This window comes from Pseudoduganella aquatica (assembly GCF_009857595.1).
Classification (GTDB): Bacteria; Pseudomonadota; Gammaproteobacteria; order Burkholderiales; family Burkholderiaceae_D; genus Rugamonas; species Rugamonas aquatica_A.
On sequence record NZ_WWCU01000001.1, the window covers coordinates 110,150 to 223,801 of the forward strand.

Sequence of the window (113,652 nt, forward strand, 5' to 3'; positions counted from 1 at the left end):
CCGTGTCCGCGTGCGGCATCACGATCAGCTGGCCGCCGGCCTTTTTCACGTCGTGCACCGCTTCCACGCCCAGCACCGTGCCCGCGCCCAGCAGGGCGTCCGCAGGCAAGCTGCGCGACAGGCGCGCGATGGACTCGAGCGGCTGCGGCGAATTGAGCGGCACTTCAATCATGCGGAAGCCCGCGTCATAGAGGGCGGCGCCCACGCCTTCGGCTTCCTCCGGGCGCAGGCCGCGCAGGATGGCAACCAGGGGGAGCGCGTCGAAAGCGCTGTCGAATAGTGATGGGTTCATGCTGAATTCTCCTTCGCGCCTCAGGCAGGGATCACGCCTGCGGCTTGCGCCAGGCTGAGTAATCCCGCCGGCGCGGTGTTGTCCAATACCAGGGCTTGCACGCCACTGTAACGCTTGAGCGCCAGCTGGTAGCGCACGCACAGCGCCGGGCTGCCGACCAGCGCCAGCGGCGCGTGGTCCAGTTTCGCATCGGCGCGCCATTCCAGGCCGGCGCGCAGTTCATGGCCGATCAGCAGGCCGGAAAGATAGTCGCCCAGCGCCGGCGCCGGCATACGGCCGGTGACGCCCAGGCTGCGGGCAGAAAAAATCTGGTGGCTCATGCCGAGGTGGCCCGCGTCGCGCGCCATTTCCACGCCTTCGCAGTAGGCCGCTTCGTCGAAGCCGCCGCTATCCTGCATCAGGCGGCCCAGCACGGAATGCTGGCGCAGCACGGCGTACAGTTCGCCCGTCATGTGGGTGGCGAAGCGCTCCACGCGGCCGCCGCGCACCTGCGCCCATTTCGAGTGGGTGCCGGGCAGGACGATGCACGCCTGTTCGCGCAGTTCGGGCCGCATCTGCAGGGCGCCGACGATTTGGGTTTCCTCGCCGCGCATCAGGTCCGGCGGCAGGCCGCCGCCATCCGTCAGCAGGCCGGGAATGATGAGTGCCGTGCCGTCCGGCGTGCGGCGCATGCCGGAAGCCAGCGCGCGCGCATCCGCCGGGCAGGTGGCGTAAGGCACGTCCACCCAGCCGTACTGGCTGCCCACCATGCCGCAGGCCAGCACCGGCAATTCGGGACGGGCGCGCATCCAGTCGCCCGCCGCCTGGTCCAGCACCGCCGCGTAGGCGTCCGCGCCGGACAGCGTGGCCGCGCCCTGCGCAGTCGCCCGTTCCACCAGCGCCAGCCCGTCGGCGCCGACCAGGAAGGCGCGCAGGCCGCTGCTGCCCCAGTCGATGCCGATCAGCCGCGCCGCAGCCAGGGCGTCGGCAGGGCTGGAGGCGCCGCTTACCATTCCGCCACGCTGCCGTCGAAGTGGCGCCACAGGGGATTGCGCCAGTCAGGCGCGTTCTTGCTGGCCTCGATCACGCGCTTCTCGTCGATTTCCACGCCCAGGCCCGGTTTCGGCAGCGGCTTGATGTAGCCGTTTTCGAGGTGGAAGTCCTCTTTGTTGGTGACGTAGTCCAGTACTTCGGCGCCCTTGTTGTAGTGGATGCCCATGCTCTGCTCCTGCAGCACGGCGTTGTGCGACACGAAGTCCACTTGCAGGCAGGCCGCCAGCGCGACGGGACCCAGCGGGCAGTGCGGCGCCAGCGCGATGTCATACGCCTCGGCCATGGCCGCGATCTTCACGCATTCGGTAATGCCGCCCGCGTGCGACAGGTCCGGCTGCACGATGGACAGACCGCCGGCATGGAACACATTCTTGAATTCGAAACGCGAGTACATGCGCTCGCCGGCCGCCAGCGGGATCGACGTCATTTCGGCCAGGCGCGGATAGTATTCGGCCTGCTCGGCCAGCACCGGCTCTTCCACGAACAGGGGGCGGTAGGGCTCCAGCGCGCGCAGCAGCACTTTGGCCATGGGCGCGGCCACGCGGCCGTGGAAGTCGATGCCGAATTCGATTTCGTTGCCGAAGGCGCTGCGGATCTCGGCGATGCGGCCCACTGCCGCGTCGACGGCGGCGGCGCTGTCGATAATGCCGAATTCCTCGGTGCCGTTCATTTTGAAGGTGTCGAAGCCCGCTTCGCGCAGGGTGCGGATGCCTTCGATCACGTCCGCCGGGCGGTCGCCGCCTACCCAGCTATAGGTTTTCATGCGGTCGCGCACCAGGCCGCCCAGCAGTTCGTACACCGGCACGCCCAGGGCCTTGCCCTTGATGTCCCACAGCGCCTGGTCGATACCGGCCATGGCGCTCATCAGGATGGCGCCACCGCGGTAGAAGCCGCCGCGGTACATGACTTGCCACAGGTCGTTGATGCGGCGCGGATCCTGGCCGATCAGGTAGGGCTCGAACTCCTGTACCGCCGTTTCCACGGTGCGGGCCTTGCCCTCGATGACAGGTTCGCCCCAGCCGACGATGCCCTCGTCGGTTTCGATTTTGAGCAGCATCCAGCGCGGTGGCACACGGTACGTAGTCAGCTTGGTAATTTTCATGGCGGTCAAAAGAGATGGTGTGATGGCAGTCTAGCGCGCCTACCTAACACGGAAATATGCAATGTTTGCGCAAACCTATGCGGATTTGGCATATCGGCGGCAATGATCGTATCGTTGCATTGCCGTAGGGCGGGTTAGGCGCGAAGCGCCGTAACCCGCCGCAGGGGTCAGAACTTATAGGTCAAACCCAGGTTATAGCGCCGCCCAAACTCCGTCACTTCCTGCTGGTACGGGTTATTGGCGCTGGTATAAACCACTTTCTGGTTGGTCAGGTTCTCGATGCCGAAGCGCAGCTGCAACTGCGGCGTGAGCTGCTTGGCCAGGTTCATGGACACAAAAGTCTCGGCCTCGTTCTCGATCAGCTGTCCCGCGCTCCAGGTAGGGTTGCGCACGAAGGCGCTGTGGTAGTTGGCCGACAGGCGCGCCTCGTAGCCATCGCGTTCGTACCACACGGTGGCGCCGCCGTTATGCCGCATCAGGCCCTCGATCGGGAAGGGGTGGCCGGCCGGGAAGTTCTCCTTGATGTCGCTGGCGGTGTACGAGTAGTTGCTGGAGATGCCGAAGCCGTTGGCGAAGGACTGCTGGTAGATCAGCTCCAGCCCGCGCACATTGCCGCCCTCGCCGTTCACCGAACGCGTGATGACTGCGCTGCGGCCGTTGATGGTGGTGGTGTCGCCGGTGATGCCGATGTAGCGGCTGATCTGCTTGTAGAACAGGCCTGCGGACAGCAGCGAACCCTTCTCGAAATACCACTGGTAAGCCAGGTCCACCTGGTTGGCCATCATCGGTTTCAGGCCGGGGTTGCCGGCGCTGCCGGTGAGCGGCTGCGCGGGGTTCGAGTCCACGTTCAGGTTGCGCGAACCGCGCATTTCATCCAGCGGCGCGCGCGACATGGCGCGGGCCAGGCTGAAACGCACCTGGCGCTCCTGCTTTTCGTCCAGGCCGAAGATCAGGTTCAGGCTGGGCAGGAACTCGGTGTAGCTGCTGCCTTCGCTGACAGCGGTGGGTGCGGCGCCGTTCAGCGACTGCATGCCCTCGCCGGTCTGGCGGGTGCGCACCACGCGCAGGCCCACATTGCCGCGATAGTTCTCGCCTTCCAGCTCGCCCTGGCCGTACAGCGAGGTGCTGCGCTCGGTGACCTTCCAGCCGGACAGCAGGTCGTTCTGCGTCTTCACGCGGCCGGTTGGATCAAAGGCGCTGGCGCCGAACACCTTGGTGGTGGTGCCCATGAAGTCCTTCAGCGCGATATACGGCGCAAAGCCTTTCACGACCACGCGCTCGTAGTCGGAATCGGCGATGGTGCCGCTCGGAGACAGGTTCCAGGTGGTCTGGCCGTAGCTCTTTTCGCGGTCGGTGGCGCGCGCGCCCATCTTGATGCGTTTCAGCGGGCCGGCGTCCAGGTCGCGCGAGGCGTTCAGGTGCAGCGCGGTGAGCTTGTCGTTCAGGTGGCCGTCGGTGTCCACGTACAGCGTGGCCGCGCCGAAGGCGGCGGGGTTGCCGGTGTCCTGGCCGAAGGAGTAGTCCTGGCGCTCGTTGCCGGTGAAGGCCCAGCTGATGGTGCCGTTGTTCTTGCTGAACTGGCGCAGGTCGCGCCACTGGCTGTCGCGGCCGGAGCGGGAGCTCGACAGGTCGCCTTCCAGCTTCCATGCGCCAGCGTTGAACTTGCCGTTCAGGCCCAGGGCCAGCGTGTCCATGTCCTGCGTCCACAGCGTATCGTTGGTGGTCAGGCCCACGTCCTTCACGCTGGCGCCCACGACGTAGCCGTTGCGGATGTCCACATTGCTGTAGTTGCCCTTCTGCCAGCCGTCCCAGTTGCCCACGTCGCCGCTCCAGTGCGACAGGCCCGGCTCGCGGATCTTCGCCTGCGAGTAGTAGGCGTCGGCCGTGATGAAGGCGTCCGGGCTGGCCTTGAATTCGACCTTGCCCAATACGCTGGAGCGCTTGTCGTTGCCGCGCTTGACGCCGTCCTCGAAGCCCCATGGCGACTTGTCCACCTTGCCGTCGCCATTCAGGTCGCCGGAGTGGTCTTCGTTAAAACCCCAGTGCTTGATGTTCTTCTGCACCGAAGGCTGGTCCTGGTAGCTGAAGGCCAGCGCCACGCCCACGGTGCGGTCGTTGAACTGGTCGATATAGACGCCGCCCACGCGCGGGGCGGTCTTGTCTGCGCCCGGCACGTCCTTGGAGATGGGGTAGTACAGTGCGTCGGCGCGCAGCGTGGCCTGGCGGCCGCTGTACTTCAGCGGCTGCACTGTCTGCAGGTCGATGGTGGTGGCCACGCCGCCTTCCACCAGCTCGGCGGATTGCGTTTTATAGACGGTGGCGCCGCTCAGCGACTCGGACGGGAACTGCTCGAAGCGCACCGCGCGCGCCGGTTCGGACGAGGCCAGCTCGCGGCCGTTCAGCGTGGCGCCGATGAAGCGCGGGCCGAGGCCGCGCGCCACGATCTGGCTGGCGTTGCCCCGGTCCAGGCCGGACGACAGGCCGGGCAGGCGCGCCAGCGATTCGGCGATGGTGGTGTCCGGCAGCTTGCCGATGTCCTCGGAGGCGATTACCTCCACCATGCTGTTGGAGGCTTCCTTGACCGCCAGCGCATTGCGCACCGAGCTGCGGATGCCGGACACGGTGACTTGCTGCACCGCTTCCGCCGCTGGCTGCGACTGGGCCATCGCTTCCGTACAGGCGAGCGGCATCGTGAACAGACTGGCGATCAGCCAGCTGAGCTTCTTTTGTTTCATGTGAACTCCCTCTCCGTTTATGATTTTTTTATGGTTGTACTGCCAGCGTGTAGACCGGCGTGATTTTCACGCCGCGCAGCTGCGCTACCTGCTGCTTGCCGCCGAAATCGGGGCGGCCTTCCTTGGGAAGATAGATGGGCGCGTCGGCGCGCAGCGGCAGCACCGACAAGGCCAGCGGGCCTTTGCCTGCATGCTCCACGGCGAACTGCCAGCCGTAGCCGCTGTAATACCAGTCGTCCAGCATGCGGGTGCCGTTGAACAGGCGGCCGATGTCGCCCACGAAGTCCAGTTCCACCAGCGCGTTCTTCTCGCCTTGCGGCAGGTCGATGCGCCAGGCGGCGGCGTTGCGGAAGGATTCGGGGATAGGCTGCACGGCGGCATGCGCCAGGCCGCCCACCACCACCGGTCCGATATTCTTCGCTTCGCGCACCGGCGTGATCTTCGCTTCCAGGCGGCGCTCAGGCAGCTTGGCATCGAAGGCCTGGAACACGCCGTCCGTGCTGGCGCGCAGCGCCACGCTGGACTTGGGCGCCTTCGGCAGCGCCGGGTAGACGGCGAAGCGGAACTCGGCGTCGCCGTCCGAGCGCATGCGCAGCGCGCCGTTGTCGAACCAGGTCTGCTGCGCGCTCAGCACCAGGCGGCGCTGGCCGGCGAACTGCTCCACCGTCATGCTTTCTGCCTGCTGCGGCGTGAGCACCAGCAGCGTGACGGGCGGCTTTTGCCCGCGCTGTATGGTGACGGCCGCGCCGGTGCCGGGGGTGATGCCCTCGACCACGACATCGCCATCGGCTTCGCTGCCGGCCTTTGCGATACGCGCGCCGGGCGCGGACAGGCGATTCGCTGCTGCGCCTTCAAACGCCAGCTCCACCGGCACGCCGGCGTTGGCGGCGAACACATAGGTGATGCCTGCCTTGCCGTTGTCCAGGCGCGCCACCGGCTGCACGGTGGCGTAGGACAGGCGGGTGCCGTCCAGGTCCATATTCACAGGCCAGATGAAGTAGCTGCCATTGGCCACATCCACCGGCTGGCGCGGGAAGGTCTTGGTACTACCGGGCAGCTGTACCGAAAAACGCAGCTGCTTTTGCGCCGGCATGGCGTACTGGCGCACGTGGTTGCTGACAAAAAGGAAACCGCTGTCGCCCTTGCTGCGCAAGGCGAAACGCGGCGTGGCCAGGTCTTCCGGGCCGGCCGGCGTCACATCCGGCTTGCGCACCGTCATGGGCGCCAGGCGGTCGCCGAAATCGCGCATGAACAGATGGTAGGGGCGCAGCTTGGCCAGCACGGGACGCTGCTGGCCGTCCGGGCCGAGCGGCGCCTGGAAGTCGTAGCTGATCATCGGCGTGTCGTTGTAGCCGCCGGACAGCGAGCTTTCTTCCAGCGAGGTCAGGTCCATGGGATTGCGGCCGCCGTGGAACATGTAGTAGCCGATCAGGTTCACGCCGGAGCCCAACTGCACCGGCAGCATGGACGCGATATCGTCCGGCGACACCACGGTGCGGCGGCGGTACATGAACGGCAGGCCCGCGCCGTATTCCGCGCCCAGGAAGGGTGTGCTTTCCATGTCGGTGTCGGCCGTGCCCTTGCCCTTGCGCGAGGTCTGCGCGCCCAGGTCGCCGCTCACGCGGCTGTCGAAGCGGAAGGCGTAGGTTTCCTTGGGCGGCAGTTCCTTGGTGCTCTTGGCCCAGGGTTCGTCCGGGTAGCCGCCGAACACCGGCGTTACTTCGCCGGACGGGTAAACGGTCTGGTCCCAGCCGGTGACGGTGTACAGCGGCACATCCACGCCGGCCTTGCGCGCGAGCGCCTTGAGCGCGCTGATGTGCGCGGCGCCCTCGCCCGGGCCGTCCAGGTTGTATTCGTTCTCCAGCTGCACGCCGATCACCGGGCCGCCGTCCTTCCACAGCAAGCCCTTGATCTGCGCGGCGGTCTGCTGGTACAGGCGCTCCGCATGGCTCATGTATTGCGGGTCGTTGCTGCGGGTGGGCATGGCGTTCACCACCCAGTCGGGGATGCCGCCGTAGCGCACTTCGGCATGCACCCACGGCCCCATGCGCACCACAACTTCCAGCCCGGCCTTGGCGGCCAGCTGCACGAAGCGGCGCAGGTCGCGCTGGCCCTTCCAGTCGAACTGGCCGTCGCGCTGTTCGTGGTGGGACCAGATCACGTAGGTGGCGACAACGTCGATGCCGGCCGCCTTCATTTTGCGCAGCTCCGTTTCCCATTCGGCGGTGGGAGTGCGGGTGTAGTGGAACTCGCCCATCACCGGCAGCCACGGCTTGCCGCCGCGGGTCAGGTACTGGCTGTTGACGCCCAGCTTGACGCCGGCAGGCGACACGGATGCGCCCATTTGCAGCTGGTTTTCAAGCGGGGTTTTGGCGGGGGCGCTGGCGTCGATGCGCAGCAGTGTTTCAGCGTTGGCCATGCCTGCGGCCAGCAACACGCCTAGTGCGTATGCTTTGTTCATTACTCTCTCCGGGAATCTAGTTATGGTTATTGCCAGCGAGTGTAAGTTCCGCAGCTACTATGGAAATATGAATAATCACGCAAGATCTATACAATAATCACATAGGTGATTATTTCGCCGCCAGCTGCGCGGCGCGGCAGCCCCACCACGCGGCCTCCTCGAAAACGGAAAAGCCCGACAGGTCGGCATGCGCAAAGAGGATGGGGCCATCGATTTCGCGCAGCGCTTTCAGGCCGGAATTGCTGCGGAAGCCGGGCAGCGGCGCCGCCATGGCGTGTCCGCGCAGCGTGATGTCCACGCGTTCAACGCAGGACACGAACTGGGCGCCGTAGGCCGTCTTCAGATCGGCGCTGGCCAGCTCCAGCAGCTCGGCCGGCGTGGCCGTCACCATCCAGCGGCGCGCGCTCACTGGCGTGCGGTGGGACAGCGCCACGTAGGCGCTGAACACGGTTTTCTCCGGCGGCGTAACGCGGATGTCCTGATGCGTGGACACCACAAACCCCAGTCCCGGCTCCTGGTAGACCACGTTGTCCCACGCCAGCGGCGCGCGCGGCAGTTCCTCCGGAAAGCGCTTGAGCAGGAAATTGGCCACCATCCACGGCGAATAGACGGGCGTGTCGCGCTGCGGCTCGTAGCCCATTTCGCGTATGCCTTCCACCACGCGCTCGGCCACGTACAGCGGCATGGCGCAAATCGCCTTGCGCGCTTTCATCAGGTAGCTGCGGGGCTTGCCGTTTTCAAGACGGAAGCACAGCGCTTCGATGCCTGCGTTCGTGCGCTTCAGCGACACCACGGTGCCGCCCACGCGCTTCACGCCGGAAGCGCGCTCCATGCCGGAAGCCAGCGGCTGCAAGCCGCCCGGCCAGGTGAGCCAGGTGCCGTTTTCCGCATTGGCGGCGTGGCCCCAGCGGCTGCAGTAGTAGTGCAGGCCTGCCCAAGCGGACACCTGGTCGTAGCGCGCGCCGTAGTCGTCGCGGCAGCAGTAGTTCAGATACCAGTGCAGCGTGGGCGACTGGTAGCCGTTCCGCTCCAGCCACTGCTTGAGCGTGATGCCATCCAGCTTGCGCCACTCGGGATCCTCCGAGGACTGCACGGTGGGGAAGACGAAAATCCGGCGCCCGTCGCTGCCGCGCGTCTGGCGCAGGCGCTCCACTTCGGCGAAAAAGCGCTTGTGCTCCGCCAGTTCCCCGGGCGGCACGCCTTCGGTGGGAATAAAGCCCTCTTGCCATTTTCCCTTGTACAGCAGGCGTTCTTCCGGCGCGTGCAGCAGGAAACGCTCGTCGTAGTACGGCTTTTCACCAAAGGGATCGCGCTGGATCACGCCCAGGTCCGCCAGGATTTCGCGCACATGGACGGACTCCGGCGAGGGCAGCGGCAGGTAGTGGCCGCCGGTGGGATATTCAAGGTCGCCGAAGCGGCCGCCGGCCGCGTTGCCATAGGGCTGGGGGCCATCCACCATCAGGAAGTCCTTGTTCCCCAGCTTGTTCAGCTTCCACGCAGCCGACATGCCGCCGATGCCGGAACCGAAGATGGCGACGTCCGTTTCCAGCACCTCGGACGGCGGCGGCAAGGCGTGCCGGTCGCGCATAAAGTGGCCTTCGTCGCGGCCGGGGAAATGCAGCGTGGGCGTGATCTCCTGCCAGCGCTGGAAGGCCGCCACGCTGCCTGCGGCGGCGAGCCCGCTGGCGCCGGCCCAGACCAGGAAGGAACGGCGCAGCATCAGCGTATCACCTGACGCCAGTCCTGCTCGAATTCATGCACGAGGGACTGCGTGTTGAGGCGGTTGGGCTCCATCTTCAGTGGCTTCATATCCGGCGGGAAGATGAACATTTCGCGCGTGGTGTCCGCGTTCAGGTAGCGCATTGGCAGCTTGTAGGAAGTGGGTGGCATGTATTCCAGCTGCGGCGACGCCAGGATGAAGCCCCATTCGCCGAACGAAGGAACGTAGGCGTGGTAAGGGTGGGTTGCGAGACCCACCTCGTTCAGCGTGGAATTGACGGTCCAGTAGGCATGCGGCGCGAAGAACGGCGAGGTGGACTGCACCACCACCAGGCCCTTGGCCGCCAGGTGCTTCTTGACCAGGCCGTAGAAGGGCACCGAGTACAGCTTGCCCAGCGCGAAGCTGGATGGATCGGGGAAGTCGATGATGACGGCGTCGAACATCTCGGTGGAGTTCTGCAGCCACACCGCCGCGTCGGCGTTGATGACGCGGGCGCGCTTGTCGCGGAAGGAGCCGCCGTTCAGTTTCACCAGCTCCTCGCGCGTGGTGAAGGCGCCCGTCATGGCCGGGTCCAGGTCCACCACGGTGGCCTGCTCCACGTTGGGGTAGCGCAGGATTTCGCGCAGCGCCAGGCCGTCGCCGCCGCCCAGCACCAGCACGCGCCTGGCCCATGGCAGCGCCTCCATCACCGGGTGCACCAGGGCCTCGTGGTAGCGGTACTCGTCGCGCGAGGAGAATTGCAGGTTGCCGTTGATGTAGAGGCGCAGATCGTCCTTCCAGCGCGTGATGACCAGGCGCTGGTAGGGCGTGGTGGTGGAGTAGACGATTTCGTCGCCGAACAGGCCGTGCTCGCCCCAGTGCGTCATGCGGTCCGCCGAGGCGAAGCCGAACAGCAGCACGCACATCACCACGGAGGCCCGCAGCACGCGGCCGGTGACGTTGGCCAGCTCCGCGCGGAACACGTAGATGGTCCACAAGCCCACGCCCACATTGAGCATGCCGAACAGGAAGCCGGTGCGCACCAGCCCCAGGTAAGGCGCCAGCACCAGCGGGAACAGCAGCGACACGGCCAGCGCGCCCAGGTAGTCGAAGGTCAGCACGCGGCTGACCAGTTCACTGAATTCGGTATTGCGCTCGTTCAGCGCGCGCATCACCAGCGGCACTTCCATGCCCACCATGCAGCCGATCATGAACACGGTGGTGTACAGCAGGCCCCGGAACGGCGCGGTCATCCACGAGAAGGTGAGGAACAGCAGCGCGGCCGAGACGCCGCCGATCAGGCCCACGGCCAGTTCGATGTCGACGAAGCGCGCCAGCACGTCCTCGTCCTTCACGTATTTGGACAGGTGGGCGCCCACGCCCATGGCAAACAGATAGCAGCCGATGATGGTGGAGAATTGCAGGATGGAGTCGCCCAGCAGATAGCTGGACAGCGCGCCGGCGATCAGTTCGTAAGCCAGGCCGCAGGATGCCACCACGAAGACGGACAGGATCAGAATCTTTTTTGTCATGTGGGTGCGAATGTCTTATGATGAACAATTATCAGGATAGCCACTTTAACCGAGGATCGCCGTGCCGCCCATCCTAAACTATGTGATACACCTGTTTTTGGCCGCTTTGCTGCTGGTGATGTTCTTTATGATCTACACCCGCCTCACGCCCTACAACGAGGTGCTGCTGATACGGCAGGGGAACAACGCGGCGGCGCTGTCGCTGGGCGGCGCGCTGCTCGGCTTCTCGATGACCATCGCTTCCAGCCTGCTGCACACGGCGGACTACCAGCAGTTTTTCCTGTGGGCCTTTGGCGCCATGGTGGTACAGATCCTGGCGTACTTCTGCACCACGCGCGCGCTGCGCATGGCGCAAGACCATATTGAATCGGGCAACACCGCGTTTGGCGGCCTGCTGGGCGCCATCTCGCTGTCCATCGGCGCCATCAACGCCGCCTGCATTTCCTGACACCGCACTTTAAGGACGACTATCATGGGCCTCGGCAGCTTTATCAAGAAGCAGTTTATCGACGTTCTGCAATGGACGGAAGACACGGAGGGCGTGCTGGCCTGGCGCTTCCCCATGACGGACATGGAGATCCAGAACGGCGGCGTGCTGGTGGTGCGCGAATCGCAGGTGGCGGTGTTCGTCAACGAAGGCCAGATCGCCGACGTGTTCGGCCCCGGCACCCACACGCTGACCACGCAGACCCTGCCCCTGCTGACCAACCTGAAAAACTGGGACAAGCTGTTCGACTCGCCGTTCAAGTCGGACGTGTACTTCTTCAGCACCCGCGTACAGACCGGGCGCAAGTGGGGCACGCAGCAGCCCATCACCATCCGCGACAAGGATTTCGACATGATACGGGTGCGCGCCTTCGGCATGTATTCGTACCGCGTGGCCGACCCGCGCAAGTTCTACACCGAATTGAGCGGCACCCGAGAGGAATATACGCGCGACAACGTGGAAGAGCAGCTGCGCGGCATCCTGATGGCCACCATGGCCAGCTCGCTGGGCGGCGCCAAGGTGGCCTTCCTGGACATGGCCGCCAACCAGGCGCTGATGGCGCAGGAAGTGCGCGGCGACCTGGCCGACGCCTTCGCGCGCTACGGCATAGGCCTGGATGAATTCAACGTGGCCAGCGTGAGCCTGCCGGAGGAACTGCAAGCCGCGCTGGACGAGCGCATCTCGGCCGGCATGAAGGGCGGCCTGAGCGCGGACAAGCTGAGCGGCTTCACGAAGTTCCAGACCGCCACCGCCATTCCGCTGGCGGCGCAGAACGAAGGCGGCATCGCCGGCACAGGCGCAGGGCTGGGGATGGGCGTGATGCTGGGCCAGGCCATGGGACAGGCGGTCGGTTCCACGCTGGCGCCGGCAAGCTCGCATCCCGCAACGGCGGCTGCACCGGCCGCCGCAGCGCCGGCCGAAGACGGCATCGAAGCGCGCCTGGAAAAACTCAAAGGCCTGCTGGACAAAGGCCTGATCTCGGCCGCCGACTACGACAGCGCCAAGTCCGAGCTGCTCAAGAAACTGATAGGCTAAGACCGCGTACATGCAAATCGTTTCCTGTCCCAGCTGCGGCGCGGAAGTCAAATTCCGCTCGCACGCCTCGGTCATGGCCGTGTGCGAGTACTGCAATACCCGCGTGCTGAAGGATGCGGACGCGGTCAAGGACCTGGGCAAGATCTCCTCCGTGCTGGAGGACTATTCGCCGCTGCAGATCGGCACCTCCGGGGTGCTCGGCGGACGCGCGTTCAGCGTGATCGGCCGCATCCAGCTGCGCTATTCGGCCGGCATGTGGAACGAGTGGTATCTGCTGTTCGACGACGGCGCCACCTCCTGGCTGGGCGATTCGTCCGGCCTGTACACCGTCACCACGGCGCGCGAAACGCCGCCGCCGCTGCCCGCCTTCGGCGACCTGCAGGCGGGCGAGATGGTGCGCGTGGGCGGCGAACGGCTGATGGTGTCCGAGGTACGCGTGGCCGACTGCATAGGCGGCCAGGGCGAATTGCCTTTCAAAGTGGGCGAAGGCTGGCAGGCCAGGGTGGCCGACTTCCGGCGCGGCGCCAGCTTCGTCACGCTCGATTATTCGGACGGCGACGAGCCCGTGGTGTACACCGGCGTGTCGGTCACGCTGGAGGCCATGCAATGCCAGCTGCTGCGCGACGAGGACCAGATCGAGCGCAGCGCCGGGCGCTATCGCGGCAAGCTGTCCGCGCTGGACTGCCCTGCCTGCGGCAACGCCATCAACTACCTGCCCGGCCAGACCGCCAACCTGCTGTGCCCCGCCTGCCATGCGCAGATCGACGCGGCCAGCCCCAAGGCGCAGGTGCTGGCGGCCGGCGAACAGGTGGACGCCATGCGCCCCACCCTGCCGCTGGGCGCCGAGGCCGACATCAACAAGCAGCGCTACCGCGTGATCGGCTTCATGCTGCGCGAGGACGACGAGGGCGCGCGCTGGACCGAGTACCTGATCTCCAATCCGCGCGCGGGATTCAGCTGGCTGGTGGAAACCGACGAAGGCTGGTGGCGCGCCGGCGTGCTGCCCGAGTGGCCGGCGTGGGAGCGCACCAGCGCGGACAGCGTGGTGCTGGACAAGGTTACCTTCGACAAGCTGTACGACTACGGCGCCACCGTGGTGTACGCGGCGGGCGCCTTCAACTGGCGCGTGCAGGTGGGCGACCATACCCATGTATACGAATTTGAACGCGGCCAGACCCGGCTGGCGGCGGAACTGACGGGCGAGGAGCTGACCTGGTCGCGCTCGACCCGCGTGGCCAACGACCAGATCAACGCCTGGTTCGGGCTCAAGACCAAAGGCAAACCGCCCGGCGCGCCGCCGCAAAAAGGCCGCTATGCCAGCGCCGCCAAAAAATTCATCATGGTGATGCTGGCCGTGAACGCCATTCCGCTGCTGGTGAACTTCGGCGGTTCGCTGGTCTTCAACCTGCTCGGCGCGCTGGCCATCTACCTGCCGGCGCTGTTCCTGGACTCCATCGATAAAGGGGACAAGTCTTGAACCGCTATCTGGTTTACGCACTGGTGGTGTTCACCATGACCAGCTGCAGCAGCTGGGCGCGCATGTTCGGCTCGTCGAGTTCGGGCTACAGCGGCGGCTCGGGCTGGAGTTCGCACACGGGCGGCGGCGGCGGCAGCTACGGCGGCGGCTCGGGCGGTGGCGGAGGCCACAAGTGAGCGAAGCCGATCCACAGGCGGTCCACCTCGCGGCCGGCAGCCATTTGCTGGCAGACCTGTCCGGCATCGAGGCCAGCCGCCTGGGCGACTGCGACGAGCTGGAAGCGCTGCTGCGCTCTGCCGCGGCGGCGGCCGGCGCGCGCGTGCTGCACAGCCATTTCCACGGTTTCGGCGCCGGCATGGGCGTAACCGGGGTGGTTTTACTCGCCGAATCCCACATTTCCATCCATACCTGGCCGGAAAACGGCTTCGCGGCAGTGGATATCTTCATGTGCGGCGCCAGCCAGCCGCGCAAGGCGCTGGACGTGATCCAGGCGGCGCTGGCCCCGCATTCCTGCGTGCTGCACACGGTGCGCCGCGCCGCCGCGCCCGAATAACAATCGGTTTTAAATAAAATGCAATAATAGGCCTTTTTTTCCACTAGGAAACTCAAATGGCCTATCAATTCTGGACTGCGGCAGCTACCGCAGCGCTCCTGCTGAGCGCCTGCGGCGGCGGCACGTCCGATACCGCCGAGGCCCCGGCCGCCAGGCAGCGCCTGGGCGGCGCCGTGGCCGGCACGGCGGCGGCCAGCACGCTGAGCATCTACGGTCCCAGCACCAATTACAGCATCACGCAGCAAAATGGCGTCTACACGGTGACCCACCTGGCCGGTGCCGAGCCGGTACGCACGCTGGCGGACGGCAGCCGCATCCAGTTCAGCGACACCAGCATCGCGCTCGACACGGGCGGTATACCGGGCCAGGTGTACCGCATCTACCAGGCTGCGTTCAACCGCACGCCGGACGCCGCCGGCCTGGGCTACTGGATGAGCCAGATGGACCAGGGCGCCAGCCAGATCGACGTGGCTTCGGCCTTCATCCGCAGCGGCGAATTCATCGCGCTGTACGGCGCCGATCCCGACCCGCAAACCCTGGTCTCCAAGATCTATTTCAACGTGCTGCACCGCGCCCCGGAAAAGGCCGGCCTCGACTACTGGGTCGGCGTGCTGCTGGCGGGCGCCGCGCGCGGCGACGTGCTGTCGGCCATCGCGCAGAGCAAGGAGAACCAGGACCTGCTGGCGCCCGCCATGGCGAACGGCATCCGCTACACCGCCTCCTATCCGGCCAGCATCTCGCTGCTGGCCGGCGACGGCGTGTCGGCGGGCGACGAGGACGGCGCGCTGGGTTCGGCGCGCTTCATCGGCCTGACGGCGCTGGGCGCCGATGCGGCCGGCAATATCGCCTTCATCGACGGCAACCGCATCCGCAAGCTCAGCGCGCAAGGCCAGATCACCACGGTGGCCGGAAACACCAGCCGGGGCTTTGCCGACGGCACCGGCAGCGCCGCCAGCTTCTCCGTTCCGTCCGACGTGGAACTGGACGCGGCGGGCAATATGTACGTCAGCGACACGCAGAACAAGGCCATCCGCAAGATCACGCCGGCCGGCGTGGTCACCACCCTGGCCGGCGGCGTGGCCGCGGCCCAGCCGGTGGACGGCCCGGCCGCCCAGGCGCGCTTCACCAGCCCGGGGGCGATGGAAGTGACGCCGGACGGCACGGTATTCGTGCTGTCCGGACACGCGCTGCGCAAAATCACGCCGCAGGGCGTGGTCTCCACGCTGGCCGGCAGCGAGCTTGAGACCGGCAGCAGCGACGGCCAGGGCAGCGCCGCGCGCTTCTCCACCCCGAAAGGCCTGGCGCTGGACAGCGCCGGCAATATCTACGTGGCCGACGCCGGCAACTACACGATACGCAAGGTCACGCCGGCGGGCTTGGTCAGCACCATACTCGGCCTGGCGGGCGCGCGCGGCCGCACCGACGGCAGCCGCAGCGACGCGCGCCTGTGGCTGCCCTGGTCGGTGGCCGTAACCGGTGACGGCACCGTGTATGTGGCCGAACTGACCGGCGGCGCGCTGCGCAAGATGACGCCGGACGGCCAGGTCACCAGCCCCATCAGCCGCGCCCCCGAGCTGGGCGAGTTCGACGAATCCACCCAGGTGGACGGCCCCCTGGGCCAGGCGCGCGCCAAGCTGCCCTCCGATCTGGTGCTCGATGCCGCCGGCAACCTGACCTTCCTCGACGTCAGCCTGATACGCAAAATCAGCAACGGCGTGCTCGCCACGGTGGCGGGCAGCGCGCGCGAGACCATCAGCGTCAACGGCACGCGCCAGCAAGCCCGCTTCCGCGAGATCTCGGCCTTGCAGCCGGACAAAAAGGGCAATGTCTACGTGGCCGACAGCTACAGCGCGGTGCGCAAGATTGCGGCCGACGGCACGGTCAGCACCGTGGCCGGCGCCCTGAACCAGCTGGGCAAGGTGGATGGCCCGGCTGAGACGGCGCGCTTTTACTTCGCGATGGGCCTGGCGCTGGACCCGTCCGACAATCTGTATGTGTCGGACTGGAGCTATAAAGTGCGCAAGATCACGCCAGCCGGCGTGGTCAGCAGCCACAGCGGCACCGGCGCCGCCGGCAAGCTGGACGGCGCGGGCGGCAGCATAGGCCAGACGCGCGGCCTGGTCTGGAACGCCGCTACCGGGACGCTGGCCCTGGCCGACACCAGCAACCACATGCTGCGCGAAGTCAACGGCGCCACGCTGTCGACCATCCTCGCCTATCCCGAGCCCGAACTCGGCCCGACGCTGGACACGCCGACCGACGTGGCGGTGGTCGGCAAGAGCTACTACATCGTGGACCAGCGCAGCAGCGAAGTCCGCCGGGTGGAGAAGGGCGGGCGCAGCCAGCTGTTTGCCGGCGCGACCAATGTGCCGGGCTACGCGGACGGCAAAGGCAATGCGGCGCGCTTCAACGGCCCGACCGGCATCGCCGCCGACAGCCAAGGCAATCTGTATGTGGCCGACAGCGGCAACCACGTGATCCGCAAGATCACGCCGGACGGCACCGTCAGCACGGTGGCGGGCACCTACGGCCGCTCCGGCCTGCGGACCGGCAGCCTGCCAGGCGGCCTCTACCTCCCGCGCGCCATCCGCCTGATCGATGACAAGACGCTGGTGGTCGATTCCGACCGCAACGTGGTCAAAATCTCTCTGCCATAAGAGCACAGGGCGCCGCCTGCTTCAGGCGGCGCCAATTGACCAGGCTAGCCAGCCGTGCCACACTGGCACTTCCCTTCACCGCCACAGGAGAAAACCATGCGCCAAGTTGACATTGCCCTCCTGCCGGCTGCCTGATCTTCCACCGCCCTCCTCCGCTTTAACCGAGCTGGTGTTGCGCCGCGCCCGATCACGCGCCGGCCTATCCCTGATTTTTCGCGCCTCCGCACTTCGCGGATGGCTGTGCTCGCGCGCGCCGCGAGCGGCCTCGAATACAGGAACACCACTCATCATGATCGAATTCAATTTCGAAGTTTTACGCCGCATCGGATTTAATCAATTCACCGCCAGCCAATTGGCCGGACTGGAACCCGCAGCGGAAGGCGCCCGCCTGATGCGTTTGACGGAAGTCCAGCGCGACTGGCTTACCGTCCACGACGGCAACGCCGAATATAAAGCCCGCGCCCTGCCGCGATTAATTGCTGAATGCACGCTGTCCGTTGGCGACTGGCTCGTTTTGGAAAACAACAGCCACAATGAGCTGTGGATAAGCCAGCAGTTACCCCCAGCCAATCACATTTCCCGCCGTTCGGCCGACGGCCACAGGCAATCCATCGCCAGCAATATCGATACAGCATTGCTGGTAATGGGACTGGATCAAGATTTTAATCTCCGGCGGCTGGAGCGATATATTGCGATGGTGCAATCGGCAGAAATCTCTCCTGTAATCGTATTGACCAAAGCGGATATAGCCGTAGATATTAATGAGCATTTATATGATATCCGTAGGCGGATTCCTTCCCATATTCCAGTGACCTGCATAAATGCATTAAGCCGGGATGCAATAAACGAACTGGCTCCGTGGTTAGGCGCCGGACAAACTTTATGCCTGCTTGGTTCATCGGGAGCAGGAAAATCCACCCTCACAAATACATTAAGCGCATCGCATCAGGAAACGGGAGGTATTAGAAAAGGCGATGGCCGGGGACGCCATACCACAACGGCGCGTTCCCTGCATTTATGCGCCGATGGCACGTGTATTATCGATACGCCGGGATTGCGCACCTGGTGTCCGGATGCGGACGAAGAAACTCTGGCTTCCGTATTTACCGATATCGAATTGCTCGCCTCCGATTGCCAATTCCGTGACTGCCGCCACGAATCTGAACCGGGATGCGCAGTGCGGGGGAATATCCATGCCGACCGGCTATTAAATTATCACAAGCTGTTGCGGGATGCCCAGCGCAGCCAGCAAACGCCTCTGGAACGCATTGCTGAAAAAGCGAAGTGGAAAGTGATAAACAAGGCCGGAACCGCCCGCAGCCGCGACAAGCGGAACTAAGCGGGCTGAGGGGCGGATTTCCGCCCCTTTTTGCCTTTTTTCGCCATTTTCATGCCAGCTTCTAGCTTGATCGTGCTCGAAGTGTGCATACCGGCCGCAGCACGCTTGAATGCGCGGCCCAATGAGCCTACGCTATAGAGATCAACTCAGCTTGGGAGGCGGCGATGGCTTTATTGAAGGTGGGACAAATTGCGATGTCGGTATCCGATGCGGACCGGGCCGAGAAGTTTTATGGCGAGACGCTGGGATTACACAAGCTCTACCGTTTTGGCGAGCGGTTGTTTTTCAGCTGTGATGGCGTGCGGCTAATGCTGGAAGGCACAAGCCGCAAGGTCGAACCGGCGCAAGGAACGTGTATTTACTTCACAGTGAAAGACATAGACGCGGTGGCGGACAAATTGAAATCAAAATCCGTTCCTTTCGACGGAACGCCGCATTTAGTGGCAAAGATGTCGGACCACGAATTATGGATGGCATTTTTCCGGGATCCGGACGGCCATTTATTGGCTCTAATGGAGGAAAAGCGCTGATTTCTGGTACCATGCGGGTAGTTCAAACATTTACCGGTCTCGCTTATGCGCCGCTACGCTCCATTATCCCTGCTATTTGCCCTTGCCGCTTGCGGCGATAATTACACGCCTGTCGATTTGTACCAGGCCAAGACGCCGGATTGCAAGAATTGGGCGGATGAATCGCGCTTTGATCTGCCCAAGGGTATCTCCGTTACTGCGACTGCGCCGGCTGCGTTGCCGGAAGGCGGTGTGGAGATAGGCCTGGTATATATGTTGCCCAGAAATACGCAAACGCAATTTACCAGCCGGGCGTTCAAGATCTCCCAGCCCAAAGGCGCGCCTTTGGCAACGGCGGAAATCGCCAGCATTTACCAGCGCGGCACCAGTGCGCGGCCGGAAATAGTGGAGGTCATTAAGGAAATGCCTGTGCTGATGGTGGCCACCGCGACATCGGACGCCACGCAAGTCCGCTTCAGGCTGCAATTCAAAGGCAAGCTGCCGGAGCGCTTCGATTTTACGCCACCGGTCATGGTGATTAACCGCGACCGGTATCCGGTCCGCACCTTTACCTACCGTTATTTCGAAGACCGCAAAGCCTACGGCATGTGTTCCTGACCGCCGCGCGCAGTCGGGCTTTATTTAGGCAGCCGGCTCAAGCAGTTGCCGCGGGCACTCGCCATTGATAACCTGATCCACCCATTGCTGCAGCAACTCCGGCTTGGCCGCTTCGATCTTTGCGGCCGCCTCCGGCGCCAGCGGTCCGGCCTGCCGTTCCAGCAAGCGCAGCAAAACATCCCTTAGCGCCATGGCGCGCCCAGACTGAACGCCCTGTTCAAGACCCTGTTCAAGACCCTGTTCGAGACCCTGTTCACGCCCTTGTTCAAGGCCCTGTTCGCGCCCCTGTTCGATGCCTTCCTGCAGGGTCTCGTAGCGCAATGCGTCGATAAACGTATCAAACTGTTTGCCGTGCATGGTGCGTACCTCCTCCAGTGTGCTGTCCACATGTATGGTAATCCCCTTGAAGCGCCGCCGCAAATGCGCTGTCACCCATTGCGTTATTGTGCGGCGCAGGCTCTCGCCGGGATGCAAGTCCAGCCAGCTCGCAATGCTGGCCAGCGCTGATGGCAGGCGGTGCGCCGTCCCCAAGTGCGTGCACTCGAACAATGCTGTCAGCACATTGGTGGGCTTGCCGCTCTCCACCAGCGCCAGGCGCCGCACAAGATCCAGGAGCAAGTATGGCTGCTCGCGCTGATAGCGCCTCAACCCGGCGGGCCGCAGCCGTCTTCCCACGCCGGGCGGCCAGGCAGGAACACCGCCATACACTACCAACGGCAACACTGGCGGCAATGGCACGCTGGGCCGCAAACGTCCCTGCTTGAACAAGTCCTGATACAGCAGGCCTATATAGACTTGCATGCGCTCGGCCATCCAGCGGTCCGGCTGGGACTGGAATTCGAGCACAAGATAAAAATCGTCCTCGCCGCCCGGTGCTTGAATGTGCCACACCATATCGTCGTGGCGCTGACGGCCGCCGTCGCTGGCATAGCTGGCGTTGACGCGCTCGCAGGCCTGTGTTTTCAGCCGCCGGGACCAGCGCCGCGGCAAACACAGGGCCAGCAACTCGCACACCAGTTCAGGATGGGCGAACAATTGCTTGTAACTCGTGTCGTGGTCGAGCCGCATCCGGAAATTGTAGCGGCCGCCCACGCTGGCGAAACGCCTCCCGGCGTAGACAGTTTGATCCGCCTCAACAGTGCCGTATGTTTGCTACGGCGTCTTCAGCTGGCCGCTCGCGGGGGTGGCTTGCCGCTTCAGTTCGCCGATGGCGGCCTTGATCAGCGGCCGCGCCTGCGCGCAGCTCAGCCTGGCGAGCTGGGATGGCGTGCGGGTCTTGCCGATTTCCTGGGCCACCAGGTAGCCCAGCATATAGCCGCGCCGGGGCGGCAAACCGTCCACGCTGGCGCCGTCCATGTGGAACAGGCTGCCAAGCTGCTTTTCGTCGCCGCTGTCGAGCACCTGCTCCAGTTGCGCCAGGCTGGTATAAAGCTGGCCCCGGACGCGGGCGGCGCTGCCTTCCGGCAAGTCAAGCAGCATTTCTTTGTCGTTCGCCTGCGGGTTCAGTACCTTGGAGACATAAGTGGCGAGGCCTTCGGTCCACAGGCGCTGCCACAGCACGCTGTCGTCGCAATCGGGCGCCTGCGCCTGGTGGTGAACGTGGAACAGCTCGTGGTGGAAGAACGCGGCCTCGTTGCCGTTGCCGTGGTAGCGCACCATGCCGTCGGCGCCGAAGACCAGGTAGCGCCGGCCGCCGAATTCGCGCAGGCCACCATCCATTTCGCCCAGCGAATGAAGGAAGTAAGTGGTCACTTCCGGCTTAAATTCCGGAAACGCGCTGGTGAAGGTGGCGATATGGCGCGGCAGGTCGGCGTCGAACTGGCTCACCTTGTCCAGATAGGCCTGGCGCTGCTTGCCGAACACCGCGATATTCCGGCGGATGATCTCGTCGTGCTCGGCCTCGCTGCGGCTGCCGGCATAACGCGCCACGTCGTAAAACTCCGGAAACTTCGCGCCCACCTGCGTCTTGAAGGCCTGTACCCGCTCGGACTCGGACAAGCCTTGCGTGCCGTCCCAGAACGCCACAAACTCGCGCGCCAGGCTGTGCACCTCCATCCTGGGCGCCATCGGCGCATCGGCCGCATGGCAAGACAAGGCGGCGCTCAGGCCGAGGCAGGCAAGTATGGATCGCTTCATATGCGTATTTCAAATTTGAAACGAAAATTTTGCCATAAAAGCAACATCCGTAAACGTAAAAAAGGCAGCCGAAGCTGCCTTTTTAGCGTCTGCAGGCCGAACTTAGTGTTTGGCGCGCAGTTTGGCGATGGCGGCCAGTTGGCCGATCGCGGAAGCCAGCTCTGCCTGCGCTTTCGCGTAGTCGATGCTGCCAGTGTTGTTGGCCAGCGCTTCTTCCGCCAGTTTCTTGGCGGCCGAGGCTTTGGCTTCATCCAGGTCTGCACCACGGATCGCGGTGTCAGCCAGTACCGTAACGGCGTTCGGCTGCACTTCCAGCAGGCCGCCGGCGACGAAGACGAACTCTTCTTCAGCCTTGCCTGCTACCTTGATGCGTACCGCGCCTGGACGAATACGGGTGATCAGCGGGGTGTGCTTGGGATAGATACCCAGCTCGCCCTGCTCGCCCGGCAACGCGACGAATTCGGCTTCGCCCGAGAAGATCTGCTCTTCCGCGGAAACCACGTCTACGTGTATGGTATTTGCCATGTCTGTCCTATCGGGATGGTGACGGCCCCGCCTTGCAGCGGGGCCGAAGCAAACTCAGCGATTAGCCGAGTTTTTTGGCTTTTTCGATTGCTTCTTCGATCGTGCCGACCATGTAGAACGCTTGCTCCGGCAGGTGATCCAGTTCGCCCGATGCGATCATCTTGAAGCCTTTGATCGTGTCTTTCAGCGAAACGTATTTACCTGGGGAACCGGTGAACACTTCAGCAACGTGGAACGGCTGCGACAGGAAACGCTGCATCTTACGAGCGCGCGATACCAGCAGCTTGTCTTCCGGCGCCAGTTCGTCCATGCCCAGAATCGCGATAATGTCGCGCAGTTCCTTGTAGCGCTGCAGGGTGCCCTGTACGGCACGGGCGGTGTCGTAGTGGTCCTGGCCCACGACCAGCGGGTCCAGCTGGCGCGAGGTCGAATCCAGTGGATCCACTGCAGGGTAGATACCCAGCGAGGCGATGTCACGGGACAGAACAACGGTCGAATCCAGGTGACCAAAGGTGGTCGCTGGCGACGGGTCGGTCAAGTCATCCGCTGGAACGTACACGGCCTGGATCGAGGTGATCGAACCGGTCTTGGTGGAGGTGATACGCTCTTGCAGGCGGCCCATTTCTTCGGCCAGGGTAGGCTGGTAGCCCACTGCGGAAGGCATACGGCCCAGCAGTGCGGATACTTCGGTACCGGCCAGGGTGAAGCGGTAGATGTTGTCCACGAAGAACAGAACGTCTTTGCCTTCGTCACGGAACGCTTCCGCCATGGTCAGACCGGTCAGCGCGACGCGCAGACGGTTGCCTGGTGGTTCATTCATCTGACCGTAGACCATCGCTACTTTGGAGTTCTCCGGGTTTTCCAGGTCAACTACCTTGGCATCGGCCATCTCGTGATAGAAGTCGTTACCTTCGCGGGTACGCTCGCCCACGCCAGCAAACACGGACAGACCCGAGTGCGCTTTGGCGATGTTGTTGATCAGTTCCATCATGTTCACGGTCTTGCCTACACCTGCACCGCCGAACAGACCGACTTTACCGCCTTTGGCGAACGGGCACACCAGGTCGATCACCTTGATGCCGGTTTCCAGCAGGTCTTGCGATGGCGACAGTTCGTCGTATGCAGGCGCCGTGCGGTGGATCGAAGCGATCTGGTCATGGGCCACTGGGCCGCATTCGTCGATCGGGTTGCCCAGCACGTCCATGATACGGCCCAGGGTGGCTTTGCCAACTGGAACCATGATCGGTTTGCCGGTGTTCTGGATCATCATGCCGCGGCGCAGGCCGTCGGACGAACCCAGAGCAATGGTACGGACCACACCGTCGCCCAGCTGTTGTTGTACTTCCAGGGTCAGCTCGGAGCCTTCCATTTTCAAGGCATCAAATACCTTAGGCATCGCGTTGCGTGGAAACTCTACGTCCACCACAGCGCCGATACACTGAACGATTTTGCCATCAGCCATGTTCGTTCCTTCTATATTTAGTTGTTTCGTTAAACCGCAGCCGCACCGGCAACGATTTCGGAGAGTTCTTTGGTAATCGCAGCCTGACGCGTCTTGTTATAGATCAGCTTCAGTTCACCGATGACGCTACCTGCGTTGTCGCTGGCGGCTTTCATCGCCACCATGCGGGCCGATTGCTCGGACGCCAGGTTTTCCGCCACCGCCTGGTATACCAGCGCTTCTACATAGCGCTCCAGCAGTTCATCGATCACGGTTTGCGCATCCGGCTCGTAGATGTAGTCCCACTTGTGGCTACCCTTGTCGGCCTTGATGTTGTCCGCCGTCAGCGGCAGCAGCTGCTGCACTTGCGGCTCTTGCTTCATCGTGTTGATGAACTTGGTATAGCACAGGTACACTGCGTCGAGCTTGCCTTCAGTGAACTTCTCGAGCATGACCTTCACAGGTCCGATCAATTTGTCCAGATGCGGCGTGTCGCCGATCTGCGTTGCTTGCGCAACGACAGGAACGCCAACCCGATTCAAGAACCCCAAACCTTTGTTACCGATGGCGACCGCCTCAACCTTGACGCCGGCCGTTTCCAGCTCGCGCGTTTTCGCCGTCACCATGCGCAGCACGTTGGTGTTCAGGCCACCGCACAGACCCTTGTCGGTCGTGACGATGATGAAACCCACTGCTTTCGCTTCGGTTCCCTGGGCTTGCGCCAGGAACGGGTGCGTGTATTCAGGGTTGGCGCTCGCCAGATTAGCGGCGATATTACGAACCTTGTCACTGTAGGGACGGGCGGCACGCATGCGATCCTGCGCCTTGCGCATTTTCGATGCGGCGACCATTTCCATCGCCTTGGTGATCTTTTTCGTATTCTCTACGCTTTTGATCTTGCCACGTATCTCTTTGCCTACTGCCATGAGTCCTTACTCCTTCTGCGCTGAGGGCGGTCCGGGCTGTACGCCCGCACCGCCGTGCCGCTTAAAATGCGCCGGATTTCTTGAAATCAGCAATGGCGGCCGACAGGGCAGCTTCGCCGTCTTTGTCCAGTTGCTTGGTTTCTTCGATCTTGGCCAGCAGAGCAGCTTGCTTGGTCTTCAGGTAGGCGTGCAGGCCGGCTTCGAATGGCAGCACTTTCTTCACTGCCACGTCGTCCAGGAAGCCCTTGTTCACTGCGAACAGGGATGCGCCCATCAGGGAAATCGACAGCGGCGAGTACTGAGCCTGCTTCAGCAGTTCGGTCACGCGTGCGCCGCGGTCCAGCTGTTTGCGGGTCGATTCGTCCAGGTCGGAAGCGAACTGCGCGAACGCAGCCAGTTCACGGTACTGCGCCAAGTCGGTACGGATACCGCCGGACAGGTTTTTGATGACCTTGGTCTGGGCGGCGCCACCAACGCGCGATACCGAGATACCTGCGTTAATCGCAGGACGGATACCGGAGTTGAACAGCGAGGTTTCCAGGAAGATCTGGCCGTCGGTAATCGAAATCACGTTGGTTGGCACGAACGCCGAAACGTCGCCAGCCTGGGTTTCAATGATAGGCAGCGCGGTCAGCGAACCGGTCTTGCCCTTGACGGCGCCGCCGGTGAAGGCTTCGACGTAGTCGGCGTTCACGCGTGCTGCGCGTTCCAGCAGACGGCTGTGCAGGTAGAACACGTCGCCTGGGTACGCTTCGCGGCCTGGTGGGCGGCGCAGCAGCAGGGAGATCTGACGGTAGGCAACGGCTTGCTTGGACAGGTCATCGTACACGATCAGGGCGTCTTCGCCGCGGTCGCGGAAGTATTCGCCCATGGTGCAGCCGGAGTACGCCGAGATGTACTGCATGGCGGCCGATTCGGACGCGGTGGCAGCGACAACAATGGTGTATTCCATCGCGCCGTGCGTTTCCAGCGAGCGCACGATGTTCTTGATGGTGGAAGCTTTCTGGCCGATTGCAACGTAGATGCAAGTCATGCCCTGGCCTTTTTGGTTGATGATCGCATCAACCGCCACCGCCGACTTACCAGTCTGGCGGTCGCCAATGATCAGCTCACGCTGGCCACGGCCGATAGGTACCATCGCGTCGATCGACTTCAGGCCGGTCTGCATAGGCTGCGACACGGATTCGCGGGCGATCACGCCCGGTGCGATCTTTTCGATAGGCGAGGTCAGCTTGGCATCGACCGGCCCTTTGCCGTCGATAGGCTGGCCCAGGGCGTTGACCACGCGGCCGCGCAGTTCAGGACCGACTGGCACTTCCAGGATGCGGCCGGTGCACTTGACCGTGTCGCCTTCCGAGATGTGCTCGTAAGCACCCAGAATCACGGCGCCGACGGAGTCGCGCTCCAGGTTCATGGCCAGGCCGAAGGTATTGCCTGGGAATTCCAGCATCTCGCCTTGCATTACGTCCGACAGACCGTGGATGCGGCAGATACCATCGGCTACGGAAATCACCGTGCCTTGATTGCGCACTTCAGCGCCGCCATCAATGCCTTGGATCCGGCTCTTGATCAGCTCGCTGATTTCAGATGGGTTGAGTTGCATACTAACTCCTAAATGTAGTTCTCTCCGCTTGCGCGAGGGTATATTTGGTCTGCCGTAGCTGCCTGCGGGTCTTAAGCGACCAGCGCGACACGCATCTGCTGCAGCTTGGCGCGGACCGAAGTGTCGAGCACTTCGTCACCGACTACCACGCGCACGCCACCGATCAACGATGGGTCTACGGTTACGCTCGGGTTGAGCTTGCGGCTGAATTTCTTTTCCAGCGTGGCGATCAGCTCGGAAACCTGGGCGGCGCTCATGTCGAACGCGCTCGTGATCTCGGCATCCGCCGCACCTTCCGCACTGTTTTTCAACAGCTGGAATTGGGCGCCGATTTCCGGCAGCAATTCGATACGGCCGTTGGCGACCAGCATGACGAGGAAGTTATTGGCTTCCGCATTCAGCGGCGTTTTCAGCAGCGACTGGATGGTGGCGGCGACATCGCTTTCCGAAACTTTCGGATTGCGGGCATAGTCCAGCACTTCGGCGTTGCCGCCGATCTGGGCCAGTTCGGACACCAGATCGGACCACTGCGCGAGGTTGCCGGCTTGGGCTACGCGAAAGAGGGCTTCCGCGTAGGGACGGGCGACGGTTGCGAGTTCAGCCATGATTACAGCTCAGTCGCGAGGCGGGCCAGCAGGTCGGCGTGGGCCGACGCGGTGACTTCGCGCTTCAGGATCTGCTCGGCGCCTTTGACCGCCAGGTCGGCTACCTGGGCGCGCAGTGCTTCGCGGGCTTGGGTAACTTGCTGGTCGGCTTCCGCTTTGGCTTGCGCAATAATGCGGTCCGCTTCGGCTTTGGCGTTGGCCTTGATTTCTTCGGCAACCAGTTGCGCACGCTTTTCCGCGTCCGAGACGCGCTGGGCAGCTTCGTCACGGGCGGAGGACAGGGCTTCGGCGGCGCGCTTTTCAGCGATTTCCATCGAAGCCTTGCCTTGGTCGGCCGCAGCCAGACCATCGGCGATACGCTTGGCACGCTCGTCCAGCGTTGCATTCAACGCTGGGAATACGAATTTCATCGAGAACCATACGAGCACCCCGAAGGTGATCATCTGGCCGATGAGCGACATATTAATGTCCATACCTTGCTCCTAAAAAGTTTCCCCGCTTGGAGCGAAGATTAGTGAGCAGCCAGAACAGCGGTCAGGAATGGGTTGTTGAACGTGAACAGCAGAGCAACACCAACACCGATCATCGAGATCGCATCCAGCAGACCAGCGATAACGAACAGCTTGGTTTGCAGTTGTGGCATCAGTTCAGGTTGACGTGCCGACGCTTCCAGGAATTTGCCGCCCAGAATGGCGAAGCCCAGTGCGGTGCCGATAGCGGCCAGACCAACGATGATAGCCACGGCCAGAACGGTCATACCTTGTACTTGTGCGATCAGAGCTTGCATGTAATTCTCCTAATTTAAAAAAAACGAAAGATACTAAAAAAACAAATATAAAGTTGCTGATTAGTGCTTCTCAACCGCGAGGGCCAGATACACAACCGTCAACGCCATAAACACAAAAGCTTGCAGAGTTACAATCAGAATGTGGAAGATTGCCCATGGACCACCCAACAGCCACTGCGCCCACCAAGGCAACAACGCGATCAGAATGAAAATCAGTTCGCCGGCGTACATATTGCCGAACAGTCGCAGCGCCAGCGAGATAGGCTTGGCCACCAGCTCAATCATCTGGAACACAAAGTTCACGGGGGCCAGCACGATAGCCATGGCGCCGTGGGCGTGGAATGGCGCGGTGAACAGTTCCTTGGTCCAGCCGCCCACGCCTTTGGCCTTGATGGAGAAGGCGATAATGCACAGCAGTACCGAGAAGGACATGCCGAAGGTGTGGTTCACGTCGGCGGTCGGCACCACGCGCAGCTTGTAGACGCCGAAGAATTCCAGCACTTTCGGCAGCAGGTCAACCGGCAGGAAGTCCATCGCGTTCATCAGCCAGACCCAGACGAAGATGGTGATGGCCAGCGGGGCGATCACCTTGCTCTTGGCGTGGAAGGCCGAGTTGACGGTGTCGTTGACCAGTTCCATGACCCATTCAACGAAGTTCTGCAGCTTGCCCGGCACGCCGGCGGTGGCGCGCTTGGACGCCATGTAGAAGATGCCCAGGAACACCAGGCCCAGAAGCGCCGAAACCCAGAACGTGTCCAGGTTGATGGTGTTGTCCGCATTGCGCAGGTGCGACAAGTGGTGCTGAATATACTCTGTGGCGTTAGCCGGAGCCGCGTGGCCCCCGTGTTCAGTGGTCATAATGTTTGTCAGATTTTGTTAATTAAACTGCTAGCAGTGCGAACCAGTATGCGAGGGTCGCCACCGCGAAACCTATGATCAGCCATAACCAAGCGGCCGACGGAAACAGCACCAGCGCGGCAATAAACAGCGCTGCCGTGATAAAAACCTTAGTCATTTCAGCGCGGAAGTGCCGCTGAAACGCTTTTTTCGCGTCATTCGTTCCGCCCGCGACGATGATCGCGTACACCAGGCTCCCGATGACTGCGATCATTCCGCCCAAAGCGGCAGACCAGCCTCTCTCAACGCTGCCAAAGTAAGCTGTGGCGGCGGAAAAAAACGTGGCGATTGTGAACTGCAAGGCAACAACTTTAAACACGGGGGAGGCAATGTTCTGCGTAAAATCACTCACTTGCCAGGTTCCCAGAGAAAGCGTATACACCTAAAGACACGGGATTATATTAGGATTTGCTTAGTTTGGTCAAACATGGTGCGCCGCAACATGGCCGTTTGGGCAAGAAAGATACGGTTTTAGAGGAGATGCACCAAGTTGGCGCATGCTGTGCGCGCTACCAGGCGAAGGGCCGGGGTCAGACCCTTTGGGTCTGACCCCAGATGCCGGCTCGCTATGTCAGCCGCGCAAACGGCTTAGCAAACCATCAAGCACATCCAGGTCGGCGAAGTCGATCACCATCTGGCCGCGGCCCTTGCTTCCCATCTTGAACACCACCGGCGTGGCCAGCAGGTCGGCCAGCTCTTCCTCCAGGCGCAGGATGTCGCCGGATTTTTCCTTCTGCTTGCGCTCGGACTGTTCGGATTGCTCCTCCTGCGCCCGCTGCACCAGCTTTTCCGTCTCGCGCACCGACAAACGTTTTGCCACAACAACATTGGCCAGCGTGATCTGCGTGGCGGCATCCACCGCCAGCAGGGCGCGCGCATGGCCCATGTCGATATCGCCCGCCATCAGCATGGTCTGCACCGGCGCCGCCAGGTTGATCAGCCTTAGCAGATTGGAAACGGCGCTGCGCGAGCGGCCGACGGCGGTGGCCGCCTGCTCGTGGGTGAAGTCGAATTCCGAGATCAGGCGCGAGATGCCCTGCGCCTCTTCCAGCGGATTCAGGTCCTCGCGCTGCATGTTCTCGATCAGCGCCATCGCGGCGGCGGTCTTGTCGTCCACCTCGCGCACCAGCACCGGCACCTGCTCCAGGCCGGCCAGCTGGGCCGCGCGGAAACGCCGCTCGCCGGCGATGATTTCATATTTCACAAGACCGGACTTGTCCTTGCCGACCGGACGCACCAGGATGGGCTGCATGATGCCCTGGGTCTTGATCGAGGCGGCCAGCTCGGCCAGGCCGCCCTCGTCCATGCGCGTGCGCGGCTGGTATTTGCCCGCTTGCATTTGTGTTACCGCCAGCTCGCTCGGCGCGCTGCCGTTCGAAGCCGGGTTGGATGGATCGCCGTCGCCGCCCAGCAGGGCGTCCAGGCCGCGTCCCAGGCCTTTCAGTTTCTTGGTTGCCATTTTTGATTATTCCGTCCGGTTACATCTTCTTGATACGCTTGACCATCTCCGCGCCGAAGGCGATGTAGGCTTGCGCGCCCTTGGAGGATGGATCGAAGGTCACGCCGGGCATGCCGTAGGACGGCGCTTCGGCCAGGCGCACGTTGCGCGGGATGATGGTCTTGAAGACCTTGTCGCCGAAGTGCTGCTCCAGCTGCGCCGACACCTGCTGCGACAGCGTCATGCGCGGATCGAACATCACGCGCAGCAGGCCGATGATCTTCAGGTCCGGGTTCAGGTTGGCGTGCACCTTCTTGATGGTGTTCACCAGGTCGGACAAGCCTTCCAGCGCGTAGTACTCGCATTGCATGGGAATGATCACGCCGTGCGCGGCGCACAGGCCGTTCAGCGTCAGCATGGACAGCGCGGGCGGACAGTCGATCAGGATGAAGTCGTACTCCTTGTCGACGGCGGCCAGCGCATCCTTCAGGCGGCGTTCGCGGTTGTCCAGCTCCACCATCTCCACTTCCGCGCCGGCCAGCTCGCGGTTGGACGGCAGCACGTCGAAGCGCCCTGCTTCCGAACGCTGGCGCGCCGTGGCCACGTCGGTCTGGCCCAGCAGCACCTCATAGGTCGAGGCGGTCAGCCCGGCCTTGTTCACGCCCGCGCCCATGGTGGCGTTGCCCTGCGGGTCCAGGTCCACCAGCAGCACGCGCTGGTTCAGTTTGGCCAGTCCGGCGGAGAGGTTGACCGTGGTGGTGGTTTTTCCCACGCCGCCCTTTTGATTCGCTACACAAAAAATTTTGGCCATGTACTCTTCTTATTCGCTATATCGTTTATACGGTATAAATCGTTTATATTGTTTATTTCATTTATACGGTATAAATGGTTTATACCGTATAAATTATTAAGCCTTGTTGATGAAGACCAGGTGGCGCTCCGCCTCCAGCCCCGGCACTTTCAAGGCCTGCAGCCGCTCCACTTTCCACGGCTCCGGCAGGCGCTCGCGCTCGTCCTGCGGCGCCGTGCCTTTCAGGGCGATAAAGCGGCCGCCCTCGGCCAGCAGGTGCCCGGACCAGTTCACGAAGTCGCTCAGGTCCGCGAAGGCGCGCGATGTGATCACGTCGAAGGGTTGCTTCACTTCCAGATCCTGCACCTTCTTGGTGTACACCGTCACGTTGGCCAGGCCCAGCTCCGCCTTCACCTGCGTCAGGAAGGCGGTTTTCTTGTGCACTGTATCGATCATGGACAGCTTCATGTCCGGCTTGGAGATCGCCAGCACCACGCCAGGCAAGCCACCGCCCGCGCCCACGTCCAGCACGTTCTGCGCATCCTGGAAGGCTGGCACGGCGGCCAGCGAGTCCAGCAAATGCAGCGTCATCATCTGCATCGGATCGCGCACCGAGGTCAGGTTGTAGACGCTGTTCCACTTGTTCAGCAGCGCTAGGTAATCCAGCAGCTGCTCCTGCTGCGCGGCGGACAGCTCCAACGCCAGCTCCGCCACCCCCTGCTTCAACACTTCGGCCAATGCTACCCGGTCGAATACCTTCATTGCACAGCCTCATCTTTCAAGTTCACGAAACCGCCGAAACCGGTCTTTTTCAGGTGCACCAGCAGCAGCGAAATCGCCGCCGGGGTCACGCCCGAGATGCGCGAAGCCTGGCCCAGGGTTTCCGGGCGCTGCGCATGCAGTTTCTGGCGCACTTCCACCGACAGCGCGGTGATCTCCAGGTAGTTGAAACCTTCCGGCAGTTTCAGGTTTTCGTAGTGCTCGTGGCGTTCAACTTCCTTGCTCTGGCGGTCGATATAGCCCGAATATTTGAGCTGGATTTCCACCTGTTCCTGCACCGCCGCGTCGTTCACGCCGGGGCCGGCCAGGGCCTGCCCTTCCAGGCCGGACATGGTCATCAGCTTGTCGTAGGCCACGCCCGGACGGCGCAGCAGATCGGCCAGCGAATACTCGCGTTCGATGGCCTGGCCGATCACGCGTTCGGACTCGTCCGCCGCCAGGATGCGCGGGTTCACCCACGTGGAACGCAGGCGCTCCAGCTCCTTGGCCACGGCTTCGCGCTTGCGGTCGAAGGCTTCCCACTGCGCATCGCCGACCACGCCCAGCTTGCGGCCGATCTCGGTCAAACGCATGTCCGCGTTGTCTTCGCGCAGGCTCAGGCGGTACTCGGCGCGGCTGGTGAACATGCGGTACGGCTCCTGCACGCCCTGCGTGACCAGGTCGTCCACCAGCACGCCCAGGTAGGCTTCCGAGCGGGCAGGGGTCCAGGACTCCTTGCCCTGGGTCTGCAGCGCAGCGTTGATGCCGGCCAGCATGCCCTGCGCGGCCGCTTCCTCGTAGCCCGTGGTGCCGTTGATCTGGCCCGCGAAATACAGGCCGCCAACGGCCTTGGTTTCCAGCGACGCCTTCAGGCCGCGCGGGTCGAAATAGTCGTATTCGATGGCGTAGCCGGGACGCAGGATGTGCGCGTTTTCCATGCCCTTCATCGAGCGCACCAGTTCAATCTGCACGTCGAATGGCAGGCTGGTGGAGATGCCGTTCGGGTAGAACTCGTTGGTGGTCAGGCCTTCCGGCTCCAGGAAAATCTGGTGCGATTCCTTGGACGAGAAGCGGTGGATCTTGTCCTCGATGGACGGGCAATAGCGCGGCCCGACACCCTCGATCACGCCGGTGTACATGGGGCTGCGGTCCAGGCCGGCACGGATAATGTCGTGCGTCTTGGTGTTGGTGTGCGTGACCCAGCACGGCATCTGGCGCGGGTGCATGGCGGTGTTGCCCATCACGGAAAACACCGGCACAGGATCCAGGTCGCCCGGCTGTTCGGTCATGGCCGACAGGTCGATGCTGCGGCCATCGATGCGCGGCGGCGTGCCGGTTTTCAGGCGGCCCTGCGGCAGCTTCAGCTCCTTCAGGCGGGCCGACAGCGAGATCGCAGGCGGGTCGCCGGCGCGGCCGGCCGAGTAGTTCTGCAGGCCGACATGGATCTTCCCGTCCAGGAAAGTGCCGGCGGTCAGCACCACGGCCGGGGCCAGGAACTTCAGGCCGATCTGGGTGACGGCGCCAACCACGCGGTCGCCCTCCACCATCAGGTCGTCCACGGCCTGCTGGAACAGCCACAGATTGGGCTGGTTTTCCAGGCGCGAGCGGATGGCCTGCTTGTACAGAATGCGGTCGGCCTGGGCGCGGGTGGCGCGCACGGCAGGGCCCTTGGAGGAATTCAGGATGCGGAACTGGATGCCCGACTCGTCCGTGGCAATCGCCATGGCGCCGCCCATCGCGTCGACTTCTTTGACCAGGTGGCCTTTGCCGATGCCGCCGATGGATGGGTTGCACGACATCTGGCCCAGCGTCTCTATGTTATGCGTGAGCAAGAGCGTCTTCTGGCCCATGCGGGCAGAAGCGAGGGCCGCCTCGGTGCCGGCGTGACCGCCGCCGACAACGATGACGTCGAATTGGGTAGGAAATAACATTTTGGTAATGGGGTAAGTGCGAGGGATGAGACCAGATTATAGAGTCTTTTTGCTGCTGCGACTTTTTTAGGCAAAAATTTAGGCATGGAATGGCCCATTGTTTCACGTGGAACATTCGCCTTTGTTGAGCTGGGGACGTAAAAAAGGGCGCCGAAGCGCCCTCATCCACTGTTCCACGTGAAACAATCACTTCAGGAAAGCGTCATAACCCGACTTGAAGATCAGGATCGTCACCACCACCAGGAACAGGCGGCGCACGAAACCGCTGCCGTGCTTGAGCGCCAGCTTGGTGCCCAGGATGGAGCCGCAGACCTGGCACACCGCCATCATCAAACCCAGCTGCCAGATCAGGTGGCCGCTGTAGCCGAACCACACCAGCGCCGCAAAGTTGCACGCCACATTGACCACCTTGGCCACGGCGGACGCCGCCAGGAAGTCGAAGCCGAAGAAGCGCACAAACAGGAACACCAGGAAGCTGCCGGTACCCGGGCCGAAGAAGCCGTCGTAGAAGCCGATCGCCGCGCCAATGATCACCGCCCACACCTGCTCGCGCACGCCGCTGTGCAGCGGCGCGTGCACGCTGCCCAGGTCTTTCTTCCAGAAGGTGTAGGCCGCGACCGCGATCAGCACCACCGGCAGCAGGCCGCGCATAAAGTCGGCCGGAATGCGGGTGACGGTGTAAGCACCGAGGAAGGCAAACACCAGCGCCGACACGGAAGCCGGCGCGGCGGTCGACCAGGCGATGCGCACGCGGCGCGCATAGTTGACGGCGGCGGCGGCGGTGCCGAAGATGGACGCCAGTTTGTTCGTGCCCAGCAAGGTGGCCGGCGCCGTCCCCTGGAACACCGAGAAGATCACCGGGATCTGTATCAGCCCGCCCCCGCCTACCACCGCATCCACCAGACCCGCCGAAAAAGCCGCCACACCCAACACCAGATATTCAACCATCACACCCACCAGACACCCGCTCGCGCGGAAACAAAGAAGGCCATCATTGTACGGAAGAAAGCGCGCCGCCGCCCGCCTCGGCCCGGCAGGTTTTGGTGTAAGCTGGAATGCCAACATTCCACGCCGACCACGATCACGCCATGAATGATTTCCCCGCCTTCGCTTTCAGCACCGTAGCCCACATCGTTTCAGAACTGGGCGCGGCCCGCAAACTGGGCGAGCTGGTGCGCGCCCGCTTTCCGTCGGCGCAGCGCGTGCTGCTGGTGACGGACCCCGGCTTCCTGAAAACCGGCCTGGTGCAAGCGCCCGCCGACAGCCTGGCGGCCGCCGGATTTCACGTGAAAATCTATTCGGACGTGGTGGCCGATCCGCCCGAGGCCGTGGTGCTGGCAGCAGTGGCCGCAGCGCGCGGGCACGCGTCCGATGTGGTGATCGGCCTGGGCGGCGGCAGCTCCATGGACGTGGCCAAGCTGATCGCCGTGCTGGCGGGGAGCGAGCAGCCGCTGTCAGCCATCTACGGCATCGGCAATGTGCAAGGTGCGCGCCTGCCGCTGGTGCAGATCCCCACCACCGCCGGCACCGGTTCAGAGGTCACCAATATCGCCATCGTCACCACCGGCGAGACCACCAAGATGGGCGTGGTGGCGCCGCAGCTGTATGCCGACCTCGCCATCCTGGACGCGGAACTGACGACGGGTCTGCCCCCCATGGTGACCGCCGCCACCGGCATCGACGCCATGGTGCACGCCATCGAGGCCTACACCAGCCGCCATAAAAAGAACCCGCTGTCGGACATGCTGGCGCGCCAGGCGCTGGGGCTGCTGTCGCGCAACCTGATCCCGGCCTGCGAGAACGGCGGCAACCTGGCCGCGCGCCAGGCCATGCTGCTGGGCGCCATGCTGGCGGGACAGGCGTTTTCCAACGCGCCGGTGGCGGCCGTGCACGCGCTGGCCTATCCCATAGGCGGCATCTTCCATGTGCCACACGGCTTGTCGAATTCGCTGGTGCTGCCGCATGTGATGCGCTTCAATGCGCCGGCGGCCGCGCCGCTGTACGCGGAGCTGGCCGCCATCGTCGTGCCGCATGCGGAAGGTTCGGTGGAGGCAAGATCGGAAGCGCTGATTGTTGCCATGCAGCAAATTGCGATCATCTCGGGGATAGAGCGCAGCCTGCAGCAGGTCGGCATCGCCGAGAGCGACCTGGACCGCCTGGCCGACGACGCCATGCTGCAAACCCGTCTGCTGGGTAATAATCCGCGCGACGTGAGCCGCGCGGATGCCAGGGCGATCTACGCCGCAGCGCTGTAAAGCTTACACTGTAGAGCTTAGTTGGGCACGTCCACCGTGCTGTTGCCCACCGTAATGGCGTTGTTGCCGGCGGAAGCGGCAATCGGCGGCAGGTTGGCCACGGTGATCGGCACCGCGTTGCTGGCGCGCGTGGTGGTGCGCACCACTTGCGACGGCGGCAGCGGCGCCCCCGTCGGATTACGCAGATTGGCGTACACCGCATCGAGCGCGCGGAACAGGTACACGTGCAGCGGCACCACGTTGGCCGGCAGCGCGTTGGCGAAGGAATCGAAGTGATTGGCGTTGGTCACTTCGATATAGCGCAGCTTGCTGGCACTGCCCTCCGCCGTCGCGTTCAGGCCCAGGTAGGCGCGCGAGGCATGGTTGACCGGGATCAGCGCGTCGCTGCGGCCGGCCACGATAATCGCCGGTTTGCCCTTCAGGTTGCCACTGGCAAGCACTTCCGCCACGCCAGCTTTCACGCGCGCGCTCTGGTCCGCCAGCGTGCCGCTGAGCGCGGCGCCCGTCACGGGATTGGTGCCGGTGGCCAGAGAGCGCAGGCACAGGAAACCGTCCAGCGACTGGTCGGCCGCATTGGTCGACGGTGACACGCCCAGGTTGTAGGCCTTGGCCCCGCCCACCGAGTTCTCGTAAATGACGCTGCCGATAATGCCGTTCTGCGTGGCGAAGCTGGACGCCTTCACGGCGGCCGTCAGGGCCGCCGGCGCGCCGGTGGCGTCCACGCCCGCGAAGGTGAAGCCGCATACCTTGTCGAGCGCGCTGAACTTGCCGTAGGCGTAGGCATACGTGACCGCCACCAGGATGTTGGTGCCCGCGTGCGAGGCCTGCAGCACCTCGGCATCCGCGTTCCAGCCGTAGGCTTTCAGGCGCGCCTTGGCGTCGTTCTGCTGGTCCAGCAGGCTGGCGCCGGTGAGCAGGCCCTTCGCCGCCAGCGCGCTGCAGCGTCCGCCCGACGCGACTTCGGCCAGGCAAGGCTGGTACAGCGCGGCAAAGGTCGAATAGTCGAACAGGGCTTTCCCCTGGGAAGGCACAGCAGCCCCGCCAAGGCGCACAACGTAGCCGGTGGCTACCTTGGGCTGGATTTGCGGCTCCGTGGCCGCCACGGCGCTGATAAGGCCCTTGGTGTCCTGCTCTGCGGCAAGCAAAGCCGAGCCGGCGCCGTTCGAGATGCTGGAAGCGATCGCCACGCTATTCTTCGGCGTCAGGCGCACCAGGTGGCTTTTGCCGTCCGAGGCCACCTGGCCGTAGCGCTCGTTAAGCACGTAGTAGGCGAACTCCACCGCCTGCAGCGTGATCTTGCCCCAGTCCTTTTCCGGATTCTGCTGCGAGTGCGCATGCTTGAAGGCGACGCGGCCCGGGTTGCTGGCGGCAAAGGCGGCGCGTTCCGCCTCGGTGTAGGCCGGGGAGAAATTGGCGCTCTTGCCGGCCGCCGCGCGCGTGGCGCGCTGGCCGTTCTGCAGGTTCACGCTGTCGTCCTCGAAGGTGTACAGGCCGGTGCCGCTGCCCTTGTCCGCGTAGGCCACGGCGCAGTTGTTCTTCAGGCCCCACTCGCCCGCGCTGCCGATGGCGCCGTAGATGCCGCGCGAGCCGCTGGAGGTGCCGGTGACGATGCAGGGATTGATGGGGTCGAAGGTGGCCGGCACCTGCACCAGCAGGGTCACGTTCTGCTTGCCCGTGCCGTCGTCGGCGTAGGCGATGTATTCGGTACCGGCAACCTTGCCCTCGCCTGTTCCCGCCACGCCGGCCGCGCTGACGTTGGGGCCGTACATGGTGCCCCAGCCGCTGTTGGCACTGATGTCGAGCACGGCGCGGTAGTTGGCGTAGATGGCGTTGCGGCGCAGTTCGGCCGCAGTGGGTTTCAGCGGGTCCGCGTAGGCGGGTGCGGCGGCGGCGGCCAGGCCGGTGCGGCCCAGGCCGGCCGTCAGCAAGTCGTCCGAGCTGCCGTCGTAGCTGATGCTGCTCACCGCGCTCAGGTAGGACGGCAGCACATTCAGTTCCTCCGGCGTGTTGCTGTTGTCGCCGCAGGACGCGAGCGTGGCGACGGCGGCGGCGATCAGGGTAAGCTTGCTGGCGATGCGGATTGTATTTTTCATTGGGTCTCCTCCATCTTGCAGGTTGGTAGTCAAAAAAAAAACGCCGGACGAGTCCGGCGTTCTTGCTCATTCAGGCTAGCTTCTTCTGACCGAAGCGCGCCACGATTTCCCCTATTATTCCGCGCCGGAACAGCAGCACGCAGGCCACGAAGATCAAGCCAGTCACCATGCTGACCGCCTCGCCCAGCGTGTTGAACCATTCCACGCCGGTGTTGCGGGCGAGGAAGGTACCGATGTCGCCCAGCTTGTTTTCCAGCATGATGATAATGACGGCACCCAGCATCGGGCCGGCCAGCGTGCCCATGCCCCCTACCAGGGTCATCAGGATCACCAGGCCGGACATGGTCCAGTGCACGTCGGTCAGCGTTTCAAAGCCCAGCACCACGGTCTTGGTGGCGCCGGCCAGGCCGGCCAGCGCAGCCGACAGCACAAAGGCCATCAGCTTGTAGCGGTCCACGTCGTAGCCCAGCGAGATGGCACGCGGCTCGTTTTCCTTGATGGCTTTGAGCACCTGGCCGAACGGCGAATGCACGGTGCGCACGATCAGCGCAAAGCCGGCCACGCAGATGGCCAGCACCACGAAATACAAGGTGGTGTCATTGCCCAGGTCGATGGCGCCGAACAGCTTTCCACGTGGAACGCCCTGCAGGCCGTCCTCGCCGCCGGTGAACGGCGAGCGCAGCGCAACGTAGGACACCAGCTGCGCCAGCGCCAGCGTAATCATGGAGAAGTAGATGCCCTGGCGGCGGATTGCCAGGCTGCCCATCACCAGGCCGATCAACGCCGCGCCCGCCACGCCGGCCAGCACGCCCAGCTCGAAGGGCCAGCCCAGGTCGCGCAGCACATAGCCGGCCATATAGCCCGCGCCGCCGAAGAAGGCGGCGTGGCCGAAGGACAGCAGGCCGGTAAAGCCGATCAGCAGGTTGAACGCGCAAGCGAACAGCGAGAAGCACAGCAGCTTCATCAGGAACACCGGATAGCCCACGAAGGGCGCGGCCAGGGCAATGGCTAGAACGATGGCATAGCCAATTTTCTTATTCATGGATGTACCCTTATTTCTCTTTGCCGAACAGGCCGGCAGGACGCAGCAGCAGCACGATGACCATGACCACAAACACCACCACGGCCGAGCCCTCGGGGTAGAACACGCGGGTCATGCCCTCGATCACACCCAGCGCCAGGCCGGTCAGGATGGAGCCCATGATGGAGCCCATGCCGCCGATCACCACCACCGCGAACACCACGATAATGAGGTTGGAGCCCATCAGCGGCGACACCTGGATAATCGGCGCGGCCAGCACGCCGGCGAAGCCCGCCAGCGCCACGCCGAAGCCGTAGGTCAGGGTCACCATCAGCGGCACGTTGATGCCGAACGCTTCCACCAGCTTGGGGTTTTCGGTACCGGCGCGCAGATAGGAGCCGAGCTTGGTTTTCTCGATCACATACCAGGTGGCCAGGCACACCGTGAGCGAGGCGACCACCACGAAGCCGCGGTAATTCGGCAGGAACATAAAGCCCAGGTCGGTTGCGCCCTGCAGCAGCGCCGGCGTTTCAAACGGCTGGCCGGACACGCCGTAGAAGGAGCGGAACACGCCCTCCACCACCAGCGTGATGCCGAAGGTCAGCAGCAGGCCGTACAGGTGGTCCAGCTTGTAGAGCCAGCGCAGCATGGTCTTCTCGATGATGATGCCGAAGATGCCGACCACGATGGGCGCCAGCGCCAGCATGGCCCAGTAGTTCAGGCCGAAGTACGTCATGCCTATCCAGGCCAGGAAAGCGCCCATCATGTACAGGGCGCCGTGGGAAAAATTGATCACGTTCAGCAAGCCGAAGATCACGGCCAGGCCGAGCGACAGCATGGCATAGAAGGAGCCGTTGACGAGGCCCAGCAGCAGCTGGCTCATCATTGCGGGCAGGGGGACGCCGAATATATCCATATCTACACATTTTCCAAAGGGAGTAGGGCGGGTTAGGCGCAAAGCGCCGTAACCCGCCACGCACGCGGCGCGGGCGCGCTACTGGATTACTTCCAGAGCGCGCACTTGGTTTCGGCCTTGGTCACATAAGCCTGGTCGCCCGGAATGGTGGCCACCACCTTGTAGTAGTCCCAAGGGTATTTCGATTCCGACTGCTTCTTCACTTCCATCAGATACATATCGTGCACCATGCGGCCGTCCTGGCGGATCACGCCGCCCTTGGCGAACATGTCGTTGATCGGCGTTTTCTTCAGCTGCGCCATCACCTTGTCCGAGTCGTCGGTGCCGACCGCTTTCACGGCCTTCAGGTAGTTGGCGGTGGCCGAGTAGTCGGCCGCCTGCAGCATGGACGGCTCCTTCTTCATCTTCTCGAAGTAGCGCTTGGACCAGGCGCGGGTGTCGGGATTCAGGTCCCAGTACCAGCCGTCGGTCAGATACATGCCCTGGGTGGTGTTCAGGCCCAGCGAATGGATGTCGTTGATGAAAATCAGCAGGCCGGCCAGCTTCATCTTCTTGGTGATGCCGAACTCGTTGGCCGCCTTGATGGAGTTGATGGCGTCGCCGCCGGCATTGGCCAGGCCCAGGATCTGCGCGCCGGACGACTGCGCCTGCAGCAGGAAGGACGAGAAGTCCGACGCCGACAACGGATGCTTGACGCTGCCCAGCACCTTGCCGCCGGCCGCTTTCACCACGTCCGCCGTGTCCTTTTCCAGCGACGCGCCGAAGGCGTAGTCGGCGGTCATGAAGTACCAGTTCTTGCCGCCCTGCTTGGAGATGGCGCCGCCGGTGCCGCGCGCCAGCGCCACGGTGTCGTAGGCGTAGTGCACGGTGTAAGGCGTGCATTCCTCGTTGGTCAGGCGGGCCGAGCCCGCGCCGATGGAGATGAAGATCTTCTTCTTCTCGCCCGCCACCTTGGCCATGGCCAGGTTGGCGCCCGAGTTGGTGCCGCCGATCAGCAGGTCCACGCCCTGCTGGTCGAACCATTCGCGCGCCTTGGAGGCGGCGATATCGGCCTTGTTCTGGTGGTCGGCGGAGATGAATTCAACTTTCTTGCCGGCGATAACCACGCCGGCATCGGCGATGGCCATCTTGATCGCTTCCGCGCCGCCCAGGCCGTCGATATCGGAATACAGGCCGGACATGTCGGTAATGAAGCCGATCTTGATGGTGTCGCCGGACACCTGGGCTTGCGCGCCGCAGGCCAGGCCCAGGGCGCAGACTGCTGCGGTTGCGGTGGCGATAGTTTTGAGTTTCATTTTTGTCTCCGTCCTTAAGGGTTTTGTTGTGGTACGGTAAAAATCAGACACCGAGCAGTTCGGTCAACACTGGCATCTTGGCGCTCAACTCCGATGCAGCAAAAGTCTCAACAATCTGACCATGCTCCATCACGTAAAACCGGTCCGCCAACGGAGCGGCGAAGCGGAAATTCTGTTCCACCATGACGATGGTGTAGCCCTTGGCTTTCAGGGTGGTAATCATGCGCGCCAGGCCCTGCACGATGACCGGCGCCAGGCCTTCCGAAATCTCGTCCAGCAGCAGCAGGCGCGCGCCGGTGCGCAGGATGCGCGCCACCGCCAGCATCTGCTGCTCGCCGCCGGACAAGCGGGTGCCCTGGCTGTGCTTGCGTTCCTCCAGGTTGGGGAACATGGCGTAGATTTCCTCGATCGGCATGCCCTTCTCGCCGGTCGCCAATTGCGGCGGCAGCAGCAGGTTTTCCTCGGTCGACAGCGAGGCGAAAATGCCGCGCTCCTCGGGACAATAGCCTATGCCCAAATGGGCCACTTTGTGCGTCGGCAGATCGATGGCTTCCACGCCATTGACCTTGATGGAACCTTTGCGCGCGCCGGTCAAACCCATAATGGCGCGCAAGGTGGTGGTGCGGCCTGCGCCGTTGCGGCCCAGCAGTGTCACCACTTCGCCCGGCTGCACCGTGATGTTCACGTTGTGCAGGATGTGCGATTCGCCGTACCACGCCTGCAGATTGCTGATTTCCAGTGCGGCCGCCATCAGTGCGCCCCCGCCAGTTCGGCCGCTTCGGTGCCCATATACGCTTCCATCACCTGCGGATTCTTGGACACCTCGGCATAGCTGCCTTCGGCCAGCATGGCGCCGCGCTGCAGCACCGAAATCTTGTCGCAAATACCAGACACCACGTTCATATTGTGTTCCACCATCAAAATGGTGCGGCCGGCCGATACCTTCTTGATCAGCTCGGTTACGCGGTGCACGTCCTCGTGGCCCATGCCCTGGGTGGGCTCGTCGAGCAGCATCAGTTCCGGCTCCATGGCCAGCGTGGTGGCGATCTCCAGCGCGCGCTTGCGGCCGTAGGGCATGTCCACCGTGACGGTGTCGGCGAACTCGGTCAGGTCCACCTCGGCCAGCAGCTCCATGGCGCGCGCGTTGAGCTGGTTCAGCGAGGTTTCGCTGCGCCAGAAATGAAAGGTGGTGCCGAGCTGGCGCTGCAGGCCGATGCGCACGTTCTGCAGCACGGTCAGGTGGGGGAAAACAGCGGAAATCTGGAATGAGCGTATTACCCCCATGCGCGCGATATGGGCGGGCTTGGCGGCGGTGATGTCCTTGCCGTTGAACAGGATCTGGCCCGAGGTCGGCACCAGGAATTTGGTCAGCAAGTTGAAGCAGGTGGTTTTACCGGCGCCGTTGGGGCCGATCAATGCGTGTATGTGGCCGCGCTGGACCTTCAAATTCACGTCGTTTACAGCAGTGAAACCTTTGAATTCCTTGGTCAAATTTCTTGTTTCCAAGATGAAGTTTGACATCGTATCTCCTGGTTATTCTTTATAAACTGCCAAATTTTCAACCGATCATACACACAAAAAAAATCATGAACAATACAGTATAAATACCATCAAGCTAGCAAGTTTGGCTACAAACCAGCTGGCTTGATCTGGCTCAAAATATCAGGTCCGATTCCACGCGGAATGTATCATCTGCGCGGCCTTCTCCGCGATCATGATGGTCGGCGAATTGGTGTTGCCGGAGGTAATAAATGGCATCACGGAGGCGTCCGCCACCCGTAGTCCTGCTACACCGCGCACCCGCAATTGGCTGTCGACCACGGCCAGAGTGTCGTTTTTTTGCCCCATGCGGCAGGTGCCGACCGGATGGAAGATGGTGGTGCCGATGGCGCTGGCCGCCGCCGCCAGTTCCTCGTCGCTCTGGAACTCGGGGCCGGGCTTGAATTCCTGCGGCCGGTACGGCGCCAGCGCGGGCGCAGCGGCGATGCGGCGCGTCAGTTTCAGCGCGTCCGCCGCCACCTGGCGGTCCTCCGGCGTGCTCAGATACATGGGCGTGATCTTGGGCGGCGCATAGGAATCGGCGCTGGCGATGCGGATATGGCCGCGCGAAGTGGGCCGCAGATTGCACACGCTGGCGGTGAAGGCAGGGAAAGCGTGCAGCGGGTCGCCGAACTTCTCCAGCGACAGCGGCTGCACGTGGTATTGCAGATTGGGCGTGGCCTGGCCCGCGTCCGAGCGGGCGAAAGCGCCCAGCTGCGACGGCGCCATCGACATCGGGCCGCTCTGGAACAGCGCATACTCCATGCCGATGCGCATCTTGCCCAGCCAGTTGCCGGCCAGCACATTCAGCGTCTTCACGCCGTCCACCTTGAACACCATGCGCAGCTGCAAATGGTCCTGCAGATTGGCGCCCACGCCGAGCAAATCCGCCACCGGCGCCACGCCCAGTTCGTGCAGCATGCCCGCAGGACCGATGCCGGACAGCTGCAGCAAGGCCGGCGAGCCCACCGAACCGGCCGCCAGGATGGTTTCCCGCCTGGCATCCGCCCGCCACTGCGTGCCGCCGCCGGTGAAGACCACGCCCTTGCAGACCGGCCCCTGCTCTCCCTGCTCCACCAGCAGCTTTTCCACATGACAGCCCGTCATCAAGGTGAAATTGGGCCGCGCCGATGCCTGTTTCAAAAAGGCCTTGGCCGTGTTCCAGCGTATGCCGCGCTTCTGGTTGACTTCAAAATAGGCGCAGCCCAGGTTGTCGCCCCGGTTGAAATCGTCCACTTTCGGGATGCCGGTCTGCTCGGCCGCATCGCGGAAAGCATCCAGTATCTGCCAGGACAGGCGCTGCTTTTCCACCCGCCACTCGCCGCCGGCGCCGTGAAATTCGCTGGCGCCGCCGTGGTGGTCCTCGCTCTGGCGGAACAGCGGCAGCACCGCGTCCCAGCGCCAGCTATCGTCGCCGCAAGCCTCGGCCCAGCGGTCGTAGTCGCCGGCCTGGCCGCGCATATAAATCATGCCGTTGATGGAAGAACTGCCGCCTAGCACTTTGCCGCGCGGATAAATCAGGCTGCGCCCGCCCAGGCCGGCGTCGGCCTCGGTGCGGTACAGCCAGTCGGTGCGGGGATTGTTGATGCAATGCAGATAACCGACCGGGATATGTATCCACAGGTAGTCGTCCCTGCCGCCCGCCTCGATCAGCAGGACTTGTACGTTTTTATCGCGCGTAAGGCGGTTGGCCAGCACACAGCCGGCAGTGCCGGCACCGATGATGATGTAGTCGAACTGTCCTGCAGATTCCAAAGACCACTCCTTACGCTGTGTTGGACTGCTTAGCCTGCTTTCATTTCCTTCAGCAAGGTTTCCACCAATCGCGCCGCCGGCATGCCGCGCGCGCGATTCACGCTGCTGCCGCACCACAGCGACATCCATTCCGTGTCGCCGCGCCGCGCCGCTTCCGCACGTATGCTGCCGGTCAGCGCGTTTTGTACCGGATAAGCCGGCACCTGCAGCTCCACATCCGCCATCACCCGCATGAAGCGGTTTTCCAGGCCGCGCGCGTAGCGGCCGGAAAAGGCGCGCGTCTGCCGCGTGGGACGCTCGCCCGCCGTCAGCAGCGCCTGTTTATAAGCCGGGTGGATGCCGGATTCATTGGTCACCAGGAAAGCCGTGCCCATTTGCACAGCCTTGGCGCCGGCCGCCAGCGCGCGCTGGATATCCTTGCCGTCCATAATGCCGCCGGCCGCAATCACCGGGATGCGCACCGCCGCCGCCACCGAGGGCAGGAGTTCGAAAGTGGTCAGCGTGGCGTCCTTCTGCGCGCCGATGAAGGTGCCGCGATGGCCGCCCGCTTCCACTCCCGACGCCACCACCGCATCCGCGCCCGCCGCCTGCCAGGCTAGCGCCTCGGCTATCGTCGTCACGGTGCCGATCACGGCAATGCCGGCCGCATGCAAGCTGGCCACCTGCACCGGGCTGAGGATGTCGAAAGTAAAGCTCGCCACTGCAGGCCGCAATTCCAGCAAAGTGGCAAATTGGGCCGCAAAATCCTCGCACCACTTGGCTGGCGTGGGCAATTCACTCCAGCCCAACTCCTGGTAAACCGGTTTCAGCAGCGTTTTCGCAGCTTCCACGCTGGCGGCATCCGGCGACGGCGTTCCCTGGACGAAGAAATTGATCAAAAAAGGGCGGTCCGTCAGCGCGCGGATGGCCGCCACCTGGCTACGCAGCGCATCCGGCGACAGCAACGAACCAGCCAGCGAACCCAGCGCGCCGGCATTCGACACCGCCGCAACCTGCTCGGGCGTATTGCTGCCGCCAGCCATGGGGCCCTGGATGATGGGATGGGAAAACAGGGACAGCAACTCCATTACAGCCTCCTGGCGCCTGTTGATAACTATCTGGATATCCACAGGCATGGTTTGTGAGTAAGCAAAAGGTAAACCTGGGCGCGAAAAATTGTCCAGATACAGTCCTTCCGCCGTACACCGTATACCCGCCGTGTTGTACAGCGTGCAAACGACTGATTCTAATCCAGTTAACCCGGTTATCCACAGAAAAGTGGCGACGTTAACAACTACTACTATTTTGTATACCTACCTTTAAAGTAAACCAAAGGCTTCTTACCCGGCGCTGACGGAAAGAAACCACAACTGCAACGCTGCAACTGCAACGCTTTACCCTTATACTGAACTTGCAGCATTCAACCAGCCTAGAGCCGGAGTTGCCGTGGCCTATCAGCGCAAAACAACGGAAATTGTCCGCTCACTAGCCTACCTGCGCTTTCGCAGGCGTCTGCTGTCCGGCTTGCTGACCATGGCGGCGATTGCTATCGTGGTGGTCGCCTGGCAACTGCATACTTCCTATATCGACCGAGAAGCAGGTCTACGCCGCCAGACCCAGCACTTCGCGCGCGCCATGGAAGCCCATGTGCTCTACGCCATCCAGTTTGCCGACTTGTCGCTGATCGGCTTTTCCAACGCCATCAAAGTCCTGCCTCCTGAAAGCTCGGCCGACACCATCTCCACCCTGCTTTCCTCGCGCAGTTCCTCCTTCACACACGATTTCTGGATCAGTTTTATCGACGCCAACGGAAAAGGCGTCGCCACGTCCAACCAGTTGCCGATTACCGGCGTGGACTACACTGACCGCGACTATTTCCTGTTCCACAAAAATGGCGCCGGCACTTCTCCCTATCAGCTCTACATCAGCGGCCCCTCGCTAGGGAAAGTGTCAAACCAAAAACTGCTATTTATCAGCCGTAGAGTAGAAGACAAGCAAGGCCGCTTCCTGGGTATCATTGTCGCGCCACTGGATATCACCCGTTTTGCCGCCGTCTTTGAAAATTCCCGCATTACCGACGATGTGTCAATCAGCTTGATCCATCGCAACGGCCGCTTGATCGCTCGCGCGCCGCATGTCGAGGCAGCCTTCAATCTGGACCTCTCCGATAGCATTCTGTTCGCCTATTTGAAAAAAACTCCGACCGGTACTTTCCGCGCCGCCAGCAAGGTGGACCAGATATCCCGCGTGTTCAGCTACCGCGCGCTGGATCCTCTGCCGCTCATCATTACGGTGGGAGGCACCGACAAGGACGCGGTGTGGTTCGCCAGTCCCACCTTCATCATCAGCAGTATCGGACTGGCCCTGCTATTGCTGTTGATACTGCTGAGCGGCATGTTTGCGCTGAAATCCTATGCAAAACTGGAGGAACGCGAACTGCGCTACCGTCAGCTCTACAGCTCCAGCCGCGAAATGGAGGCCAAGCTCTCCGCCAGCGAAGAAAGATTGCGGCTGATTGCCGACAATCTGCCCATCATGATCACCTACGTCGACTGCAAGGAACGCTACACCTTCACCAACCGGCTATTCGACCAGGTGTTTGAAATCAGCGAGCAGGCGGCGCTGGGGAAAAGCGTCGAAGAAGTGGTCGGCCCGGCCGCCTACGCCATCTCCCGGCCGCACTTGCACAAGGCGCTGACCGGCCAGATGGTCTATTTCGAGCGTCCGCTCGAGACCAGCAAGGGCGTGCGTTGGGACGGCATCAGCTATGTGCCGGATTTCAGCCCCGTCGGCCAGGTGCGCGGCCTGTTCGTCATGGCGGAAGACATCACGGCCCGCCGCGCCAGCGAAGCCACCATGAAACTGGCAACCTTGATGTATGAAAACAGCAGCGAAGGCATGATGGTGACGGATGCCGACGGCAAGATCCTGTCCGTCAACCCGGCTTTTTCCCGCCTGAGCGGCTATACCGAAGACGAAGTGAAAGGCCATTGGGCCTACGAACTGACCTCTGGCCGGCAAGACCAGGACTTTTTCCGCCGTATGCAGAACGCGCTGCGCAACACCGGCGAGTGGGAAGGCGAAGTCTGGCATCAAAACAAACAGGGCGAGCACTACCTGGTATCGCTGCGCTTCAACGCGGTATTCGATGAAAATGGCCAGGCATACCGGCGCGTGGCCCTGTTCTGCGATATCACCAAGAAAAAGGCCACCGAAGAACTGATCTGGCGCCAGGCCAACTTCGACGCCCTGACCGGATTGCCCAACCGCCGCATGTTCCAGGAGAGGATGCGGCAGGAAATCAGGAAAGCCGAACGCTCCGGCCTGCCCATGGCCCTGGTATTCATCGATCTGGACGGCTTCAAAGCCGTCAACGACACCTTCGGCCACTCCATGGGCGACCAGCTGCTGAAAGAGGCGGCAAACAGGCTCATTCACTGCGTGCGCGGCACCGACGTCGTGTCCCGGCTGGGCGGTGACGAGTTCACCGTTATCGCTGGCGAGCTCAAAGACAACGGCGATGTCCAGCGTATAGCCCAGGAAATCCTGTCCAGCCTGGCCGCTCCCTTCCAGCTGGGGCAGGAAACCGCCCATATTTCCGCCAGCATAGGCATAGCCCTGTTCCCGGACGACGCGACAGACCCCGAAATCCTGCTCAAAAACGCAGATCAGGCCATGTATTTCGCCAAACAGCATGGGCGCAACTGCTATCACTACTTCGGAAGCTCCCTGCCTGTTGATAAGTCTATGGATATCCACAGGGCGAGATGTGAGTAAGGAAGTGGAAAGTCCACAGAGCAAAATTTATCCAAGTTTTGCCCCCGAACTGATACAACGCTTGTCCTGCCGCTTATCTTTTCCGTAAATCCATGATTTTTATGCTCTTAAGGCAGTTATCCACAGCAAAGTGCGCGTTTACTATTACTATCATTTTATATAAAAGCTTTAGTTAACAAACTAAGGAAGACGCGGATTTCGCATGCTTTGCACTGCAGACCAAAAAACAAGCAAAAACAGCGATTGTGGATAAGGTGATGGATATCCACAGGATGACTTGTGGGAAAACCAGCTACTTATGCACCTCGAAAATCTTGTCCAGAAGTCCTCCTGCGTAGATACAATGCTTGTTCATGTGCTTGTAAACGCTGTAAACGCTTGATTTTTCACTTGTTAACAGACTTATCCACAAAAAAACGGCGGTTTACTATCTACTACTATTTTTTATATATATTTTTGTTGTAAACCTATAAAAGAACGCGAAGCGGAAAAAACGGAGGAAAAATGCGTCTTGGCATCATCAGTGCTCTCGCAGAAGAACAAAACGGGCTGATAGAAGCCATGGAAAACGCCGCCAAGGTCACCCACGGCATGCGCGACTACACTGCGGGCAGGCTTTGGGGTGTAGACAGCGTCTGTGTGCTGTCCAGAATCGGGAAAGTAGCCGCTGCAATGACGGCCAGCATCCTTGTGGAAAAGTTCGGAGTTACCCACATCGTCTTTACAGGCGTGGCTGGCAGTGGAGACCTGGGCGTCAGAGTGGGAGATGTGGTTGTTGCAGACAGCCTGGTTCAGCACGACATGGACGCCAGCCCGCTCTTTCCCAGGTTCGAAATCCCGCTGACAGGCCAATCGCGTATCGCCAGCGACCGAGAACTGACGCGCCGGCTATCCACTGCAGCGCGCGATTTCCTGCAAAACGAACCCGGCAGCCCCCAATTCCACCGCGGCCTGATCGCCAGCGGCGACCAATTCATCAACAAACGAGCCCAGCTGAACGCCTTGAAAGACGCCTTGCCTGAATTATTGGCAGTGGAAATGGAAGGTGCAGCGGTTGCGCAAGTGTGTTTCGAGCTGGGCATCCCCTTCGGCATCATCCGCACCATCTCCGACAACGCCAACGAAGACGCGGCTGTGGATTTCATGCACTTTGTCCACACCGTCGCCTCCCGCTACGCCTACAACATCCTGAAACACTTCTGCCAACCCCAATAAAGGGGTCAGGGTTGACTATTTTTTCAGTCGAGGCCGGCCTGAAGGGTTGATCTCACACTGCAAATTGGTCAATTCCTCGACCTTGTGGATAAATTCGGAATTGCCCACAGGCTTGTTGTAGTTCCAGCGCCACGCCCAGCCAATCGAGGTAGTACTCCCTGACCTCATCGTCAAAAAAGCACGCGGCGCGGTTGTGGCCGCGCTGCACAAGGTGCAGCGGAACGTCGTCAAGCTGGATGCGGGGTGGACGGGGTATCAGCCCAGCATGGCCCGCAGCAAAAGGCGGCCATGAGAAAACTCAAGAATGTTGCCCGATTAATTAACCCTGACCCCTTTTTGAGGGGCGGAAATAAAAAAAGCCAGGCGGGGTGCCTGGCTTGGGGATGGGACGGGGGTACTTAGACGCTGAGGGTCATCAGGCTGGCGTTGCCGCCGGCGGCGGTGGTGTTGACGCACAGGGCGCGCTCGGCTACCAGGCGCCACAGCGGGAGGGCTTCGTCCGCCAGGGTGTCGATAAGGGCCACCAGAGCCCCGTCACGGGCCGCCAGCTGCTCGCGCACACCCGGGACCAGGGCAGACTCAACCAAGGCCACCTGGAAGCTGCAATCGATGCTGCCGAGGCTGCTTACTTGCTGGATCTGGTCCAGCACGGCCGCAGGCAGGTCCGCAGGCAGGGTTTTGCAGACGGCGATGGCGCGGTTGCCCGTGGCCAAGGTGGCGGCGAGCTGGTTCAGCAGCACGTCTTCCGCGTCGGCCAGGCATACCACCGTGCCGCGCGGGGCAAAGCGCAGGGTGTTGCGCTCGCCGGTAGGGCCAGGCAGCTCGATGGTGCTGCCCAGGGCGGTGCTGTGGGCGTACTGGTCCGCCAGGGCGACCACGGTCTGCTTGCCTTTGCCTTTGGCCCAGACTTGCAGCGCGTCCAGTGCCGGGGTGGACAGGCGGGCGTGCTGGGCCGGCGTGACGGCGCCGCGCTGCAGGCGCTTCAGGTAGAGCGGGCCGCCGGCTTTCGGGCCGGTGCCGGACTTGCCTTCGCCGCCGAAGGGCTGCACGCCCACCACCGCGCCGACGATGTTGCGGTTGATGTAGATGTTGCCCACATGCGCGCGCGCCGTGATGAAGTCGATGGTTTCGTCGATGCGCGAATGCACGCCCAGGGTCAGGCCGTAGCCGCTGGTGTTGATCTGCTCGACGATCTTGCCCAGGTCGGCGCGCTTGTAGCGGATCACGTGCATGACGGGGCCGAAGACTTCCTTGCTCAGCTCGTCCAGCGAGCGGATTTCCAGCACGGTGGGCGGCACGAAGGTGCCGGCCGCGCCCACGGGCACGTTGAGCGAGAAGTGGTTCACGGCGGACTTCTTCATCGCTTCAATGTGGCTCAGCAGGTTTTGCTGCGCTTCGCTGTCGATGACGGGGCCGATGTCGGTGATCAGGCGGTCCGGGCTGCCGATGTTCAGCTCGCCCATCGCGCCTTTCAGCATTTTGATGGTCTTGTCGGCAATGTCTTCTTGCAGGAACAGCACGCGCAGCGCCGAGCAGCGCTGGCCGGCGCTGTCGAAGGCGGAGGAAATCGCGTCCTGCACCACCTGCTCGGGCAGCGCGGAGGAGTCGACGATCATGGCGTTCTGGCCGCCGGTTTCGGCGATCAGCGGGATGTCGGCGCCTTCGGCCACCGCGCGCTTGGCCAGGGTGCGGTTGATCAGCTGCGCCACTTCGGTGGAGCCGGTGAAGATCACGCCTTTGACGCGCGCGTCGTTGCACAGGCCGGTGCCGACCACTTCGCCGCGGCCGGGCAGGAATTGCAGCGCAGCGCGCGGCACGCCCGCTTCATGCATCAGCTGTACTGCGCGGTGGGCGATCAGCGGGGTCTGTTCGGCCGGCTTGGCCAGCACCACGTTGCCTGCCGCCAGCGCGGCGGCGGCCTGGCCGGTGAAGATGGCCAGCGGGAAGTTCCACGGGCTGATGCAAGTCACGGGACCGAGCGCCAGCGTGTTGGCCGACGAGCCCACCTGCTGCGCGTAGTAGCGCAGGAAGTCGACCGCTTCGCGGATCTCGGCGATGGCGTTCGGCAGCGATTTGCCTGCTTCGCGGATGGCCAGCGCCATCAGTTCCAGCATGTTCTGTTCGAACAGGTCGGCCGCGCGCATCAGGGCGGCGGCGCGCAGCGAGGGTTCGGTGGTCTGCCAGTCCATGGCGAATTCGCTGGCGCTGGCCAGCGCGCTGTCGACGTCGGCGGCGGTGGCTTCGGTCACGGTGCCGACCGTGTCGCTGCGCTGGGCCGGGTTCACTACCGGCAGCGAGGGCTGGCCTATGGTCAGCGCGCCCGCCAGCAGCGGACCGGCGCTCCAGCTGCGCGGCTCGGCCAGCGTGGCGGCAACTTGGCGCAGCACGTCTTCATTGGACAGGTCGAGGCCGGCGGAATTGCGGCGCTCGGCGCCGAACAGGTCCAGCGGCAGGCGGATGGAAGGATGCGGGGCGCCGCCCTGCTCGCGCGCGGCGTCGATCGGGTTCTTGATCAGCGATTCCACCGGAATGGCTTCGTCCACGATCTGGTTCACGAAGGACGAGTTGGCGCCGTTTTCCAGCAGGCGGCGCACCAGGTAGGCCAGCAGCGTTTCATGCGAACCCACCGGGGCGTAGATGCGGCATGCCTTGTCCAGGTTGTCCTTGCCCACCACCTGGTCGTACAGCGACTCGCCCATGCCGTGCAGGCACTGGAATTCGTAGTTGGTCACGCCCGCTTCCTTGGCCCAGGTGTGGATGGTGGCCAGGGTTTGCGCGTTGTGGGTGGCGAACTGCGCGAAGATGCGGTCGGTGGCGCCCAGCAGCTTCTGCGCGCACACCAGGTAGGACACGTCGGTGTAGACCTTGCGTGTGTAGACCGGATAGCCGGGCATGCCGTCCACCTGGGCGCGCTTGATCTCGGCGTCCCAGTAGGCGCCCTTCACCAGGCGCACCATGAAGTTGCGGCCGCTGCGCTTGGCCAGGTCGATCAGGTAGTCGATCACGAAGGGGCAGCGTTTCTGGTAAGCCTGCACCACGAAGCCGATGCCGTCGAAGCCTTCCAGCGCCGGGTTGAAGGCCATCGCCTCCATCAGGTCCAGCGACAGTTCCAGGCGGTCGGCTTCCTCGGCGTCGATGTTCAGGCCGATGTTGTACTGCTTGGCCAGCAGCACCAGCGCGGTCAGGCGCGGCAGCAGCTCGTCCATCACGCGGGCGTGCTGGGCGCGCGAGTAGCGCGGGTGCAGCGCCGACAGCTTCACGGAGATGCCGGGGCCGTCCTTGATGCCGCGGCCGTTCGAGGCGCGGCCGATGGCGTGGATGGCCGATTCGTAGGCGCTGTAATAGTGGGCGGCGTCGGCCTCGGTCAGCGCGGCTTCGCCCAGCATGTCGTAGGAATAGCGGTAGCCGCGCGCCTCGTTCGGCTCGCCGTTCTTGATCGCTTCGGCGATGGTCTGGCCGGTCACGAACTGGTTGCCCAGCATGCGCATGGCCAGGTCCACGCCCTTGCGGATCAGCGGCTCGCCGCCCTTGGCGATCAGGCGGGTGATGGCCGAACCCAGGCCCTGCTCGCTGCTCGAGCCGACCAGCTTGCCGGTCACCAGCAAGCCCCAGGTGGCGGCGTTGACGAACATGGACGGCGATTCGCCCAGGTGCTTGCGCCAGTCGCCCTTGCTGATCTTGTCGGCGATCAGGCGGTCGGCGGTGGCGCTGTCGGGGATGCGCAACAGTGCTTCGGCCAGGCACATCAGCGCCACGCCTTCCTCGGACGACAGCGAAAACTCATGCATCAGCGCGTCCACGCCGGAGGCGCGGGTGCGCTCCTTGCGTACGGACGACACCAGGCGGTGCGCCAGCGCCTGCGCTTCGGCGGCGCCGCTTTCGCGGACCTGGCCCAGCAGCCACTGCACGGCGCCGGCTTCGTCGCGGCGGTAGGCGGCGGTGATGGCGGCGCGTTGCGGGCTGGGCTCGCGCAGGATTTCGGCTTGCAGGGTGGAGAACGGAGCGGCCGAAGCCGGATTGACTGCTTGCATGGGAAGGCTTTCTACAATGGGAATTCAGGGCGCGCGCATGGAAAAAACGCCCGTCCGGCACACGGCTGGGCGAGCGTAATCTGGGCGCTACTAATGTTTCGATTGTAGAGGGATTTGTATCGGATTAATTCTGGTATTACTAAAGACTAGCAATACATTGTTTTTGATGAGAGAATTTAACCAAATATAATTTGAGGGGAATAACTCATGCTCGACAAGATCAGCAAGAAGATACTGATGGAGCTGCAAAGTGACGGTCGCATCAGCAACGTCGAGCTTGCCGCGCGTGTCAACCTGTCGCCTGCTGCCTGCCTGGAGCGCGTGCGCAAGCTGCACGAGTCCGGCTATATCATGGGCTACACCGCCCAGCTCAACCCGCAATTGCTGGACGTATCGCTGCTGGTGTTTATTGAAGTGGTGCTAGATCGTACCACGCCGGAAGTGTTTGATGCATTCAAACATAGCGTCCAGGTAATCCCCGAAGTGCTGGAGTGCCATATGGTGGCCGGCGGCTTCGACTACCTGGTGAAGGCGCGCGTGAAGGACATGGCGGCCTACCGCGAATTCCTGGGCAAGACGCTGCTGCAAAAAGGCGTGCGCGAAACCCATACCTATGCTGTGATGGAAGAAGTAAAAAATACGAGCAAGCTGCCGATCAAATAGTGATCGGCAAGCCTAAGCCGCTACGGAGACGGAGGTCAAATGAAGTTGCAGCACAAGCAGGTGCGACAAGTTTTATGGATACTCGGGGCAACGGCGGCAGGCGCTGGCGCTGCTTGGCTGGCGCAAATGGCTGGCGCTGGTTCGCTGTGGCAAGCCACGCTGGCGGGCCTGGTGGCGGCGCTCACGGCCCAGCTGGCGCAGGCGGCCGGCGGCGGCGGCGAGGACGGCACGCGCCGCTTTGCCCACACCGTGGGCGAGGAAATCGACGCCATCATGATAGGCGCGGCGGAAACCTCGTATTTTGTGGACTCCGTCAAAAAGAAAATTGAAAGCGACGTGCGCACGGCCAGCGGCATCGTCTCCAGCTCCGTGCAGAACGCGCGCGCCACCGAGCAGATCGCCGCCAACGCCGAGCGCGCAGCCCGGGTGGCGGCCCAGGTGCGCGCCGAAACCGAAACCGGCCGCGCCGAAGTGGACCAGGGCCTGGCCCGCATCAGCCGCGCCCGCGGCGACGCGCAGCAGGCCGCCGCCACCATGGCCAGCCTGCAGGAAAAAGCCAAGCGCATCTACGGCTTCACGGAAGCCATTACTGAAATTTCCGCGCGCACCAATCTGCTGGCGCTGAACGCCGCCATCGAAGCGGCGCGCGCCGGCGAGCAGGGACGCGGCTTTGCCGTGGTGGCCGGCGAAGTGCGCCAGCTGGCGCAGCGCACCAAGGAAGCCACCGACGAGATCAGCGCCATGGTGCGCGCCATCAACGAGCAGGCGGTGTCGGCCACGGCCGGCATGGATTCGCTGGCCGGCATGGTCAGCGAGGCGGCCGGCAACGTGGAAACGGTGCACGGGCTGCTGAGCAGCATCCAGCAGTCGTCCGGCGTATCGGAAAAGGAAATCGGCGAAATCGCGCAGGCTGCGCGGGAGCACGTGGAAACCACGCGCGTGATCGCGGACGCCATCACGCAGATCCGCGACAGCATGCTGTCCACCGACAAGGAACTGCCGCGCGCGGCCGGCTCGGCGATGGCGCTGGCCGAGCGCGCCGAAGTGATCACGGCCGCGCTGGGCATGTCCGATATTGAAACCGCGCACGACGAGATCCGGCTGGCGGCGCAGACGGCGGCCCGGGAAGTGGGCAAGATCTTCGAAGCGGCCATCGCCGGCGGCAAGATCACGCAAGCGGCGCTGTTCGACCGCCAGTACAAGGCCATCCCCAACACCGACCCGCCCAAGCACAATACCAAGTTCGACGCGTTTACCGACCGCGTGCTGCCGGACCTGCAGGAAGGCCTGCTGGCGCGCATGCCGCACCTGGCCTATGCGGGCGCGGTGGACAACAACGGCTACTTCCCCACCCACAACAAGAAATTCTCGCAGCCGCTGACGGGCGATTACGACGTGGACATCGTCAACAACCGCACCAAGCGCATCTTCAGCGACCGCACTGGCAAGCGTTGCGGCGCCAACACCCAGCCCTTCCTGCTGCAGACCTACAAGCGCGACACGGGCGAAGTGATGCACGACCTGTCGGCGCCCATTTACGTCAACGGCCAGCACTGGGGCGGCTTCCGCATCGGCTACCGCTCCGCCGCACATTGATTGGCGGGTTACGCGCCTTTGGCGCTAACCCGCCCTACGATACCGCGACACCGCGATGCCACGATACCGTGATACCGTGATACCGTGATGCCACGATGCCACGATGCCACGTAGGGCGGGTTAGCGCGGAGCGCGTAACCCGCCATTGCGCCGCCAGCTCAGTAGGTATCGCTGCGCGGCGTAGTGCCCGGTGCAGTGCGCTGGGCCACGCTGTTCATGCCTTCGAGGTTGGAGCGCAGCCATTTGTGCGCCGGGCTGCGCGCGTCGCGTTCGTGCCAGAGCATGTCCAGGTGCACCGCCGGCAGCGTGAACGGCAGCTCCTTGTGGATCAGCGCGTCCGTCATGCCGGTGGAGGCGATCAGGTGCTTGGGCAGCACGGTGATCAGATCCGAATTGGCCACCACCCGCCCCGCCGTGAAGAACTGGTTCACGGTCAGCAGAATGCGCCGTTCGCGCTGGATCTGCGCCAGCGCCTCGTCCACCAGGCCGTGCGCGCGTCCGGAGAAGCTCACCAGCAGGTGGTTGGCGGTGCAGTAGTTTTCCAGCGTCAGGTCGACCTTTGCCAGCGGATGGTCGCGCCGCATCACGCATACATAGTGGCCGGAATACAAACGTTCATGGCGTATCGGCGAACTGGTGTCGCTCGATAACTGCGCCGCCACGCCGGGGAAGAAGCCCACCGCCAGGTCCACGTCGCCGCGCAGCAGCATGGGGCGCGGTTCGCGGGTGGTCAGCGGCACCATGCGCACGTTCACGCCCGGCGCTTCGCGCTCGATCGAGCGCATCAAGGACGGCAGCCAGAAGGCGGCGGTGGCGTCGGCCATGGCCAGGCGGAAGGTGGCGTGCGCCTTGGAGACGTCGAAGGTTTCCGGCGTCACCGCCGCTTCCAGGCTGGCCAGCGCGCTGCGCACGGACGGCCACAGCGCTTCGGCGCGCGGGGTGGGTTTGACGCCGTAGGCGGTGCGTATCAGCAGCTCGTCGCCCAGGCTTTCGCGCAGGCGTTTGATGGCGTTGGAGACGGCCGGCTGGGTCATGGCCAGGTGGCCGGCGGCGCGGGTGAGGTTTTGCTCGGTCATCACCGCGTCGAAAACACGCAGCAAATTCAAGTCCAGCGTCAGGAAGCTCATAAATACTCGGCTCGGTGGTTAGGACTGATATTCACGTTTCACATGGTTGTTATCGGGAAACGGAATTGGATTTATATGTTGCGGCGCACTATAGTTACACTTGATTGTAATTGCACCTGAACTTCAATGTCTACCTTCATTTCTGCTGTACAAGCTCTGACCTCCGGAATCTCCATCATGGACGCGATTCAAATCCTGCTGGGCGCTGTGCTGGCGCTGGCCATGCTGCTGCTGTTCAAGCCCCTGCTGCGCGGCATTGCGCGCGCGCTGCTGCTGGTGGTGAAACCCAAGCTGAACAAGGAACAGCGCCTGCAGCGCCGCCTGATGCAGGACGCCATGATGCTGAACCGCATGCTCAATTCCATGGACAGCGCCCCCAGCCATGCGGCCGAGCTGCGCGCCATGGCCGCGCGCGCCTAAGCTTTAAGCAGCACTGCGCGGCAAGACGGTGAAAACCGCCTGCCGCGCCGCAACAACTTTATTTTTCACCCAGCAGCTGAGGCTTCAGCGAGCTGTCCACCGGCTTGTCGCCAAGCCAGATCCGCAGGATCGCATTGTAGAAGGCCAGGTCCGGCAGCACACCGCCGACATTCTTGCCGTTCAACATAACTTGCGAGCCCGAGCCGGGTACCCAATCCACCGTCAGCACGTCGCCCTTCTTCAGGGCGGGGAACATGGCGAACATTTCACCGAACTGCTTGGTTTGCGGCACCAGCTTGGCGCGCTCGGCCGCGTCGGTGTTGTCATTCAGGCCAGTCATAAAGGCTTTCCCGAACTCCTCGGACGTCAGCTCGCGCAGCACCACGATGCGCACGCGGCGCGGCCCATCGGCGGCCAGGATCTCCGGCACGGTGGATTTCTTTTCAGTGAGATACAGGCCCAGCGCGTAGACCTTGAAGATGACTTTGGTGCGCAGGCCGGCGCCATTGAGCTTCAGCGTGGCGCCGTTGACGGTGGCCGTCTCATCGAACTTCACGCCCGCCACTTCGGCGGCGAAGGCCGGCAGCGCAGACAGGGAGGCCAGCGCCAGCAGGCTAGCTGCGGCAGCGCTTTTCAGTACAGTCCGGCGGGGGAAAATCATGCAAAGTCTCCATAGTGGTATTTGTGTAGGGCAAATATACCACTATGGAAAACGGGGGCAGCGTTAAAAATGGGGTCAGGGTTGCTTATTTGGGCGCCTGGCCTGCCGTCAGGCGTTCGTATTTCGCCATCAGCTGTTCTTTGCTCTCAACCCAGGCCGGGTTGAGGGGAATGCACTCCACCGGGCAGATCGCCACGCACTGCGGCTCGTCGAAGTGGCCCACGCATTCGGTGCACTTGTTGGGGTCGATCTCGTAGATCTCGGCCCCCATGTAGATGGCGTCGTTCGGGCACTCGGGCTCGCACACGTCGCAGTTGATGCATTCGTCGGTAATCAGTAAAGCCATGGTTATTCCTTATTCCGCCGCCGGCGCGCCCTTGATGGCGGCAATTTTCTTTTGCAGCCAGCGGTCGACGGAGGGGAAGACAAACTTGGACACGTCGCCGCCCAGCATGGCGATTTCGCGCACGATGGTGCCGGAAATGAACTGGTACTGGTCGGACGGGGTCAGGAACAGCGTTTCGACGTCCGGCAGCAGGTAGCGGTTCATGCCCGCCATCTGGAACTCGTACTCGAAGTCGGACACGGCGCGCAGGCCGCGCACGATCACGCGCGCATCATGCTGGCGCACGAAGTCTTTCAGCAGGCCGGAGAAGCTCTCCACCTTCACGTTCGGATAATGGCCCAGCACCTCGTTGGCGATTTCCAGGCGTTCTTCCAGCGAGAAGAAGGGGTTTTTGTTCTGGCTGTCGGCCACGCCCACGACCAGCGTGTCGAACAGGCCGGATGCGCGGCGCACCAAATCTTCATGCCCGCGCGTCAGCGGATCGAACGTTCCCGGATATACGGCTACTACCATTGCGGCTCCCTTGCGTCGCACCATAGAACGCGCATTATGCCTGAAAATCAGGCGGCCGCTCAGGGCCGGGGGGCCGCCTGCTTAGCCGGTGTACTGCAGTAAATGATAGAACACCATGCCCGCCTTGTCAGCCCGGACCACTTGCCAGCCCGCCATCCACTCGGGCGCCTCGCCTTCTTCGAAGGTCAGCGGCAGGCCGGATTCGGCGTACACCAGGCCGTTTTCCTTCAGCAATTTGCTGCACAGCGGCAAAGCGCGCGCCAAAAAATCCTGCTGGTAGGGCGGATCGAGGAAGATCAGGTCGAATTTCTGGCCGCGCACGGCCAGCGACTGGGCGGTGGCCAGCGCGTCGCTGCGCAGCAGCTGCACATTGCTGGCGTTGAGCTTGGCCTTGATGGCGTCCAGCTGGCGCACCACGGCGGTATTGGTGTCGGCCATGATGACGCTGGCCGCGCCGCGGCTGGCCGCCTCGAAGCCGAGCGCGCCGCTGCCGGCGAACAGGTCCAGCACGTGGGCGCTGGCCCATTCGCCGTCGCGCAGGTGGCTGATCCAGTTGAAGGCGGTTTCGCGCACGCGGTCCGGCGTGGGACGCAGGCCCAGCGCTTCGAGCACGGGCAAAGGGGTGCGTTTCCAGGCGCCGCCGATAATGCGGACCTGGTTGCTGTGTTTCGGCCCGTGGACGGGCACTTTGGCGGGTTTGGCGGGCTTCTTTTGCATGGCGGCACTATACCATGCGGCCGACTGCCGCTACTTTGCCTGGGCCGCCAGCGCGTTCAAATCCTCTATCCAGTCCTGCATGCGTTTATTGGCGTGCGCCTTCTGCGCCGGGGTGGCTATCCGCACCACCGTCAGCACCAGTTCCATGGTGCCCTTGGTGTAGGCGTCGAAGAAGGGCTTGCGGTCGGACGGCTGCTCGGTGCGCTCGAAATTCTCCTGGATCAGTTCGCGTACCATGGCCTCGGCCGCCGCCTGCGACGGCTTCTCCTGCTGGATGCGGCGCGCCAGCGCCAGGATGCCCTTCTGGCGCCGCAGGCGCTCGTCCAGCCACAGTTCATTGTCCAGCGGGCGCGCGTCGGACGCTTTGCGTATCACGGCTTCCTGCTCGCTGCTGAAATCACCGAACCACAGCTCGAACTGCTCCATGGATTTCTTGTAGCGGAACTTGAGCTGCTCCTCGCGCCCGCCTTTCATGTTCTTTTTGCGGAAGTCGCTATTGTTCTTGGCGAATTTCTTCTCCATCTGCTCCAGCTGCGCCGGTTTCAGCGCCAGCGCCAGCTCGGCGATGTCGGGCGCCGCCTTCAGCAGCATGGTCTGGGTGCGCGCGCGGATGTCCTTGTAGTCCTCCTGCAGGTCGGCCAGCGTGGGGTTGCCCTGCAGCTGCTGCTGGGCATGGTGCAGCACCTGGGCGTAATCCTGCAGCTGGGTCTTGCGGTGCCAATGGAAAAAGTCGCCGATATCGGACTTGACCGGCGGCTTTTGCGCCGCCTCCAGGTCCACATAGGCGTCCAGCCACCAGAACAGTAGCGTGTCGCCGTTGTTATAGGCCAGGCGCAGCGAACTGCAGGCGGCCAGCAGCGCCAGCATCATGGCCAGGAAAATGTAGCGTGCGCCCCGGCTGGCGCGGCCCTGCATGTTAAACTTTTCCATATTCTTAACTTTTTGAGTAGGCCTATGAACGTCGTTATTCTCGCCGCAGGCATGGGCAAACGCATGCAGTCCGCCCTGCCCAAAGTCTTGCATCCGCTGGCCGGCAAGCCGCTGTTGTCGCACGTGATAGACACCGCGCGCGGCCTGTCTCCAGCTAAATTATGCGTTATTTACGGACACGGCGGCGCAGCCGTGCTGGAGCAGCTGGAAAAGGAGAAAAAGGTGCCCGGCGCCGACATCTCCGCCGCGCTGCAGGAACCGCAGCTGGGCACCGGCCACGCCGTCATGCAGGCGCTGCCGGTGCTGGACGAAGCCCGCCCTACCCTGATCCTGTACGGCGACGTGCCGCTGACCACCGCCGCCTCGCTGCAGCGCCTGGTGGACGCGGCCGGCACGGACAAGCTGGGCATTCTCACCGTGGTGCAGGATGATCCCTTCGGCCTGGGCCGCATCGTGCGCGAAGGCGGCCAGGCGGGCGGCAACATTGTCCGCATCGTGGAGGAGAAAGACGCCAGCGCCGAAGAACGCGCCATCAAGGAAATCAACAGCGGCATCATGGTGGCGCCGACCGCGCACCTGAAGAAGTGGCTCGGCGCGCTGCAAAACAATAACGCCCAGAGCGAGTACTACCTGACCGACATCGTGGCCCAGGCCGTGGCGGATGGCGTGCCGGTGGTGTCGGCCAATCCCGGCGGCGTGTGGGAAGTGGCGGGCGTCAATTCCAAGGTGCAGCTGGCCCAGCTGGAACGCATCCACCAGCTCAATATCGCCCAGGCGCTGCTGGAGCGCGGCGTAACGGTGATGGACCCGGCCCGCCTCGACGTGCGCGGCGAACTTATTTGCGGCCGCGACGTGACCATCGACGTGGGCTGCGTGTTCGAAGGCAAGGTTGAACTGGCGGACGGCGTTACCGTGGGCGCGCACAGCGTGCTGGTGAACGCCCGCATCGCCGAAGGCGTGCAGATCAAGCCCTTCTGCCATATCGAAGACGCGGTGGTGGGCGCCAAGTCCATCCTCGGCCCATATGCGCGCCTGCGCCCTGGCACCGTGCTGGCGGAAGATGTCCACATCGGCAACTTCGTGGAAGTGAAGAACAGCCAGATCGCCGCGCACAGCAAGGCCAACCACCTGGCCTACGTGGGCGACGCCACCGTGGGTTCGCGCGTGAACGTGGGCGCGGGCGTGATCACCTGCAATTACGATGGCGCCAACAAGTTCCGCACCGTGATCGAGGATGACGCCTTTATCGGCAGCGACAGCCAGCTGGTGGCCCCGGTGACCGTGGGCCGTGGCGCAACCATAGGCGCGGGTACCACGCTGACCAAGGACGCCCCGGCGGACCAGCTGACCATCTCGCGGCCCAAGCAGCTGACGATTCCGGGCTGGAAGCGTCCGGTGAAGATCAAGAAGTAAAACTGCCCTGTGTTTCTACGACGGCGCCGTGAGGCGCCGTTTTTTTATGCCCTCAGCCTGTGGATAAAGATGTGGGCAAGCTTGAGGAGAACAGGCTGACAAGCTTGGGGCAACTGGAGGATAACTTGCCAACAACTTCCTTGTATTCAAGTACATACCGGTTTTGAACATTTCTACTGTGTAAACAAACAGGTTTACCAAAAAATGTGGACAACTTTGTTGGTAAGTGCCGGAATAAGGCTGGGATAAGCGTTGCAAAACCCGGGATAAGGGCGGAGGGCATGTGAATAAAGCTGTGGGCAAGGCTGTTGAAATAGCGGGATAACTTTGGCGCAAGGCCGAAATCAGCCCGAGGCGCAATCCGGCCTGTTCCGCGATGTTGATAAGCCTGTGAAAAACCATTGGAAAAGCGGCGGATAAGCCCCGTATAACCACGTGGAAAACCCATGGACAAGGCTGTATAACTCACACCGCTATGCGCGTCTCGAACTTGCTGCGCAGAGTGGAAAAGTAGGTTTTCACGTTGCGCACATTGGTGTGCGCCGCGAACAGGCGGTGCGCCAGCGCGTTGTAGGCCCGCATGTCTGCCACCTGTATCACCAGCACAAAGTCCGGCCCGGGCGACACCCGGTAGCATTGCAGCACCGCCTCGTCGCCGGCCACGTGCTGCTCGAACTCCACCATGCGCTCGGCCGCCTGCACATCCAGCGTAATCTCCACGATGGCAGTCAGGCGCGCGCCTACCGCCTCCGGTGCTACGATAGCGACCTGCCGCAGTATCACGCCGCTGTCCGTCAGCTGCTTCACGCGCCGCAGGCAGGTGGGCGGCGACACGTGCACCGCCTGCGCCAGCTCCGCATTGGTAAGGGCCGCATTCTCCTGCAGCGCGTTCAGAATGCGGCGGTCCACTTCGTCCAGCTCCGAATTTGGAATATTCATAAAAAATTCATCATGGTTTGAAATTTAATTTCATCATCATACACGCATGAAATAATATTTCATGCACGATTGAATTTAGACAGCTTATTTCAACACCTCTGCTCTAGTATGGATTCATCAACCATTCATCCAGCAAAGAGGTTTTTATGTGCGGCATCGTCGGCGCGGTAGCGCAACGTAATATCACCCCCATCCTGCTCGAAGGCCTGAAGCGCCTGGAATACCGCGGCTACGACTCCTGCGGCGTCGCGCTGCACGTGGATGGCGCCCTGCAGCGCTCGCGCAGCACCTCGCGCGTGGCCGACCTGGAAAAACAGGTGGATGAAACCGGTCTCAAAGGCTTCACCGGCATTGCCCACACCCGCTGGGCCACGCACGGCGCGCCCGCCTCGCACAATGCCCACCCGCACTTTTCGCCGAGTTCGGACAACGCGCGCATCGCCCTGGTCCACAACGGCATTATCGAAAACCACGACGAGCTGCGCGCCGAACTGACCGCGCTGGGCTACGTGTTCCAGAGCCAGACCGACACCGAAGTGATCGCCCACCTGGTCGACCACATGTACAACGGCGACCTGTTCGACACCGTGCAGCAAGCCGTCAAGCGCCTGCACGGCGCCTACGCCATCGCCGTGTTCGCGCGCGAAGAGCCGCACCGCGTGGTGGCCGCGCGCCAGGGCTCGCCGCTCATCGTCGGCGTGGGCCAGGGCGAAAACTTTGTCGCCTCCGACGCCATGGCGCTGGCCGGCACCAGCGACCAGATCATCTACCTGGAAGAAGGCGACGTGGTCGACCTGCAGCTGGGCAAAGTGTGGATCGTTGACGTGAACGGCAAGTCGGTAGAACGCGAAGTGAAAACCGTGCACGCGCACACCGGCGCGGCCGAGCTGGGACCGTACCGCCACTACATGCAGAAGGAAATCTTCGAGCAGCCGCGCGTCATCGGCGACACGCTGGAAGGCATCACCGGCGTCATGCCCGAGCTGTTCGGCGATGGCGCCTACAAAGTGTTCAAGGAAATCGACCGCGTGCTGATCCTTGCCTGCGGCACCAGTTACTATGCCGGCTCCACCGCCAAGTACTGGATCGAATCCATCGCCAAGGTGCCGGTCAACGTGGAAATCGCCAGCGAATACCGCTACCGCGACTCCGTGCCCGACCCGCGCACCCTGGTCGTCACCATCTCCCAGTCCGGCGAAACCGCCGACACCTTGGCCGCGCTCAAGCATGCACGCGCGCTGGGCATGGAACACACGCTCACCATCTGCAACGTGGCCACCAGCGCCATGGTGCGCGAATGCAAACTGGCCTACATCACCCGCGCCGGCGTGGAAGTGGGCGTGGCCTCGACCAAGGCCTTCACGACCCAGCTGGCCGCGCTGTTCCTGCTCGCGCTGACCCTGGCGCAAGTGAACGGCCGCCTGACTGACGAAGAGGAAGCCGCGCACCTGAAAGCCATGCGCCACCTGCCGTCGGCGATCACCTCGGTGCTGGCGCTGGAGCCCCAGATCATCGCCTGGGCCGACGAATTCGCGCGCAAGGAAAACGCACTGTTCCTGGGCCGTGGCCTGCACTACCCGATCGCGCTGGAAGGCGCGCTCAAGCTCAAGGAGATTTCCTACATCCACGCCGAGGCCTATCCTGCGGGCGAGCTGAAGCACGGTCCGCTGGCGCTGGTGACCGAGGAAATGCCGGTCGTCACCATCGCGCCCAACGACACGCTGATCGAGAAGCTGAAATCGAATATGCAGGAAGTGCGCGCGCGCGGCGGCCAGCTGTTCGTGTTTGCCGACGTGGACTCGCGCATCACCTCCGGCGACGGCGTGCATGTCATCCGCATGCCCGAGCACTACGGCCAGCTGTCGCCCATCCTGCACGTGGTCTCGCTGCAACTGCTGGCCTACCACTCCGCCCTGGCGCGCGGCACCGACGTGGACAAGCCGCGCAACCTGGCCAAGTCGGTGACCGTCGAATAAGAGTGCGGGACTTTTTCCAGGGCAGCGATACCAGCACAGGCGCCAAGGCGCGCATTGAAGCGGGCACGCTGCTCCGCCCCGAAGGGCTGCGCCACTTTTTGAAGGCAACGCCTGTCGGTGCCGCTGCGGGCAAGCGGCCGCTGGTTATTTTGCTGCACGGCGCCGGTTCCTCCGCCGCACAGCTGCTGGGCCTGCGCTTCCCGCCATCGCCCTTGTCGCTGTGGCTGGAGATCGCCGAGCGCGAGCATCTGGTGGTCATCGCCCTGGACGGCAGCAAGCGCCGTGGCGAACGCGCCTGGAACGACAGCTACGCCGGCGTGACCGCCAACCCCCAAACCGACGATACCGGCTTTATCAGCGCCGTGATCGACCGCGCCATCGCCGAGGATGAAGTTGATCCAGCGCGTATCTACCTCATGGGCGTCTCCAAAGGCGGCATGATGGCCTACCGCGCCGCAACCGAGATGGCACCGCGTCTGGCGGCCTTTTCGGTGGCGCTGGCCGCCATGCCTGTGGACAGCAATTGCGGCCCGCCCCGGACGCCGCTGCCGGTGCTGTTCATGGCGGGCACGGCCGATCCCTTCATCCCCTACACCGGGCGCAAGTTCCTTTACCAGTTCCCCATTTTTTCCTCGCTCGCCGCGCCGATGACCAGCGTGGAAGAATCCGTCGCCGTCTGGCGCGAGCTGGCCGGCTTGCACGGTGAACCCGCCGTCGCCGCCATCCCGCAGCGGCATCCGGGCGCGGCCACGCGCGTCACCCGCTACACTTGGGGAGGCGACCCCGCCGCGCTGCAAGTCTGCCTGCTGAAGATAGACGGCGGCGGCCACGCCGAGCCCAGCATGGTGAAGCGCTACCCCGGCCTGTTCTCCCGCTTCCCCGGCGCCCAGAACGGCGACATCGAGGCAGCCGAGGAGGCCTGGGCCTTCTTCAAGGACAAGCGCACCGTGCTTGAATAAGGGGTGGACCTTATACGCTTATCGCATTACCTTATGTGATAACGATATCTTCAAACTGGCATAAAAATGTGGTTTCGATGCCGAATTGGACACCCAGAGAATTTCCGCTTTCGCTTGATAAAGCATGAAAAAAAATCGAAAGACTATGAACAAAATATGACAATTAAGTGATAACGTTATCTCATACTTTGCACATATGGAGAACGTAGTGAAGAGCCAAATCCGACGTCGAGCCAACTTACACGCCAAACCCATCACCATCGCCGTTATCGCGGCTCTCTACGGCGCATCCGCGTTCGCGCAAAATGCTGCTCCCAAAGTCGACCGCATCGAAATCACCGGATCCAAGATCAAGGGCGTCGACATGGAATCCTCGGTGCCCATCCAGTCGATTTCGCGCGCGCAAATCGACGCCACCGGAGTCACCGGACTGGATGAAGTGCTGCAGACGATGGCCATCTCCGGCGATGCAAGGAATCGCACCTCGAATGCCGACCAGAACTCCTTTGCCAACCTGCGCGGCATCGGCTTTGGCCGCACCCTGGTGCTGGTCAACGGCCATCGATGGGTGGGCAGCTCCGACCTGAACGGCACGGTGGATTTGAGCTCCATCCCGCTGGCATCGGTGGAACGCATTGACGTGCTGAAAGATGGCGGCTCGGTGCTGTACGGCGGTGATGCGATGGTGGGCCTGATCAACATCATCCTGAAAGACCACTACGACGGTGTTGACGCCCGTGCCTATTACGGCACCAACCAGCACGGCGGCGGCGACCAGAGGAAGGTCGAACTGACCGCCGGCACCTCCGGCGAAAACTACTCCGGCCTGCTGTCGCTCCAGATCAACAAAGGCGACGGCATCCACAACAGCGACTACGCGCGTACCAGGGAGCGTTCCCCGTTCGGCTCCGGCTCCCAGAACTACACCGACAACACGCCGGCCGGCCGCTTCCAGCTGTGCAAGGGCGCGCTGCTGGCGTCGGGCGGCTGTGCCGCCAGCACGCTTGCCGACCCAAGCGGCAACAAGAACAATTTCATCACCTACACCACGCCCTACAATCCAGCCCTGGGCGCGGCGGGCAACCAGTACCGTACTTACAACCGTCCAAGCGATAGCTACAACAGCCAGGTCTTCAACAGCCTGATCACCCCGCTGACCCAGAAGTCGCTGGTCGGCGATATGACCTACCGTTTCAGCGATCACATGAAGCTCCGCGTGACCGCGCAAATCATGGAGACGGACTCGATTGCCGACACCCCGCCAGTCGACTTCAACCTCGGCCCGGGCGGCCTGGCCAACGGCGCCAATATCTTCATCGCCAAGAACAGCTACTACAACCCGTTTGGCGTGGCGATCGGACGCGTCCAGCGCGCGGCGACGGAGCTGGGGCCGGAGCAGCGCGTCGCCAACACCAAGACGCGGGCCATTTCGCCTGTCCTGTCCGGCGACTTCCAGTTCGCGGGCCGCAGCTTCGACTGGGAAGCCGGCATGGAGTACGGTTCCACCCATCAGCTCGCCCATCGCGATAACGAAATCAGCGTCAGCCGCCTGACCGCCGCCCTTGGCCCATCGTTCAAGGACGCCAGCGGCAATATCGTCTGCGGCACGCCTGGCAATACGATCGCCGGCTGCGTGCCGGTCAACCTGTTGGGCGCAGGCACCCTCACCCCGGAGATGATCAACTACATCCGTCTCAGCTCCGACGAAGCCAGCTGGTTCAACAACTTCTGGGACCACGACTACTTCGCCCAGGTCAGCTCTCCGGAACTGTTCAAGCTGCCGGCCGGATCGGTAGGCTTTGCGAGTGGTTTCGAACGCCATATCGTGTACGGCAACACCGGCAATGGCGTGGGCTATGCCAATGGCGATGTGCTGGCCGGCACGCGCGGCAACACTGGCGGCGGCTATGGTTCCAAGGATGTCTACGCTGAATTCTATGTGCCGATGCTGAAGAACCTGCCACTCATGAAGATGCTGGACCTGAGCCTGGCATTCCGCCACTCCAGCTACGACAGCGGCGCCAGCGTCAACAACAAGAAATTTGGCCTGAAATGGCGCGTGGCCGATGACCTGGCGCTGCGCGCCAGCTTCAGCACCGGCTACCGCCTGGACCTGTCGGGCATCATCCAGAACACCCAGACATCGGCCGTCACGGTGACCGACCCGTGCTCGTTCACCACCAACTCGAACGGCACCATTGCCAGCAACCGCTACGCGCAGCTGACGCCGGAGCAGCAGACGCAATGCCGTGCAGCCGGCGTGCCTTCCGGCGGCTACGATACCCGCACCACCCTGCCCGCACAGGCAACCCAGTTAAGCACCGGTAATCAAGAGCTCGGCCCGGAGCGCGACATCTTCCGCACCGCCGGCTTCGTGTACAGCCCGCATTACGTGCCCGGCCTGGACCTGACCGTCGATTATTGGGACGTGCTGTTCCACGACAGTATCCTGAAGCCGAACGCGAACCAGATGGTGCTCAACTGCCTGTCCGACCCCGGCAATCCCGGCCTGTGCCCGGATGGCTGGCTGGTGCGCGGCGCCAACGGCGCAGTGAACAACATTCGCATTAGCGCGATGAACGGCCCAGGCGGCGAACGCTTCTCGGGAGTGGACGTCAACCTGCGCTACCGTCCCAAGACCACCAGCTACGGCAAATTTGCCTTTGAACTCAACAACGCCTTCCTGACGAGAGTCATTGATACGCCTTCCGCGCCTATCGACAAGGTTGGCGTGTTTACGACTGCCACCACTTCCAGCGGATCGCACTACCGCTTGCGTTCGAATTTCAACCTGGACTGGAGCCTGGGCAAACTGAGCGCGCGCTGGGGCGCCCGTTATTTCTCGCATCAGACGGAAAATTGCATCCTGAGCGGCACGGCAGCGGTCGGCCTGTGCAACGACCTTGGCCCGCTGCAGTCCCAGAGCGATGCGAGCAATCCCGCCACCGCCAAATACCTGCCGTTCCTGGCCGGCGGCAGCGCCAACCGCATAGCCGGATACACGCTGCACGACCTCAGCGTGGCCTACCTGCCTTGGGCGAAGAGCCGCATCAAGGTCGGCGTCAACAACGTGTTCAACAAGGTGCCGCCATTGGCGATCAATTCCAACCGCAGCTATCCGCTCAACTTCGGCATGCCCGACCGCTATTTCTACGTTGAATTCAACCAGAAGTTCTGATCGGCGCAGGCACAGGCTGCACGCCGCCATTCGTGCGTCCTGTGTTCGTCCGTGTGGTTCTCATCCCGATGAACTGCTCCGGTCGAACGGCTTTGAAGGAGTAGTTCATGTCCAATCCCTTGATCCATGATGTTGTCATCGCCGGAGCCGGCCCGGTCGGGCTGTTTCTCGCCTGCGAGCTGCGCAGCGCCGGTGTTTCCGTGCTGGTCCTCGAAAAATCCGCACATCCGGATTCACCCCTGAAAGCACTCCCCTTCGGCATGCGCGGCCTTTCCGCGCCCAGCATCGAAGCCTTTTACCGTCGCGGCTTGCTCGCTGCATTGACGCCGCCGAAAGGCCCGGCCGCCCATTGGGAGATGCAGGCCCGGCGCCCCGGCGGCCACTTTGCCGGTATCCAGTTCTTTCACGACAAAATCGATACGGCCAAATGGCCTTATCGCATCGCCGGCCCAGTTCCCACCAGCCTGGCGACCACCATGCAGCAGGTCGAATCCATCCTCGCCGAACGCGCCCTGGCAATGGGTGTTGAGATCCGGTGCGGCCTGGGCGTGGAGAGTCTTGAGCAGTCGGACGACATGGTGACCATCCGCGCCGGTGGCGACTCCCTGCGCGCGCGCTGGCTGGTAGGCTGCGATGGCGGCCGCAGCACCGTGCGCAAGGCGGCCGGGTTCGAGTTCGCGGGCACGGATCCCGAGTTCACAGGCTACTCGATTCAAGTTGTGCTGGAAGATCCCGCCCAGCTCGCCGTGGGCCGCCACTACACGGCGGCCGGTATGTACACCTACCAGCAGCCCGGCACCATTGCGATGGTGGACTTTGACGGGGGCGCCTGCCATCGCTCCGAGGCCATCACGCTGGAGCATGTGCAGGAAGTGCTGCGGCGCATCTCCGGCACCGCTGTGACCGTGGCCAGCCTTGAACTGGCGACAACGTGGACGGACCGTGCTGCCAGGCAACCGCCTACCGCCAAGGCCGCGTGCTGCTCGCCGGGGATGCCGCGCACATCCACTCGCCGCTCGGCGGCCAGGGCTTGAACCTCGGGCTGGGCGACGCGATGAATCTCGGATGGAAACTGGCGGCGACGATACAGGGGCACGCGCCGGACGGACTGCTGGACAGCTACGCCACGGAACGCCATCCGGTGGGCGCGCAGGTGCTGGACTGGTCGCGCGCGCAGGTGGCGGTGATGCGGCCCAGCCGCAGTTCACGCGCGCTTGAAGCCATCATCCGCGATCTCGTCGATACGGCCGATGGCGCCACCTACTGTGCGGAGCGCGTGTGGAGCGTATCCATCGCCTACGACCTTGGCGGCAAGCACCCGCTGGTCGGCCGCAGCGTGCCGGACTTCGAGCTGGCCGACGGCACGCGCTGCGGCCAGCACTTCAGCAGCGGCAAAGGGCTCCTGCTCGATTTCTCCCTCGGCAAGCCGCTGCAGGCGCTCTCCCAGCGCTGGGCTGGCCGCATTGCCTACGTGGCGGCCCAGGCCTGCGCGCAGCTGGGGCTGAGCGCCGTGCTGGTGCGTCCGGACGGCATCGTCGCCTGGGTGGATGAGGCCAGTCTGGACGAGGAAGGCGCGGCGGCGGCGGCAAGCCGCTGGTTCGGTCACCAGATATGAACGCGCTCCGCAGGGGCGAGATAGAAAGCGTCGCCGCGCTGGACATTGAAGGCGCGGTACCAGGCGTCCACATTGCGCAGCGTGCCGTTGACCCGGAACAGCGACGGCGCATGCGTATCGATCACCAATAGCTGGCGCATTGCCGCCTCGTTGACCTTGGCGCGCCGGCCCTGCGCAAAGGCCATGAAGAAGCGCTGTTCGCCGCTCAGGCCCGCGAGCACCTTGGCTTTGCCATGCCGCTTCTGGTACGACTGGTAGGCTGCGTAGGCTGCCTCGACCCCGCTCAAGTCGGCGATGTTTTCGCCCAGCGTAAGCTTGCCGTTGACCTGTGCGCCGGGCAGCGGCTGGTAGTGGTCGTACTGCGCGGCCAGCGCATCGGCGCGCCGCTGGAAGGACTGCGCCGACGCTTCCGTCCACCAGTTTTCGCGGGTGCCGTCCGCGCCGTACTGACGCCCCTGGTCGTCGAAGCCGTGGCCCATTTCATGGCCGATAAGCGCGCCTATGGTGCCGTAGTTGACGGCCGCGTCGGCGCGCGGGTCAAAGAACGGCGCTTGCAGCATCGCAGCCGGGAACACGATGGCGTTCGAGTGATAGTCGTAGTACGCGTTCATGGTCTGCGGCGTCACCAGCCATTCGGCCGGATCGACCGGCTTGTGCAAGCGCTCGGCGCCGCGCTTTCTTGCCGCTGCATCGGCGCGCACCAGGTTGCCCAGCAAATCATCTTTTTCGATGGCCCCCGCCGCGCGGCCGGGATAGCTGTCCGGCCCGCCGATCAGGGCCTTGAGCGCCGACAGCTTGGCCAGCGCCTTCTGCCTGGTTGCGCTGTCCATCCAGGAAGAGGCGCTGATGCGGTCCCGGTACGCGGCGCGCACATCTTCCACCAGTTCCCGCATCTGCCGGCTTGCCGCTTGCGGGTAGTGGCGTTCCACATAAATGCGTCCGACCTCCTCGCCAAAGATGCTGTTGACCAGCTGGACGCCGCGCTTCCACCGTTCCGGCCGGGACTGCAGGCCGGCCAGCGTCCGTCCGTAGAGTTCAAACCTGGCGTTGGCGAAGGACGCCGGCAGGCTTTCCGCATGGTCGCTGATGAAGCGGTACGCCAGGTAGTCCTTCCAGTCCTGCACCGGCGTGGCGGCCACGATGCGGCCAATCTCCTTCACGGCGCTCTCCTGCATCACCAGCACCTCCGCAGCGGGCGGCAAGGCGTAGCTTGCCAGCAGCCTGGTCCAGTCGAATTCCGCGTACTTGGCCTCCAGGCTGGCGCGGGTTTCGATATTGCTGGTCTTCGACTGCTCGCGCGATTCCGCCATCGTCCAGTGGACTTTTGCCAGCGCGGTTTCCAGCGCGATGATGGCGTCCGCCTTGGCCTCGGCGCCGTCCATGCCGGCCAGTTCCTGCACCTGGCGCACGTAGGCGCGGTAGGCGCTGCGCACGCGCGCGTACTCTCCGCCCTCTTTCAGGTAGTAGTCGCGTGGGAGGCCGAGTTCGCCTTGCGCGATGTTGAGGATATAGCGGCGCGGATCGGCAGGGTGTACATCCGGCTCTATCGCGAGCGGCGAGGCATAGCCGGCTTCGGCAAACAGGGCTTGCACTGCAGCGTGGCTGCTGGCGGACTGGATGCGTGCCAGGTAAGGCCGAAGCGCCGCTGGGCCGCGCGCCTCGATCGCGGCTTCGTTCATCCAGCTCAGGTAGAGCTTGCCGATCTGCTGGCCGGCAGTTCCATAGGCAGGCTGCCGGGCCATGTCTTCCACGATGCGGCGCACGTTGCTGCTTGCGTTTTCGTGCATCAGCACCGTCACCCCGGCCGCGTCCATGGTGGGGCCGATCTGCGTGCGCTGCGCCCAGCCGCCGTTGGCGTAGGACCAGAAGTCATTGCCGGGTTTGACTGCTGTGCTTCGGGCATCAAGGTCGAGGCCGAAGGTTCCGTATTCAGGCAGGCCGACAGCGGTGGCGGGTGCGGCTGCGGCGAGCGAAAGGGCAGCCAGGGCGAGCTGGGAAAGACGGGTTCTCATGCATGTCCTTGTAGGATTTGAAGGCGGAGCGTTGCCAGCATTATCAAAGCCTTACGGGACATGACACAATTACCCGTCCATCATATTTTGTTACTAATAGTAAAATCCCGCCCGGAGTAAGCTGATTATTTGCCGCCTGTTGACAGGCGGCTGTTTCGCTACTCGATGTAATCGCCCACCAGCGCCAGGTTCTGGATCGCCGCCAGGCCCCACTGCGCGGTGTCGTTGGTGCTGATCCACGCCACCTCGTCCACCGGATTGAGCACCGCCGGGCCGCTGATGCGCACGGTGCGCACCGGCTTGGCCGGCGGATGGCTGAACTCGCGCCAGGCGCGCTTGGCCAGCGCCGCGTCCTTGCTGCGCCAGGCCGCGTAGGCGGTCAGGCGCGAATGGCCCACCTGCAGCGCATTGGTGCCGTTGTGCGCCTTGCCCAGCACCTTGGCCTGCTCGGCTTTCGGCGCGTTGTACATGGCGCAGTACTGCACCCAGGCTTTTTCGAAGGCGGCGTCGCCGGTCAGCGAAATCAGCTCGGCAAAAATCTCCACCGCGCCGAACACCGCGTTCAGGTGCGACGCTTTCACGTCATCGCCGATCAGGTTGTGCAAGCGGCCGGTGTCCGGCTCGTAGCCGGCGCGCTCGGCGTTGAAGAAACCCTTGGGCATGGCGCCGATGTCGTGCATGCCGGCCAGCAGCTTGTCGCGGTAGCGCTGCTTGCCGCCGCGCTCCCACTCGGTCAGCCAGTTGCCCGCCAGCGAGCCCCAGTCCGTGCCGAAGGCGGCGCGCACCGGGAACTTGCCCGGCGGCGGTGCGTCCTTCAGCTTGCGCACCGGGTCCACGGCGGCCAGTTTGCTGTCCGCGTCCAGCAGCTCGCGCATGATGTCGCCCACGCGCTCGTCGGCGGTCAGGTAGTAGTAGAAGCGGCGGTACACGGCCGCGCTGATGCGCACCTGCTTGGCGCTGCAGCCCCAGTGCTGCACATTGTGGCGCGTGCCCAGCCCGGCGAACTGGCCCAGGTGGTACATGTCCACTTCGCTGGTGTGGCGCACCATGGCTTCGGACAGGCGGAAGATGTCGGCGCGGCCGGTGCGCAGGAAGGAATACCACAGCCACAGGTCGGGCGACAGTTCCGAGTTGTCCCAGGCGTAGCCGCCCACGTCGTAGCGCCAGCTGTGGCGGTCCTCGTCGTAGGTGTGCATCAGGTCGCCGTAGTTCCAGAAGCCGTACCAGTGGTGCTGTTCGATCTGGCTGCGGTAGTAGTCGAAGCGGCGGTCCAGCTCGTCCTCGATGCGGGCCTTGAGCGGATGCGAACGGTCCGGCAGCGACCACATGCCGCCGAACACATTGCAGGCCAGGTAGTGGGCCGGCGTGCTCACCAGCTGCGGCGGCAGCTGCACCGCTTCGGCCAGCTGCGCCATGCGCTCGCGCGACGGCGTGGCGGCCAGCGCGTACAGCGTGATCTCGCTGCTGCGTGCCACACCCACCGGGCTGCCGTAGCCTTTTTCGTAGTCCTCGTAGGTGATCTCCAGGCCTTCGCGCTCCTGCTCGTGGGTCTCCATGCCCATGCCGTCGTGGTAGAAGCGCATGTCCATCGCGGGCGCGTCGGGCGACCACATCCACAGCGTCACTTCGGCCGCGTCGGTGTGGGCATTGCGAATGTCGAGCTGGGTCGGGTGGCGCTGCCAGAAGTCGCGCAGGCCGAAGGCCACGCCGCCGGAAATGCCGCCGATGTAGCCGGAGCCGGCCGCGCGGCGGCCCCAGCTGGCGTCGATCCAGCCGTGGCCCGGCTTGGTGCGCTTGCGGATCTGGAAGCCGTCGGCCGACAGCTGCGACAAGGTGAAGTCGCCCCAGGCCGGGATCAGGTTCAGGCGGCTGCTGACCTGCTTGTTCATCTGTTCCAGCGGCGGCACCGGCACGCCGGCCACCTGGGCCTTGCGGAAGGCTTCGCCGGGATCGCGCCGCAAGCCGGTCAGCGTGCGCACGCCCTCGCCCCAGACGCCCTTGTTCTCGCCGGCGAAACGCACGTGGCGGTTGTGCATCTCGTCCGTGAGCGGCACGGCGAAGCGCACGCCGATGCCGCGCAGGTAGTCCTTGTGCTCGTCGCCGTCGAAGACGAAGGTGTGCATGATGCGCACCGATTCGGCGCCGGCGTAGAAGTACAGGCGCACGGTGAAGGGCAGCCATTCGCGCTGGCCGCTGCGGTGCTTGCCTTCTATCCGCAGCACGGCGCGCACCGGGCCGTTCTGTTCCAAGGTGACGGACTTGACGGTGCTCTCGTAGCTGGTCTGGCGCACGGCGCCGGCCGAGGCGTCCGGCTGGTCGTCGGTGAGGGCCACCAGGCGGCCGCCGCGCGCAATGTCGCGGCCGTCGCGGCGGATGGCGGAAATCAGCTCGACGCCCTTGCGCGGGATGGTGGCGCGGATCACGCCGGTGTCCACTTCAACCGCGTTCGGGCCTTCCTGCACGCGCACGGCCATGGCGGCGGCAGCCGCCTTGCCGGGCTTGATGGCCAGCTCTTTAGACAGGCCCGCGCCTGCCGGCAGGGCGTGGCCGGTCCATTTCAGCGAGCCGTCCGGCCAGTAGGCCAGTGGCCAGGTCTGCACCGCCACCTCGCCGGCGGCGCCGGCCAGCACGAAGGACTGGTCTTTGGGAAACGCGCCCTTGGGCCAAGGCAGGCCCACCGTGGCGCCGTTGGACAGCGCAGGAACGCTGCCTTCCAGCCATTGCAGGGCGGCGCCTTTGGTGGGCTGGATGGCGGGCGCGGCAGGCCCGGAGGCTGGCGTGGCGGCAGGCGGTTGCGCCTTGGCGGTGGCGAGCGGCAGCGATGCGAGCATCGAGGCCTGGAGGAAGGAACGGCGGCTGAAAGGAGTGGTCATGGCTTGGCTTGGGAAAAACGGAAGTAGTCAAAGTCCGCGTAACCGACGCGGGTAGCGGTAAAGGACGGCGTGCCGGACGGCGCTTGCGCAAACAGGCCGACCTGCGTGCCTACCCAGCGGCCCGGCTGGGTGGTGAACGCGGGGCCGAGCGGGTGGAAAGTGGCGCCGTCGAGGCTGTAGCTGAACGTCACTTTGGCGTGCGTGGCGCGCAGCATGGACGGCCAGTAGAGGCGTTCCGCCGGCGGCAGCGCGGCCACTTCCACCGGCGCAAAGCTGAGCCGCACGTGCACCGGTCCCTTCACGGCCACCGGCGCGGTCACCACCGTTTCCGAGCTTTGCTGCAGCGCCCCCAGGTGCAGGCCGAGATTGGACTTGAGGCGCGCCGTCTGCACCAGGCGCAGGCCGTCCACCGTGTTTTCCAGGCCTATCCACGCATAATCGTAGCCCATCACCAGCAGGCCGGCGCGTTCGCCGATGGCGCCGGGGCGCAGCTCCACGCTGGAGGTCACGGAGAAGGCCATGCCGGGCAGTTTCTGGGTCAGCAGATTGCCCGCCTCCCACAGGTTGGCGGACGAAGACACCGCCTTCAGCCGCAACTGGCCACGGACGGAGCCGTCCACCCAGTCCTGGGCGGGATTGGCGGCCCACTGCCAGCCCAGGTGGTAGCCCGCGTCGAATTCGTCGCTGTTGGCGGGCACCGCGACGGGCTGCGCCGCCACCTTGGGCTTGGCGTGCCGGCTGACCGGCGCGCCGTAGCTTTGCTTGCCCTGCTGTGCGCCGATCACCGGCCAGCCGTCGGCGTTCCAGCGCATGGGCTGCAGGAACACGCGGCGGCCGTAGGAATCGGTGTCGGAAAAGTGCAGGAACCAGTCTTCGCCGGACGGCGTGTCCACCCAGGCGCCCTGGTGCGGGCCGTTGATGGCGGTGTCGCCCTGGTCCATCACATTGCGCGCTTCGTAGGGGCCGTCTATGCGCTTGGCGCGGAACACGCCCTGCCAGCCGCCCTTGACGGAGCCGGACGGCGCAAACACGTAGTAGTAGCCGCCGCGCTTGTACAGCTTGGGGCCTTCGGTGGTGAACCACGGCATCGGACCTTGCGAGGTCATGGCCTTGGGCAGCTTGTCGCCTTCGATGATGCGCACGCCGGCGTCCAGCGTCTGCGTGCCGTCCGTCTTCATTTTCTTCAGCGTGATCACGTTGGCGAAGCCGGCGCGCGAGGCGGCGTAGCCGTGCACCAGCCAGGCCTGGCCATCGTCGTCCCAGAACGGCGCGGGGTCGATGGCGCCCTTGGTGCTGTCCACCATCACCGGGGCCGTCCATGGTCCCTTGGGATCGGTCGCGCTCACCATGTAGATGCCGAAATCGGGGTCGGGGTAGTAGATGTAGAACTTGCCGCCGTGGTGGCGGATGGCGGGTGCCCATACGCCGCCGCCGTGCCGGGGCGCCGCATGGTGGGCGGCGGGCACGTTCCTGTCCAGCGCGTAGCCTATCAGCGTCCAGTTGACCAGGTCTTTGGAATGCAGCACCGGCAGGCCGGGGATATTGGTGAAGCTGGAAGCGGTCAGGTAGAAATCATCGCCAACGCGGACCACGTCGGGATCGGAGTAATCGCCGTTGAGCACGGGATTGATGTAGCTGCCGTCGCCCTGGTCCGGCACCCACACGCCAGGCGGCATGGGGGCCGCCGCCGGTGCGGCATGCGATGGAACGGCGATGGCGCAGCCGGCGGCGAACAGCAGGAAGGCAAAGTTGGTTCTCAAAGAGGTCTCGCGTCCAGGGGTACATGATGGCAAAAATCATGATATGCGCAATCTTTCCCCCAGAACTCTCAACTTGATGACCAATTTGCCGCTGATCCCTTACATGCGGGGCACCCCGTCGCGGTTCACGGGGATGTATTCGCCGGGGGCGGCGGCGAGCTGGGTGCGGTGTTCCACGCCACGGTATTCATACGTCACGTCCCAGTACTGCGGCGTGGCGTTGGCCACGTTTTCGCAGCGGCGCACGTCCTGGCCGTAGGTGTTGTTGCTGCGTCCGGCGTTCGCGCCGACCGCGCCACCGGCCAGTGCGCCGCCCACGGTTGCAATGTCGCGCCCGGTGCCGCCGCCGATCTGGTGGCCCAGCACGCCGCCCAGGATGGCGCCGGCCAGCATGCCACCGGTATTGGGGCGGCTGTCCTGCACCTGCTGGCGTTCAACCCAGCAGCGCTGCTCGGGCGGTCCCACCACGGCGCGCACCGAGGTCACGCGCGCCTCGTAAGTGCGTTCGTTCGGGCGCTGGCGGTATTCGTAGCTGGCTTGCGGCAGCGGTGGCGGCGCTTCGTTTTGCGAGTAGCGGTTGCCGCGCACGGCGCGCACCGACGACACGCGGTCGTTCAGGCCCATGCCGGCTAGCGATTCGTAGCTGCCGCGCTTGAGGATGCGGCACTGGCCGCGGAAGCCGGCGTCTTCGCACACTTCCCAGCGGCCCTTCTCCACCACCACCGACGAGGCGCGGTCATTGAAGCCAACCCGGCGCAAGTCGTCCGAAGTGCTGGAGATGGACACTGCGCGGCCGCGCCAGCCCTCGTTCTGGTACAGCGTGATTTGAGCCATTGCTTGCCCGCCAAGCAGTAAGGTGCATGCCGCGAGCGTTGTTTTTAGTGGGAATTTCATGATGGTCTCCAGGTCGGCGGACTGAACAGTCCGATCTCATCAAAGTACGCGCTAACAAACAGTTGGTCTGTGCGGAAACGCTCTCTTGCCGTCAAAGGGGAATGCGTTATAGTGGTGAACGTAAAAAAACACCCCAGACAGTTCCCGTTTAATGACTTCCCGCCTCCTGCGCTGCCTGGCACTCGTGCCCATGGCTGCGCTGCACTTGTACTGCCACGCCGCAGCGACTTCGGCCCCCCTCCTCTCGGACTACACGCACAGCGCCTGGGGCGCCCTGCAAGGCGCACCGGTGGACGTGCTGAAGTTTGCCCAGGGCAAGGACGGCTGGCTTTGGATCGCCACCGCCACCGGCCTGTTCCGCTATGACGGCGCGCGCTTCGAGCGCACCGGCAGCGTGTACGGCCATCCTCTGCCTTCCAGCAATGTGCTCGGCCTGGCGGTCACCGGCGACGGCGCGGTGTGGGTGGGCTATCGCCTGGGCGGCGTGAGCGTATTCCGCAAAGGCGGCACGCGCACTTACACGGAGGCCGACGGGCTGCCGGCCGGCGCGGTGTTCCATATCGAGGCGGCGCCGGACGGCGCCATGTGGGTAGGCACGCGCGACGGCGCGGCGCGCCTGGCGCCGGGGGCGGACCGCTTCGAGCCCATGGGGGCCAATGTCAATCTGCCGACCCGGCGCGTGTACCAGATCCTGTTTGCCCGCGACGGCACGCAGTGGATGGGCACCATGTACGGCGCCTACTTCCGGCGGCCCGGCGAAAGCCGTTTCAGCCACGCCTGGCCGCGCACCATGCTCACCAGCATGGACGAAGGGCCGGACGGCAGCATCTGGGCGGTCGACACCGAGGCCAACTATTACCGGGTACGCACCAGCGAGCCCGCGCCGGGCGAGTCCATCAAGCCCGAGGAGAAGGGCATCAGCATGCGTTTCGGCCGCGACGGCGGCATGTGGCTGCTGCAGCCGGACGGCGTGGAGCGCAAGCTGCAGCCGTCCGGACCCAGCGTGCCTGCGCAGCGCCTGACGCAGCAGAACGGCATCAGTGGCCCCTTGCCGCAGTCGACCTTCCAGGACCGCGAGGGCAATCTGTGGATAGGCACGTCCACCGGGCTGGACCGGCTGCGTCCCAATCGCCTGAAGATCTTGCAGGTGGAGGGGCAGTTCGACCATCCCGGCTTGCTGCCGGGACCGGACGGCGATGTCTGGATCGGCGACTACGTCGGCGACGTGCGCAGCTTCACCGCAGAGGGGATGAAGAAAGTCGAGCTGAAAGCCATGCTATCGGCCAGCCACTGGGCGCCGGACGGCGTGCTCTGGCTGGGCAACGAAAAAGGCCTGCACCGCCGCGCGCCGGACGGCAGCATGACGCAGCTCGCGCCGCCCGACGGCGTGGCCGGGCTGGACCCGCAAGCCCTGCAGCAGGACCGCAGCGGCGCGCTGTGGGCGTCGTTCTCCGGCGGCGGCCTGTTCAAGCGCGTGGGCGGGCAGTGGATCAGGGAAGGCGGCTTGCGCGGCTTTCCCAAGGAGCTGACGACGGCCATGGCCATGGACGGCCAGGGTACGCTGTGGTTCGGCCATGCGCGCAACAGCATCAGCCTGGTGGCGGAGCGGCAGCAGGACGGCGCGGTGCGGCGCCTGGGCGCGGAGCAAGGCCTGGAGCTGGGCACGGTGCTGCAGCTGTACCGCGACGGCGAGCTGATGTGGGCCGGCGGCGAAGACGGCGTGGCCCTGTACCGTGCCGGCCGCTTCGCAGCGCTGCGCGGGGAGCGGGGCGAGACATTCCGGGGCGTCTCCGGCATCGTCCGCCTGCCCGGCGGCGACCTGTGGCTGCACGGCGCGGACGGCCTCTACCATGTGGACGCGGCCAGCGTCGCGGCGTGGCTGAATCAGCCGGACCAGGCCGTGCGTTTCGAGCGCTTCGACGCGCTGGACGGCCTGCAAGGCCACGCCGCCCAGCTGCGCCCCGTTCCGTCGCTGATACGCGGGCCGGACGGCCTGCTGTGGCTGGCCACTTCCGGCGCCATCGCCACGCTGGACCCGGCGCACATCCGCCGCAATCCCTTGCCGCCGCCGGTGCAGGTGCACACGCTGGTGGCGGACGGCGTGCGCTACGCCACCGATGGCGCGGGCTCGGCTCCGGTGCGCCTGCCGCAGGGCAGCAAAAGCCTGCAGATCGCCTTCACGGCGCTGAGCCTGTCCATGCCGGAGCGCGTGCGCTTCCGCTACCGCCTGGCCGGCGTGGACGACGGCTGGCAGGAACCGGTGGGCCGGCGCGAGGCCTACTACACCAACCTGGCCCCCGGCAACTACCGCTTCGAGGTCACGGCCGCCAACGAGGACGGCGTCTGGAACAAGGACGGCGCCGCGCTGGAGATCCATATTCCGCCTGGCTTCCTGCAAACGCCGTGGTTCAAGCTGCTGCTGGCGCTGGGCGCCGGCCTGCTGCTGTATGGCGCCTACGTGCTGCGCATCCGCAACCTGACGCAGCGCATGAAGGAGCGCTTGCAGGAGCGGCTGGCGGAACGTTCGCGCATCGCCAGATCGCTGCACGACACGCTGCTCCAGAGCGTGCAGGGCCTGATCATGTCCTTCCACGCCCATGCCCACCTGCTGCCGCAGGGCACGCGTGAGCGCGAGCGCCTGGACCAGACGCTCAACCTGGCGGACCAGCTGCTGGTGGAGGGCCGCGACCAGATCATGGACCTGCGCGCATCGGCCTCGCCGGAAGAATTGGGCCTGGCCCTGGAGCAGTTCGGCAAAGGCCTGGCCGAACACCGCGCGCACCGTTTCGAGGCGCGCGTGAGCGAGAAATGCCGGCCCTTGCAGCTGCGCGTGCACGACGAGATTTATGCCATCGCGCGCGAGGCGCTGTTCAACGCCTCGCGTTATGCGGAGGCGGCGAACATTGTGCTGGAGCTGGACTATGCGCCGCAGGCCCTTACGCTGCGCGTACGCGACGACGGGCGCGGCCTGGATGAGGACGTGGCGAAAGCCGGCCACCGCCCCGGCCACTGGGGCCTGGTCGGCATGCGCGAACGCGCCGCCAGCATCGGCGCCGCGCTGCGCATCGACAGCAGCCCCGGCGGCGGGACCGTGATCGAAGTGACCGTGCCGGCGAAACTGGCATACTAGGAAAATTAACCGGAGGCAGCCATGAGCGCATCGACAGAATACATTCCCGTCAGCTGCGAGTTCCACGACAGGCTGGAGGATCTGGCCACCTTGCGCAAGCAGGCCAGCATCAGCTTTGTCGACGACGGCGGTGCGCAGCAGCAGCGCAGCGCCGTCATCAAGGACGTCTTCGCCCGCGAAGGCGCCGACTACCTGACGCTGAGTTCGGGCGAAACGGTCCGGCTGGACCGCCTGGTCGAAGTCGACGGCTACAAGCTGGCCGACTTCCCTCCGGACTGCGCAATTTAGTCCGCTAGCGCCCGCGCACATCAAGTCGCCTGAGCCGTTATTAAACGAAGTAGCAGTTTGGAATCGGTACAACTGAGTATTTGTAGGAATATACAAAATCTTGTATATTTGTGCCATGGCAGATTCGACAAAACTTGCGCCCAAGCCAGTAGAGTTTCGTGGCAGTTCTCTTGATGATTTGCGCGCATTCCCAACCGCCGCCAAACGTGAGGCCGGCCACCAGATTGACCTCGTGCAGAACGGAAAGGAGCCAGATGACTGGAAGCCCATGGCAACCACCGTCGGACCTGGCGCCAAGGAAATACGCATTCGAGATGAAGCTGGGGCATTCCGGGTGATTTATGTGGCAAAGTTCGACGACGCTATCTACGTGCTGCACTGCTTCCAGAAGAAAACTGAACAAACCAGTAAGCACGATATTGCTTTGGCCGATAAACGCTACCGTGATTTGAAGAAGGAGTTGGGGAAATGACCACTAATCGTTTTGCAAGCGTCTGGGATGCAATTGAAGACACGCCGGAAGATGCTGAGAACATGAAGGTTCGTTCTCAATTGATGGTGCAGCTGAAAAGCTACATCACTAAATCCGGACTGAATCAAAGCGACGCTGCTAAGGTTTTTGGCATCACTCAGCCTCGGGTATCCGATCTGATGCGCGGCAAGATCAATCTGTTCGGGATAGATGCGTTGGTGAATATGGCTGCCAAAGCGGGTCTGCGCGTCGAATTCCAACTGCGGGACGCAGCGTAAAAAGCGCATCAGATTGAATCCGATACGCTTTTTATCACATCTTACTTCCGCAGCGAACGGAAGGCGGCGCGCACTTCCTCGGTGAACAGCGCCGGCTGTTCCCAGGCTGCGAAGTGGCCGCCCTTGTCCAGCTTGTTGTAGTAGACCAGGTTCGGGTAGGCGCGCTCGGCCCAGCTTTTCGGCGGCTGGTACAGCTCGTCCGGGAACACGCTCACCGCCGCCGGGATCTTCACGCCCTTGACGGCGAAGAAGGGATGCTTGTTTTCCCAGTAGTAGCGGGACGCGGACACGGCCGTGTTGGTCAGCCAGTACAGCGTGATGTTGTCCAGCACGTCGTCGCGGCTCAGGCCTTCGGTCTGGCCGTTGAACACGCGGGCGATCAGCTTCTGGCTCGGCACGTCGTGGTCCAGCAGGAAGGCCGCCAGGCCCACCGGCGAGTCCGTCAGGCCGGTCAGGGTCTGCGGGCGGGACGCCATCAGGCGGGCGTAGCCCACGTGGTCGTACACAAAGCTCAGCTGCTCGGTGGCGGCTTTTTCTTCCGCCGTCAGGGGCTGGCCGGCCGGCAGCGGGTTGCCCGCCCACAGCGCCTTGTCGATATCGACCGGCACCGCGCCGGCCATATTGGTGTGGATGCCGATCAGTCCCGCCGGTGCTTGCACCGCCATCAGGTCGGTCACGATGGCGCCCCAGTCGCCGCCCTGCGCCGCGTATTTCTTGTAGTCCAGGCGCTTCATCAGTTCAGCCCAGGCTTTCGCGGTGCGGTCCGGACCCCAGCCCGTTTCGGTCGGCTTGCCCGAGTAGCCGTGCCCCGGAAGCGAAGGAATGACCACGTCGAACGCGTCTTCCGCCTTGCCGCCGTGCGCGGTTGGATTGACCAGCGGATCGATGATCTTCAGCTGTTCCACCACCGAACCGGGCCAGCCGTGCGTGATAATCAGCGGCAGCGCGTTCTTGTGCTTGGAGCGCACGTGGATGAAGTGGATGTCCACGCCGTCTATCCTGGTCACGTACTGCGGCAGCGCGTTCAGCCGGGCTTCGACCTTGCGCCAGTCGTAGCTGTTGGCCCAGTAGGTGGCCAGCGACTGGACGGTGGCCAGCTGCACGCCTTGCGTGTTGTCCGGCACGGTTTCGCGGTCCGGCCAGCGGGTGGCTTTGATGCGCTCGCGCAGGTCGGCCAGCTGGGCTTCCGGCACGTCGATATGGAAGGGGCGGATTTCGCTGCCGCCGGTGGCGGCGCGGGCGAAGCCGGGCGTGATGGAGAAGGCTGCTGCGACGGCGAGGCTGGCGGCGGCGGCCTGGATAAAGTTGCGGCGGTTGCTCATGAGGTTCTCCACTTAAGCGGTAATGGCGGTCAGCACGACGTCGATATTGCCCTTGGTGGCTTTCGAGTAAGGGCACATTGCGTCTGCGCCGTGGGCGATCTGGTCGGCCAGGTCCTGGGCGATCCCGGGTGCGAACAGGGTGATGCGGGCCTGGATGAAGTACTCATTGCCGCCCAGGCCCAGGTCCACTTCGATTTCCACTGCGGTGTCGGCCGGCAGGGCCACTTTCAGCTGCTTGGCGACGATGCCGACAGCGCCGCTGTAGCAAGCGGACCAGGCGCCGGCGAACAGCTGCTCGGCGGTCGGATGGGCTTCGATGGCTGCGAAGCGGTGTTCGCGGACGCCCGGGCTGCCGGGGGCGGTCAGGTGGATGTCCAGCTGGCCTTCGTGGTTGCCGGAGAAGATGGCGGCGTCGGTGCCGGTGGTGCGGGTTTTGCCGGTCATCAGGACTTTAGTGATGTTGCTCATGATATTTCCTTTTAAGATTGTTTGGCGTATACGTTTTTATCGTATGCGATATTTAAGATAAAGTATTAAGCGGTAATAACGTTCACAGCCACGTCGATATTGCCTTTGGTGGCCTTGGAGTAAGGGCACATGGCGTCGGCGCCGTGGGCGATTTTGGTCGCCAGCTCGGCGTCCACGCCGGGTACGATGAGGTTGATGCGCGCCTGGATGAAGTAGGCGTTGCCGCCCAGGCCCAGGTCCACTTCGATTTCCACTGCGGTGTTGGCTGGCAGCGCCACTTTCAGCTGCTTGGCGACGATGCCGACGGCGGCGCTGTAGCAGGCGGACCAGGCGCCGGCGAACAGCTGCTCGGCGGTCGGGTGGGCTTCGATGGCGGCGAAATGGTGTTCGCGGCCGGCCGGGTTGCCCGGGGTGGTCAGATGGATGTCCAGCTGGCCTTCGTGGTTGCCGGAGAAGATGGCGGAGTCGGTGCCGGTGGTGCGGGTTTTGCCGGTGGCCAGGACTTTGGTGATGTTGCTCATGATGGTTCCTCTATAAAATGGGTGGAGAGTTTCTTCTCGCACTCGCTTATGTCGTATGCGATGTATGTATCTTGGGTCATGGAGGCCCAAGAGTCAAGAACTATTTTCGTATGCGATTAAAGCGATTCCGATTTAATTTCGGAACGCCGGCTGTCAGGCAGCCTGCACGAAGCCCTGCACGTTCTCGGTTTTCACCGGGGCTTCCAGCACCTTGGCCACGGTGATGGCGCGCAGCGACACGTTTTTCACCGGCATCTCCGCCTCGCCCTGGATGCGGCAGACGAAGGCCGCCTCGCCCACCGTCACATTGCTCACGTGCAGGCCTTCGATGGGCGTCAGGCGCCGCTCATAGGTGGGCACCAGGTCGCGCCACTGGTAGAGCACGTCCGTTTCCACGCTCAGCACGCCGCCGGCGATCTTGGTCGCGCTGACATTGGACACGTGGATATTCTTCACATAGCCGCCGCGCCGCTCGTTGGTTTTCACGAACAGGATGTTGTTGATGGTGCTGCGTGCGCCGGAGCCGGCGTTGTCGAAGTGGCAGTTGTCCACGAACACGTTCTCCACGCCGCCGGACAGTTCGCTGCCGATGGCCATCAGCTGGTGGCCGTTCTTGATGCGGCAGTTGCGCATGATGATGTTGCGCGACGGGACGTTGATGCGCCAGGCGTCCTGGTCGCGGCCGGATTTCACCGAGATGGCGTCGTCGCCCTGGTCGAACACGCAGTCCTCCACCAGTACGTTCTGGCTCATTTCCGGGTCCACGCCGTCGTTGTTGTGGCCGTGCGCGCGCACGTTCACGCGGCGTATCACCACGTCGCGGCTCAGGTAGGGGTGCAGCACCCAGAACGGGCTGTCGATAATGTTCACGTCCTCCACCAGCACATTGCGGCAGCGGTTGAACTGCACGAAATGCGGGCGGAGGTGGGCCTCGCCGGTGGCCATCTGGCGCTCCGCCACCGGCACCTTCCTGGCCGCCATGTGGTACAGCGCCACCAGCGCGTCCATATGCGGCTTGGGCCGCGCGTACCAGACCTTCCACACGTCCAGTTTCGCCTTCAGCGTGCCCTGGCCCGTAATCGCTACGTTGTCGCATTCGAAGGCGTAGACCAGCGGCGAGTAGTTGTAGCACTCCAGGCCTTCCCAGCTCGTCATGACGGCGGGCATATAGTCTTCCGGGCGCTCGGAAAACAGCAGCGTGGCGCCCTTGGCCACGTGCAGGTTCACATTGCTCTTGAGATGGATTTTCGCCGTCGGCCATACGCCTTCCGGCACCACCACCACGCCGCCCCCGGCCGCGTTGGCCGCCGCAATGGCCTGGGCGATGGCGCTGCTGGTTTTCCGCTGGTCGCCCTGGTCGGCGCCGAAATCGGTGATGGGGAAGCGCTGGCTGGCCGAAAAATCGGGTACGCTGATGTCCGGCATGGGGAAGGGCGCGGCGGCGCGCACGCGCTCCTGGGGCAGCTGGCGCTGCTGTGCCGCGCGCGGCAGCGGGGCGCAGCCGGTGGCGGCCAGGGCCAGTCCGGCCAGCAGGAGGTGGCGGCGTGCATTCGGATGATGTGGATGGCGGGGCAAGGCGGTCTCCAGAGAGTTTTTTCCATGGTAAACCGCCTTGCCGCCGCGCAGCACCCGCGCCGCCCAATCACTCACGCAGTTGATCCGCCGCCAAAAAAATATTTTGCAGGAAGTGTCGAAGCGCGGCGGCGCCAGCCGTCGTAGTACAGCAAGCCACCCAACCTTCTTATCCGGAGACATTATGAACAAGCAAATTTTCGTCAACCTGCCCGTCAAAGACCTGCCGCGCTCGAAAGACTTTTTCGCCGCCCTGGGCTACAGCTTCAACCCGCAGTTCACCAATGAGCTGGCGGCTTGCATGGTGATTTCGGAAAACATTTTCACCATGCTGCTGACCGAGGACTTCTTCAAGGGCTTCCTGAACCGTCCCATGTCGTCAGCGCACGAATCGGCGCAGGTGATCAACTGCCTGTCCTGCGAGAGCCGCGAGGAAGTGGACGCCACCGTGGCCAAGGCGCTGGCCGCAGGCGGCGCCCCGCTGCGCGAGCCGCAGGACATGGGCTTCATGTACAGCCACGGCTTCTCCGACCTCGACGGCCACCTGTGGGAGCTGGTGTATATGGACCCGGACGCCACCCCGCCGCAGGCCTGAGCGCAATCATCTAGGCCTGGCTGCGCAGCGCGTCCGCCGGCTTCATGCGCATGGCCAGCCAGGCATGGCGGGCCACGGCTCCGGCGGCGATGGCCAGCGTGGCGGCCAGCGCCAGCAGCAGGGTCCAGCCGCCGATCGGCGCGTGCTCCACATAGCCGGCCAGGTAGCGCTGGATGGCGAGCGCCGCCGGCGGCAGGCCGATCAGCGCGGCCAGCAGCGCCAGCGCGCCGATTTCCTTCACCACCAGCACGCCGATGGCGCTGCGGCCCGCGCCGTACAGTTTGCGCAGCACGATCTCGCGCGCGCGCCGCTGCACCGTGTGCGCCGACAGCACATAGGTGCCGAAGGCGGCGATCGCCAGCGCAATGCCGGTGGCCAGCGCCAGCAAACGGGCCATGCGCGCGTCGTCCGCATAGTTGACGGCCAGGATGTCGGCGGCGGAGCGGGTTTTCAGTATCGCGTCCGGAAAGTACTTGGGCCACAGCGCGCGCACCGTGGGCTCCAGCACGGCGGCCGGCGTGTCCTCGCCTGCGGCGCGCACGCTGAGGGTGATGCCGGCGGTCCACAATTCATAGGCCACCGCGCGCGGCGCCGCGCGCAGCGAGTGGAAGCGCAGCTCGGGCGCGATGCCCACCACGCGGCGCTGGATCACCTTGTTGTCGAAGCCGCTGAACAGCAGGACCTGGCCGATGGCGGCGGCTGGATCGGCAAAGCCCAGCTCGCGCGCGGCGATGGCGTTCAGCACCAGCGGCACCGGGTCGTCCTCCTTGTCCTGGCGCGGGTCGAACACCCGTCCCGCCAGCGCCGGGATGCGGTACTGCTCGAAGAAATTCGCGCTCACGGATTTGATTTCGGTGGCGGCGCTGCGGCCGTCCAGGCGCTTCAGGTCGCGGAACCAGGACACATTGCTGCGCCCCACCGCGTCCTCGGAAATGGCCACGCCCGCCACGCCGGGCTGGGCTTTCAGCGCGGCCACGAAACTTTGCGCCGCCGGACTCATGCGCACCGGTTCGGGCAGGTCCACGATCAGCAGCGGCGCCGGGTCGAAGCCGGGCGAGGCGCGCATGGCGAAGGCGGTTTGCCAGGCGATGGCCACGGCCACGCTGGCCAGGCCCATGGCAGTGGCCACTTGCAGCACCGTCAGCACGCGCCGCATGCGCAGGCCGCCGGCGGATTCCGTGCCGCCCCGCCCTGCCAGCACCTGGCCGGGCCGCACGCGCAGCGCAATCCAGGCCGGGTAGACCGCCGTGGCCACACCCAGCAGGCAGCCCAGCAGCAGCGCCGCCGCCACGTGGCCGGGCGAGAGCACGCTGTCGAGCTTGCGGTTGACCAGCTCGGAGAACAGCGGCAGCGCCAGCCAGGCCAGCAGCAGGCCGATGGCGGTGGCCAGCAGCGCCACCAGCATGGACTCGGCCAGCAGCTGCAGCGCAATCTGGCGCGCGCCGGCGCCCAGCACCTTGCGCATGGCCACTTCGCGCTGGCGCCGCAGCACCCGCACCGCCGCCAGGTTGACGTAGTTCACGGCGGCCAGCAGCAGTATCAGCAGCGCCACGCCGCCCAGCCCGGCAATCACGGCCGGATGGGCGCGCGGACCGGGCGCGGCCACGAAATTCTGCGCCACGTCCTGGTCGAAATAGGCGTCCTTCAGGGGCGCCAGCGTCACGTCCATCACCTTGCGCCCGGCCAGGCGCTGGCGCACTTCGGGCGGCTGCTCCTGCAGGCCGGGCGTGCTGTCCACGGCGCGCTGCAGCGCGGCCGTAATGGCGGGCAGGGAGGCGCCCGGCTGCACGCGCAGCAGCATCTTGCCCCACCAGCCGCGCGAGCCGGTCACCAGTTCGTCGCGCACCTCGGGCTCCACCAGCGCCGAGCGGATGCCGAGCAGGGTTTCAAACGGGATGGTGCTGCTGGCCGGCGGCGTGCGCAGCACCGCGCCCACGCGCAGCAGCTTGCCCTCGGCCAGCATGGTCAGTCCCAGCGCGTTGGCGGTGCCGAACAGGCGCTGCGCGGCCTCCTCGGTGATGGCGAAGCTGTCCGGGCGCTCCAGCGCGGCGGCCAGGTCGCCCTGCACTGCCCGCAGGCCCAGCATGGCGGCGAAGTCCGGCAGCACGGTCAGGCCGTCCACCTTGTGCAGCCGGCCGGCGATGCGCACCGTCAGGCCCAGCGTTTCGGCGCGCGACGGCAGGTAGCCGGTGGCGGCGGCCACGCCCGGCGTGCCGGCCGCCTTGGCGCGCAGCAGCAGCGGGGCCTGGTCGAACCACGGCGCTTTCGGGTCGACGTTGTAGCGCTGCTTGACCACGTAGACCCGGTCCACGTCCGGCACGTGGCGGTTGTACTGCCAGGAATGGCGCACCAGGCCCAGCAGCAGCAGCGCGGCGGCCAGGCCTATGCCCAGGCCGGAGATGACGACGAAGGAATACACCGGGTCTTGCAGCAAGGTGCGCCAGCCGATACGGAAGTCCCGCAGTTTCATAGTGAGCGATGGGTAGTGGATCTGGCTGGAGAATCGCAACTTTCATGCCACGCGCGGCCGGGGCGCATGGCCGCGTGGCCGGCATGGCGCACTGCCGCGCAGGCGTCCGGAAGCGGACGCTGGCGGTGTGCGCTTCCGGACAGTGTCCGCTATGGAAGCGGCGTCAGCAGCGGCTGGCCGGCGAAGTGGGCCAGCAGATTGTCCACCGCCAGCTGGCCCATGGCGTGGCGGGTTTCCACCGTCAGGCTGCCGATATGGGGCGTGAGCACCACGTTGTCCAGCGCGCGCAGCGCGGGCGGCACCTCCGGCTCGTGCTCGAACACGTCCAGCGCAGCCGCGCCCAGCTGGCCGGTTTGCAGCGCCGCGATCAGCGCGTGCTCGTCCACCAGCGCGCCGCGCGCGATGTTCACCAGCGTGCCTTCCGGCCCCAGCGCGTCCAGCACGGCGGCGTTCACCGCGTGCCGCGTGGCGGCGTTGGCGGGGGCGCTCAGCACCAGGTAGTCGCTTTGCTGCGCAAGTTCCAGCAGCGAGCCGGCGCGCTGGGCGGCCACGCCGGGAACCGGGCGCGGCTGGTAGTAGCGTATCTCCACGCCCAGCGCGGCCAGCCGCGCGGCAATCGCCTGGCCGATGCGGCCGTAGCCGAAGATGCCGGCCACCTTGCCGCGCACGCTGCGCGACGGCGCCAGCGGCAGGCGCGCGCTCCAGTCGCCGTTGCGCACGTAGCGGTCCATGGCGGGCAGGCGGCGCGCGGCGGACAGCAGCAGCAGCAGGGCCAGGTCGGCCACGTCCTCGGTCAGCACGCCGGGCGTGTTGGTGACGGGAATGCCGCGCGCGCGCAGCGCGTCCAGGTCCACCTTGTCATAGCCCACGCTGTTCAGGCTCACCATTTCCAGCCGGGGCAGGCGTGCGGCCAGCGCCGCGCTCACGCCCTGCGGCCCGGTGGTGACGATGGCGCGCACCCGGGCGGCCACGCTGTCCACATAGGCGTCCTGCTCGGCGGGCGGCACGCGCCAGACGTGGTGGCAGTGGAACTGTTCGTCGAGCTGCCGCATGACGGCGGCGGAAGGGCTGGCGGCGAACACGAGGATTTCTGGTTTCATGGTGCTTTCTCTGGTGAGCCCAGGCCGTATTTGGCGAGGATGCGGCGGCTGCTGCCGTCGGCGGTGATGGCGGCCATGGTGCGCTGGAACTCCTGCACGTCGTCCGTGCCGAAGTCCAGCGAACCGGCCAGCCAGGCGGTGGTGCTGCGCACGGGCGGGCTCAGCGCGAAATCGGCCTCCTCTCCCCGGCTGCGCAGCGAGGCGCGGATGATGTTGTATTCGCCGAAGGCGGCGTCGGCGATGCCTTTCAGCAGGAAGCGGTGGACTTCGTCGATACTGGCGGCCTCGACCAGGTTCCCATAGCCCAGTTCCTTCAGGATGGCGGCCTGGCCCGCGCCGCGCAGCAGCGCGATGCGGCGCGCCTTCATGTCCAGCGGATGGCGGATATCGAAGCGGCTGCTGTGCGGGGCCGTGAACACATAGTGCTCGTCGTACAGCGGCGCCAGCCAGCGGTACTGCGCTTCGCGCGCGGGCTGGCGCGTGAGCGGGAAGATGGCGGTGGCGGGCAGTGTGGTGGCCAGGAAGATGGCGCGCCGCCACGGCACGAACCGGGTCTGCGGCGCCAGCTGCATGCGCTGGCACAGCTCGTTCACCAGCTCCATCAGCGCGCCGGGCCGGGCGCCGCCGTGTTCCAGCACCAGCGGCGGCAAGTGCGCGGTCACCAGGCGCATGCGCGCAGCCACGCCCGCCTGCGCCGGGACGCATGCCAGGCTGGCGCCCAGCGTGGCTCCCAGGGCTGCAATTGCTCGTCGTCTGTCCATGGCGGCTAGTTTTACACATTTCGGCAATGTTGTAGTATATTTCGATAATCGTTGAAATATCGAATTGGAGCAGAAATGGACACCAGGCAAGCATTGGCCGCGCTGGCGGCGCTGGCGCAGGAATCCCGGCTGGCGGCCTTCCGCCTGCTGGTGCAGGCCGGGCCGGACGGCCTGGCCGCCAGCAGGATCGCCGAGCAGCTCGACATTGCGCCCTCGTCGCTGTCCTTCCACCTGAAGGAGCTGGCGCATGCCGGCCTGATCGCGGCGCGCCAGGACGGCCGCTTCGTCATCTACAGCGCCAGTTTCGGCGCCATGAACGGCCTGCTGGCCTTCCTCACGGAAAACTGCTGCGGCGGCGTGCCCTGCGCGCCCGCCGCCCCGGACTGCTGCCCTCCAGCCACCACCACCACCAAGGAAGCTTGAATGAACGTTTTAGTACTGTGCACCGGCAATTCCTGCCGTTCCATCCTGGGCGAAGCCACCTTCAACCACCTGGCGCCGGCGGGCTGGCACGCCGTCAGCGCGGGCAGCAAGCCGGCCGGCTATGTGCATCCGCGTTCGCTGGCGCTGCTGGCCCGCGAAGGCATCTCCACCGAGGGTTATCACAGCAAGTCCTGGGACAGCCTGCCGGTCACGCCGGACATCGTCATCACCGTCTGCGGTAGCGCGGCGGGTGAAACCTGCCCGGCCTACCTGGGACCGGTGATGCGCGCGCACTGGGGCGTGGAAGACCCGGCCCACGCCACCGGCACCGAGGAGGAAATCGACGCCGCCTTCATGCACGCCTACCGCGTGCTGCGCGCGCGCATCGAAGCCTTCTTCGCGCTGCCGCTGGAGCAGCTGGTCAACAATCCCATCCGCCTGAAAGCCGAGCTGGACCGCATCGGCACGCTGCTGCCATGACCCCGGCGCGCCGCTACGTGGCCGAAGGCCTGGGCACGGCGCTGCTGCTGGCGGTGGTGGTGGGTTCCGGCATCATGGCCGAGCGCCTGGCGGGCGGCAATGCCGCCATCGCCCTGCTGGCCAACGCGCTGGCCACCGGCGCCGGGCTGGTGGCGCTGATTTTGATGTTCGGCCCGGTCTCCGGCGCGCACTTCAACCCCGTGGTGACGCTGTCGGCCGCCTGGCAGGGCCGGCATCCGGCGCGCGAAGTGCTGCCCTACCTGGCGGCGCAGCTGGCGGGCGCCTTCGCGGGCGTGGCCGCCGCGCACGCCATGTTCGGGCTGGACGCCTACACCGCCTCGGCCCATGCGCGCACCGGCGCGGCCCAGTGGTGGAGCGAATTCGTGGCCACCTTCGGGCTGCTGGGCGTCGTCATCGGCTGCACGCGCAGCCGGCCGGGCGCCACGCCGTTCGCGGTGGCGGCCTATATCACCGCCGCCTACTGGTTCACCGCCTCCACCTCGTTCGCCAATCCCGCCGTCACGCTGGCGCGCAGCGTCAGCGACACCTTCGCCGGCATCCGTCCCCTGGACGCGCCCGGCTTCATCGCGGCGCAGCTGCTGGGCGCGGCCGCCGCCACCGTCTTGTTCCGCTGGCTGTACGCGGAGAATAAGGAGTCTTTATGAGCATCCCCAACCTGCCCAACATCAAGCCGGACCTGTTGGACACCCCCACCCTCGCCAAGCTGGCGCCGGTGGGCGAGCTGGACCATCCGCCCCGCATCCTCATGCTGTACGGCTCGCTGCGCGAGCGCTCTTTCAGCCGCTTCCTGGTCTACGAGGCGGCCCGCATCCTGGAGCACTTTGGGGCCGAGGTGAAGATATTCGATCCGATGGAGCTGCCCATGGCCGGCAGCGTGCCCGAGACGCATCCCAAGGTGGTGGAGCTGCGCGAACTGAGCTTGTGGTCCGAAGGCCAGGTATGGTGCAGCCCCGAGCGCCACGGCGCCATCACGGCGGTGATGAAGAACCAGATCGACTGGATCCCGCTGGAACAGGGCGCGCTGCGGCCCAGCCAGGGGCGCACGCTGGCGGTGATGCAGGTGTGCGGCGGATCGCAGTCGTTCAACGTGGTCAACACGCTGCGCCTGCTGGGGCGCTGGATGCGCATGTTCACCATTCCCAACCAGTCCTCGGTGCCGATGGCCTACAAGGAATTCGATGAGGATGGCCGCATGCGTCCCTCAGCCTACTACGAGCGGGTGGTGGACGTGATGGAGGAGCTGTTCAAGATGACGCTGCTGCTGCGCGGCCGGACCTCATACCTGACCGACCGCTACAGCGAGCGCAATGAACGGGCGGTCAAGGCCATCGACCGCCAGATAGGGAAGATCTGATCAGGCCTGGCCGGTGGCCTTGCGGCGGCGCGCGGCGAGCAGGCCCAGCAGGCCAACGCCGGCCAGCGCCAGGCTGCCTGGTTCCGGCACGCGGGAGAAGTTGGCGGCGGTAATGCCAGGGCTGGACGCCCACGAACCCTGGAAAATGCTGACGTAGGTGTTGGAGCCGGCGATATACAGGTCGTTCGAGGTCCAGCCATGCGTGGCGTCAATGAACCAGTCGCTGGCGGCGAAGTTGGTAAAGCTCATCGAGATGGTGAAGGCATTGGTGGTGATCACGTTGTCGAAGTGGTTGTAGCCGTCCTGGAACATCCACTTGATGCCGCTGTTGATGCCGTTCGAGCTGGTGGTGATGGTGCCCGTGCCTTGCGCGTTCAGCAGGCTGGAATCGAACGACACATAGCCGGTGATGCGGTCCGACGTGGTGTACGGGCCGCTGACCGAGGTGAAGGTCGGGCCGTTGAAGGCGTAGGTCATCGGGGTGGCTTGCACGGCTGCGCAGGTGGCCAGGGTAGCGAGGGCGATTGCCAGTTTGGAGATCAGTTTCATGGGTGCGAAAAGTTGTTGATTGATATTGATTTTTATCTTAAAGCAATTATTGTTCCATCCATGTAAGATCAATAACTTAGGCGAAGTCCATGTATTATTTGATGCTAAATATTCCATCACTGTAAAATTTTCCGACACTGCCATGAGCCTTATCCGCCCAGCCACCGCCGCCGATGCGCCCGCCATTGCCGCCATCTACAACCACTACGTCGCCACCACCACCATCTCCTTCGAGGAGGAGCCGGTCTCCGCCGGGGAAATGGCGGGCCGCATCGAGAGCGTGGGCGCCAAGCTGCCGTGGCTGGTGTGCGAGCAGGACGGCGTCGTCCTGGGTTACGCCTACGCCACCCCTTGGCGTGTGCGCAGCGCCTATCGCTTTTCCGTGGAGAGCAGCGTCTACGTGTCGCCGGAGCATCCGCGCAAGGGCGTGGGCACCCGCCTGTACCGCGAGCTGCTCGACCAGCTGCGCGCGCGCGGCCTGCACATGGTGATAGGCGGTATCGCCCAGCCCAACGAGGCCAGCGTGGCGCTGCACGAATCCATGGGCTTCAGGAAGGTGGCGCACTTTTCCGAGGTCGGCATGAAGTTCGGCCGCTGGGTCGACGTTGGCTACTGGGAGCTGAAGCTGGCCTAGCTTTCAGCACAGCGCCGCCAGGCTGGCGAAGGACAGCACATTATCCGGCCGCAGCAGCGCCAGCCAGGACCAGGCGCACACCGCCGCCAGCACCGCCCACAGCAGCAGGTTGTGCAGCGGCTTCATGCGGGCGCCATCTGCTGCGCCGCCAGGGCGCGGTCGTCGATGGGCCAGTGCAGCAGCGCCGCCACCAGTCCCACGCCCACCGACGCCGCCCACACCAGGTCGTAGGAGTGCGTGGCGTCGAACACGGCGCCGCCCAGCCACACGCCGAGGAAGCCGCCCAGCTGGTGGCCCACGAACACCAGGCCGAACAGCGTGGAGATGTATTTCACGCCGAATACCTGCGACACCAGCCCGTTGGTCAGCGGCACCGTGCCCAGCCACGTCAGTCCCATGGCGCAGGAGAACAAATAGATGCTGGCCGTGCTGATGGGCGCGGCGATGAACAGCAGCATGGCCGCCGAGCGCGCGCAGTACAGCCAGGCCAGCAGGTGCTTGCGCCGGTAGATATTGCCCAGCTTGCCGCACCAGTAGGTGCCCGCCACATTCGCCAGCGCCACGATGGCCAGCGCCATCACGCCGGTGTTGGCGGAAAAGCCCTGGTCCAGCAGGTAGGCCGGGAAATGCCCGGCGATAAAGGCCAGCTGGAAGCCGCAGGCGAAAAATCCCAGGTTCAGCAGCCAGAAGCCCCGGTGCGACAAGGCCTCCGCAATCGCGCGCCGCATCGACTGGCCGGGCTGCTGCGGCGCGCTGGCGGCGGCGCTGTCGTCCATGGGGAAGGCCAGCGGCGCGGCCAGCGCCAGCAGCAGCGCTATGATGGCGAGCGCGGCCATCCAGCCTGCGCCGGAAATCAGTCCCTGCGCGGCGGGCACCATGGCGAACTGGCCCACGCCGCCCACCGCGCCCGCCAGCCCCAGCGCCCAGCTGCGCCGCTGCGGCGGCACGATGCGGCTCAGCGCGCCGTACACGGTGCCGAAGGCGGTGCCGGACAAGGCCATGCCGATCAGCAGGCCGCCCGTCAGCAGCAGCTGCATATTGGTGGCCGCGTGCGCCATCAGGACCAGGCCGAGCGCGTACAGCAGGCAGGCTGCGGCCAGCACGCGGCGCGAGCCGTAGCGGTCCGCGATCATGCCGGTGAAGGGCTGGGCCAGACCCCAGACCAGGTTTTGCAGGGCGATGGCCAACGCGAACTCCTCCCTGCCCCAGCCGCGCGCGGACGTCATGGGCAGCATGAACAGGCCCTGCACATGGCGCATGCCCAGCGCCAGGCCCATGATGATGCCGCCGCACAGCACGGCCGCCAACGGTGTTTTCAGGTATTTCATCGGGTTCTCCTCGCCAGTCCGTGCTGCAAGCATAGCCAGGACGGCGGGGCGCGCGCCAACGGTAAATCGGCATGGCATCCATGCGTCCAGCACATGGATAGCATGCCGGGATAACGTTTGTCCGCAGCGCGCCTGGGAGCAACAATGCAGGCGTCAACCATCGAAGGAGAACACCATGCAGATCACCTTGCAACCCAGAGAAGGCGCCACCATGGCGCCGGGCAACGCCGTGCGCGTGCATTGCCTGGCCGGCGTGCTGTGGATTACCAACCATGGCGACAGCAAGGACCGCGTTCTGAAGGCGGGCGACAGCGCGGAGCTGTGCGCGGCGCAGCGGCGCTATCTGTCCAGCGTGGGCCGCAACGAGGCGGTGTCGTTCGAGGTGAGCGGCCCGGCCGCCAGCATCAGCCTGCACAAGGTGGGCGGCGGCGCGGTCTCAGGCGGCGCCGGCGAGCGCCTGCGCCAGGTCTTGCGCGGTCTGCGCCGCCTGCTCGATTAGCCAGTCGCGGAAGGCCGCCACTTCGGCGCGCTGCTGGCCGGGCGCCTCCATCAGCCAGTAGCGGTAGTCATCCACTTGCAGGCTCAGGTCCAGCCGCGCGGCCAGGGTGCCGTCCCTGAGCATGGGCAGCAGCAGGGGCAGGCGTCCCAGCGCCACGCCGTGGCCGCCGGCCGCCGCATTGATCAGCTGGTCGTATTGATTGAAATGCAGCCTTCCCTTGGGCCGCCGCGCGGGCGTCTGCTCCAGCCCTTGCGCCTTGAGCCAGTATTCCCAGTGCAGCCACGGGCCGACGCGTTCGTCCAGGTCCAGCAGCACTTGTTCCAGCAGCGCCGCCGGTTTGCGGAAGGCGCTGGCCGCCAGCGCGGGACTGGCCACCGGCGCCACCACCTCGTCGAACAGCTTCAGCCCTCCCTGCGTGGCGGGCGAGGCGGGGCTGTAGCGGATGGCGAGGTCGACGCCGTCCCGCTCCAGGTCCAGCAGGCGGTTGCTGGTCGCCACGCGCACGTCGATATGCGGATGGACCGCCTGGAACTCGCCCAGGCGCGGCAGCATCCACAGCGAGGCCACGCCTATGCTGGCGGAGACCGTCACCGGGCGCACGCGCCGGTCCTGGCGCAGCGTGTCGGCCAGGTCCAGCAGCTTGTCCATCCAAGGCGAGGCAAGCTGGAACAGCTGCTCGCCGGCCGGCGTCAGCGCAATGGCGCGGTTGCGGCGCGTGAACAGCGGCGTGCCCAGCCTCTCCTCCAGCGCCTGGATCTGGCGGCTGACGGCCGATTGCGTCAGGCACAAATCGTCCGCCGCAGCGGTGATGCTCATGCGCCGCGCCGCCGCGACAAAACCGCGCAGCGCATCGAGCGGCGGCAGCGTAACAAGGCGGTTCTGCATGGCGTCTCCTGTATCGGCGATACATGATTCTAGCGCATGCTTATGCTATAGCGGCTGCTCGTACTGGAGGCGCACGCCCCGGCTGCCTGGCGCGCTGGCGCCGCGGGCGGTGCTGCCGGCGGCGTCGGCGTAATACTGGGCGCTGCGGCGGTCCTGGCGCAGCGCGTTGGCCACTGACAGGCGCAGCTGGCTGGCTTTGCCGGTCTTCCACAGGGCGTAGGCGTCCAGCGTGCGCACCGGGCCGCTATCGCTGGACAGCGCAGCCGTGATGCGGGCCGGACCGCCGCCCAGGTAGTTGAAATTGAAGCCGCTGCTCCATGCGGCGGACATGCGGTAGTCCAGGCCGAGGTTGGCCGTCAGCGGCGTCTGTTCGGCCAGGCGGTTGTGCGGGCCGGGCACGCTGTCCATGCGCGACCAGTTGCGGCTGGCGTTGGCGCGCAGGTCGATGGACGGTGCGCCCGCGTACAGCGCGGCCAGCGGGAATTTGGCGTCGAACTCCACGCCGCGCGCGCTGGCCTTGCCGCCGTTGGCGAAGGTGCTGACCCACGTGGCGCCGTCCTGGAACAGGCGCTGCACCGTCACTCCGCTGATGCAGCGCGCGTAGGCCGATACGCTGAACATGCCGCCCTTGCCGAAATAGGATTCGTAGCCCGCGTCCACGCCCCAGGCCAGCTCCGGCTGCAGATAGGGATTGCCCTCCACGTCCGGATTGGTGGGGCCGTTGCCGTTGTTGATGGTGTAGCGGCGCGGCACCAGGTTGCGCGTCAGCGGCGCCTTGTAGGTACGCGACAGGGCCAGGCGCAGCTGGTCCCGTTCGCGCCCGGCGTCCTTCAGCTTCCACAGCGTTTGCAGCACGGGGCTCCACACGCTGGAGCGGCTTTGCACCTTGTCCATGGCGCGGCCCACGGTGCCGGTGACCAGCCCTTCCCAGCGCAGGCCGAGATAGGCTTGCAGGCCGGGCGCCACGTCCCATTCGTCTTGCGCATACAGGGCCAGGCGCTTGACGTCGGCGGTGTAGTCCTGGTCCAGCGTGTAGAGCGGCGCGCCCTGCGGCGTGCTGTCGCGCTGCAAACGGTTTTCGCTGCGGCGCGTAAAGCTGCCGTCCCAGCCTGCGCCGAAGCCGTGGCCGGGCCACAGCGGCGTTTGATATTTGCCGCTGCTGGTGGCGCTGTTGTCGCTGGCGCTGGAATTCACTTCGCGCCGCAGCCAGGGGGCGCCGCCCGCGTCCGCGCCGTTGAAGACGTAGGCTATCTCGCGCTGGTTGACGTTCACGCCCGCCTTGACGGTGAGCCTGCCGTCCCCGCCGGTCTTGCGCGACCAGCTTACGTCGCTGCGCAGCGCGTCGTTGTGGATACGGGAGCCGTAGCTGCTGATGGGCGACGGCGTGGCGCTTCCCAGCAGCGTGGTTTCGCGGGAGCCGCCGTGGTTGTTGATGCGCGCGATATCGATCAGGCTTTGCCAGGCGATGGTGTCGCCGCCGTCCAGCGTCCAGTTCAGGCGCGGCGCCAGGCTGGCCTTGCTGATGCCGCCGAGGTAGCGTTCATCGAACAAACGCCGCGTGGTGGGCGCGCCGGCGGCGTTGGCGAGGATTTCGCTGATCTGCGCGCCGTTGTCATAGCCGGTGCGCGACAGCGTGCCAGCCACCGAGTACGAGTAGGCGCCGTCGCGGTTGGCCAGCTGCATGGTGGCGCTGGGGTTCCAGCGCTGGTCGTGCTCGATTTGCAGTTTCAGGTCGCGCTGCGCACGGCTGGCGCCCTTGCGCAGCACGATGTTGATGCTGCCCGCCACCGCCTGCGCGCTGAATTCGGCCGAGGCGGTGCGCATGATTTCTATGCGTTCGATCACCTCCGGCGCCAGCGTGTCGATGGCGAAGCCGGGCGGCGCAGGATCGCCGTTGATGAGAATTTGCGTGTAGCCCGTGCCCAGTCCGCGCATGCGCACTTCGCTGCCGGCCATGGACAAGCCGGGCAGGCGTTTCAGCACGCCGGACAGGGAGCTGTCGCCGTACTGGAGTAGTTCGTCGCGCCCCACCACGAGCTTGCCGGCCGTGTCGTTGCGGCGCAGGGCGTCCGCACCGGGGCCGCTCACCTCCACGCGCGCCATCTCCGCCGGGGCGGTATTGTCGGCCGCGAAGGCAACAGCGTGCAGCGCACCGGCCAGGGCGCAGAGTGTGAGACGGCGTGACGTTTTCATGTTCGAAGCCTGTAATGTTGATCGAGGCTCCGAGTCTAGTGACGCCGCCGCCAGCGCGCATTGCCCATGTGACGAAGCAGGCAAGGCGCGGGACGGATTCTGCGGCGGCGCCGCAGTTTTGTACAGCGCTCTATCAGGCCGTGTAGCGCGGGGCTGCCTTGCTGCGCGACAGATTGGGGCCCATGGCCAGGCGAGCCGCTTCAAACTTGTCCCAGTCGGCGCGGTCCGGCAGGGACGGTATGGTCACCACTTCGCCCAGGTCCAGGCCCGCCAGCGCGGCGTCGACCAGGTCGTCCACGCTCATCACGATCTCGCTGGGCAGGTGGGCCACCGGCACGCCGGCGTGGTCCCAGAACTCGGTGCCGGTGGCGCCGGGCAGCACGGCCTGCACGCGCACGCCCTTGGCGCCCAGCTCGTGCTGCAGCGACTGCGTGAACGCCAGCACATAGGCCTTGGTGCCGCCGTAGGTGCCGTTCAGTACTTCCGGCGCCACCGCCACGATGGAGGCGATGTTGATAATGGCGCCATGGCCGCGCGCTGCGAAGCCCGGCGCCACGGCGCGCGTGAGGCGGGTGAGCGCGTGAACGTTCAGGAAGATCATGCGGTCCAGGTCTTCCTGCTTCGAGTCGACCAGCGGCGCGGTGGCGCCCAGGCCGGCGTTATTCACCAGCATGGTGATGCCGGCGTCGTTCGCCAGGCGGTGCTGCACCAGCGCCAGGCCGGCTTCCTGCGTCAGGTCGGCGGGCAGGATCTCCACTTTGCGGCCGGTGCTGGCGCTGACGCCGTCGGCCACCGCTTGCAGGCGTTCGCGGTTGCGGGCGACCAGGATCAGGTCGTAGCCGCGTTCGGCCAGGCGCTGCGCATAGCGCGCGCCGATGCCGGTGGAAGCGCCGGTGATGAGGGCGATGCCGGACTCGGTGCTGTTGTTGGTCTTCATGTTTGCTGTCCTTGAAAGTGGTTGACAAGAGCAGTGTAGGCTTCTAAATTGAGTCCCGTATGCCTTATATACCTCGTTTTGGGACATCATGACACGCAAAATAGCCCTGCTGCTCTTCCCCCGCTTCCAGGTGCTGGACCTGGTGGCCACCACCGTGTTCGAGGTGGCCAATGAACTTAAGGGCGAAGCCTGCTATGAAGTGGCGCTGCTGTCCGAGCACGGCGGCGCGGTATCCAGCTCCTCCGGCGTGCCGGTGCTGACGCAGGCGTTCGGCGGCCATAGCTTCGACACCGTGCTGGTGGCGGGTGCCATGGAGCAGATCGTGTCGACGCCGGGCTTCGTCGGCTTTCTGCGCGCGGCCAGCGCGCTGTCGCGCCGCACGGCCAGCATCTGCACCGGCGCCTTCCTGCTGGCGGAAGCGGGCCTGCTGGACGGCCGCCGCGCCACCACGCACTGGTGCCAGGCGCGCGATCTGCAGCGCATGTATCCGAAAGTGAAGGTGGAGGAAGACCGCATCTATATCCACGACGGGCGGGTCTGGACTTCGGCCGGCATGACGGCCTGCATAGACCTGTGCCTGGCCATGGTGGAGGCGGATCACGGCGCGGAGCTGGCGAAGGCCGTGGCGCGCAAGATGGTGGTGTACCACCGGCGCAGCGGCGGGCAGTCGCAGTTCTCCGCGCTGCTGGAGCTGGAGCCGAAGTCGGACCGTATCCAGGTGGCGCTGACCTACGCCAAGAGCAATCTGCGCAAGCCGTTGTCGGTCGACGAGCTGGCGGACGCGGCGCACCTGAGCCGGCGCCAGTTCAGCCGCACCTTCCGCATGGAGACCGGGCAGTCGCCTGCGCGCGCGGTGGAGGGGTTGAGGGTGGAGGCGGCGCGCGCGCTGATCGAGGCGGGCGGCCATGCCATAGACGTGGTGGCGCGCGAGACCGGCTTTGCGGATCCGGAGCGCATGCGGCGCGCTTTCCTGCGCGCTTACGGCCAGCCGCCGCAGGCCATCAAGCGCGCCGCGCGCGGGCAGGCCTAGACGCTGTTTTCCTCGCGCTCCAGCCAGTCGGCCGCCTGCTGCAGCGTGGCTTCGAGCACGCCGCGCACGCCGGCGAAGATGGCGGGCAGTTCATCGGTGCGTTGCTGCACGATAGCGTTTTCCGCATCCAGCGTGGCCCGCACCAGGCGCTTGGCGCCCAGCACGCCGACGGCACCGCGCAGGCTGTGTAGCAGCTTTGCCGCCTCATTGGCGCGGCCTTCGCTCAGCGCCAGATCGGCTTCGTCCAGCGGCTGCATGCCGCTGTCCAGCGCGCCGCGCACCATCTTGAACATGACCTGGCGGCCCCTGGGATCCTGGCCCATGACGCGCATCAGGCTGTCCATGCTGAATAGCGGTTCGGCCGGTTCGGCGGCGGGGGATGCGACGGTGGCCTCAGGCGTGGCTGGTGGTACGCTCTGCTGCGCACTGAGCCCATCCGGCAGGTGGCGCTGTATCACCGCAAGCATTTCCTCCACCACCACCGGCTTGGGGATGAAGTCGGTAATGCCCGCCTCCAGGCAGCGGTCGCGCTCAGAGGCCAGCACGCCGGCCGTCATCGCGATGACGGGCAAGTCCAGCTTCAATTCGCGGCGCAGCATGGCGGTGGCGCTGAAGCCGTCCAGCACCGGCATCTGCATGTCCATCAGCACGATGTCGTAGCGGCCGGCGTCCGTGCGCAGCATATTGAGCGCCTGCTGGCCGTCGTCCGCCACCTCCAGCGTGGCGCCGGCCAGCTCCAGTATGCCGCGCGCCACGGCCTGGTTCAGCAGGTTGTCTTCCACCAGCAGGAAATGCCTGCCCTTCAGGCGGTTGGCGATGCCCTCCGCCTGCACGCTGTGTTCATCGCCGCCCTTGGCCACCAGCGCCTGGTGCAAGGCGTCGAACAGGCTGGAACTGGTGATGGGCTTGACCAGCACGACGTCCGCCTCCGGTGCGCCGGAAATCTCCTCCAGCTTGCCGCGCGCGAAGGCGTTCACCATCACCACGATGGGCTGCGCCTGCGGCCCTGCCGCCGCGCGTATGGCCTTGGCCACCGCCACGCCGTCCAGGCCCGGCATATGCCAGTCGGCCAGCACCACGCTGTAAGGCTGGCCAGCCTCCTGCTGCGCGCGGAAGCGCGCGACGGCCTCGGCGCCGGACGCCACCTCGTCCGCCTCCCAGCCCCAGGCGCGTATCAGCTTGCCCACCAGGCTGCGCGTGGTGCCGTTGTCGTCCGCCACCAGCAGGCGCTGAGGACCGAGCGCGGGCTGGCGCTTTTCGGGCGCCGGCAGCACCGCGAACGGGAGGCTGAACCAGAAGCGGCTGCCCTCGCCTTCGACCGTGTGCACGGCGATCTTGCCGCCCATGAGTTCTATCAGCCGCTTGGTGATGGCCAGCCCCAGGCCGGTGCCGCCGAAGCGCCGCGTGATGCTCTCGTCGCCCTGCGAGAAGGCGCTGAACAGCTGCCCCAGCTGCGCCTCGCCCATGCCGATGCCGGTGTCGCTCACTTCGAAGCGCAGCATGGCGTAGTCCGCCGCGGCCTGTTCCAGGCTCACCCGCACCACCACCTCGCCCTGCTGCGTGAACTTGATGGCGTTGCCGGCCAGGTTGACCAGGATCTGCTGCAGCCGCAGCGCGTCGCCGTGCAGCAGGCGCGGCACGTCCGGCTCCACGGCGATGGCCAACTCCAGTTCCTTCTCGCCGGCGTTCATGGTCATGGTGGTGGCCAGGGTGCCGATCACGTCGCCCAGGTCGAAATCGGTGGGAGCCAGTTCCATGCGTCGCGCCTCGATCTTGGAGAAGTCCAGCACGTCGTTGAGGATGCCGAGCAGGGTCTGGCCCGAAGCCTGCACCATGGTCAGGTATTTGCGCTGCTGCGCGGTCAGCGAAGTATTGCCGAGCAGGTAAGCCATGCCCAGCACCGCGTTCATCGGCGTGCGGATTTCGTGGCTCATATTGGCCACGAAGTCGCTCTTGGCGCGGTTGGCCGCCTCGGCGCGGTCGCGCGCCTGTTCCAGCTCCAGCGCGCGCGCCTGCACCTCGCCCTGCAGGCGGTGGCGCTCGGTGATGTCGGAGATCATGGCCAGCACCTTGGTGCCTTCGCCGGTCTGGATCGCGCTCAGGTTGATCTCGACCGGGAAGCGGCTGCCGTCCTTGCGCTGGCCGAACAGCGCGCGGCCGTCGCCCATGCGCACCGGTTCGGGCGTCAGCCGCGTCGATGAAAAGCCCACGCGCAGGCGTCCGTGTTCCTCGCGCTGCGCCGACGGCAGCAGCACTTCCACTTTCTGCCCCAGCACGTCCGCGCGCTGGTAGCCAAAGTAGCGCTCGGCCTGGCGGTTGAAGGTTTCGATGCGGCCGTCCGCATCCACCACCACATAGGCGTTGGGCGCAAGCTCGATCAAATCATTCAGGCGCGCATCGGCGGCCTGGCGCTCCTGCATCAGGCTATTGAAGGCCGCCGTCAGGTCGCCGATCTCGTCCTCCTGCCGCACCGGGATGGGCGTGAAACCGGCGGCGTTGCCGTGCATGCGCTGGATGGCGCCGCGCAGCTGCGCCAGCGGCGACATCAAACGCATGGTCAGCCAGCCTATCAGCGCGGCCGCCGCCAGCGAGGCCAGGCAGCTCCACGCGGCCAGCCGCAGCAGCATGCCCTCGAAGGGCTCGAAGGCCTCGTCCACCGGCAGCGAAGCGGCCAGCACCCAGTCCACCGACTTGAGCGTCTTGAAGCTGTTCAGCGCGCGCATACCCCCGCTGTTGGTGCTGATCACCGTGCCCTCGAAGCCTTCGTTGAGTGCGCGCGTGGTGGCCGGGTTGGCATTGGCGGGGCGCGGCTTGAGCAGGCGGTTCAGGTCCGGATACAGCACGTACAGCGGCACCTCGGCGCGCGTGACGGCGAAGTAGTAGCCGGTGCGGCCCACCTTGGCGGTGCGCAGGTGGCCCAGCACGTTGTCCTTGTACAGCCGCAGCACGCCGATCAGCACGGCCTGCACTTCGCCCTTCTGGTCCAGGATGGGCGCGGCCATCTGCACGATGGGCTGCTTGCCGGCGCGGCCTACCACCGGCTCGGCGATGAGGGGCTGGCGGGTGGCCATCACACGCTTGAAATAGGCGCGGTCGCTGGCGTCCACGCCCACGCGGCCGCTCACTACCGGCAGGTCGGAGATGACATGGCCTTGCGGGTCGAGCACCAGCACGTCGTCGAACAGGGACAGCACGGCGCGGTCGGCGTAGTAGGCGCGCAGCGCGGCGGGGTCATGGGAGATGCCCAGCGGCTGGTTTTTCGCCGACAGGGCGATAATCCCCAGCAGCATGTTCAGCTTGTCGTCCAGCTCCTCGGCGGTGCGGTTGATCAGCGCCGTCTGCTGGGCGAACAGCACGCGCGTGAAGTCGGCCTCCATGCGCTGCATCTGCGCCACGGTCACGAGCGCCACCATGACCACCGAGGTGAGGCTGGTGGCCAGTGCAACCTTGACTTTGATGCCGAGAGGTTTCATGTCTTCCTTGGACGGGGGCGCTGGGGAATTCTCCTATCAAAGTGACGTTTTGGCAAGGTGCGCGGCGTGGTCTTTCAGGAAAGATTGCCGTTCAGTTTATCCAGCCCGCTCGCCAGCTGCTCCACGTCCTGGTGGGTGATGGCGCAGGCGTGGGCGAACTGCTCGCTCACGCGCAGGCCGGCGGCGCGCAGCTCCCGCCCCTTGGCGGTCAGGGTCAGCACGCGGTTGCGCTCATCCAGCGGATCGCGCCCGCGCAGCAGATAGCCTTCCGCTTCCAGCCGCTTCACCAGCGGCGTGATGGAGCCGGAATCCTGCTGCAGGCGCTGGGCGATGTCCTTGATGCCCAGCCCTTCCTGCTCCCACAGCACCACCATCACCAGGTATTGCGGGTAGGTGAGGTTGAGGGCGGCCAGCAGGGGCTTGTAGTGCTGCGTCATTTTCAGCGACGTGGAATACAGCTTGAAGCACAGGTGCTGGTCCAGCGTGGGCGGCTTGGGTGGGTGTTTAGGGGCGCTCATGTGGCGTAGCCTAACAAAATATTTTTGAATCCGCGAATCCAAATGCGGTTTGCCCGCCTCTTAGTAGCCGAGGGACTTCCTCATGTTGGCAATCTGTTAGCAATCTACTCAAAAGGAGAGCAAAATGTTCTATGTTAAAAATGTACCAAATGGTGAGCGCGTGCTGCGCGTGGTGGCCGGCCTGCTGGCGGTGGCTTTCAGCCTGGTGAGCGTGGGCGGCGTGCTGGGCGCGGTGCTGGCGGCGTCGGCGGGCGGGATCGTCGCCTCCGGCCTGTTCGGCTTCTGCCCCATGTGCGCCATGGTGGGCCGCCGCCTCGACAAAGCGAAAAAGAATGGCACTCTCTGAAACACACTTGCCGGTGCTGGACGCCGCCCACCGCGGCGATCCGGCGGCACTGGCCCAGCTGCTGCGCCTGTGCCAGCCCGATATCCGCCGCTACGCCCAGCGTTCCTGCCTGATCAGCGACGTGGACGACGCGGTGCAGGAGGCGCTGCTGGTGCTGTCGCGCCGGCTCGAGGCGGTGCGCGTGCTGGCGGCCTTCTCCGGCTGGCTGTTCAAGGTGGTGCAGCGCGAATGCCGCCGCCTGGGGCGGGTGGCGCTCAACTTCGACCCGTATGACGAGGCGCGCGCCGAGCAATGGCTGGCCGCGCAGGACACGGCGGGACTGCGCGCGGACCTGGTGAACGCGCTCGAGTCGCTGCCGGTGGATTACCGCCAGGTGATTTTGCTGCGCGACTTTGCTGAAATGAGCATCGCCGAAATCGCGGCGGAACTGGCGCTGACCGTGCCCGCCGCCAAAAGCCGATTGCACCGGGCGCGCCAGATGGCGCGCGAATATCTGATTGCCTGATGCGGCGGGTTACGCGGCTGCGCCGCTAACCCGCCCTACGAATCTCCGGCAGCGCGTAACCCGCCATGCTCAATCCGCCCGCACCGTCACTTCGCGCTGCGCCGGCCACTGCCAGCTGGCTTCCAGGCGCCAGCTGCGGCCTTCGTCCTCCAGCAGCACTTGCCAGCGGCTGCGTTCCAGCATGGGCAGCGGCGCATCGAAACTGCCGTCGGCCGCCGGCGCCAGTTCCAGCTTGATGTCGCGTTCCGGCTGCGTGGCGTGCGCCAGGTGCAGCAGCACGCGCGGCGGCCTGGCCTGGTCCGCGCCGTCCACGCGGCCCGACAGCACGCCGCGCGCCACGTCGTAGCGCAGCTCGGCCGACAGCCCGAGCGCGCTGGCCGCGCGGTCGCGCCGCAAGTCCTGGTTGATGGCCTTGCCGCGCTTGTAGTAGTCGCCCACCACCAGCGAGTCCGGTTGCGAGAAGGCCAGCCAGCCCGTGTACAGGCCGCCCACCAGCGCCAGGCACGGCCCCAGCATCAGCAGCCACGGCCAGCGCTGCGACCACCACGGCTGCGCCGCCGGCAGATTGAGTTGATGGCTTTGCATAATCCTCTCCTTCACGAGCGCGGCACGATGAACACCGCGTTTTCCCTGACCTTCAGCGCAGGATCGTCCAGCGCCGTCAGCTCGATGGTGATCTTGTTCGAGCCCTTGGCGCCGTCGCCGTGGGCGGCGCGCAGGCGTACCGGCACGGCACGCGTTTCGGTGCCGGCCAGCGTCACCTGCTGCTCCGTCACCAGCTCCAGCGACGGCATGCCGGACACGCGGATGCGGTAGCTGTGCGCCTGCTCGGACGTGTTCATGATCTGCAGGCGGTAGACGTTTTCTATCATGCCGTCCTCCACCTCGCGTCCCATGGCGCCGCGGTCGCGTATCACGTCCATTTTCAGCGGCGTGCGCAGCCACAGCGCCGTGCCGACCGCGCAGATGATCGCCAGCAGGATGGCGCTGTAGATCAGCACGCGCGGCCGCAGCGCATGCTGGCGGATCTGCCTGTGTGTGTAGCCTTCCGCCAGCGCGTGGTCGGTGCTGTACAGCACCAGGCCGCGCGGCTGGCCTATCTTGTCCATCACGCTGTCGCAGGCGTCCACGCAGGCGGCGCAGCCTATGCACTCGTACTGCAGGCCCTTGCGGATGTCGATGCCCACCGGGCACACCTGCACGCACATGGAGCAGTCGATGCAGGAGCCGCCGGTGTTTTTATTCAGTGCGCCGCGCGGCTCGCCGCGTTTCGCGTTGTAGGTGATGATCAGCGTGTCGCGGTCGAACATCGAACTTTGGAAGCGGGCGTAGGGGCACATGTATTTGCACACCTGCTCGCGCAGCCAGCCCGCGTTGCCGTAGGTGGCCAGGCTGTAGAACAGCACCCAGAACCATTCCCACGGGCCGAAACTCAGATGCAGCGCTTCCAGCGCCAGCGACTTGATGGGCGTGAAGTAGCCGACGAAGGTGTAGCCGGTCCACAGCGCCACCGTGCCCCAGGCCAGGTGCTTGCCGCCCTTGCGCCACATCTTGTTGAAGGTGAGGCCTTCCTTGGCCAGGCGCATGCGCGCGCTGCGCGTGCCTTCGAATTTGCGCTCTATCCACAGGAAGATTTCGGTGTACACCGTCTGCGGGCAGGAGAAGCCGCACCACACGCGCCCGGCGATGGCGGTGGCCAGGAACAGCAGGTAGGCGCAGATGATGAGCAGCGCCGCCAGGTAGATGAAGTCCTGCGGCCACAGCACCAGGCCGAAGATGTAGAACTTGCGCGCCGCCAGGTCGAACAGCAAGGCCTGGCGGCCGTTCCATGTGAGCCAGGGCGTGCCGTAGAAGGCCAGCTGCGTGAGCCAGACGAAGACCCAGCGCAGGCTGGCGTAGCGGCCCGCCGTCTCGCGAGGATAGATCTCCTCGCGGGCGGCGTACATCTTAATGACTTGTTCCGGCGCGTTCATTGCTGTTGCCTTGTGCTGGAGCCGCTGCCACAGCCGGTTGATTCGACAAGCCCCATACGTAGGCGGCCAGTACATGCACCTTGCCTTCGCCGAGGAAGTCCGCGAAGGCCGGCATGGTGTTGTTGCGGCCCTTGCGTATGGTTTCCATGATGGTTTCGGCGCTGCCGCCGTACAGCCAGACCTTGTCCGTCAGGTTGGGCGCGCCCAGGGCCTGGTTGCCGGTGCCGGCGCCGGTGTGGCAGCCCATGCAGGCGTTGAACTTGCTCTTGCCGAACACGGACTTGATCGGATCGGCCGCGCCGCCGGAGAGGCTCAGCACATAGTGCGCCACGTTTTCCACGTCCTTGTCCGAACCGAGCGCCGCGCCCATGGGCGGCATCACGCCGTGGCGGCCGTTCATGATGGTGGTCTTGATCACGTCCGGCGCGCCGCCGTACAGCCAGTCCTTGTCGGTCAGGTTGGGGAAGCCCTTGTTGCCGCGCGCGTCCGAACCGTGGCACTGCGCGCAGTAGGTCAGGAACAGGCGCTCGCCTATGGCCTGCGCTTTCGGATCGGCGGCCACCGCCGTCAGCTCCTGCTTCAGGTACTGGTTGAACAGCGGTCCGTATTCGGCCTCGGCCTGTTTCAGTTCGGCGCCGTACTGGCCGCTCGATTTCCATCCCAGCTTGCCGGCGTAGTCGCCCAGGCCGGGATACAGGAACAGATAGGCCAGGCCGAACACGATGGTGATGTAGAACAGCCACATCCACCAGCGCGGCATGGGCGTATTCAGCTCGGTCAGGTCTTCGTCCCAGATATGGCCGGTGGTGCCGACCGGTGCGTTCACGTCTTTGAGCGCCTTGACCTTGTGCTTGGACTGCGAATACAGCAGCACCGCGCAGCCGAACACGCCAAGCATGGTGAGCGTGATGATGTAGTAGTTCCAGAAGCCGCTGGTGAAGTCAGACATGGTCGTTCTCCTCGTCCGCGAACGGCAGTTGCGCCGCTTGCGCAAAGCCGGCCTGGTTGCGGCGCGCGTATGCCCACGCGACGATGCCGATGAAGGTGATGAATGAGATGACGGTCATCACGCGGCTGGCGTTGTCAAACAGGTTTTCCATGTCAGTTCCTCGTCTTGATCTGGGTGCCCAGGCCTTGCAGATAGGCGATCAGGGCGTCTTCCTCGGTCTTGCCTTCCAGCTCGGCCGGGGCGGCGGCAATTTCCGCGTCCGTGTACGGGTCGCCCAGGCGCTGCAGCGCGCGCAGGTGCGGCACGATGTCGGCCGGCTTGAGCGCGGACTTGGCCAGCCAGGGGTAGTTCGGCATATTCGATTCCGGCACCACGTCGCGCGGGTTGGCCAGGTGGGTCTTGTGCCATTCGTCGCTATAGCGGCCGCCCACGCGCGCCAGGTCCGGGCCGGTGCGCTTGGAACCCCACTGGAAGGGGCGGTCGTAGACGAATTCGCCGGCCACCGAGTAGTGGCCATAGCGCTCGGTCTCGGCGCGGAAGGGGCGCACCATTTGCGAGTGGCAGTTGTAGCAGCCTTCGCGCACGTACACGTCGCGGCCGGCCAGGCGCAGCGGGCTGTATGGCTTCAGGCCCGCCACCGGTTCGGTGGTCGATTTCTGGAAGAACAGCGGAACTATCTCCACCGCTCCGCCCACCGACACCACCAGCGTCACCAGCACGATCAGCAGCCAGGGGTTCTTCTCTATCCATTCATGCGAAAATTTCATTTGATAGCTCCGTAGTGGTTGTCCTGAAACTCAGGCGGCTTTGAGTTCGGGGATGCGGGCGGTGGCGGTGTCGCGGCCGCGCAACGTCATCCAGGTGTTGTAGCCCATCACGCACATGCCGCCCAGGTACAGCAGGCCGCCGCTGAAGCGCACCACGTAGTAGGGGTAGGTCGCCTTCACGCTTTCAACGAAGGTGTAGGTCAGCGTGCCGTCGGGATTGACCGCGCGCCACATCAGGCCCTGCATCACGCCGGCGATCCACATGGCGGCGATGTACAGCACGATGCCGATGGTGGCGACCCAGAAGTGCAGGTCGATCAGCTTGACGCTCCACATCTCCTTGCGGCCGGCCAGGCGCGGCAGCAGGTAGTAGATCGAGCCCATGGTGATGAAGCCCACCCAGCCCAGCGCGCCGCCGTGCACGTGGGCGATGCCCCAGTCGGTGTAGTGCGACAGCGCGTTGACGGTCTTGATCGACATCATCGGGCCTTCGAAGGTGGCCATGCCGTAGAACGACAGCGACACGATCATGAACTTGAGGATAGGGTCGGTGCGCAGCTTGTGCCATGCGCCGGAGAGCGTCATCATGCCGTTGATCATGCCGCCCCACGACGGCGCCAGCAGGATCAGCGAGAACACCATGCCCAGCGACTGGGTCCAGTCCGGCAGCGCGGTGTAGTGCAGGTGGTGCGGACCGGCCCACATATAGGTGAAGATCAGCGCCCAGAAGTGGACGATGGACAGGCGGTAGGAGTACACCGGCTTCTCGGCCTGCTTGGGAATGAAGTAGTACACCATGCCCAGGTAGCCGGCGGTCAGGATGAAGCCCACCGCGTTGTGGCCGTACCACCACTGGATCATGGCGTCCTGCACGCCGGTGTACATGGAGTAGGACTTGGTCAGCGAGGCGGGCATGCTCATGCCGTTCACCACGTGCAGCAGGGTCACGGCCAGGATGTAGCCGCCGAAGAACCAGTTGGCCACGTAGATGTGCTCCACCTTGCGCTTGATGACGGTGCCGAAGAACACTACCGCGTAGGCGATCCATACCAGCGCGATCAGGATGGTGATGGGCCATTCCAGCTCGGCGTATTCCTTGCCGCGCGTGAGGCCCATGGGCAGCGTGACCACGGCGCTCAGGATCACGGCTTGCCAGCCCCAGAAGGTGAAGGCGGCCAGCTTGTCCGAGAACAGCCGCACCTGGCAGGTGCGCTGCACCACGTAGTAGGACGTGGCGAACAGGCCGGAAATGCCGAACGCGAAAATGACGGCGTTGGTGTGCAGCGGACGCAAACGCCCGTAGGTAAGCCAGGCGATGTCCAGGTTCAGACTGGGCCAGGCCAGCTGGGCGGCGATGATGACGCCAACCAGCATGCCGACTATGCCCCAGACTACCGTGGCGATCGCGAATTGCTTCACGATCTTGTAGTTGTAGTTCAGAGTGTGATCCACTTTGTGTTCTCCCAAGAACGCTTTGATGATGTATGTCAAAGGTTACGTGGGTGGACTTCAAAAAACTTTGATGTGGATCAAAATTGGCCGAACCAGGAGGGGTCAGGAATCCTGCGCCGCGTCGTCGTCCTGCAGCACGCGCAGGCCGGGGCCGACCAGGTCGTCGAACTGGCCGCTGTCGGACGCTTTGAAAAACACCCACAGCGCGCCGAAGACCAGGGCCACGCTCAAGGGAACCAGCAGATACAAGGCTTCCATAGTCTATCCTTTTTCATTACGCAGCCGCAGCGCGTTGAGGACCACCACGGCGGAACTGAGGGCCATGCCCGCGCCGGACAGCCAGGGATTCAGATAGCCCAGCGCGGCGGCCGGGATGGCCGTGAGGTTGTACAGCGTGGCCCAGGCCAGGTTCTGGCGCATCACGGCCATGGTGCGCGCGGCGGTGCGCGCGGTGTCGGCCACGGCGCCGAGCTGGCCGTTCATCAGGACCGTGTCCGCGTGGGCTTGCGCCAGCGCCGCGCCGCTGCCCATGGCGAAGGAGACATCGGCCGCGCTCAGCACGGCGGCGTCGTTGATGCCGTCGCCCACCATCGCCACCACCGCCCCCTCCTGCTGCAGCTCCTGTACATAGGCCAGCTTTTGCTGCGGCAGGAATTCGCCGCTGGCCAAGGGGATGTCCAGGCTGCGCGCCACGCGCAGCGTCAGCGCTTCGCTGTCGCCGCTGAGCAGCACCAGCTGCTTGCCCCGCGCGCGGAAATAGTCGACGGTGGCTTGCGCGTCCGGTCGCAGCGCGTCGCAGAGCAGGAAGCGCGCAATCCACGCGCCGCCGCTGCCCAGGTACACGGGAGTGCCGTCGCCGTCGCTGTCGCCAGGGGTGGCCAGCATGGCGGCGCCCGCAATGCCGGCCACAAAGGTTGCGTTGCCCAGCCGGTAGCGTATGCCTTGCACCGTGCCTTCCAGGCCCTGGCCCGGCAACTCCTGCACGTCTGTGGCGTTCCAGCGCGCCATGACGGCCGCTTCGCCCGCCGCCGCCAGCAGCGCGCGGCCGATCGGGTGCACGCTGTTCGCTTCCAGCGCGGCGGCCACTTGCAGCGCGGCGCTGGCGGCGGTGCCGCCGAGCGCATCGATGCGCTGCACCGTGGGCCTGCCTTGCGTGAGCGTGCCGGTCTTGTCGAACACGATATGGGTGGCGCGGTGCAGCGTTTCCAGCACGTGCGGGCGCACGATGAGCACACCCTTGCCCAACAGGCGGCCGGTGGCGGCGGCCAGCGCGGACGGCGTGGCCAGCGACAGCGCGCAAGGGCAGGACACCACCAGCACCGCGATCGCCACCGGCCAGGCGCGGGCCGCGTCATACCAGCTCCACCAGGCGAAGGCGGCCAGAGCGAACAGCAGCAGGCCGGCCACGAAGCGCGAGGCCGCGCGGTCCGCCCACTGCGCGAGCTGCGGCTTTTCAGCGCCCGCGCCTTCGATCAGCTTGAGCAGGCCCGAGAGCGTGCTGTCGCTGGCGGGCTTGTCCACGCGCGCCACCACCACGGCGCTGGCGTTGATGGCGCCGCCCGGCACGCTGGCGCCCCGGGCCATGTGCTGCGGCGCGCTCTCGCCGGTCAGCAGCGACAGGTCGACCGAGGTCTGGCCTTCGACGATCTCGCAGTCGGCGGCAAAGGCTTCGCCGGGTTTGACCAGGATGAAATGGCCGGCGCGCAGCGCGGAGGCGGCCACGGTGCTGCTGCCGCGTCCGAGCGGCCAGTCCGGCAGGCGCGTGGCGGAAGCGGGCAGGCCGTGCTGCATGCGCTCCAGCGCGGCGGATGCCTTGCGCCGCGCGGCCAGTTCCAGGTAACGGCTGCACAGCAGCAGGAAGATGAACATGGTCACGGAGTCGTAGTACACGTCGCCGTGTCCACGCCAGGTGGCGATGCAGCTGGCGCCAAAGGCGGCGGCGATGCCCAGCGCCACCGGCACGTCCATGCCGAGGGCGCGGGCGCGCAGGCTGTTCCACGCGCCACGGAAGAAGGGCAGCGCCGAGTAGCACACGGCGGGCAGCGTGAGCAGCAGGCTGGCCCACTGCATCAGCGCGGCCATGCTGTCGTCCAGCGTGCCGTCGTCGGCCAGGTAGGCGGGAGCGACGTACATCATCACCTGCATCATGGACAGGCCGGCCACGAACAGTTGGCGGCCCAGCGCGCGGCCGGCCTGCTGCAATTGCCTGCTGTGGCGGGCCGCGTCGTAGGGCCAGGCCTGGTAGCCGATGGCGTGCAGCGCGCCGAGTATGTCGGCGGGCTGGCAGCGGTCCTTGTGCCATCGCACTTGCAGGCGCTCGGTTGCCACGTTCATGCTGGCGTGCTGCACGCCGGGCAGCTGCATCAGGCGGCGTTCGATCAGCCACACGCAGGCTGCGCAGCGTATGCCTTCCACCAGCAGGGTTGCTTCGGAGTCGGCCGGGTTGCCGTCGCGCGCGGCGAAGCGGGGATCGGCGTTGTCGTACAGGGCCAGTTCGGGCGGCGCAAGGCTGGCTTGCGCGGCCG

General features: G+C 64.6%; 100 protein-coding genes and 1 pseudogene (2 of these 101 only partly in view). 34 read left to right on the top strand and 67 right to left on the bottom strand.

What is annotated here, in order from left to right:
* The 7 genes from GTP77_RS00575 to GTP77_RS00605 all read right to left on the bottom strand — a co-directional run.
* Positions 1-292, bottom strand: the beginning of a protein-coding gene (locus GTP77_RS00575; protein ID WP_161070223.1) for a 2-dehydro-3-deoxy-6-phosphogalactonate aldolase. 335 nt of this gene lie to the left of the window's left edge; the window shows 292 of its 627 coding nt (coding positions 1-292); its start codon is at positions 290-292; its stop codon lies beyond the left edge, outside the window.
* 20 nt (positions 293-312) lie between these two features.
* The gene (locus GTP77_RS00580; RefSeq protein WP_161070224.1) at positions 313-1,284 is read right to left on the bottom strand and encodes a 2-dehydro-3-deoxygalactonokinase; all 972 of its coding nucleotides are present in this window, start codon (positions 1,282-1,284) and stop codon (positions 313-315) included.
* Positions 1,278-2,426, bottom strand: coding sequence for a galactonate dehydratase (gene dgoD, locus GTP77_RS00585; RefSeq protein ID WP_161070225.1), 1,149 nt, complete (start codon positions 2,424-2,426; stop codon positions 1,278-1,280). The genes GTP77_RS00580 and dgoD overlap by 7 nt, the downstream gene beginning before the upstream one ends.
* 167 nt (positions 2,427-2,593) lie before the next feature.
* Positions 2,594-5,161, bottom strand: a complete 2,568-nt coding sequence (locus GTP77_RS00590; protein WP_161070226.1) for a TonB-dependent receptor — start codon at positions 5,159-5,161, stop codon at positions 2,594-2,596.
* A 28-nt stretch (positions 5,162-5,189) separates the two neighbouring features.
* The gene (locus GTP77_RS00595) at positions 5,190-7,622 is read right to left on the bottom strand and encodes a beta-galactosidase (protein ID WP_161070227.1); all 2,433 of its coding nucleotides are present in this window, start codon (positions 7,620-7,622) and stop codon (positions 5,190-5,192) included.
* 109 nt (positions 7,623-7,731) lie between these two features.
* The gene (locus GTP77_RS00600) at positions 7,732-9,342 is read right to left on the bottom strand and encodes an NAD(P)-binding protein (RefSeq protein WP_161070228.1); all 1,611 of its coding nucleotides are present in this window, start codon (positions 9,340-9,342) and stop codon (positions 7,732-7,734) included.
* The gene (locus tag GTP77_RS00605) at positions 9,342-10,853 is read right to left on the bottom strand and encodes a polyamine aminopropyltransferase (RefSeq protein ID WP_161070229.1); all 1,512 of its coding nucleotides are present in this window, start codon (positions 10,851-10,853) and stop codon (positions 9,342-9,344) included. Before GTP77_RS00605 ends, GTP77_RS00600 begins: the two co-directional genes overlap by 1 nt.
* Positions 10,854-10,914: 61 nt before the next feature.
* Here GTP77_RS00605 and GTP77_RS00610 point away from each other — a divergent pair, with 61 nt between their 5' ends.
* From GTP77_RS00610 to GTP77_RS00650, 9 genes are all read left to right on the top strand, one after another.
* Entirely contained in the window at positions 10,915-11,301 is a 387-nt protein-coding gene (locus tag GTP77_RS00610) for a DUF350 domain-containing protein (RefSeq protein ID WP_161070230.1), read from the top strand.
* A 24-nt stretch (positions 11,302-11,325) separates the two neighbouring features.
* Entirely contained in the window at positions 11,326-12,375 is a 1,050-nt protein-coding gene (locus GTP77_RS00615; RefSeq protein WP_161070231.1) for an SPFH domain-containing protein, read from the top strand.
* 10 nt (positions 12,376-12,385) lie between these two features.
* Entirely contained in the window at positions 12,386-13,852 is a 1,467-nt protein-coding gene (locus GTP77_RS00620; protein WP_161070232.1) for a DUF4178 domain-containing protein, read from the top strand.
* Positions 13,849-14,028: a hypothetical protein gene (locus tag GTP77_RS00625; protein WP_161070233.1), complete on the top strand. Its 180-nt coding sequence runs from the start codon at positions 13,849-13,851 to the stop codon at positions 14,026-14,028. The genes GTP77_RS00620 and GTP77_RS00625 overlap by 4 nt, the downstream gene beginning before the upstream one ends.
* A complete protein-coding gene (gene speD / locus GTP77_RS00630) occupies positions 14,025-14,405 on the top strand; it encodes an adenosylmethionine decarboxylase (protein WP_161070234.1) in 381 nt (126 codons plus the stop codon). Before GTP77_RS00625 ends, speD begins: the two co-directional genes overlap by 4 nt.
* 56 nt (positions 14,406-14,461) lie before the next feature.
* On the top strand, positions 14,462-17,062 hold the full coding sequence (locus GTP77_RS00635; RefSeq protein WP_161070235.1) for an NHL domain-containing protein: 2,601 nt from the start codon (positions 14,462-14,464) through the stop codon (positions 17,060-17,062).
* A gap of 289 nt (positions 17,063-17,351) precedes the next feature.
* A complete protein-coding gene (rsgA, locus tag GTP77_RS00640; protein WP_161070236.1) occupies positions 17,352-18,401 on the top strand; it encodes a ribosome small subunit-dependent GTPase A in 1,050 nt (349 codons plus the stop codon).
* Between the two features lie 164 nt (positions 18,402-18,565).
* Positions 18,566-18,931: a VOC family protein gene (locus GTP77_RS00645; protein WP_161070237.1), complete on the top strand. Its 366-nt coding sequence runs from the start codon at positions 18,566-18,568 to the stop codon at positions 18,929-18,931.
* A 45-nt stretch (positions 18,932-18,976) separates the two neighbouring features.
* Entirely contained in the window at positions 18,977-19,528 is a 552-nt protein-coding gene (locus tag GTP77_RS00650) for a hypothetical protein (RefSeq protein ID WP_161070238.1), read from the top strand.
* 24 nt (positions 19,529-19,552) lie between these two features.
* On the opposite strand, the gene GTP77_RS00655 is transcribed toward GTP77_RS00650, so the two are convergent.
* From GTP77_RS00655 to GTP77_RS00730, 16 genes are all read right to left on the bottom strand, one after another.
* Positions 19,553-20,620 carry an Rpn family recombination-promoting nuclease/putative transposase gene (locus GTP77_RS00655; RefSeq protein ID WP_161070239.1) on the bottom strand — a complete coding sequence of 356 codons (1,068 nt, stop codon included), beginning with the start codon at positions 20,618-20,620 and terminating at the stop codon, positions 19,553-19,555.
* A 60-nt stretch (positions 20,621-20,680) separates the two neighbouring features.
* The gene (locus tag GTP77_RS00660; RefSeq protein WP_161070240.1) at positions 20,681-21,664 is read right to left on the bottom strand and encodes a hypothetical protein; all 984 of its coding nucleotides are present in this window, start codon (positions 21,662-21,664) and stop codon (positions 20,681-20,683) included.
* A gap of 102 nt (positions 21,665-21,766) precedes the next feature.
* Positions 21,767-22,189: a F0F1 ATP synthase subunit epsilon gene (locus GTP77_RS00665; RefSeq protein WP_161070241.1), complete on the bottom strand. Its 423-nt coding sequence runs from the start codon at positions 22,187-22,189 to the stop codon at positions 21,767-21,769.
* Between the two features lie 61 nt (positions 22,190-22,250).
* Positions 22,251-23,651, bottom strand: a complete 1,401-nt coding sequence (atpD, locus tag GTP77_RS00670) for a F0F1 ATP synthase subunit beta (RefSeq protein WP_161070242.1) — start codon at positions 23,649-23,651, stop codon at positions 22,251-22,253.
* Between the two features lie 29 nt (positions 23,652-23,680).
* The gene (atpG, locus tag GTP77_RS00675) at positions 23,681-24,556 is read right to left on the bottom strand and encodes a F0F1 ATP synthase subunit gamma (RefSeq protein WP_161070243.1); all 876 of its coding nucleotides are present in this window, start codon (positions 24,554-24,556) and stop codon (positions 23,681-23,683) included.
* A 61-nt stretch (positions 24,557-24,617) separates the two neighbouring features.
* Complete coding sequence (gene atpA, locus GTP77_RS00680; protein WP_161070244.1) at positions 24,618-26,159, bottom strand: F0F1 ATP synthase subunit alpha; 1,542 nt, start codon at positions 26,157-26,159, stop codon at positions 24,618-24,620.
* A gap of 71 nt (positions 26,160-26,230) precedes the next feature.
* Complete coding sequence (locus GTP77_RS00685; protein WP_161070245.1) at positions 26,231-26,764, bottom strand: F0F1 ATP synthase subunit delta; 534 nt, start codon at positions 26,762-26,764, stop codon at positions 26,231-26,233.
* A 2-nt stretch (positions 26,765-26,766) separates the two neighbouring features.
* Positions 26,767-27,237, bottom strand: a complete 471-nt coding sequence (locus GTP77_RS00690) for a F0F1 ATP synthase subunit B (RefSeq protein ID WP_161070246.1) — start codon at positions 27,235-27,237, stop codon at positions 26,767-26,769.
* Between the two features lie 38 nt (positions 27,238-27,275).
* Positions 27,276-27,551: a F0F1 ATP synthase subunit C gene (gene atpE / locus GTP77_RS00695; RefSeq protein WP_161070247.1), complete on the bottom strand. Its 276-nt coding sequence runs from the start codon at positions 27,549-27,551 to the stop codon at positions 27,276-27,278.
* Between the two features lie 60 nt (positions 27,552-27,611).
* On the bottom strand, positions 27,612-28,409 hold the full coding sequence (atpB, locus tag GTP77_RS00700; protein ID WP_161070248.1) for a F0F1 ATP synthase subunit A: 798 nt from the start codon (positions 28,407-28,409) through the stop codon (positions 27,612-27,614).
* Between the two features lie 22 nt (positions 28,410-28,431).
* A complete protein-coding gene (locus GTP77_RS00705) occupies positions 28,432-28,800 on the bottom strand; it encodes an ATP synthase subunit I (protein ID WP_228894198.1) in 369 nt (122 codons plus the stop codon).
* Between the two features lie 219 nt (positions 28,801-29,019).
* Complete coding sequence (locus tag GTP77_RS00710; protein WP_161070249.1) at positions 29,020-29,907, bottom strand: ParB/RepB/Spo0J family partition protein; 888 nt, start codon at positions 29,905-29,907, stop codon at positions 29,020-29,022.
* 19 nt (positions 29,908-29,926) lie between these two features.
* The gene (locus GTP77_RS00715; protein WP_161070250.1) at positions 29,927-30,697 is read right to left on the bottom strand and encodes a ParA family protein; all 771 of its coding nucleotides are present in this window, start codon (positions 30,695-30,697) and stop codon (positions 29,927-29,929) included.
* Between the two features lie 96 nt (positions 30,698-30,793).
* Positions 30,794-31,438 (bottom strand): 16S rRNA (guanine(527)-N(7))-methyltransferase RsmG, encoded by a 645-nt coding sequence (rsmG, locus tag GTP77_RS00720; protein WP_161070251.1) that lies wholly within the window; start codon positions 31,436-31,438, stop codon positions 30,794-30,796.
* Entirely contained in the window at positions 31,435-33,366 is a 1,932-nt protein-coding gene (mnmG, locus tag GTP77_RS00725) for a tRNA uridine-5-carboxymethylaminomethyl(34) synthesis enzyme MnmG (protein WP_161070252.1), read from the bottom strand. The genes rsmG and mnmG overlap by 4 nt, the downstream gene beginning before the upstream one ends.
* Before the next feature lie 186 nt (positions 33,367-33,552).
* The gene (locus GTP77_RS00730) at positions 33,553-34,314 is read right to left on the bottom strand and encodes a sulfite exporter TauE/SafE family protein (RefSeq protein WP_161070253.1); all 762 of its coding nucleotides are present in this window, start codon (positions 34,312-34,314) and stop codon (positions 33,553-33,555) included.
* 140 nt (positions 34,315-34,454) lie between these two features.
* Here GTP77_RS00730 and GTP77_RS00735 point away from each other — a divergent pair, with 140 nt between their 5' ends.
* Positions 34,455-35,621 (top strand): iron-containing alcohol dehydrogenase, encoded by a 1,167-nt coding sequence (locus tag GTP77_RS00735; protein ID WP_161070470.1) that lies wholly within the window; start codon positions 34,455-34,457, stop codon positions 35,619-35,621.
* A 17-nt stretch (positions 35,622-35,638) separates the two neighbouring features.
* Here the strand turns inward: GTP77_RS00735 and GTP77_RS00740 are convergent, their stop codons facing one another.
* The 8 genes from GTP77_RS00740 to GTP77_RS00775 form a co-directional block, all read right to left on the bottom strand.
* Positions 35,639-37,714 (bottom strand): 3-hydroxybutyrate oligomer hydrolase family protein, encoded by a 2,076-nt coding sequence (locus GTP77_RS00740; RefSeq protein ID WP_161070254.1) that lies wholly within the window; start codon positions 37,712-37,714, stop codon positions 35,639-35,641.
* Between the two features lie 70 nt (positions 37,715-37,784).
* A complete protein-coding gene (locus GTP77_RS00745; RefSeq protein WP_161070255.1) occupies positions 37,785-38,756 on the bottom strand; it encodes a branched-chain amino acid ABC transporter permease in 972 nt (323 codons plus the stop codon).
* Between the two features lie 10 nt (positions 38,757-38,766).
* Complete coding sequence (locus GTP77_RS00750) at positions 38,767-39,651, bottom strand: branched-chain amino acid ABC transporter permease (protein ID WP_161070256.1); 885 nt, start codon at positions 39,649-39,651, stop codon at positions 38,767-38,769.
* A gap of 86 nt (positions 39,652-39,737) precedes the next feature.
* Positions 39,738-40,946, bottom strand: coding sequence for an ABC transporter substrate-binding protein (locus GTP77_RS00755; RefSeq protein ID WP_161070257.1), 1,209 nt, complete (start codon positions 40,944-40,946; stop codon positions 39,738-39,740).
* Between the two features lie 43 nt (positions 40,947-40,989).
* The gene (locus tag GTP77_RS00760; RefSeq protein ID WP_161070258.1) at positions 40,990-41,697 is read right to left on the bottom strand and encodes an ABC transporter ATP-binding protein; all 708 of its coding nucleotides are present in this window, start codon (positions 41,695-41,697) and stop codon (positions 40,990-40,992) included.
* Positions 41,697-42,467 carry an ABC transporter ATP-binding protein gene (locus GTP77_RS00765; protein ID WP_161070259.1) on the bottom strand — a complete coding sequence of 257 codons (771 nt, stop codon included), beginning with the start codon at positions 42,465-42,467 and terminating at the stop codon, positions 41,697-41,699. Before GTP77_RS00765 ends, GTP77_RS00760 begins: the two co-directional genes overlap by 1 nt.
* A 141-nt stretch (positions 42,468-42,608) precedes the next feature.
* Positions 42,609-44,240 carry a GMC family oxidoreductase gene (locus GTP77_RS00770; RefSeq protein ID WP_161070260.1) on the bottom strand — a complete coding sequence of 544 codons (1,632 nt, stop codon included), beginning with the start codon at positions 44,238-44,240 and terminating at the stop codon, positions 42,609-42,611.
* Between the two features lie 29 nt (positions 44,241-44,269).
* Positions 44,270-45,307, bottom strand: coding sequence for an NAD(P)H-dependent flavin oxidoreductase (locus GTP77_RS00775; RefSeq protein WP_161070261.1), 1,038 nt, complete (start codon positions 45,305-45,307; stop codon positions 44,270-44,272).
* 358 nt (positions 45,308-45,665) lie between these two features.
* Between GTP77_RS00775 and GTP77_RS00780 the strand changes: the two genes are divergently transcribed.
* Positions 45,666-47,996 carry a diguanylate cyclase domain-containing protein gene (locus GTP77_RS00780; protein ID WP_161070262.1) on the top strand — a complete coding sequence of 777 codons (2,331 nt, stop codon included), beginning with the start codon at positions 45,666-45,668 and terminating at the stop codon, positions 47,994-47,996.
* Between the two features lie 504 nt (positions 47,997-48,500).
* Positions 48,501-49,211: a 5'-methylthioadenosine/adenosylhomocysteine nucleosidase gene (locus GTP77_RS00785; protein WP_161070263.1), complete on the top strand. Its 711-nt coding sequence runs from the start codon at positions 48,501-48,503 to the stop codon at positions 49,209-49,211.
* Positions 49,212-49,609: 398 nt separating this feature from the next.
* On the opposite strand, the gene putA is transcribed toward GTP77_RS00785, so the two are convergent.
* The gene (putA, locus tag GTP77_RS00790) at positions 49,610-53,242 is read right to left on the bottom strand and encodes a trifunctional transcriptional regulator/proline dehydrogenase/L-glutamate gamma-semialdehyde dehydrogenase (RefSeq protein WP_161070264.1); all 3,633 of its coding nucleotides are present in this window, start codon (positions 53,240-53,242) and stop codon (positions 49,610-49,612) included.
* A gap of 207 nt (positions 53,243-53,449) precedes the next feature.
* On the opposite strand from putA, the gene GTP77_RS00795 reads away from it, so the two are divergent.
* Positions 53,450-53,905: an Lrp/AsnC ligand binding domain-containing protein gene (locus GTP77_RS00795; RefSeq protein WP_028833852.1), complete on the top strand. Its 456-nt coding sequence runs from the start codon at positions 53,450-53,452 to the stop codon at positions 53,903-53,905.
* A gap of 126 nt (positions 53,906-54,031) precedes the next feature.
* A complete protein-coding gene (locus GTP77_RS00800) occupies positions 54,032-55,501 on the top strand; it encodes a methyl-accepting chemotaxis protein (RefSeq protein ID WP_228894192.1) in 1,470 nt (489 codons plus the stop codon).
* A 158-nt stretch (positions 55,502-55,659) separates the two neighbouring features.
* Here GTP77_RS00800 and GTP77_RS00805 read toward each other — a convergent pair whose 3' ends face one another.
* Positions 55,660-56,628: a LysR family transcriptional regulator gene (locus GTP77_RS00805; protein ID WP_161070266.1), complete on the bottom strand. Its 969-nt coding sequence runs from the start codon at positions 56,626-56,628 to the stop codon at positions 55,660-55,662.
* A 177-nt stretch (positions 56,629-56,805) separates the two neighbouring features.
* Here GTP77_RS00805 and GTP77_RS00810 point away from each other — a divergent pair, with 177 nt between their 5' ends.
* A complete protein-coding gene (locus GTP77_RS00810) occupies positions 56,806-57,048 on the top strand; it encodes a hypothetical protein (RefSeq protein ID WP_228894191.1) in 243 nt (80 codons plus the stop codon).
* Positions 57,049-57,106: 58 nt separating this feature from the next.
* On the opposite strand, the gene GTP77_RS00815 is transcribed toward GTP77_RS00810, so the two are convergent.
* The 5 genes from GTP77_RS00815 to GTP77_RS00835 form a co-directional block, all read right to left on the bottom strand.
* Positions 57,107-57,709 (bottom strand): chalcone isomerase family protein, encoded by a 603-nt coding sequence (locus GTP77_RS00815; RefSeq protein ID WP_161070268.1) that lies wholly within the window; start codon positions 57,707-57,709, stop codon positions 57,107-57,109.
* Between the two features lie 85 nt (positions 57,710-57,794).
* Positions 57,795-58,055 (bottom strand): YfhL family 4Fe-4S dicluster ferredoxin, encoded by a 261-nt coding sequence (locus tag GTP77_RS00820; RefSeq protein ID WP_161070269.1) that lies wholly within the window; start codon positions 58,053-58,055, stop codon positions 57,795-57,797.
* 9 nt (positions 58,056-58,064) lie between these two features.
* Positions 58,065-58,568, bottom strand: coding sequence for a pantetheine-phosphate adenylyltransferase (gene coaD, locus GTP77_RS00825; protein ID WP_161070270.1), 504 nt, complete (start codon positions 58,566-58,568; stop codon positions 58,065-58,067).
* 81 nt (positions 58,569-58,649) lie between these two features.
* A complete protein-coding gene (gene rsmD / locus GTP77_RS00830) occupies positions 58,650-59,285 on the bottom strand; it encodes a 16S rRNA (guanine(966)-N(2))-methyltransferase RsmD (RefSeq protein WP_161070271.1) in 636 nt (211 codons plus the stop codon).
* Between the two features lie 30 nt (positions 59,286-59,315).
* Entirely contained in the window at positions 59,316-60,215 is a 900-nt protein-coding gene (locus tag GTP77_RS00835; RefSeq protein ID WP_228894189.1) for a DUF6279 family lipoprotein, read from the bottom strand.
* A 24-nt stretch (positions 60,216-60,239) separates the two neighbouring features.
* Here GTP77_RS00835 and glmU point away from each other — a divergent pair, with 24 nt between their 5' ends.
* Positions 60,240-61,628 carry a bifunctional UDP-N-acetylglucosamine diphosphorylase/glucosamine-1-phosphate N-acetyltransferase GlmU gene (gene glmU, locus GTP77_RS00840; RefSeq protein ID WP_161070272.1) on the top strand — a complete coding sequence of 463 codons (1,389 nt, stop codon included), beginning with the start codon at positions 60,240-60,242 and terminating at the stop codon, positions 61,626-61,628.
* Between the two features lie 52 nt (positions 61,629-61,680).
* On the opposite strand, the gene GTP77_RS00845 is transcribed toward glmU, so the two are convergent.
* On the bottom strand, positions 61,681-62,076 hold the full coding sequence (locus GTP77_RS00845) for a hypothetical protein (RefSeq protein WP_161070273.1): 396 nt from the start codon (positions 62,074-62,076) through the stop codon (positions 61,681-61,683).
* A 17-nt stretch (positions 62,077-62,093) separates the two neighbouring features.
* Positions 62,094-62,567: an Lrp/AsnC family transcriptional regulator gene (locus GTP77_RS00850; RefSeq protein ID WP_161070274.1), complete on the bottom strand. Its 474-nt coding sequence runs from the start codon at positions 62,565-62,567 to the stop codon at positions 62,094-62,096.
* A gap of 146 nt (positions 62,568-62,713) precedes the next feature.
* On the opposite strand from GTP77_RS00850, the gene glmS reads away from it, so the two are divergent.
* The 4 genes and pseudogenes from glmS (at position 62,714) to GTP77_RS30440 (ending at position 70,295) form a co-directional block, all read left to right on the top strand.
* Entirely contained in the window at positions 62,714-64,543 is a 1,830-nt protein-coding gene (glmS, locus tag GTP77_RS00855; protein ID WP_161070275.1) for a glutamine--fructose-6-phosphate transaminase (isomerizing), read from the top strand.
* Positions 64,544-64,545: 2 nt separating this feature from the next.
* Positions 64,546-65,502: a CE1 family esterase gene (locus tag GTP77_RS00860; protein ID WP_161070276.1), complete on the top strand. Its 957-nt coding sequence runs from the start codon at positions 64,546-64,548 to the stop codon at positions 65,500-65,502.
* A gap of 208 nt (positions 65,503-65,710) precedes the next feature.
* Positions 65,711-68,680 carry a TonB-dependent receptor domain-containing protein gene (locus GTP77_RS00865; protein WP_161070277.1) on the top strand — a complete coding sequence of 990 codons (2,970 nt, stop codon included), beginning with the start codon at positions 65,711-65,713 and terminating at the stop codon, positions 68,678-68,680.
* A gap of 107 nt (positions 68,681-68,787) precedes the next feature.
* Positions 68,788-70,295 (top strand): annotated as a pseudogene (locus tag GTP77_RS30440) (FAD-dependent monooxygenase).
* Here GTP77_RS30440 and GTP77_RS00875 read toward each other — a convergent pair.
* The 4 genes from GTP77_RS00875 to GTP77_RS30990 all read right to left on the bottom strand — a co-directional run bounded on the left by GTP77_RS00875 (position 70,283) and on the right by GTP77_RS30990 (position 77,774).
* Entirely contained in the window at positions 70,283-72,307 is a 2,025-nt protein-coding gene (locus tag GTP77_RS00875) for a M13 family metallopeptidase (RefSeq protein WP_161070278.1), read from the bottom strand. The pseudogene GTP77_RS30440 and the gene GTP77_RS00875 sit on opposite strands and share 13 nt — an antisense overlap.
* Before the next feature lie 158 nt (positions 72,308-72,465).
* Positions 72,466-75,180: an exo-rhamnogalacturonan lyase family protein gene (locus tag GTP77_RS00880; protein WP_161070279.1), complete on the bottom strand. Its 2,715-nt coding sequence runs from the start codon at positions 75,178-75,180 to the stop codon at positions 72,466-72,468.
* Positions 75,177-76,940 (bottom strand): glycoside hydrolase family 43 protein, encoded by a 1,764-nt coding sequence (locus tag GTP77_RS00885; protein WP_223149281.1) that lies wholly within the window; start codon positions 76,938-76,940, stop codon positions 75,177-75,179. The genes GTP77_RS00880 and GTP77_RS00885 overlap by 4 nt, the downstream gene beginning before the upstream one ends.
* 99 nt (positions 76,941-77,039) lie before the next feature.
* Positions 77,040-77,774, bottom strand: a complete 735-nt coding sequence (locus tag GTP77_RS30990) for a beta/gamma crystallin-related protein (RefSeq protein WP_308807679.1) — start codon at positions 77,772-77,774, stop codon at positions 77,040-77,042.
* Between the two features lie 211 nt (positions 77,775-77,985).
* On the opposite strand from GTP77_RS30990, the gene GTP77_RS00895 reads away from it, so the two are divergent.
* The 4 genes from GTP77_RS00895 to GTP77_RS00910 all read left to right on the top strand — a co-directional run bounded on the left by GTP77_RS00895 (position 77,986) and on the right by GTP77_RS00910 (position 82,002).
* Positions 77,986-80,964: a sensor histidine kinase gene (locus tag GTP77_RS00895; RefSeq protein ID WP_229202022.1), complete on the top strand. Its 2,979-nt coding sequence runs from the start codon at positions 77,986-77,988 to the stop codon at positions 80,962-80,964.
* A gap of 21 nt (positions 80,965-80,985) precedes the next feature.
* The gene (locus GTP77_RS00900) at positions 80,986-81,252 is read left to right on the top strand and encodes a hypothetical protein (protein ID WP_161070281.1); all 267 of its coding nucleotides are present in this window, start codon (positions 80,986-80,988) and stop codon (positions 81,250-81,252) included.
* A gap of 115 nt (positions 81,253-81,367) precedes the next feature.
* Positions 81,368-81,724: a type II toxin-antitoxin system RelE/ParE family toxin gene (locus GTP77_RS00905; protein ID WP_161070282.1), complete on the top strand. Its 357-nt coding sequence runs from the start codon at positions 81,368-81,370 to the stop codon at positions 81,722-81,724.
* The gene (locus GTP77_RS00910; RefSeq protein ID WP_161070283.1) at positions 81,721-82,002 is read left to right on the top strand and encodes a helix-turn-helix domain-containing protein; all 282 of its coding nucleotides are present in this window, start codon (positions 81,721-81,723) and stop codon (positions 82,000-82,002) included. Before GTP77_RS00905 ends, GTP77_RS00910 begins: the two co-directional genes overlap by 4 nt.
* 41 nt (positions 82,003-82,043) lie before the next feature.
* Here GTP77_RS00910 and GTP77_RS00915 read toward each other — a convergent pair whose 3' ends face one another.
* The 4 genes from GTP77_RS00915 to GTP77_RS00925 form a co-directional block, all read right to left on the bottom strand.
* Positions 82,044-83,324: an epoxide hydrolase family protein gene (locus tag GTP77_RS00915; protein WP_187358564.1), complete on the bottom strand. Its 1,281-nt coding sequence runs from the start codon at positions 83,322-83,324 to the stop codon at positions 82,044-82,046.
* A 12-nt stretch (positions 83,325-83,336) separates the two neighbouring features.
* The gene (locus GTP77_RS30155) at positions 83,337-83,792 is read right to left on the bottom strand and encodes an Ohr family peroxiredoxin (RefSeq protein WP_187358565.1); all 456 of its coding nucleotides are present in this window, start codon (positions 83,790-83,792) and stop codon (positions 83,337-83,339) included.
* A 65-nt stretch (positions 83,793-83,857) separates the two neighbouring features.
* Positions 83,858-84,313, bottom strand: a complete 456-nt coding sequence (locus tag GTP77_RS00920) for an Ohr family peroxiredoxin (RefSeq protein WP_161070284.1) — start codon at positions 84,311-84,313, stop codon at positions 83,858-83,860.
* 153 nt (positions 84,314-84,466) lie between these two features.
* Positions 84,467-85,888 carry a glycoside hydrolase family 28 protein gene (locus tag GTP77_RS00925; RefSeq protein WP_228894183.1) on the bottom strand — a complete coding sequence of 474 codons (1,422 nt, stop codon included), beginning with the start codon at positions 85,886-85,888 and terminating at the stop codon, positions 84,467-84,469.
* A gap of 181 nt (positions 85,889-86,069) precedes the next feature.
* Here GTP77_RS00925 and GTP77_RS00930 point away from each other — a divergent pair, with 181 nt between their 5' ends.
* Positions 86,070-86,480, top strand: a complete 411-nt coding sequence (locus GTP77_RS00930) for a VOC family protein (protein ID WP_161070285.1) — start codon at positions 86,070-86,072, stop codon at positions 86,478-86,480.
* Positions 86,481-86,490: 10 nt separating this feature from the next.
* On the opposite strand, the gene GTP77_RS00935 is transcribed toward GTP77_RS00930, so the two are convergent.
* From GTP77_RS00935 to GTP77_RS00945, 3 genes are all read right to left on the bottom strand, one after another.
* Positions 86,491-88,950 (bottom strand): FtsX-like permease family protein, encoded by a 2,460-nt coding sequence (locus GTP77_RS00935; protein WP_161070286.1) that lies wholly within the window; start codon positions 88,948-88,950, stop codon positions 86,491-86,493.
* A 149-nt stretch (positions 88,951-89,099) separates the two neighbouring features.
* On the bottom strand, positions 89,100-90,050 hold the full coding sequence (locus GTP77_RS00940) for a 2-hydroxyacid dehydrogenase (protein ID WP_161070287.1): 951 nt from the start codon (positions 90,048-90,050) through the stop codon (positions 89,100-89,102).
* Positions 90,047-90,811 carry a substrate-binding periplasmic protein gene (locus GTP77_RS00945; protein ID WP_228894180.1) on the bottom strand — a complete coding sequence of 255 codons (765 nt, stop codon included), beginning with the start codon at positions 90,809-90,811 and terminating at the stop codon, positions 90,047-90,049. The genes GTP77_RS00940 and GTP77_RS00945 overlap by 4 nt, the downstream gene beginning before the upstream one ends.
* A 75-nt stretch (positions 90,812-90,886) precedes the next feature.
* Here GTP77_RS00945 and GTP77_RS00950 point away from each other — a divergent pair, with 75 nt between their 5' ends.
* Genes GTP77_RS00950 through arsH form a run of 4 tightly spaced genes read left to right on the top strand, consistent with a single transcriptional unit; the run spans position 90,887 to position 93,089 of the window.
* On the top strand, positions 90,887-91,234 hold the full coding sequence (locus tag GTP77_RS00950) for an ArsR/SmtB family transcription factor (RefSeq protein WP_161070288.1): 348 nt from the start codon (positions 90,887-90,889) through the stop codon (positions 91,232-91,234).
* Positions 91,235-91,714: an arsenate reductase ArsC gene (locus GTP77_RS00955; RefSeq protein WP_161070289.1), complete on the top strand. Its 480-nt coding sequence runs from the start codon at positions 91,235-91,237 to the stop codon at positions 91,712-91,714.
* The gene (locus GTP77_RS00960; protein WP_161070290.1) at positions 91,711-92,379 is read left to right on the top strand and encodes an aquaporin; all 669 of its coding nucleotides are present in this window, start codon (positions 91,711-91,713) and stop codon (positions 92,377-92,379) included. Before GTP77_RS00955 ends, GTP77_RS00960 begins: the two co-directional genes overlap by 4 nt.
* On the top strand, positions 92,376-93,089 hold the full coding sequence (gene arsH / locus GTP77_RS00965) for an arsenical resistance protein ArsH (protein ID WP_161070291.1): 714 nt from the start codon (positions 92,376-92,378) through the stop codon (positions 93,087-93,089). The genes GTP77_RS00960 and arsH overlap by 4 nt, the downstream gene beginning before the upstream one ends.
* Here the strand turns inward: arsH and GTP77_RS30285 are convergent, their stop codons facing one another.
* Positions 93,090-93,638 carry a PEP-CTERM sorting domain-containing protein gene (locus tag GTP77_RS30285; protein WP_228894175.1) on the bottom strand — a complete coding sequence of 183 codons (549 nt, stop codon included), beginning with the start codon at positions 93,636-93,638 and terminating at the stop codon, positions 93,090-93,092.
* A gap of 142 nt (positions 93,639-93,780) precedes the next feature.
* On the opposite strand from GTP77_RS30285, the gene GTP77_RS00975 reads away from it, so the two are divergent.
* Positions 93,781-94,272, top strand: a complete 492-nt coding sequence (locus GTP77_RS00975) for an arsinothricin resistance N-acetyltransferase ArsN1 family B (RefSeq protein WP_161070292.1) — start codon at positions 93,781-93,783, stop codon at positions 94,270-94,272.
* 3 nt (positions 94,273-94,275) lie between these two features.
* On the opposite strand, the gene GTP77_RS30850 is transcribed toward GTP77_RS00975, so the two are convergent.
* Positions 94,276-94,398: a hypothetical protein gene (locus GTP77_RS30850; protein WP_260048228.1), complete on the bottom strand. Its 123-nt coding sequence runs from the start codon at positions 94,396-94,398 to the stop codon at positions 94,276-94,278.
* The gene (locus tag GTP77_RS00980) at positions 94,395-95,600 is read right to left on the bottom strand and encodes an MFS transporter (RefSeq protein WP_161070293.1); all 1,206 of its coding nucleotides are present in this window, start codon (positions 95,598-95,600) and stop codon (positions 94,395-94,397) included. Before GTP77_RS00980 ends, GTP77_RS30850 begins: the two co-directional genes overlap by 4 nt.
* A gap of 175 nt (positions 95,601-95,775) precedes the next feature.
* Here GTP77_RS00980 and GTP77_RS00985 point away from each other — a divergent pair, with 175 nt between their 5' ends.
* Positions 95,776-96,099: a DUF2917 domain-containing protein gene (locus tag GTP77_RS00985; protein ID WP_161070294.1), complete on the top strand. Its 324-nt coding sequence runs from the start codon at positions 95,776-95,778 to the stop codon at positions 96,097-96,099.
* On the opposite strand, the gene GTP77_RS00990 is transcribed toward GTP77_RS00985, so the two are convergent.
* The 3 genes from GTP77_RS00990 to GTP77_RS01000 all read right to left on the bottom strand — a co-directional run bounded on the left by GTP77_RS00990 (position 96,037) and on the right by GTP77_RS01000 (position 100,114).
* Positions 96,037-96,984: a LysR substrate-binding domain-containing protein gene (locus GTP77_RS00990; RefSeq protein ID WP_161070295.1), complete on the bottom strand. Its 948-nt coding sequence runs from the start codon at positions 96,982-96,984 to the stop codon at positions 96,037-96,039. The genes GTP77_RS00985 and GTP77_RS00990 overlap by 63 nt on opposite strands.
* Positions 96,985-97,029: 45 nt before the next feature.
* On the bottom strand, positions 97,030-99,177 hold the full coding sequence (locus GTP77_RS00995) for a TonB-dependent receptor plug domain-containing protein (protein ID WP_229202023.1): 2,148 nt from the start codon (positions 99,175-99,177) through the stop codon (positions 97,030-97,032).
* 133 nt (positions 99,178-99,310) lie between these two features.
* Positions 99,311-100,114, bottom strand: a complete 804-nt coding sequence (locus tag GTP77_RS01000) for an SDR family NAD(P)-dependent oxidoreductase (RefSeq protein ID WP_161070296.1) — start codon at positions 100,112-100,114, stop codon at positions 99,311-99,313.
* Between the two features lie 88 nt (positions 100,115-100,202).
* Here GTP77_RS01000 and GTP77_RS01005 point away from each other — a divergent pair, with 88 nt between their 5' ends.
* Positions 100,203-101,144, top strand: coding sequence for a GlxA family transcriptional regulator (locus GTP77_RS01005; protein ID WP_161070297.1), 942 nt, complete (start codon positions 100,203-100,205; stop codon positions 101,142-101,144).
* On the opposite strand, the gene GTP77_RS01010 is transcribed toward GTP77_RS01005, so the two are convergent.
* Positions 101,141-104,617, bottom strand: a complete 3,477-nt coding sequence (locus GTP77_RS01010; protein WP_161070298.1) for a response regulator — start codon at positions 104,615-104,617, stop codon at positions 101,141-101,143. The genes GTP77_RS01005 and GTP77_RS01010 overlap by 4 nt on opposite strands.
* Before the next feature lie 74 nt (positions 104,618-104,691).
* On the bottom strand, positions 104,692-105,135 hold the full coding sequence (locus GTP77_RS01015; RefSeq protein ID WP_161070299.1) for a MarR family winged helix-turn-helix transcriptional regulator: 444 nt from the start codon (positions 105,133-105,135) through the stop codon (positions 104,692-104,694).
* A 124-nt stretch (positions 105,136-105,259) separates the two neighbouring features.
* Here GTP77_RS01015 and GTP77_RS01020 point away from each other — a divergent pair, with 124 nt between their 5' ends.
* Positions 105,260-105,481 carry a YgaP family membrane protein gene (locus GTP77_RS01020; protein ID WP_161070300.1) on the top strand — a complete coding sequence of 74 codons (222 nt, stop codon included), beginning with the start codon at positions 105,260-105,262 and terminating at the stop codon, positions 105,479-105,481.
* Positions 105,468-105,986, top strand: coding sequence for an RNA polymerase sigma factor (locus tag GTP77_RS01025; RefSeq protein WP_161070301.1), 519 nt, complete (start codon positions 105,468-105,470; stop codon positions 105,984-105,986). The genes GTP77_RS01020 and GTP77_RS01025 overlap by 14 nt, the downstream gene beginning before the upstream one ends.
* Before the next feature lie 69 nt (positions 105,987-106,055).
* Here GTP77_RS01025 and GTP77_RS01030 read toward each other — a convergent pair whose 3' ends face one another.
* The 8 genes from GTP77_RS01030 to GTP77_RS01065 form a co-directional block, all read right to left on the bottom strand.
* Complete coding sequence (locus GTP77_RS01030) at positions 106,056-106,571, bottom strand: FixH family protein (protein WP_161070302.1); 516 nt, start codon at positions 106,569-106,571, stop codon at positions 106,056-106,058.
* Positions 106,572-106,582: 11 nt separating this feature from the next.
* Positions 106,583-107,959: a cytochrome c oxidase accessory protein CcoG gene (gene ccoG, locus GTP77_RS01035; protein ID WP_161070303.1), complete on the bottom strand. Its 1,377-nt coding sequence runs from the start codon at positions 107,957-107,959 to the stop codon at positions 106,583-106,585.
* Positions 107,934-108,908 carry a cytochrome-c oxidase, cbb3-type subunit III gene (ccoP, locus tag GTP77_RS01040; RefSeq protein WP_161070304.1) on the bottom strand — a complete coding sequence of 325 codons (975 nt, stop codon included), beginning with the start codon at positions 108,906-108,908 and terminating at the stop codon, positions 107,934-107,936. The genes ccoG and ccoP overlap by 26 nt, the downstream gene beginning before the upstream one ends.
* On the bottom strand, positions 108,901-109,059 hold the full coding sequence (locus GTP77_RS01045) for a cbb3-type cytochrome oxidase subunit 3 (protein WP_161070305.1): 159 nt from the start codon (positions 109,057-109,059) through the stop codon (positions 108,901-108,903). The genes ccoP and GTP77_RS01045 overlap by 8 nt, the downstream gene beginning before the upstream one ends.
* Before the next feature lies 1 nt (position 109,060).
* Complete coding sequence (ccoO, locus tag GTP77_RS01050; RefSeq protein ID WP_161070306.1) at positions 109,061-109,675, bottom strand: cytochrome-c oxidase, cbb3-type subunit II; 615 nt, start codon at positions 109,673-109,675, stop codon at positions 109,061-109,063.
* 30 nt (positions 109,676-109,705) lie between these two features.
* On the bottom strand, positions 109,706-111,127 hold the full coding sequence (gene ccoN, locus GTP77_RS01055; protein ID WP_161070307.1) for a cytochrome-c oxidase, cbb3-type subunit I: 1,422 nt from the start codon (positions 111,125-111,127) through the stop codon (positions 109,706-109,708).
* Between the two features lie 102 nt (positions 111,128-111,229).
* Positions 111,230-111,385, bottom strand: coding sequence for a cbb3-type cytochrome oxidase assembly protein CcoS (gene ccoS / locus GTP77_RS01060; protein ID WP_161070308.1), 156 nt, complete (start codon positions 111,383-111,385; stop codon positions 111,230-111,232).
* Between the two features lie 3 nt (positions 111,386-111,388).
* On the bottom strand, positions 111,389-113,652 hold the 3' portion of the coding sequence (locus tag GTP77_RS01065) for a heavy metal translocating P-type ATPase (RefSeq protein ID WP_161070309.1). Its footprint extends 235 nt past the window's final position; only the last 2,264 of its 2,499 coding nucleotides appear in the window; the start codon falls outside the window, past its right edge — the gene reads right to left on this strand; it ends in the stop codon at positions 111,389-111,391.

What these genes read in the sequence shown, in the direction of transcription:
- rsmD (WP_161070271.1), bottom strand. Translation starts at nt 59,285, where the DNA reads ATGCAAAAGAAGCCCGCCAAACCCGCCAAAGTGCCCGTCCACGGGCCG.
- GTP77_RS00775 (WP_161070261.1), bottom strand. Translation starts at nt 45,307, where the DNA reads ATGGAGTTGCTGTCCCTGTTTTCCCATCCCATCATCCAGGGCCCCATG.
- atpE (WP_161070247.1), bottom strand. Translation starts at nt 27,551, where the DNA reads ATGCAAGCTCTGATCGCACAAGTACAAGGTATGACCGTTCTGGCCGTG.
- GTP77_RS00875 (WP_161070278.1), bottom strand. Translation starts at nt 72,307, where the DNA reads ATGAGAACCCGTCTTTCCCAGCTCGCCCTGGCTGCCCTTTCGCTCGCC.
- GTP77_RS00650 (WP_161070238.1), top strand. Translation starts at nt 18,977, where the DNA reads ATGCGCCGCTACGCTCCATTATCCCTGCTATTTGCCCTTGCCGCTTGC.
- GTP77_RS30285 (WP_228894175.1), bottom strand. Translation starts at nt 93,638, where the DNA reads ATGAAACTGATCTCCAAACTGGCAATCGCCCTCGCTACCCTGGCCACC.
- GTP77_RS01000 (WP_161070296.1), bottom strand. Translation starts at nt 100,114, where the DNA reads ATGAAGACCAACAACAGCACCGAGTCCGGCATCGCCCTCATCACCGGC.
- GTP77_RS01015 (WP_161070299.1), bottom strand. Translation starts at nt 105,135, where the DNA reads ATGAGCGCCCCTAAACACCCACCCAAGCCGCCCACGCTGGACCAGCAC.
- GTP77_RS00785 (WP_161070263.1), top strand. Translation starts at nt 48,501, where the DNA reads ATGCGTCTTGGCATCATCAGTGCTCTCGCAGAAGAACAAAACGGGCTG.
- ccoO (WP_161070306.1), bottom strand. Translation starts at nt 109,675, where the DNA reads ATGAAATTTTCGCATGAATGGATAGAGAAGAACCCCTGGCTGCTGATC.
- GTP77_RS01005 (WP_161070297.1), top strand. Translation starts at nt 100,203, where the DNA reads ATGACACGCAAAATAGCCCTGCTGCTCTTCCCCCGCTTCCAGGTGCTG.
- GTP77_RS00895 (WP_229202022.1), top strand. Translation starts at nt 77,986, where the DNA reads ATGACTTCCCGCCTCCTGCGCTGCCTGGCACTCGTGCCCATGGCTGCG.
- GTP77_RS00715 (WP_161070250.1), bottom strand. Translation starts at nt 30,697, where the DNA reads ATGGCCAAAATTTTTTGTGTAGCGAATCAAAAGGGCGGCGTGGGAAAA.
- GTP77_RS01020 (WP_161070300.1), top strand. Translation starts at nt 105,260, where the DNA reads ATGTTCTATGTTAAAAATGTACCAAATGGTGAGCGCGTGCTGCGCGTG.
- glmS (WP_161070275.1), top strand. Translation starts at nt 62,714, where the DNA reads ATGTGCGGCATCGTCGGCGCGGTAGCGCAACGTAATATCACCCCCATC.
- rsmG (WP_161070251.1), bottom strand. Translation starts at nt 31,438, where the DNA reads ATGAAGGTATTCGACCGGGTAGCATTGGCCGAAGTGTTGAAGCAGGGG.
- ccoP (WP_161070304.1), bottom strand. Translation starts at nt 108,908, where the DNA reads ATGTCTGACTTCACCAGCGGCTTCTGGAACTACTACATCATCACGCTC.
- GTP77_RS00880 (WP_161070279.1), bottom strand. Translation starts at nt 75,180, where the DNA reads ATGACCACTCCTTTCAGCCGCCGTTCCTTCCTCCAGGCCTCGATGCTC.
- GTP77_RS00850 (WP_161070274.1), bottom strand. Translation starts at nt 62,567, where the DNA reads ATGAATATTCCAAATTCGGAGCTGGACGAAGTGGACCGCCGCATTCTG.
- GTP77_RS00975 (WP_161070292.1), top strand. Translation starts at nt 93,781, where the DNA reads ATGAGCCTTATCCGCCCAGCCACCGCCGCCGATGCGCCCGCCATTGCC.
- ccoG (WP_161070303.1), bottom strand. Translation starts at nt 107,959, where the DNA reads ATGAACGCGCCGGAACAAGTCATTAAGATGTACGCCGCCCGCGAGGAG.
- ccoS (WP_161070308.1), bottom strand. Translation starts at nt 111,385, where the DNA reads ATGGAAGCCTTGTATCTGCTGGTTCCCTTGAGCGTGGCCCTGGTCTTC.
- GTP77_RS00645 (WP_161070237.1), top strand. Translation starts at nt 18,566, where the DNA reads ATGGCTTTATTGAAGGTGGGACAAATTGCGATGTCGGTATCCGATGCG.
- GTP77_RS00945 (WP_228894180.1), bottom strand. Translation starts at nt 90,811, where the DNA reads ATGGACAGACGACGAGCAATTGCAGCCCTGGGAGCCACGCTGGGCGCC.
- GTP77_RS00795 (WP_028833852.1), top strand. Translation starts at nt 53,450, where the DNA reads ATGCTCGACAAGATCAGCAAGAAGATACTGATGGAGCTGCAAAGTGAC.
- GTP77_RS00920 (WP_161070284.1), bottom strand. Translation starts at nt 84,313, where the DNA reads ATGAGCAACATCACCAAAGTCCTGGCCACCGGCAAAACCCGCACCACC.
- GTP77_RS00835 (WP_228894189.1), bottom strand. Translation starts at nt 60,215, where the DNA reads ATGGAAAAGTTTAACATGCAGGGCCGCGCCAGCCGGGGCGCACGCTAC.
- arsH (WP_161070291.1), top strand. Translation starts at nt 92,376, where the DNA reads ATGAGCATCCCCAACCTGCCCAACATCAAGCCGGACCTGTTGGACACC.
- GTP77_RS00745 (WP_161070255.1), bottom strand. Translation starts at nt 38,756, where the DNA reads ATGAATAAGAAAATTGGCTATGCCATCGTTCTAGCCATTGCCCTGGCC.
- GTP77_RS00955 (WP_161070289.1), top strand. Translation starts at nt 91,235, where the DNA reads ATGAACGTTTTAGTACTGTGCACCGGCAATTCCTGCCGTTCCATCCTG.
- GTP77_RS00755 (WP_161070257.1), bottom strand. Translation starts at nt 40,946, where the DNA reads ATGAAACTCAAAACTATCGCCACCGCAACCGCAGCAGTCTGCGCCCTG.
- GTP77_RS00930 (WP_161070285.1), top strand. Translation starts at nt 86,070, where the DNA reads ATGAACAAGCAAATTTTCGTCAACCTGCCCGTCAAAGACCTGCCGCGC.
- GTP77_RS30155 (WP_187358565.1), bottom strand. Translation starts at nt 83,792, where the DNA reads ATGAGCAACATCACTAAAGTCCTGATGACCGGCAAAACCCGCACCACC.
- GTP77_RS00710 (WP_161070249.1), bottom strand. Translation starts at nt 29,907, where the DNA reads ATGGCAACCAAGAAACTGAAAGGCCTGGGACGCGGCCTGGACGCCCTG.
- GTP77_RS00905 (WP_161070282.1), top strand. Translation starts at nt 81,368, where the DNA reads ATGGCAGATTCGACAAAACTTGCGCCCAAGCCAGTAGAGTTTCGTGGC.
- GTP77_RS00805 (WP_161070266.1), bottom strand. Translation starts at nt 56,628, where the DNA reads ATGAGCTTCCTGACGCTGGACTTGAATTTGCTGCGTGTTTTCGACGCG.
- GTP77_RS00660 (WP_161070240.1), bottom strand. Translation starts at nt 21,664, where the DNA reads ATGAAGCGATCCATACTTGCCTGCCTCGGCCTGAGCGCCGCCTTGTCT.
- GTP77_RS00595 (WP_161070227.1), bottom strand. Translation starts at nt 7,622, where the DNA reads ATGAACAAAGCATACGCACTAGGCGTGTTGCTGGCCGCAGGCATGGCC.
- GTP77_RS01025 (WP_161070301.1), top strand. Translation starts at nt 105,468, where the DNA reads ATGGCACTCTCTGAAACACACTTGCCGGTGCTGGACGCCGCCCACCGC.
- GTP77_RS00635 (WP_161070235.1), top strand. Translation starts at nt 14,462, where the DNA reads ATGGCCTATCAATTCTGGACTGCGGCAGCTACCGCAGCGCTCCTGCTG.
- GTP77_RS00810 (WP_228894191.1), top strand. Translation starts at nt 56,806, where the DNA reads ATGGACGCGATTCAAATCCTGCTGGGCGCTGTGCTGGCGCTGGCCATG.
- atpG (WP_161070243.1), bottom strand. Translation starts at nt 24,556, where the DNA reads ATGGCAGTAGGCAAAGAGATACGTGGCAAGATCAAAAGCGTAGAGAAT.
- GTP77_RS00735 (WP_161070470.1), top strand. Translation starts at nt 34,455, where the DNA reads ATGAATGATTTCCCCGCCTTCGCTTTCAGCACCGTAGCCCACATCGTT.
- GTP77_RS00950 (WP_161070288.1), top strand. Translation starts at nt 90,887, where the DNA reads ATGGACACCAGGCAAGCATTGGCCGCGCTGGCGGCGCTGGCGCAGGAA.
- GTP77_RS00800 (WP_228894192.1), top strand. Translation starts at nt 54,032, where the DNA reads ATGGCTGGCGCTGGTTCGCTGTGGCAAGCCACGCTGGCGGGCCTGGTG.
- GTP77_RS00980 (WP_161070293.1), bottom strand. Translation starts at nt 95,600, where the DNA reads ATGAAATACCTGAAAACACCGTTGGCGGCCGTGCTGTGCGGCGGCATC.
- atpB (WP_161070248.1), bottom strand. Translation starts at nt 28,409, where the DNA reads ATGACCACTGAACACGGGGGCCACGCGGCTCCGGCTAACGCCACAGAG.
- atpA (WP_161070244.1), bottom strand. Translation starts at nt 26,159, where the DNA reads ATGCAACTCAACCCATCTGAAATCAGCGAGCTGATCAAGAGCCGGATC.
- glmU (WP_161070272.1), top strand. Translation starts at nt 60,240, where the DNA reads ATGAACGTCGTTATTCTCGCCGCAGGCATGGGCAAACGCATGCAGTCC.
- GTP77_RS00990 (WP_161070295.1), bottom strand. Translation starts at nt 96,984, where the DNA reads ATGCAGAACCGCCTTGTTACGCTGCCGCCGCTCGATGCGCTGCGCGGT.
- GTP77_RS00940 (WP_161070287.1), bottom strand. Translation starts at nt 90,050, where the DNA reads ATGAAACCAGAAATCCTCGTGTTCGCCGCCAGCCCTTCCGCCGCCGTC.
- rsgA (WP_161070236.1), top strand. Translation starts at nt 17,352, where the DNA reads ATGATCGAATTCAATTTCGAAGTTTTACGCCGCATCGGATTTAATCAA.
- GTP77_RS30990 (WP_308807679.1), bottom strand. Translation starts at nt 77,774, where the DNA reads ATGGCTCAAATCACGCTGTACCAGAACGAGGGCTGGCGCGGCCGCGCA.
- GTP77_RS00985 (WP_161070294.1), top strand. Translation starts at nt 95,776, where the DNA reads ATGCAGATCACCTTGCAACCCAGAGAAGGCGCCACCATGGCGCCGGGC.
- GTP77_RS01030 (WP_161070302.1), bottom strand. Translation starts at nt 106,571, where the DNA reads ATGCAAAGCCATCAACTCAATCTGCCGGCGGCGCAGCCGTGGTGGTCG.
- coaD (WP_161070270.1), bottom strand. Translation starts at nt 58,568, where the DNA reads ATGGTAGTAGCCGTATATCCGGGAACGTTCGATCCGCTGACGCGCGGG.
- GTP77_RS00910 (WP_161070283.1), top strand. Translation starts at nt 81,721, where the DNA reads ATGACCACTAATCGTTTTGCAAGCGTCTGGGATGCAATTGAAGACACG.
- GTP77_RS00960 (WP_161070290.1), top strand. Translation starts at nt 91,711, where the DNA reads ATGACCCCGGCGCGCCGCTACGTGGCCGAAGGCCTGGGCACGGCGCTG.
- GTP77_RS00605 (WP_161070229.1), bottom strand. Translation starts at nt 10,853, where the DNA reads ATGACAAAAAAGATTCTGATCCTGTCCGTCTTCGTGGTGGCATCCTGC.
- atpD (WP_161070242.1), bottom strand. Translation starts at nt 23,651, where the DNA reads ATGGCTGATGGCAAAATCGTTCAGTGTATCGGCGCTGTGGTGGACGTA.
- GTP77_RS00690 (WP_161070246.1), bottom strand. Translation starts at nt 27,237, where the DNA reads ATGGACATTAATATGTCGCTCATCGGCCAGATGATCACCTTCGGGGTG.
- GTP77_RS00935 (WP_161070286.1), bottom strand. Translation starts at nt 88,950, where the DNA reads ATGAAACTGCGGGACTTCCGTATCGGCTGGCGCACCTTGCTGCAAGAC.
- putA (WP_161070264.1), bottom strand. Translation starts at nt 53,242, where the DNA reads ATGCAAGCAGTCAATCCGGCTTCGGCCGCTCCGTTCTCCACCCTGCAA.
- GTP77_RS00740 (WP_161070254.1), bottom strand. Translation starts at nt 37,714, where the DNA reads ATGAAAAATACAATCCGCATCGCCAGCAAGCTTACCCTGATCGCCGCC.
- GTP77_RS00615 (WP_161070231.1), top strand. Translation starts at nt 11,326, where the DNA reads ATGGGCCTCGGCAGCTTTATCAAGAAGCAGTTTATCGACGTTCTGCAA.
- GTP77_RS00820 (WP_161070269.1), bottom strand. Translation starts at nt 58,055, where the DNA reads ATGGCTTTACTGATTACCGACGAATGCATCAACTGCGACGTGTGCGAG.
- GTP77_RS01045 (WP_161070305.1), bottom strand. Translation starts at nt 109,059, where the DNA reads ATGGAAAACCTGTTTGACAACGCCAGCCGCGTGATGACCGTCATCTCA.
- GTP77_RS00750 (WP_161070256.1), bottom strand. Translation starts at nt 39,651, where the DNA reads ATGGATATATTCGGCGTCCCCCTGCCCGCAATGATGAGCCAGCTGCTG.
- GTP77_RS00815 (WP_161070268.1), bottom strand. Translation starts at nt 57,709, where the DNA reads ATGATTTTCCCCCGCCGGACTGTACTGAAAAGCGCTGCCGCAGCTAGC.
- GTP77_RS00600 (WP_161070228.1), bottom strand. Translation starts at nt 9,342, where the DNA reads ATGCTGCGCCGTTCCTTCCTGGTCTGGGCCGGCGCCAGCGGGCTCGCC.
- GTP77_RS00900 (WP_161070281.1), top strand. Translation starts at nt 80,986, where the DNA reads ATGAGCGCATCGACAGAATACATTCCCGTCAGCTGCGAGTTCCACGAC.
- mnmG (WP_161070252.1), bottom strand. Translation starts at nt 33,366, where the DNA reads ATGTTATTTCCTACCCAATTCGACGTCATCGTTGTCGGCGGCGGTCAC.
- GTP77_RS00685 (WP_161070245.1), bottom strand. Translation starts at nt 26,764, where the DNA reads ATGGCTGAACTCGCAACCGTCGCCCGTCCCTACGCGGAAGCCCTCTTT.
- GTP77_RS00580 (WP_161070224.1), bottom strand. Translation starts at nt 1,284, where the DNA reads ATGGTAAGCGGCGCCTCCAGCCCTGCCGACGCCCTGGCTGCGGCGCGG.
- GTP77_RS00730 (WP_161070253.1), bottom strand. Translation starts at nt 34,314, where the DNA reads ATGGTTGAATATCTGGTGTTGGGTGTGGCGGCTTTTTCGGCGGGTCTG.
- GTP77_RS00665 (WP_161070241.1), bottom strand. Translation starts at nt 22,189, where the DNA reads ATGGCAAATACCATACACGTAGACGTGGTTTCCGCGGAAGAGCAGATC.
- GTP77_RS00590 (WP_161070226.1), bottom strand. Translation starts at nt 5,161, where the DNA reads ATGAAACAAAAGAAGCTCAGCTGGCTGATCGCCAGTCTGTTCACGATG.
- GTP77_RS00760 (WP_161070258.1), bottom strand. Translation starts at nt 41,697, where the DNA reads ATGGCGGCCGCACTGGAAATCAGCAATCTGCAGGCGTGGTACGGCGAA.
- GTP77_RS30850 (WP_260048228.1), bottom strand. Translation starts at nt 94,398, where the DNA reads ATGAAGCCGCTGCACAACCTGCTGCTGTGGGCGGTGCTGGCGGCGGTG.
- GTP77_RS00915 (WP_187358564.1), bottom strand. Translation starts at nt 83,324, where the DNA reads ATGAGCAACCGCCGCAACTTTATCCAGGCCGCCGCCGCCAGCCTCGCC.
- GTP77_RS00765 (WP_161070259.1), bottom strand. Translation starts at nt 42,467, where the DNA reads ATGTCAAACTTCATCTTGGAAACAAGAAATTTGACCAAGGAATTCAAA.
- GTP77_RS00620 (WP_161070232.1), top strand. Translation starts at nt 12,386, where the DNA reads ATGCAAATCGTTTCCTGTCCCAGCTGCGGCGCGGAAGTCAAATTCCGC.
- GTP77_RS00845 (WP_161070273.1), bottom strand. Translation starts at nt 62,076, where the DNA reads ATGGGTTTTCCACGTGGTTATACGGGGCTTATCCGCCGCTTTTCCAAT.
- GTP77_RS01010 (WP_161070298.1), bottom strand. Translation starts at nt 104,617, where the DNA reads ATGAAACCTCTCGGCATCAAAGTCAAGGTTGCACTGGCCACCAGCCTC.
- GTP77_RS00995 (WP_229202023.1), bottom strand. Translation starts at nt 99,177, where the DNA reads ATGAAAACGTCACGCCGTCTCACACTCTGCGCCCTGGCCGGTGCGCTG.
- dgoD (WP_161070225.1), bottom strand. Translation starts at nt 2,426, where the DNA reads ATGAAAATTACCAAGCTGACTACGTACCGTGTGCCACCGCGCTGGATG.